The organism is Pedobacter sp. WC2501 (assembly GCF_052682415.1).
Window position 1 is genome coordinate 3,227,037 of record NZ_JBQZFI010000001.1, and the last position, 115,343, is coordinate 3,342,379.

96 protein-coding genes and 3 tRNA genes (2 of these 99 cut by a window edge) are annotated in these 115,343 nt (G+C 38.1%); 46 read left to right on the forward strand and 53 right to left on the reverse strand.

What is annotated here, in order from left to right:
• A protein-coding gene (locus tag ACUN24_RS13790) for a GNAT family N-acetyltransferase (RefSeq protein ID WP_445563005.1) crosses the window boundary here: on the reverse strand, window positions 1-339 show its 5' portion. Its footprint begins 207 nt before the window's first position; the window shows 339 of its 546 coding nt (coding positions 1-339); it begins with the start codon at window positions 337-339; the stop codon falls past the left edge of the window.
• 72 nt (window positions 340-411) lie between these two features.
• On the opposite strand from ACUN24_RS13790, the gene ACUN24_RS13795 reads away from it, so the two are divergent.
• From ACUN24_RS13795 to ACUN24_RS13830, 8 genes are all read left to right on the forward strand, one after another.
• A complete protein-coding gene (locus tag ACUN24_RS13795) occupies window positions 412-1,278 on the forward strand; it encodes a LysR family transcriptional regulator (RefSeq protein WP_445563006.1) in 867 nt (288 codons plus the stop codon).
• Window positions 1,279-1,420: 142 nt separating this feature from the next.
• Window positions 1,421-1,801 (forward strand): transmembrane 220 family protein, encoded by a 381-nt coding sequence (locus ACUN24_RS13800; RefSeq protein ID WP_445563007.1) that lies wholly within the window; start codon window positions 1,421-1,423, stop codon window positions 1,799-1,801.
• A 25-nt stretch (window positions 1,802-1,826) separates the two neighbouring features.
• Window positions 1,827-2,684, forward strand: coding sequence for an EboA domain-containing protein (locus ACUN24_RS13805; RefSeq protein ID WP_445563008.1), 858 nt, complete (start codon window positions 1,827-1,829; stop codon window positions 2,682-2,684).
• A gap of 60 nt (window positions 2,685-2,744) precedes the next feature.
• On the forward strand, window positions 2,745-3,689 hold the full coding sequence (locus ACUN24_RS13810) for a TatD family hydrolase (protein ID WP_445563009.1): 945 nt from the start codon (window positions 2,745-2,747) through the stop codon (window positions 3,687-3,689).
• Window positions 3,690-3,693: 4 nt separating this feature from the next.
• The gene (gene eboC / locus ACUN24_RS13815) at window positions 3,694-4,578 is read left to right on the forward strand and encodes a UbiA-like protein EboC (protein WP_445563010.1); all 885 of its coding nucleotides are present in this window, start codon (window positions 3,694-3,696) and stop codon (window positions 4,576-4,578) included.
• A gap of 22 nt (window positions 4,579-4,600) precedes the next feature.
• A complete protein-coding gene (locus ACUN24_RS13820) occupies window positions 4,601-5,764 on the forward strand; it encodes a 3-dehydroquinate synthase (RefSeq protein ID WP_445563011.1) in 1,164 nt (387 codons plus the stop codon).
• A gap of 3 nt (window positions 5,765-5,767) precedes the next feature.
• Entirely contained in the window at window positions 5,768-6,934 is a 1,167-nt protein-coding gene (gene eboE / locus ACUN24_RS13825; RefSeq protein ID WP_445563012.1) for a metabolite traffic protein EboE, read from the forward strand.
• 8 nt (window positions 6,935-6,942) lie between these two features.
• Window positions 6,943-8,292, forward strand: a complete 1,350-nt coding sequence (locus tag ACUN24_RS13830) for an alkaline phosphatase family protein (protein ID WP_445563013.1) — start codon at window positions 6,943-6,945, stop codon at window positions 8,290-8,292.
• Between the two features lie 127 nt (window positions 8,293-8,419).
• Here the strand turns inward: ACUN24_RS13830 and ACUN24_RS13835 are convergent, their stop codons facing one another.
• The 4 genes from ACUN24_RS13835 to fucP all read right to left on the reverse strand — a co-directional run bounded on the left by ACUN24_RS13835 (window position 8,420) and on the right by fucP (window position 14,053).
• The gene (locus ACUN24_RS13835) at window positions 8,420-8,818 is read right to left on the reverse strand and encodes a hypothetical protein (RefSeq protein WP_445563014.1); all 399 of its coding nucleotides are present in this window, start codon (window positions 8,816-8,818) and stop codon (window positions 8,420-8,422) included.
• 334 nt (window positions 8,819-9,152) lie between these two features.
• Window positions 9,153-9,890 carry a hypothetical protein gene (locus ACUN24_RS13840; RefSeq protein ID WP_445563015.1) on the reverse strand — a complete coding sequence of 246 codons (738 nt, stop codon included), beginning with the start codon at window positions 9,888-9,890 and terminating at the stop codon, window positions 9,153-9,155.
• 1,039 nt (window positions 9,891-10,929) lie between these two features.
• Window positions 10,930-12,567, reverse strand: a complete 1,638-nt coding sequence (locus tag ACUN24_RS13845; protein WP_445563016.1) for a UxaA family hydrolase — start codon at window positions 12,565-12,567, stop codon at window positions 10,930-10,932.
• 175 nt (window positions 12,568-12,742) lie between these two features.
• Entirely contained in the window at window positions 12,743-14,053 is a 1,311-nt protein-coding gene (fucP, locus tag ACUN24_RS13850) for an L-fucose:H+ symporter permease (protein ID WP_445563017.1), read from the reverse strand.
• A gap of 345 nt (window positions 14,054-14,398) precedes the next feature.
• Between fucP and ACUN24_RS13855 the strand changes: the two genes are divergently transcribed.
• The gene (locus ACUN24_RS13855; RefSeq protein WP_445563018.1) at window positions 14,399-15,268 is read left to right on the forward strand and encodes an AraC family transcriptional regulator; all 870 of its coding nucleotides are present in this window, start codon (window positions 14,399-14,401) and stop codon (window positions 15,266-15,268) included.
• Between the two features lie 663 nt (window positions 15,269-15,931).
• Here ACUN24_RS13855 and ACUN24_RS13860 read toward each other — a convergent pair.
• Window positions 15,932-16,891 (reverse strand): GlxA family transcriptional regulator, encoded by a 960-nt coding sequence (locus ACUN24_RS13860; RefSeq protein ID WP_445563019.1) that lies wholly within the window; start codon window positions 16,889-16,891, stop codon window positions 15,932-15,934.
• A 134-nt stretch (window positions 16,892-17,025) separates the two neighbouring features.
• Here ACUN24_RS13860 and ACUN24_RS13865 point away from each other — a divergent pair, with 134 nt between their 5' ends.
• The 13 genes from ACUN24_RS13865 (at window position 17,026) to ACUN24_RS13925 (ending at window position 26,806) form a co-directional block, all read left to right on the forward strand.
• A complete protein-coding gene (locus ACUN24_RS13865; protein WP_445563020.1) occupies window positions 17,026-17,520 on the forward strand; it encodes a DinB family protein in 495 nt (164 codons plus the stop codon).
• A 3-nt stretch (window positions 17,521-17,523) separates the two neighbouring features.
• Window positions 17,524-18,030, forward strand: a complete 507-nt coding sequence (locus tag ACUN24_RS13870) for a DinB family protein (protein WP_445563021.1) — start codon at window positions 17,524-17,526, stop codon at window positions 18,028-18,030.
• A gap of 14 nt (window positions 18,031-18,044) precedes the next feature.
• Complete coding sequence (locus ACUN24_RS13875; RefSeq protein WP_445563022.1) at window positions 18,045-18,452, forward strand: hypothetical protein; 408 nt, start codon at window positions 18,045-18,047, stop codon at window positions 18,450-18,452.
• A 567-nt stretch (window positions 18,453-19,019) separates the two neighbouring features.
• Window positions 19,020-19,397: a DoxX family membrane protein gene (locus ACUN24_RS13880; RefSeq protein ID WP_445563023.1), complete on the forward strand. Its 378-nt coding sequence runs from the start codon at window positions 19,020-19,022 to the stop codon at window positions 19,395-19,397.
• Between the two features lie 102 nt (window positions 19,398-19,499).
• On the forward strand, window positions 19,500-19,931 hold the full coding sequence (locus ACUN24_RS13885; RefSeq protein ID WP_445563024.1) for a DUF2147 domain-containing protein: 432 nt from the start codon (window positions 19,500-19,502) through the stop codon (window positions 19,929-19,931).
• Window positions 19,932-19,937: 6 nt separating this feature from the next.
• Window positions 19,938-20,957, forward strand: a complete 1,020-nt coding sequence (locus tag ACUN24_RS13890) for a WD40/YVTN/BNR-like repeat-containing protein (protein ID WP_445563025.1) — start codon at window positions 19,938-19,940, stop codon at window positions 20,955-20,957.
• Between the two features lie 152 nt (window positions 20,958-21,109).
• Window positions 21,110-21,925 (forward strand): TerC family protein, encoded by an 816-nt coding sequence (locus tag ACUN24_RS13895; RefSeq protein ID WP_445563026.1) that lies wholly within the window; start codon window positions 21,110-21,112, stop codon window positions 21,923-21,925.
• A gap of 84 nt (window positions 21,926-22,009) precedes the next feature.
• A complete protein-coding gene (locus ACUN24_RS13900; RefSeq protein ID WP_445563027.1) occupies window positions 22,010-22,714 on the forward strand; it encodes an HAD family hydrolase in 705 nt (234 codons plus the stop codon).
• Window positions 22,701-23,537, forward strand: coding sequence for a phosphoribosyltransferase family protein (locus ACUN24_RS13905; RefSeq protein ID WP_445563028.1), 837 nt, complete (start codon window positions 22,701-22,703; stop codon window positions 23,535-23,537). Before ACUN24_RS13900 ends, ACUN24_RS13905 begins: the two co-directional genes overlap by 14 nt.
• A 1-nt stretch (window position 23,538) precedes the next feature.
• Window positions 23,539-24,093, forward strand: a complete 555-nt coding sequence (locus ACUN24_RS13910; RefSeq protein WP_445563029.1) for a TerD family protein — start codon at window positions 23,539-23,541, stop codon at window positions 24,091-24,093.
• A gap of 4 nt (window positions 24,094-24,097) precedes the next feature.
• The gene (locus ACUN24_RS13915) at window positions 24,098-24,712 is read left to right on the forward strand and encodes a TerD family protein (protein ID WP_445563030.1); all 615 of its coding nucleotides are present in this window, start codon (window positions 24,098-24,100) and stop codon (window positions 24,710-24,712) included.
• A gap of 26 nt (window positions 24,713-24,738) precedes the next feature.
• A complete protein-coding gene (locus ACUN24_RS13920; RefSeq protein WP_445563031.1) occupies window positions 24,739-25,836 on the forward strand; it encodes a toxic anion resistance protein in 1,098 nt (365 codons plus the stop codon).
• Between the two features lie 7 nt (window positions 25,837-25,843).
• Window positions 25,844-26,806 carry a hypothetical protein gene (locus ACUN24_RS13925; protein ID WP_445563032.1) on the forward strand — a complete coding sequence of 321 codons (963 nt, stop codon included), beginning with the start codon at window positions 25,844-25,846 and terminating at the stop codon, window positions 26,804-26,806.
• 530 nt (window positions 26,807-27,336) lie between these two features.
• On the opposite strand, the gene ACUN24_RS13930 is transcribed toward ACUN24_RS13925, so the two are convergent.
• Complete coding sequence (locus tag ACUN24_RS13930) at window positions 27,337-28,200, reverse strand: dienelactone hydrolase family protein (protein WP_445563033.1); 864 nt, start codon at window positions 28,198-28,200, stop codon at window positions 27,337-27,339.
• A gap of 62 nt (window positions 28,201-28,262) precedes the next feature.
• The gene (locus ACUN24_RS13935) at window positions 28,263-29,267 is read right to left on the reverse strand and encodes a phosphotransferase enzyme family protein (RefSeq protein WP_445563034.1); all 1,005 of its coding nucleotides are present in this window, start codon (window positions 29,265-29,267) and stop codon (window positions 28,263-28,265) included.
• Window positions 29,268-29,377: 110 nt separating this feature from the next.
• On the opposite strand from ACUN24_RS13935, the gene ACUN24_RS13940 reads away from it, so the two are divergent.
• The gene (locus ACUN24_RS13940) at window positions 29,378-29,971 is read left to right on the forward strand and encodes a 2OG-Fe(II) oxygenase (protein ID WP_445563035.1); all 594 of its coding nucleotides are present in this window, start codon (window positions 29,378-29,380) and stop codon (window positions 29,969-29,971) included.
• 9 nt (window positions 29,972-29,980) lie between these two features.
• Here ACUN24_RS13940 and ACUN24_RS13945 read toward each other — a convergent pair whose 3' ends face one another.
• Together ACUN24_RS13945 and ACUN24_RS13950 are read right to left on the reverse strand one after the other, a co-directional pair.
• Window positions 29,981-30,700 carry a LytR/AlgR family response regulator transcription factor gene (locus ACUN24_RS13945; protein ID WP_445563036.1) on the reverse strand — a complete coding sequence of 240 codons (720 nt, stop codon included), beginning with the start codon at window positions 30,698-30,700 and terminating at the stop codon, window positions 29,981-29,983.
• Window positions 30,697-32,193, reverse strand: a complete 1,497-nt coding sequence (locus ACUN24_RS13950; RefSeq protein ID WP_445563037.1) for a sensor histidine kinase — start codon at window positions 32,191-32,193, stop codon at window positions 30,697-30,699. Before ACUN24_RS13950 ends, ACUN24_RS13945 begins: the two co-directional genes overlap by 4 nt.
• Before the next feature lie 327 nt (window positions 32,194-32,520).
• Here ACUN24_RS13950 and ACUN24_RS13955 point away from each other — a divergent pair, with 327 nt between their 5' ends.
• Together ACUN24_RS13955 and ACUN24_RS13960 are read left to right on the forward strand one after the other, a co-directional pair.
• Complete coding sequence (locus tag ACUN24_RS13955; RefSeq protein ID WP_445563038.1) at window positions 32,521-33,420, forward strand: ABC transporter ATP-binding protein; 900 nt, start codon at window positions 32,521-32,523, stop codon at window positions 33,418-33,420.
• Window positions 33,417-36,935: a M1 family aminopeptidase gene (locus tag ACUN24_RS13960; protein WP_445563039.1), complete on the forward strand. Its 3,519-nt coding sequence runs from the start codon at window positions 33,417-33,419 to the stop codon at window positions 36,933-36,935. Before ACUN24_RS13955 ends, ACUN24_RS13960 begins: the two co-directional genes overlap by 4 nt.
• 274 nt (window positions 36,936-37,209) lie before the next feature.
• Here ACUN24_RS13960 and ACUN24_RS13965 read toward each other — a convergent pair whose 3' ends face one another.
• The 8 genes from ACUN24_RS13965 to ACUN24_RS14000 form a co-directional block, all read right to left on the reverse strand.
• Entirely contained in the window at window positions 37,210-38,151 is a 942-nt protein-coding gene (locus ACUN24_RS13965; RefSeq protein ID WP_445563040.1) for a helix-turn-helix domain-containing protein, read from the reverse strand.
• Between the two features lie 26 nt (window positions 38,152-38,177).
• Window positions 38,178-39,278 carry an efflux RND transporter periplasmic adaptor subunit gene (locus ACUN24_RS13970; protein WP_445563041.1) on the reverse strand — a complete coding sequence of 367 codons (1,101 nt, stop codon included), beginning with the start codon at window positions 39,276-39,278 and terminating at the stop codon, window positions 38,178-38,180.
• 14 nt (window positions 39,279-39,292) lie between these two features.
• Window positions 39,293-42,577, reverse strand: coding sequence for an efflux RND transporter permease subunit (locus ACUN24_RS13975; RefSeq protein ID WP_445563042.1), 3,285 nt, complete (start codon window positions 42,575-42,577; stop codon window positions 39,293-39,295).
• A 13-nt stretch (window positions 42,578-42,590) separates the two neighbouring features.
• Window positions 42,591-43,982, reverse strand: coding sequence for a TolC family protein (locus tag ACUN24_RS13980; RefSeq protein WP_445563043.1), 1,392 nt, complete (start codon window positions 43,980-43,982; stop codon window positions 42,591-42,593).
• 1,050 nt (window positions 43,983-45,032) lie between these two features.
• Complete coding sequence (locus ACUN24_RS13985; protein WP_445563044.1) at window positions 45,033-45,452, reverse strand: SRPBCC family protein; 420 nt, start codon at window positions 45,450-45,452, stop codon at window positions 45,033-45,035.
• 223 nt (window positions 45,453-45,675) lie between these two features.
• Window positions 45,676-46,194: a protease gene (locus ACUN24_RS13990; protein ID WP_445563045.1), complete on the reverse strand. Its 519-nt coding sequence runs from the start codon at window positions 46,192-46,194 to the stop codon at window positions 45,676-45,678.
• A 150-nt stretch (window positions 46,195-46,344) separates the two neighbouring features.
• Entirely contained in the window at window positions 46,345-46,977 is a 633-nt protein-coding gene (locus ACUN24_RS13995; protein ID WP_445563046.1) for a hypothetical protein, read from the reverse strand.
• Window positions 46,953-47,531, reverse strand: coding sequence for an SGNH/GDSL hydrolase family protein (locus tag ACUN24_RS14000; protein WP_445563047.1), 579 nt, complete (start codon window positions 47,529-47,531; stop codon window positions 46,953-46,955). The genes ACUN24_RS13995 and ACUN24_RS14000 overlap by 25 nt, the downstream gene beginning before the upstream one ends.
• 127 nt (window positions 47,532-47,658) lie before the next feature.
• On the opposite strand from ACUN24_RS14000, the gene ACUN24_RS14005 reads away from it, so the two are divergent.
• Entirely contained in the window at window positions 47,659-48,204 is a 546-nt protein-coding gene (locus ACUN24_RS14005) for a peroxiredoxin (protein ID WP_445563048.1), read from the forward strand.
• A gap of 453 nt (window positions 48,205-48,657) precedes the next feature.
• Here ACUN24_RS14005 and ACUN24_RS14010 read toward each other — a convergent pair whose 3' ends face one another.
• Window positions 48,658-49,749 (reverse strand): AI-2E family transporter, encoded by a 1,092-nt coding sequence (locus tag ACUN24_RS14010; RefSeq protein WP_445563049.1) that lies wholly within the window; start codon window positions 49,747-49,749, stop codon window positions 48,658-48,660.
• A gap of 182 nt (window positions 49,750-49,931) precedes the next feature.
• On the opposite strand from ACUN24_RS14010, the gene ACUN24_RS14015 reads away from it, so the two are divergent.
• Entirely contained in the window at window positions 49,932-50,750 is an 819-nt protein-coding gene (locus tag ACUN24_RS14015; RefSeq protein ID WP_445563050.1) for an alpha/beta hydrolase, read from the forward strand.
• Window positions 50,751-50,757: 7 nt separating this feature from the next.
• On the opposite strand, the gene ACUN24_RS14020 is transcribed toward ACUN24_RS14015, so the two are convergent.
• The gene (locus ACUN24_RS14020) at window positions 50,758-51,120 is read right to left on the reverse strand and encodes a response regulator transcription factor (RefSeq protein ID WP_445563051.1); all 363 of its coding nucleotides are present in this window, start codon (window positions 51,118-51,120) and stop codon (window positions 50,758-50,760) included.
• Window positions 51,121-51,476: 356 nt separating this feature from the next.
• Here ACUN24_RS14020 and ACUN24_RS14025 point away from each other — a divergent pair, with 356 nt between their 5' ends.
• Together ACUN24_RS14025 and ACUN24_RS14030 are read left to right on the forward strand one after the other, a co-directional pair.
• Complete coding sequence (locus ACUN24_RS14025) at window positions 51,477-51,731, forward strand: hypothetical protein (protein ID WP_445563052.1); 255 nt, start codon at window positions 51,477-51,479, stop codon at window positions 51,729-51,731.
• A 461-nt stretch (window positions 51,732-52,192) separates the two neighbouring features.
• Window positions 52,193-53,164 (forward strand): ROK family protein, encoded by a 972-nt coding sequence (locus tag ACUN24_RS14030; RefSeq protein ID WP_445563053.1) that lies wholly within the window; start codon window positions 52,193-52,195, stop codon window positions 53,162-53,164.
• 67 nt (window positions 53,165-53,231) lie between these two features.
• On the opposite strand, the gene ACUN24_RS14035 is transcribed toward ACUN24_RS14030, so the two are convergent.
• The 3 genes from ACUN24_RS14035 to ACUN24_RS14045 all read right to left on the reverse strand — a co-directional run bounded on the left by ACUN24_RS14035 (window position 53,232) and on the right by ACUN24_RS14045 (window position 54,447).
• Complete coding sequence (locus ACUN24_RS14035; protein WP_445563054.1) at window positions 53,232-53,777, reverse strand: lipocalin family protein; 546 nt, start codon at window positions 53,775-53,777, stop codon at window positions 53,232-53,234.
• A gap of 443 nt (window positions 53,778-54,220) precedes the next feature.
• Window positions 54,221-54,304: transfer RNA gene (locus ACUN24_RS14040), tRNA-Leu, on the reverse strand.
• 70 nt (window positions 54,305-54,374) lie between these two features.
• Window positions 54,375-54,447 (reverse strand) — tRNA-Gly (locus ACUN24_RS14045).
• Window positions 54,448-54,884: 437 nt separating this feature from the next.
• On the opposite strand from ACUN24_RS14045, the gene ACUN24_RS14050 reads away from it, so the two are divergent.
• On the forward strand, window positions 54,885-55,349 hold the full coding sequence (locus tag ACUN24_RS14050; RefSeq protein WP_445563055.1) for a hypothetical protein: 465 nt from the start codon (window positions 54,885-54,887) through the stop codon (window positions 55,347-55,349).
• A 196-nt stretch (window positions 55,350-55,545) separates the two neighbouring features.
• Here ACUN24_RS14050 and ACUN24_RS14055 read toward each other — a convergent pair whose 3' ends face one another.
• Window positions 55,546-55,803, reverse strand: coding sequence for a helix-turn-helix domain-containing protein (locus ACUN24_RS14055; RefSeq protein WP_138823197.1), 258 nt, complete (start codon window positions 55,801-55,803; stop codon window positions 55,546-55,548).
• 432 nt (window positions 55,804-56,235) lie between these two features.
• On the opposite strand from ACUN24_RS14055, the gene ACUN24_RS14060 reads away from it, so the two are divergent.
• Window positions 56,236-56,466, forward strand: coding sequence for a hypothetical protein (locus ACUN24_RS14060; RefSeq protein ID WP_445563056.1), 231 nt, complete (start codon window positions 56,236-56,238; stop codon window positions 56,464-56,466).
• On the opposite strand, the gene ACUN24_RS14065 is transcribed toward ACUN24_RS14060, so the two are convergent.
• From ACUN24_RS14065 to ACUN24_RS14080, 4 genes are all read right to left on the reverse strand, one after another.
• Window positions 56,463-57,614 carry a hypothetical protein gene (locus ACUN24_RS14065; RefSeq protein ID WP_445563057.1) on the reverse strand — a complete coding sequence of 384 codons (1,152 nt, stop codon included), beginning with the start codon at window positions 57,612-57,614 and terminating at the stop codon, window positions 56,463-56,465. The two genes, ACUN24_RS14060 and ACUN24_RS14065, sit on opposite strands and share 4 nt — an antisense overlap.
• A 480-nt stretch (window positions 57,615-58,094) precedes the next feature.
• Entirely contained in the window at window positions 58,095-58,364 is a 270-nt protein-coding gene (locus ACUN24_RS14070; protein WP_445563058.1) for a hypothetical protein, read from the reverse strand.
• A gap of 225 nt (window positions 58,365-58,589) precedes the next feature.
• Window positions 58,590-59,789 carry a pyridoxal phosphate-dependent aminotransferase gene (locus ACUN24_RS14075; RefSeq protein ID WP_132401326.1) on the reverse strand — a complete coding sequence of 400 codons (1,200 nt, stop codon included), beginning with the start codon at window positions 59,787-59,789 and terminating at the stop codon, window positions 58,590-58,592.
• 62 nt (window positions 59,790-59,851) lie between these two features.
• Complete coding sequence (locus ACUN24_RS14080) at window positions 59,852-60,244, reverse strand: DUF1573 domain-containing protein (RefSeq protein WP_132401323.1); 393 nt, start codon at window positions 60,242-60,244, stop codon at window positions 59,852-59,854.
• A 171-nt stretch (window positions 60,245-60,415) separates the two neighbouring features.
• On the opposite strand from ACUN24_RS14080, the gene ACUN24_RS14085 reads away from it, so the two are divergent.
• Entirely contained in the window at window positions 60,416-62,836 is a 2,421-nt protein-coding gene (locus ACUN24_RS14085) for an alpha-ketoacid dehydrogenase subunit alpha/beta (protein ID WP_445563059.1), read from the forward strand.
• Window positions 62,837-62,868: 32 nt separating this feature from the next.
• Here ACUN24_RS14085 and ACUN24_RS14090 read toward each other — a convergent pair whose 3' ends face one another.
• From ACUN24_RS14090 to ACUN24_RS14135, 10 genes are all read right to left on the reverse strand, one after another.
• Window positions 62,869-63,477 carry a DUF1684 domain-containing protein gene (locus ACUN24_RS14090; RefSeq protein WP_445563060.1) on the reverse strand — a complete coding sequence of 203 codons (609 nt, stop codon included), beginning with the start codon at window positions 63,475-63,477 and terminating at the stop codon, window positions 62,869-62,871.
• 9 nt (window positions 63,478-63,486) lie between these two features.
• On the reverse strand, window positions 63,487-64,584 hold the full coding sequence (gene aroC / locus ACUN24_RS14095; protein ID WP_445563061.1) for a chorismate synthase: 1,098 nt from the start codon (window positions 64,582-64,584) through the stop codon (window positions 63,487-63,489).
• Window positions 64,585-64,812: 228 nt separating this feature from the next.
• Window positions 64,813-66,102: a 3-phosphoshikimate 1-carboxyvinyltransferase gene (gene aroA / locus ACUN24_RS14100; RefSeq protein ID WP_445563062.1), complete on the reverse strand. Its 1,290-nt coding sequence runs from the start codon at window positions 66,100-66,102 to the stop codon at window positions 64,813-64,815.
• A gap of 178 nt (window positions 66,103-66,280) precedes the next feature.
• Complete coding sequence (locus ACUN24_RS14105; protein ID WP_055907066.1) at window positions 66,281-67,420, reverse strand: chorismate mutase; 1,140 nt, start codon at window positions 67,418-67,420, stop codon at window positions 66,281-66,283.
• 112 nt (window positions 67,421-67,532) lie between these two features.
• Entirely contained in the window at window positions 67,533-68,366 is an 834-nt protein-coding gene (locus ACUN24_RS14110) for a prephenate dehydratase (RefSeq protein ID WP_445563063.1), read from the reverse strand.
• Window positions 68,367-68,680: 314 nt separating this feature from the next.
• A complete protein-coding gene (locus ACUN24_RS14115; RefSeq protein WP_445563064.1) occupies window positions 68,681-69,007 on the reverse strand; it encodes a type II toxin-antitoxin system RelE/ParE family toxin in 327 nt (108 codons plus the stop codon).
• Window positions 69,004-69,195 carry a hypothetical protein gene (locus ACUN24_RS14120; RefSeq protein WP_445563065.1) on the reverse strand — a complete coding sequence of 64 codons (192 nt, stop codon included), beginning with the start codon at window positions 69,193-69,195 and terminating at the stop codon, window positions 69,004-69,006. Before ACUN24_RS14120 ends, ACUN24_RS14115 begins: the two co-directional genes overlap by 4 nt.
• Before the next feature lie 161 nt (window positions 69,196-69,356).
• Window positions 69,357-70,319, reverse strand: a complete 963-nt coding sequence (locus ACUN24_RS14125; protein ID WP_445563066.1) for a sterol desaturase family protein — start codon at window positions 70,317-70,319, stop codon at window positions 69,357-69,359.
• Between the two features lies 1 nt (window position 70,320).
• On the reverse strand, window positions 70,321-71,379 hold the full coding sequence (gene aroB / locus ACUN24_RS14130; RefSeq protein WP_445563067.1) for a 3-dehydroquinate synthase: 1,059 nt from the start codon (window positions 71,377-71,379) through the stop codon (window positions 70,321-70,323).
• Window positions 71,379-71,585, reverse strand: coding sequence for an RNA-binding S4 domain-containing protein (locus ACUN24_RS14135; RefSeq protein ID WP_445563068.1), 207 nt, complete (start codon window positions 71,583-71,585; stop codon window positions 71,379-71,381). Before ACUN24_RS14135 ends, aroB begins: the two co-directional genes overlap by 1 nt.
• 93 nt (window positions 71,586-71,678) lie before the next feature.
• Here ACUN24_RS14135 and ACUN24_RS14140 point away from each other — a divergent pair, with 93 nt between their 5' ends.
• The gene (locus tag ACUN24_RS14140) at window positions 71,679-72,863 is read left to right on the forward strand and encodes a proline dehydrogenase family protein (protein ID WP_445563069.1); all 1,185 of its coding nucleotides are present in this window, start codon (window positions 71,679-71,681) and stop codon (window positions 72,861-72,863) included.
• Window positions 72,864-73,054: 191 nt separating this feature from the next.
• Here ACUN24_RS14140 and ACUN24_RS14145 read toward each other — a convergent pair whose 3' ends face one another.
• The 3 genes from ACUN24_RS14145 to ACUN24_RS14155 form a co-directional block, all read right to left on the reverse strand.
• Complete coding sequence (locus ACUN24_RS14145; protein WP_445563070.1) at window positions 73,055-73,375, reverse strand: Mpo1-like protein; 321 nt, start codon at window positions 73,373-73,375, stop codon at window positions 73,055-73,057.
• Between the two features lie 8 nt (window positions 73,376-73,383).
• On the reverse strand, window positions 73,384-74,019 hold the full coding sequence (locus tag ACUN24_RS14150; protein WP_445563071.1) for an HAD family hydrolase: 636 nt from the start codon (window positions 74,017-74,019) through the stop codon (window positions 73,384-73,386).
• A gap of 174 nt (window positions 74,020-74,193) precedes the next feature.
• Window positions 74,194-76,905 (reverse strand): PQQ-dependent sugar dehydrogenase, encoded by a 2,712-nt coding sequence (locus ACUN24_RS14155; RefSeq protein WP_445563072.1) that lies wholly within the window; start codon window positions 76,903-76,905, stop codon window positions 74,194-74,196.
• 678 nt (window positions 76,906-77,583) lie between these two features.
• Between ACUN24_RS14155 and ACUN24_RS14160 the strand changes: the two genes are divergently transcribed.
• From ACUN24_RS14160 to ACUN24_RS14170, 3 genes are all read left to right on the forward strand, one after another.
• The gene (locus ACUN24_RS14160) at window positions 77,584-77,772 is read left to right on the forward strand and encodes a cold-shock protein (protein WP_445563073.1); all 189 of its coding nucleotides are present in this window, start codon (window positions 77,584-77,586) and stop codon (window positions 77,770-77,772) included.
• Window positions 77,773-77,777: 5 nt separating this feature from the next.
• The gene (locus ACUN24_RS14165) at window positions 77,778-77,975 is read left to right on the forward strand and encodes a cold-shock protein (protein ID WP_445563074.1); all 198 of its coding nucleotides are present in this window, start codon (window positions 77,778-77,780) and stop codon (window positions 77,973-77,975) included.
• Window positions 77,976-78,406: 431 nt separating this feature from the next.
• Entirely contained in the window at window positions 78,407-79,111 is a 705-nt protein-coding gene (locus ACUN24_RS14170; protein ID WP_445563075.1) for a helix-turn-helix domain-containing protein, read from the forward strand.
• Window positions 79,112-80,027: 916 nt separating this feature from the next.
• Here the strand turns inward: ACUN24_RS14170 and ACUN24_RS14175 are convergent.
• Entirely contained in the window at window positions 80,028-81,296 is a 1,269-nt protein-coding gene (locus tag ACUN24_RS14175) for an Hsp70 family protein (protein ID WP_445563076.1), read from the reverse strand.
• A gap of 152 nt (window positions 81,297-81,448) precedes the next feature.
• Between ACUN24_RS14175 and ACUN24_RS14180 the strand changes: the two genes are divergently transcribed.
• Window positions 81,449-82,417: a hypothetical protein gene (locus ACUN24_RS14180; protein ID WP_445563077.1), complete on the forward strand. Its 969-nt coding sequence runs from the start codon at window positions 81,449-81,451 to the stop codon at window positions 82,415-82,417.
• 5 nt (window positions 82,418-82,422) lie between these two features.
• Here the strand turns inward: ACUN24_RS14180 and ACUN24_RS14185 are convergent, their stop codons facing one another.
• Window positions 82,423-84,516 carry an HRDC domain-containing protein gene (locus tag ACUN24_RS14185; RefSeq protein WP_445563078.1) on the reverse strand — a complete coding sequence of 698 codons (2,094 nt, stop codon included), beginning with the start codon at window positions 84,514-84,516 and terminating at the stop codon, window positions 82,423-82,425.
• Between the two features lie 226 nt (window positions 84,517-84,742).
• Between ACUN24_RS14185 and ACUN24_RS14190 the strand changes: the two genes are divergently transcribed.
• The 7 genes from ACUN24_RS14190 (at window position 84,743) to ACUN24_RS14220 (ending at window position 92,902) form a co-directional block, all read left to right on the forward strand.
• Window positions 84,743-84,816, forward strand: a tRNA-Ile gene (locus ACUN24_RS14190).
• Between the two features lie 358 nt (window positions 84,817-85,174).
• Complete coding sequence (gene blaOXA, locus ACUN24_RS14195) at window positions 85,175-85,984, forward strand: class D beta-lactamase (RefSeq protein ID WP_445563079.1); 810 nt, start codon at window positions 85,175-85,177, stop codon at window positions 85,982-85,984.
• A 437-nt stretch (window positions 85,985-86,421) separates the two neighbouring features.
• Complete coding sequence (locus ACUN24_RS14200) at window positions 86,422-87,870, forward strand: S41 family peptidase (protein WP_445563080.1); 1,449 nt, start codon at window positions 86,422-86,424, stop codon at window positions 87,868-87,870.
• A 371-nt stretch (window positions 87,871-88,241) separates the two neighbouring features.
• A complete protein-coding gene (locus ACUN24_RS14205; protein ID WP_445563081.1) occupies window positions 88,242-89,339 on the forward strand; it encodes a hypothetical protein in 1,098 nt (365 codons plus the stop codon).
• Window positions 89,340-89,448: 109 nt separating this feature from the next.
• Window positions 89,449-90,807, forward strand: a complete 1,359-nt coding sequence (locus tag ACUN24_RS14210; RefSeq protein ID WP_445563082.1) for an amidohydrolase family protein — start codon at window positions 89,449-89,451, stop codon at window positions 90,805-90,807.
• A gap of 196 nt (window positions 90,808-91,003) precedes the next feature.
• Entirely contained in the window at window positions 91,004-92,230 is a 1,227-nt protein-coding gene (locus ACUN24_RS14215; protein ID WP_445563083.1) for an alpha/beta hydrolase-fold protein, read from the forward strand.
• 342 nt (window positions 92,231-92,572) lie between these two features.
• Window positions 92,573-92,902: a VOC family protein gene (locus ACUN24_RS14220; RefSeq protein WP_445563084.1), complete on the forward strand. Its 330-nt coding sequence runs from the start codon at window positions 92,573-92,575 to the stop codon at window positions 92,900-92,902.
• 254 nt (window positions 92,903-93,156) lie between these two features.
• On the opposite strand, the gene nhaA is transcribed toward ACUN24_RS14220, so the two are convergent.
• From nhaA to ACUN24_RS14240, 4 genes are all read right to left on the reverse strand, one after another.
• Complete coding sequence (gene nhaA / locus ACUN24_RS14225; protein ID WP_445563085.1) at window positions 93,157-94,314, reverse strand: Na+/H+ antiporter NhaA; 1,158 nt, start codon at window positions 94,312-94,314, stop codon at window positions 93,157-93,159.
• An 867-nt stretch (window positions 94,315-95,181) separates the two neighbouring features.
• Entirely contained in the window at window positions 95,182-96,072 is an 891-nt protein-coding gene (locus ACUN24_RS14230; protein WP_445563086.1) for a PorP/SprF family type IX secretion system membrane protein, read from the reverse strand.
• A 38-nt stretch (window positions 96,073-96,110) separates the two neighbouring features.
• Window positions 96,111-101,882 (reverse strand): lamin tail domain-containing protein, encoded by a 5,772-nt coding sequence (locus ACUN24_RS14235; protein WP_445563087.1) that lies wholly within the window; start codon window positions 101,880-101,882, stop codon window positions 96,111-96,113.
• 570 nt (window positions 101,883-102,452) lie between these two features.
• Window positions 102,453-103,073, reverse strand: a complete 621-nt coding sequence (locus ACUN24_RS14240) for an L-threonylcarbamoyladenylate synthase (protein ID WP_445563088.1) — start codon at window positions 103,071-103,073, stop codon at window positions 102,453-102,455.
• An 86-nt stretch (window positions 103,074-103,159) separates the two neighbouring features.
• On the opposite strand from ACUN24_RS14240, the gene ACUN24_RS14245 reads away from it, so the two are divergent.
• Window positions 103,160-104,821, forward strand: coding sequence for an FMN-binding glutamate synthase family protein (locus tag ACUN24_RS14245; RefSeq protein ID WP_445563089.1), 1,662 nt, complete (start codon window positions 103,160-103,162; stop codon window positions 104,819-104,821).
• Between the two features lie 752 nt (window positions 104,822-105,573).
• On the opposite strand, the gene asnS is transcribed toward ACUN24_RS14245, so the two are convergent.
• Complete coding sequence (gene asnS, locus ACUN24_RS14250; RefSeq protein ID WP_445563090.1) at window positions 105,574-107,022, reverse strand: asparagine--tRNA ligase; 1,449 nt, start codon at window positions 107,020-107,022, stop codon at window positions 105,574-105,576.
• Window positions 107,023-107,496: 474 nt separating this feature from the next.
• Here asnS and ACUN24_RS14255 point away from each other — a divergent pair, with 474 nt between their 5' ends.
• Window positions 107,497-108,567, forward strand: coding sequence for a MutS-related protein (locus tag ACUN24_RS14255; protein ID WP_445563091.1), 1,071 nt, complete (start codon window positions 107,497-107,499; stop codon window positions 108,565-108,567).
• 55 nt (window positions 108,568-108,622) lie between these two features.
• Here ACUN24_RS14255 and ACUN24_RS14260 read toward each other — a convergent pair whose 3' ends face one another.
• The 5 genes from ACUN24_RS14260 to ACUN24_RS14280 all read right to left on the reverse strand — a co-directional run.
• Window positions 108,623-109,615, reverse strand: coding sequence for a transglutaminase family protein (locus ACUN24_RS14260; RefSeq protein ID WP_445563092.1), 993 nt, complete (start codon window positions 109,613-109,615; stop codon window positions 108,623-108,625).
• 90 nt (window positions 109,616-109,705) lie between these two features.
• The gene (locus ACUN24_RS14265) at window positions 109,706-110,641 is read right to left on the reverse strand and encodes an alpha-E domain-containing protein (protein ID WP_132396505.1); all 936 of its coding nucleotides are present in this window, start codon (window positions 110,639-110,641) and stop codon (window positions 109,706-109,708) included.
• Window positions 110,642-110,651: 10 nt separating this feature from the next.
• Window positions 110,652-112,100: a circularly permuted type 2 ATP-grasp protein gene (locus ACUN24_RS14270; RefSeq protein ID WP_132396503.1), complete on the reverse strand. Its 1,449-nt coding sequence runs from the start codon at window positions 112,098-112,100 to the stop codon at window positions 110,652-110,654.
• A gap of 2,007 nt (window positions 112,101-114,107) precedes the next feature.
• On the reverse strand, window positions 114,108-114,635 hold the full coding sequence (locus ACUN24_RS14275; RefSeq protein WP_132396501.1) for a ferritin: 528 nt from the start codon (window positions 114,633-114,635) through the stop codon (window positions 114,108-114,110).
• Window positions 114,636-115,117: 482 nt separating this feature from the next.
• Window positions 115,118-115,343: the 3' portion of a hypothetical protein gene (locus tag ACUN24_RS14280; protein WP_132396499.1), read on the reverse strand. The gene runs 134 nt beyond the window's last position; 226 of the gene's 360 nt are visible here — the last part of the coding sequence; its start codon lies off the right edge, out of view; its stop codon occupies window positions 115,118-115,120.

Consider the following 115,343-nt stretch of genomic DNA (forward strand, 5'->3'; position numbering starts at 1 on the left):
GTAAAGCAACTGACCAACTTTTTGACCGTAATATGCTTTCAAAAGGTAAATCCGCTCAATTTCAAGTGCATCAAGGTTTAATTTTTCGGTTTGCGCTTGCCCAATGTTGATCTTTAAATAGCCAATCGCTTTTCCATCAAGCAATGCGAAATAAAACTGAGAATTCTGGTTACTCATTTCCCCTTTTAGCTTTTCTTCCGAAAAGCCTTTTTCCAGGTAATCTCTCATATTTTCCTCGGTGTTTACCTCTGAGAAAGCTTCAGAAAATGTTGTCCTGCCAATCTCCTGTAATTTTTTGATATCAGCTGGTTTTGCCCTTTCAATGATGATCTGCTCCATGGTACGAATGTAACAACTCTTTAAATGTAATAAAATGCTATTTTTTCATTTATTAATGCGTATTTTGCATTAATGGATCTTCAGCGAATCAAGTATTTCCTGGCCCTGGCAGAACAGCTTCATTATTGGAAAACGGCAGAAAAGGTAAATATTACGCAGTCTGCCCTCACCAGGCAAATTCAGTCGCTCGAAAATGAATTGGGTTTGCAGCTTTTTGAACGCAATAAACGTAATGTAAAGCTCACCCCAGCAGGTAAATTCTTAAGAGAAAAGTGGGAAGTCGAATTAAATGAACTCGAATATATCCATCAGTTTGCAAAACAAATCCATTTAGGTGAGCGCGGAACCATTACCATTGCACACCCTGATTCCATATCTGCTTCTATCATGCCCGATATTTTGGCGAAGATTACGCATGCATTTCCACAGCTTCAAATTAAATTGGTACAGGTTTTATATGAAAATCAACTCGATTTTTTAAAAAATTATAAGATTGATCTGGCTATCACGAGGGATATCACAACTGAGCAGGGCATTAAATCAAAAAAAATATACTCCGATCACCTGGCTTTAGTGGTGCCATTGGAACATGCTTTCAAAAATTTCGAGGATTTATCTAAAGAAAGCCTTAAAGCCCAGAAATTTATACTACCCACCAAGGATGAAGGCAGTAGTTACAGCGAAATTATTCAGGCACTTTTCAAATCTTACGATTTTGTTCCCGATGTATATCTGCATTCCGAATTTGGATCTACAATCATTGCGCTCGTAAGGAAAGGATTGGGAATAGCCATTTTACCCGATTCTTATATGCACCATCAAAGTCCCGGCTTACGGTTTATTCCACTGCCTTTTAAAACCGATATATTGATTAACTGGCGGGCCGACGATCACAATCCTGTTCTTGCCAATATTCTAAAACTCGTTTTTGGAGATTAAAAAGTTAATCAAAAAAAAATTTTATAGCAGTATATAATTTACATATTTTAAGCAAAAAAAGCATTCTGTTTAAATAACTTTGTTTTTCAACTAAAAAAATCGAGAAATCGATTTAGTCTATCTAATAACCAAATAATTTAAAATGCTTTTAATTATTCTCAACATTATTTTTTGCATCTCGTTTTTAGGCTTTGCCTATGTAAATTTAAATGATAACGATGCCTTTCTTTGGGTGTCTATCTATTTGAGTGCTGCTATTTGCTGCGGATTGGCAGCTGCAGGTAAATTTTATCCTTTCGCTTATCTGTTTTTAACTGCTTTCTATTTAATTTATGCCATTATCCTGTTTTTTGCAAAAGATGGTGTAAGAGATTGGATTACCAAATACAGACGCGAGAGTCTCGTGCAGAGCATGCAGGCCACAAAACCTTACATCGAACAAACGCGGGAATTCTTTGGCCTGTTAATTATTGCAGGCGCACTATTGATCAACTATTTTGTTTCTGCGGGGATTTCCGCATAAATGCCATTATACAATTTATCTTATTATGAGAGAAGATCATATGAAGGCGGTAAAGGAAATAATAGCGTCTGTTGTTAAAAACAACATCAATTTAGTGGCTGAAAATTGGCTGGACGAATTTATACTAGCTACAGATCAATCGGCACAGTTAGTTAAAGTATTTGTGATGCTGCCACGTAAAACAGGCAAATTACCAGTTGCAATTACCGATGATCAGCAAGAGGCACTCCATGCAGCAGGCTTTGGCTACATTCGTAACTGGACGATTGACAGGCTTGCTCGTGTGTGGTTATTGGCAGGTTTTGATTTGGGAGATAAAGAACTGTTCTTTTCAACCATCAACCGTTTATTTCTGTCAGCAGAGGTGAACGAGGCAGTAGCTTTATATTCAGCACTCCCATTTTTGGCCCATCCTGAAATTTGGGTAAAACGTTGTGCTGAAGGGATCAGAAGCAATATTGGTTCGGTTTTGCAGGCAATTATGGAAAACAATCCTTATCCTTCCGGAAATCTGGATGAAGCTGCCTGGAACCAATTGGTGCTGAAAGCGTTCTTTACCGAAAAAAATATCAGCCTTATTGTGGGTTTAGATCAACGGGCCAATCTGGATCTTGCATTAACGCTGATTGATTACGCAAAAGAACGCTGGGCTGCCGGGCGAAAGGTAAACCCACAACTTTGGCGCCTGGTTGGTAAATTTATAAATGCCGAAATTTTTGAAACCCTTAAAACCGGTTTGCAGCATTACGACCAGATTGAGCAACGTGCCATTGCCCTTGCCATTTCAGCGTCAGGTTACCAGCCGGCAAAAGATTATATCAATACTTTTCCTGAACTGAAGTTGGCCCTGGCCGATGGAAGCTTAAACTGGAATTCATTTTAACCCATAAAAATTTAAGATAAAGATATGTGTTGTAGCAGTTCAATACAAAGAGACAAAGCAATGATGGGAGCGCCCGAAGCTTTCGATATTAGTGCGGTAAAGGGAATGAAGTTCTTCGATCCACATGTTCACATGACTTCGAGAACAACAGACGATTACCAGGCGATGGCCGATGCGGGAGTTGTTGCTTTGATAGAGCCTGCATTTTGGTTGGGGCAGCCACGTACCGGACTGGATAGTTTTAGAGATTATTACAGTAGCCTGATTGGGTGGGAGCGCTTCCGCTCTTCTCAGTTTGGCATTAAACATTATTGCACCATCGGTCTTAATTCAAGAGAGGCCAATAACGAAAGCCTGGCCGAACAGGTAATGGAAATCCTGCCGCTGTTTGTTTATAAAGAAGGTGTTGTGGGTATTGGCGAAATCGGTTTCGACGATCAGACGGCTGCCGAAGAAAAATATTACCGGTTACAGCTGGAACTTGCTAAAGAAGCAGGTTTGCCCGTACAGGTACATACGCCGCATCGCGATAAGAAAAAAGGTACACAGCGTAGCATGGACATTGCTTTGGAGCACGGCCTTGATCCTTATAGTGTAATTATCGACCATAATAATGAAGAAACGGTAAAAGAGGTGTTAGATAGAGGCTTTTGGGCTGCTTTTACCATTTATCCTTTTACCAAAATGGGTAACGAGCGGATGGTAGAAATTGTAAAACAATATGGTGCGGAACGCATTATGGTAAATTCTGCTGCAGATTGGGGCATCAGCGATCCATTAGCGGTACCAAAAACTGCGTCGCTAATGAAAATGCATGGTTTAAGCGATCAGGATATTGAGTTGGTTACTTACCGCAATGCAATTACAGCTTTTGCACAGAGCGGACAGCTGGATGAAGCCGATTTTAACGCACAGATAGACCTTACCGAGAAATTTGAAGGAAATACCATCTTGCGTGGCGGACAGCAGCCCAGAACAGATAAATCGTCTATTATTATTAGTTAGCATATTGAAAAAAATAATTACCTATCTGCGCATGATGCGCCCTGCCAATGTTGTTACTTCAGTAGCCGATATTTTAGCAGGAATTGCTATTTCTGAAGTTTTAAGTAATGGATTTTCCATTCCGTGGTTGTCTATCGCATTTTTGGCCGGCTCAACAGCCTGCTTATATGGTGGAGGAATCATTTTTAACGATGTTTTTGATGCCGACCTGGATAAAATAGAACGTCCGGAACGGGCCATCCCGAGTGGGATAATCAGTTTACAGCATGCGACCATATTAGGAACCATATTGCTTATTGCCGGAATTGCTTTAGCTGCTTTAAATAGTTCAACTTCTGGATTATTGGCACTCCTGGTGGCTGTTTTTGCTCTGCTTTATAATAAATTTGGCAAACACCATTCTTTTTTCGGGCCGTTGAATATGGGTCTATGCCGCGGGTTTAACCTGTTGTTGGGTTTGAGTATTGTACCGGAAATGCTTTATAACCATCATTATCTGGCTATTATTCCAGTTATTTATATTTTCTCCATCACCATGACCAGCCGTGGTGAAGTTCACGGTGGCCACGCTAAAAACTTATATTTAGCCGCTTTTCTATATGCAATAGTCATCTGCGCAATTGCTTGTTTTGCTTTTGCAAACGATAGGTTCTTGTGGTCACTGCTGTTCCTGGTTCCTTTTACCTTTATGATTTTCAGACCACTTTTAAAAGCCATAAAAGAGCCTATTGGTAAAAATATCGGCGGGGCAGTAAAAGCCGGCGTAATTTCACTTATTTTGATGGATGCCGCATGGGCAGTAACTTTCGATGCCCTGATTTTGGCTTTTATAATTGCAGCTTTACTGCCTTTATCCATTTGGCTCTCTAAATTATTCGCGGTTACTTAACCATCCAACACACACAATTGATATGGAACATTTACATCAATCCTTTACTGTACAATATAATTATAATGTTTTCTTTACTTCATCGCTTTTTCTACCTGAAAACGAACTGTTAAACCGTTTTTTAGTTAACCTGAATCCGGCTGTAGCGGTAAAGAAAATTTTATTTGTAATAGATGAAGGTGTAGCCAATGCACATCAGCATCTTAATACTCAGATTAAGGCATATTTTACCAAATACCCTCAAACGCAGTTAATTCAGGATATCCTGGTTATCCCGGGAGGAGAACAGGTAAAAAATGATACTCAATATTTTGATCAGGTATTGGAAGCCATTAATCTTCATGGTATCGACAGGCATTCGTTTGTTGCTGCCATTGGTGGTGGTGCTGTGCTCGATATGGTAGGTTATGCCGCTACAGTTGCACACCGTGGTATTAAACATATCAGGATTCCAAGTACCGTGCTTTCGCAGAACGATTCGGGCGTTGGGGTTAAAAACGGAATTAATTATTTCAATAAAAAGAACTTTTTAGGCACCTTCTCGCCACCGGTTGCAGTTTTTAATGATGAGGTATTTTTAAGTACTTTATCCGATCGCGATTGGCGTTCGGGCATAGCCGAAGCCATTAAAGTGGCACTGATTAAAGACCGCGAATTTTTTGAATGGCTGGAAGTAAACGCCATTGCCCTTGCAAACCGGGATACTACAGCCATGAACTACCAGATTTGGAAATGTGCAAAACTCCACATGGAGCATATCCGGAGTGCCGATCCTTTTGAAAATGGTTCTGCACGCCCATTGGATTTTGGTCATTGGAGTGCGCATAAGCTGGAATACCTGACCAATTTTGAAGTGAGGCATGGTGAGGCGGTTGCCATGGGCATTGCCTTAGATACCGTATATTCCAATTTATCGGGTAGGATCAGTGACGAAGATGCACAAAGGGTAATTTTCCTGATCCAGCAACTTGGTTTCGAATTAACACATCCTTTGTTACAGGTTATCGAAGGGAATAGCCCGATTTTACAGGGATTGGAAGAATTTAGAGAGCATCTTGGCGGCGAACTGACCATCACCTTGCTTACTGGCCTGGGCAGTGGCGAGGAAGTCCACGAAATTGATGCTGACATTTTAAAACAAGCTGCAGAAATATTAAATAACCAAACCGCGATTATTCAACATTAAGCTATGAAATTAACTTCCGGACATTTAACTTTCTGTACTAATATTTATGCAGGCGAAAACTGGATGGCACATTTTGCCGTGTTAAAAGATAGTTTTCCAGTATTAAAAGCACAATTATCGCCAGAGGCACCAATGGGGATCGGTTTGCGCCTTTCCAACCTCGCAAGTATCGAATTGTTGGAAGAAAATCACCTGGAAGCATTTAAACAATGGCTTGCAAAGGAAGGTGGCTATGTTTTTACCATGAACGGATTTCCATACGGAGGCTTTCACCATACCAGGGTTAAAGATCAGGTACATGCACCAGATTGGACAACGGGAGATCGGGTTGAATATACACTCCGTTTGGCCGAAATCCTTTCACAATTGCTTCCTGCTGATATGGATGGTGGCATTTCAACATCGCCATTGAGTTATAAACCATGGTTTACAGCTACTGACGCCAGAAAAAGTGCCACAGCTGATGCAACTGCTAATATCATCAAGGTGGCCGGGGCTTTACATCATATACACAGCCAAAGCGGCAAAGTGATCCATTTGGATATTGAACCTGAACCTGATGGTTTTCTTGAATCAGGCCCGGAATTTATAGATTGGTACGAAAATGTGCTTTTACCTGCCGGGAATGAGGAAAGCATGATCAAAAACCACATCCGTTTGTGCTATGATGTTTGCCATTTTGCAATCGGTTATGAACCGCATACAGCCATCATAAACGAGTTGCAGCAGAAAGGCATTAAAATTGGTAAAATCCAGATCAGTGCTGCACTAAAAGCTAAATTGCCGGCATCTGTTTCAGAAAGAACTGTGGTGTTAGATGAACTGAGCCGTTTTGATGAGCCCACTTATCTTCATCAGGTAATAGCCAGAAAAGATGACGGTAATTTAATCCGTTACCCTGATCTTAAAGAGGGCCTTGCAGATGGCGAAAATCCAGCGGTAGTGGAGTGGAGAGCGCATTTTCATGTCCCTATTTTTGTTGAAGATATGGGCTTGGTCCAATCTACACAATCAGATATTACCGAGGTACTAAACCTGCAAAAAAATAATCCTTTTACTGCTCATTTAGAAGTAGAAACCTATACCTGGGAAGTTTTGCCAACGGCTTTAAAAGCGCCCCTTAACGATTCCATCATCAGAGAGCTGGCCTGGGTTAAAAATTTATTATAAATCAGAATATGCATAAAACCGTTGTTATCGATATTGTAGCCTTATCTGCTTCTGTAATTGGAGCACATACGCCTTTTCTTCAGAAATATATTGCCGAGAACCATTTAACAACTATAGAACCCTTATTGCCTGCAGTTACTACAGCAGTGCAATCGAGTTATCTGACGGGTAAATATCCTGCAGAAAATGGTATTGTAGGTAATGGCTGGTACGATCATGCGGATGCTGAAATTAAATTCTGGAAACAGTCTAACAAACTGGTAAATGCTGAAAAAATATGGGATCGGGCTAAAAAGGAAGATCCTGATTTTACCTGTGCCAATATGTTTTGGTGGTACAATATGTATTCAACAGCCGATTTTTCGGTCACGCCACGTCCAAATTACCTTGCCGATGGACGTAAATTACCTGATTGTTATTCACAACCTGCCGAACTGCGCGACCATTTGCAGGCTAAACTGGGGCAGTTCCCCCTGTTTCAGTTCTGGGGTCCTGGTGCAAATATTAAATCAACAAGATGGATTGCAGATGCCTCGATGGAAACTGAAAAGCTACATAATCCTACGCTTACCTTAATTTACCTGCCGCATTTGGATTATTGCCTGCAAAAATTTGGCCCTGAGCTGGATAAAATCAGTACAGAACTCAAAGAAATCGATCAGGTTGTAGAAGAATTGGTGCGTTTTTACGAAAGTAAAGGTGCACGCATTATCCTGCTTTCTGAGTATGGCATTGCACCTGTAAATAACCCGATCCATCTTAATCGTTTGTTCAGGGAGAACGGCCTGATCCAGATTCGTGAAGAAAGAGGATTAGAGTTGCTTGATCCGGGGGCATCTAAAGCCTTTGTAGTGGCCGACCATCAGGTAGCACATGTTTATATCAACGATAAAAGTGTAACCGAACAGGTGAAGGCTTTGTTGAAAAACGCAGCTGGTATTGAATTGGCTTTGGATAAAGAAGAACAGAAAAAACACCACATTAACCACGAACGTTCTGGCGATCTGGTATTGGTGGCTAAAGAAAACAGCTGGTTTACCTATTATTTCTGGCTGGATGATGCCAAAGCACCCGATTATGCAAGGGTTGTTGATATCCATAAAAAACCGGGCTACGATCCTGTAGAAATGTTCATGACCTCTAAATTGAGGGCAGGGTACAAACTTTTAAGAAAAAAAGCTGGCTTCCGTTATGTGATGGATGTAATTCCACTCGATGCTACGCTGGTTAAAGGATCGCATGGGGGCATTAATGGCGCTGAAAAGTTTAAACCTGTTCTGGTTACTTCAAAAGCGATTGATAAAACCTTAAAAGCACCGGATGTTTATCAGGTGATTTGGGATAGTTTAACTGTTTAAAAAGAACGACTGTTCTGCTGATCTGATAGTTATCGAATTAGCAGAACGATCGCATTTAAGAAGGATCTTGTTTAGTTAAAGTTCAAATAAATTAATCTTTTTAAGAGCCTTACCTATAAGATAATTATTATTCCCTTACAAACCTGTACCCGCAACCTTCTATACAAGGCGGATTAAGTTGAAGATACTTTGCCGAAACTTTATAACGATAAGTAAAAGGCATTTTATAGTTATTGCTGAAAACCTCCATGTTTAAGCTATCCAAAATTCTGAATGCATATAAATCAGGAACGGCACTTCCACTAAATTTCCCAGCTTTGTCTACTGATTTTTCTAAAGTAAGGTACTTGGCATCTCCGCTTACTTTTTTATATTCTCCACTTCCAAAACCAGGATTGAACATTGTTTCAGTGAGTTTCCATTTGCCGTAAACTTCGCCCGGCCCATCATTATTGTTGTCTGATTTTTTGCAGGATACATGAATAACACCTGCAACCGCTAAAAGGAGTAATACTATCTTTTTCATAAAGCTTTAATTTACAGCTTATACGTTACAAAAATCAAAAACGCTACTAAACAGTTGTTTTTTCGTTAATTAAACATTTTCCTAAAGGCCAGGGGCGATACCTTGGTTTTTGCTTTGAATAATTTATTAAGTGATTGCGGATGTTCAAAGCCAAGCGGAACCTGTAATAAACCAAACTTTATAAGCTAGAGCGGTAGTATTATCCTGATTTTCTTGTTGTTCCATAATTTTTTGACTGAAATAAATTGATAATCCAAAGGTGAGCATGGTTCAATGTTATTTTTAGTCGAATTGAGGGCTTTTGTAGCCAAAATGAGGAAAAAATGGGAGTAGCTTAGCTTGATTTTAAAACAACCAAAATGAGTATAACACTCAGCATCAGAATAAAAAAAGAAAATTTAAAATAAACGGTAAGAAAAGGGAATTTTTTTTCCTGTGCACCGCAATGGATTAAATTTTCCTGAAGTTGTTGTACGTATTTTTCGTTTTCCTGTTGATCCCTGCTAAGTTGTTTAAAATCTTTAAACTTTTTAAAATCCTGTGATGTTCCTGGCACCAGTATCCAAAGTTTTTGATCAGTTTGCAAGTAGATCACATTTAATAGCAAGGCATCTTTCTTGATCTGGTAGTGCTTAACATTGATGAGGCTATCCGCAACAACAGGACCATTTTCCCATGTAATGTTAATGCGGTGATACGCATTGTAGATAAAAAGTGTACCAATGGCTATTGCTATGGGCAAGATAACTTCTTTGGTAAGGATGGCATCTACAATTTTAGGATAGGGGAGTGAATTATAAGGGTCAAGTTCTCCAATCAGCATAACCAGCATTAAAATATTGACCAGGTTGAAAACAAGACTAACTATAAAATAAGCTTGTTTTAAATCAGCACATTTTAAGTGTACTGGAAACATTTTCTGACCAAGGCCATAAGCTTCAGGGAGTACATCAGGAAAATTATCAACTTCCTGCTGAAATTTTTTATTCCGATAACGGATAATAATGCCCAATACCACGATACAGAGAAACGCTATTCCGATAAACAGGTACATGGTATATTGTGAATTCAAATGGCTAAAAGAGATTAGAGCTTACTGTTTCAAACTTTTGTAAAAGACAAATACACAGGCATAAATGTTTTTCTGTCCCTTGTTTTTCGGTTGTTTAGTTATTAAGTTGTTTTTAAATCCGTGTCCTGTATCCTTACAGACCATTAAAGCGTATTTTATTTCGGTATGTGAGACACAGACCAAGGAGTTGGTTAATAAGATTGGTGGGACACGAACCATGGCAATGGAAAAATTCACACTTTCGGTGGTAGTTTAATGATCTGTTATTTGGAGCGCAATCCCTGTGTAAAACAAGAAGTTTCTTCCCGTTTTCCGTTTTTACGCTTCGCTTCCTCGTGCCTCGTCGCTGCAGGGTAACACTTCAACCGGGGCTAGGTGGGCAAAGCAGCATTTCATTTTTGGGGCTGCAGGGTGAAGAACCCTTGTTGATTAAACCTGATTGAGCGGAATAGCCCGCAGCGCAGCGAGGACTATAAGCGAAAGCGGGGCTGTAAACTGCCAAGAACCACAAGCCAATCATTTCCTAATTTTAATAAAACTCTTTCTTAATCGTCATTCTGAATTTATTCTATTTTGGTCTGTGGGAACACAGACCGAGGAGTTGGTAGTTTTTCGCAGATCAATTTGTTTTTATTTGTGCTCAAGAATGCTGGCGCATTTTGGAGTGCCAAAGTACCCAAAGCGCTTTGCGTTAAGTTAAAAGTATATGTCGTTCGAGAAAGCCACTGTTTGAAAAAACAAAGGAGTTAGAATAGTAGTTCTTGTTCGTATGCGCGTCATTTCAACTTAGTGTAGTACCCGAAGACTATGCGAAGCAAAATCTTTGAACTTTCAATAATCATAGTTCAAAGATTTCTCCATTTCGCTGCGCTTCAGTCGAAATGACGTTCGACTTTGGGAATCTGCCATTATTATTTGGCCGGGAACCCAATGTTTAATAAATGGGTATTTTAAGTTTCTCACTTTCGCGATAATGACGACTTTCCTATTGGGATCTGCCTCAGGCATCTTCCATTTCACCTTGTCCATCTTCCATCTTTTAAAGGCTTACACCTCTTTTCCATGGGATAAAATCATCCTGGTTAAGCTGTACGGCTTTTGGAATTTCTTCGCCACTGGCCACTTTAATACAGTATTCTAATATATCTTCGCCCATTTCGTTAATGGTTTTTTCGCCATTGATAACTGGTCCGGTATCGATATCGATAATATCACTCATGCGTTTAGCCAGGATTGAGTTGGTAGCTACTTTAATGGTTGGGCAAATCGGATTTCCTGTTGGCGTGCCTAAACCTGTAGTGAATAAAATTAACGTTGCCCCGGCAGCAGCTTTACCTGTAGTCGCTTCAACATCATTTCCTGGTGTACATACTAAACTTAGACCAGGTTTAGTCGCAGGTTCGGTATAATCTAAAACATCTACCACAGGAGCGGATCCGGCTTTACGCGCAGCACCAGCCGACTTAATCGCATCAGTAATTAAGCCATCTTTAATGTTGCCTGGAGAGGGATTCATGTAAAAACCCGAACCCACTTTATGCGCCAGATCATCATACTCCGTCATTAAACGGATAAATTTTTCGGCAGTTGGCTGATCAACTGATCTATCGATCATTTCCTGCTCCACTCCACAAAGTTCGGGGAACTCTGCCAATAAAACCTTTGCACCTAAGGCTACCAATAAATCGGCACAGTAACCAACCGCAGGATTTGCTGAAATGCCACTAAAGCCATCACTACCACCACATTTCACGCCCACACACATTTTGCTTAGCGGCGCCGTCGCACGCTCTTGTTTATTAATGAACATCAATCCTTCAAAGGTATCGCGGATAGCATTTTGGATCAATTGCTCTTCGCTTTGTGCCTTTTGCTGCTCGAAAATTAAAAGTGGTTTATCAAAATCAGGATCAAGGGCAAACAAGTCGCGTTTAAAATCTTCTACCTGTAAATGCTGGCAGCCTAAACTTAAAACGGTTATACCAGCCACGTTGGGATGATGGGCATAAGCCGCCAATAATTTGCTTAAAGTATCCGAATCCTGACGTGTTCCGCCGCAACCCCCATTGTGTGTGAGAAATTTAATTCCATCTACATTTTTAAAGGTGCGGTTGGCTTTATCTACTTTAGGTTCAAAACTAATATGGTTAATGTCTTCTCCGTTTTCATAGGCCTGAACCAGTTTGTGGGTGTAAGATTTATATTTATCATCTACAGCATAACCCAATTCACTATAAAGCGATTCCTTAATAATATCCAGGTTTCTGTTTTCACAAAATACAGTCGGGATAAACAACCAATAGTTTGCGGTGCCCACCGCGCCATTTTTACGGTGATAACCATTAAAACTGCGGTTGGCATATTTACTCACATCGGGTGCTTCCCATTTGTAATTAACATTACGATAGGCAAATGGCTCTGCAGCATGTTTGGTATTCTCCACATTCATCCGCATTCCAGCCTTTACCTCAAATTGTACCTTTCCAACCAAAACGCCGTACATCATTACCTCATCGCCTGCTTTCATATCCTGCATAAAAAATTTATGTTTGGCAGGGATTTCATCAACAGTAACATAGGTATTTCCTTCATGCACTATTTTGGTGTCTTGAGGCAAATCCTGTAACGCAACCAACACATTATCAGCATTGTTAATCTTGATGACTAATTTTTTCATCTATTTATAATCTGTTTTACTGTATGAACACATCAGTTTTAAATCGTTTCCTTATTATTATCCACAACTTATCCTGAGTTTTAGGGGAATAAAAAGCATGCACACAGATATAAGAATCCGTGTTTATCTGTGATAAAAAATAAAAAACCAATTGATGGTTTACTCATTCTTAATATTATACTTCTAAACTAATTTCTTTTTCAATGTGATTGGGTTTCCATCCTTTCCAGCCGAAGTAGAAAACCACTAAAAAGCATACAAAGGGCACTAAATAGCCATATTGTATATTGTGTGTGGCATCCGATATCAAACCTAATACCGGTGGTAAAAAAGCACCACCAACAATAGACATTACAATTAACGACGAGCCCAGTTTTGTGTCTTTACCCAAACCTGCTATACCCAACGAGAATATGGTTGGGAACATGATCGACATAAAAAAGGCGACACCGATTAAAGCATAAATGGTAATCATTCCACTTGCAAAAATAGATACGAGTGTAAGTACAGCGCTGATTAATGCATACAGCATCAATAGTTTATGGGCAGCTACGTATCTCATAAAGAAAGTTCCGGCGAACCGGCCAACCATAAAAGCTAAACCTGCTGCACCAGCGTACCATTTCGCGGCATCCTGACTGATTCCTGCCGAAGAGGTGACGAAACTGATAAATAGGCTCAATACGCAAACCTGGGCACCTACATAAAAAAACTGACCGATAATTGCCCAACGCAAATGGCTATGGCCTAATACATGTGAAAAACTGCTTTTCTCCTGGGTATTTTCTTCTTCTTTAATATCAGGCAGTTTGGTGAAAATAAATAGAACAGCAACTACAATAATCAGGAGGCCCAAAATTAAATAAGGTGCTTTTACGGTCGATGCCTCTTCGAGTATATAAGCCTGTTTTTCTAAGGGCAACATTTTCGCCAATTGCGCGTCGGTATATTTTACTTCGGTAAAAATAAATTTACCGCCAAGTACAGGTGCTAAAAACGCAGCTAAACCATTAAAAGACTGAGAGAAATTTAAACGCTGTGTAGCTGTTTCTGGTGGGCCTAACACGGTAACATAAGGATTTGCCGCTGTTTCCAGAAAGGTTAAACCACAGGCGATGATAAAAAGTGCACCTAGGAAAAATATATATTGTGCAGTGTTAGCTGCAGGTATAAATAATAAACAGCCGATGGCGAATAAAACAAGGCCTAATATAATACCGCTTTTATATCCATACTTGCGCATAATGTAACCAGCAGGTAGCGCCAATAAAAAATAGGCAATAAAAACCGAAGAATCAACCAGGGTAGATTCGAAAACGTTTAATTGAAAAGCTTTGCGTAAATGAGGAATTAATACAGGATCGAGATTGTGGACAAAGCCCCAGAAGAAAAAGAGGCTGGTGACCAAAATTAATGGAAATAAATATCCCTTACCATTTTTTGGTGTATCGGATACCTGAAAGTTCGTTGATGGTGTGTGGCTCATGTTTATTTGGTTATAAATGGTTTAAGCAGCTTCTGCTAAATAAAAATAGTTAAACTTCTGACATCTTAAGCACCAGTAACCAATGATTTCGATATCGGCTGTTTTAGATGATTAGATAATAGCCCTGTATCCATAACTGGGTATTTTAATGCCAGTGTTATTATCTAACATGGATGGCAAATCATCCAACTTTTATAAAATGTTTTTGATTGGTTGTCGCTTTACAAATTAAACCCTAAAGTGCTAATAAAAATTTAACTTTATGATCTAATTATTAAATGATATTGGCTCGATTTTTTACATTGCAAAATAATTTTGCATATTAGATTGATTTTTTAAGATTTTATGAAACCGCATTTACTTAATGTATCTACCAATTCAGTAGATTCTTTTAGCGCTCGAAGAGATGTTTTGCCCGATATTAACAACCGTTGGCATTACCATTCTGCATTAGAATTAATCTACGTTAAAAAAGGCAGGGGTACGCAGTTTATTGGCGATAGTATTAAAAATTTTAAAGATGGTGATGTGGTTTTGTTAGGGAGCAATTTACCACATTATTGGCGCTTTGACCCGGAATTTTTTGATGAAAAGGCTTGTGAGCCGGTTGATGTTTATGCGATTCATTTTAAGGAAGATTTTTTGGGTAGGGATTTTCTCGATCTTCCCGAAAATCAGGAACTTAAAAAAGTTTTACTTCAATCCACACAGGGAATTCAGTTACAAGGAATTTCGAAAGAAAGAATTGCTGGTTTAATGCCTCAGATTATTGAGGCAACGGGTACTATGCGGATCATAAAAATACTCGAGGTATTAACAGAAATAGCCAATTGCGAAGAAAAAAGCACATTGGTTTCGCTAGGCTTTAAACCAAATTTTTTGGAGAACGAGAAAGATAGGATCCAATCTATTTATAACTATACCATTAGCAATTACAAGAATAAAATTGAACTAAAGGAAATTGCAGCGGTAGCAAAAATTAGCCCCAATTCATTCTGTAAATTCTTTAAAACTAAAAGTAGGAAAACGTATACACAGTTTCTGAATGAGATTAGAGTAGGGCAGGCCTGTAAATTATTGATCGAAAATGATCTAACTGTGAAAGAAATCTGCTACGACTGTGGATTTTACAATTTTACCAGTTTCCACAAATACTTCAGGGAAATAACGGGCAAAACTCCATTGAAATATCAGCAGGCTTTTTCTAAACAATAACTATCATTAATAAGGTCGATTATAGGATTAGAGTTTAAGCGCTAACTGAATATTTTATCAGCAATATCTCTGATCCTAAACCTGAAAAAAGGGTGAAAGAATTGACAATGGCCATAATTATCTTATATGCCTGGTTCCAAACATAAGTTTTAAGGATGGCCTGTTTTACGGCTCCTCATCGCTATGTTTTTATAGCTCTGCGATTTTAAGGTACACAGCAACTGCTCCCTACTTAATTAAGTGGATTTCCAATAAATAAAAAAATGTCTTTAATACAATTTTGGGCGCAGGCCAGGTTATAACAACATGGTTTTGCTATCAAAATTTAATGTCTTGACTTGAAAAGAGAGGTTAATTTTGATGACGGGAAAAGAACTGGTTAAAATTTTTCGTCATCGCTGGGAATCTGCTCAGCGGAGAAATAACAGTACAACATAGATCCAAAAGAGATAATATAAAATACTGCTGTGATTAAAAGAAATGTGCTCATATATATAGATATTTGGTTAGTGTAATTATAAAGTTAAGTTATCTTAAATACAAGAGGATATTGCAATTTATTTTATATTAATTATTAACATAGTTGGTTTTTGATGTTGAAAACTGTTTATTTAGTTTTTTTGTTGTGTCGGTTTATCTTATTTTTATCTCAATTATAGATGTTTACCTGGACTGAAATTTATCGCGATATTGGGTCGGCGTCATCCCGACTGATTTTCTAAACACTTTTCTAAATGCTTTTGGATCATTGTAGCCAGAGTTATAAATTACCTCTGTCATTTGTTGAGCAGTTTGCTCCAATAATTTTTTAGCGGCTTCGATACGGGTTTGTTGAAGATACTCAATAGGGGTTATTCCAATCACCTGTTTAAAACGGCGCACAATATTTCTTCTACTGGAAGGGATATCTTTAATCATCTCTTCGATAGTGGCCACATCCTGATAGTTATTTTCAATTTTTTCTTGTGCCGATGCAACAATATCATCATTGTGATGGCGGATGGGCTGGAAGGTGCTAAAGTACAATTGGTTTACGCGGTCCATATCAATTGCAAAAATTTTAGCCACCTTAACGGCCATATCTTTACCGCAATGAAGCTGTAGCAGGTGTAACAATAAATGAAAGGTAGAGGTGGCGCCACCGCTTGTGAATAATCTGCCGTCTTGTGTTACTGTTTTTTCAGCCTTTAAATGCACTAAAGGAAATGCCGCAGAAAAAGCAGAACAAGCATCAACATGTGTGGTTGCCGCTTTGCCATCCAACAATCCCGACGCAGCCAGTAAAAATGCACCAGTACAAAAAGTTGCGATTTCTGCCCCCGCGTAATGCTGTTTGTTTAACCATGGGACATAACTTTTATTGGCCGAAATACATTCCTTAATATCATTGGTGGCAAAAGATGGGATCAAAATAAGATCAACATCGGTAGCTTTTTGCAAAGGGATACAGGGGTGTTCGCTAAAGTTATAATTTTTATCATCCGAGGTGATTAAATTGATATTAAAAGGCGTTTCGAGCTCATCTTTGCGATAAAATCCATTTACGGTATCAAAAACATCTAAAATAGCTGCTACGCTTAATAATCTGAAGTTCTGGGGCATTAAAACACCTATTTGTATCATTTGGTTAAAAATTTAGGTATCATAAATATATGAAAATTGTCTGAAATGCCCCTTAATATTGACTTTTACGGCAAGGGTAGTCATCAATATTAAGCCATAACTTTATTCATATACTAACCACCTGATAAAATTATATGAAAAGCAAACCAACCAGTGGCAGAATGTACGGTATAATTGTATTGTACGAAATGCAAACAGATTTTTTATTGAGGGCTTTAGATGGGATAGACCAAAAAGATGCGCAAAAAAGATTGGATACCAAAGCCAATCACATCGCCTGGATTACGGGCAGTATAGTGCAAGGGCGGTATTTTCTGGCTAAATCGTTTGGCATCGATCTTCCATCCATCACCGACGAACTTTTTGCCAATAACAAGGGGATTATCGATGATGCGGTTTATCCGACGCTTGCAGATTTTATAAAAGATTGGGAAAATATTTCTCCAAAGCTGCAGGAAGCTTTAACCCAGGCTACGGATGAAAAACTGGAAGAGAAGCTCAACATACCCGGAATGGAAATTACCCTTTTCGAAATGATCAGTTTCAGCACCTATCGGGATGCGAACTGCATCGGACAAATTGCCTTGTGGCGTAGGTTATTGGGCTATCCAGGAATGAATTATATGTAAGTTATGGAAAAAGTAATTAATGAAGCCAACGAAACCTTATTGGCATTGGAAAACGCTTTCTTAAAATTTGATATCTCATTGGTGAATAAAGTGCCTTTTGAAGGCAGCTGGACCGCAGGTCAATTGGCTGAGCACCTTGTTTTGTCGAATTCGGGCTTTTTACAGGTTATTAATGGCCCTGTAAGGGAAACAGATAAACCAGCCGATTTTATGGTAGCGCAAATTAAAAAGGATTTTTTGAATTTCGATGTGAAGTACGATTCGCCTAAAGAAATTTCTCCTGAAAATAGAGCCTACAACCCGTCTGAATTATTGGAAAATTTAGGGCAGGTCAGGATGGGAATATCGGCAGCGGCGGGAAACCTGGATTTAACTAAAACCTGTAGCGCTTATGAACTGCCAGGTTATGGTTTTCTAACCCGCTTAGAGGCTGTTTATTTTGTGATCTATCATACACAACGACATATCCACCAATTAAAAAATATTTACAGTAGCTTAAATCCCAATTGATTTTAACTAAATTTATGAGAAACAACAAGCTTGATTTACTCAATCCCTACACCGGTAAATGGAAAACAGAAGGTTTAACCAAATCGGGAGAAGTAATTACAGGAACCGACACTTACGAATGGATTGAAGGCGGTTTCTTTTTGACGCATAAAGTAGATATAACGTTTAACAAGAAAAAGGTACAATCTTTAGAAATTATTCATTATGATGATATGGAGGATGTTTTCAGATCGCAATCGTTTGATAGCCAAGGAAGCATTTCAATATCTACCCTTAAAATTTACGACGATATCATTTTAATATTTGCTGATACTGAAAGATTTAAAGGGAATTTTAAAGCCAATACGATTGAAGGAATCTGGGAACAATTTGATGGTAAAAACTGGGTGCATTGGATGGATATCAAATTAACAAAAATTTGATCATAACATCATACTGAACCTGTGTAAGTATTTAAAAGGCTGGTTAGATCTTAAAACAAGTTAAGGATGAGGCCAGTTTATGGGATTTGTCATTCTGAATGCAATGAAGAATCCTTATTAAACAAGCTTTAAGGTCAGTTTTTCATAGGTGAACGATTCTTCGCTGCGCTATCATTGACGTTGTTTTGCAAATAATTATTAATCAGAACTTTAACTGCTTCGGCATTTCCGCCCAGCTAGGCCATAGCACGATATCCCCGTTCTGCCTAAATCCGGCCTAACAAATTTTTCGGGTTGCACTGCTTAAGCCAACCTACTAGCTTCGAAAGAAAAATTTTCAGCCGGTGTTTTTTGTTTCTTTTTGACACCAAAAAGAAAGAGCCCTTCGGCGGCGGCGAGCCGAGGCAAGACCGCGCCGTAGGATAAGAGAAGACAATTGTACTTCACTCATATTGATTTTAAACAATTAATTAACCCTCAGAATGACAATTAAGATAATGGTCAGTATACCAATGAAAATCTAAAAAAAAATATTATTTTTAAATATAAACCGAAAATTAAACCACTATGAAAATCGCAGTTATTATTGTACGCGTGCTTTTAGCCGCTATGTATCTTTTTGCTTCTGTAAGCTATTTTCTTAATTTAATGCCAAAGGCTCCGGAGATGACAGCGGCACAAACTAGTTTTATGACTGGTTTAATGGCGTCTGTGTACCTTTTTCCATTGATCAAAATAACCGAATTGGTTGGTGGGGTACTATTGCTTATCGGCCGTACAGCACCTTTGGCCGCATTGGTGGTTTTTCCGGTTACGCTCAATATTTTCCTATATCATGCATTTTTAGGCCCGAAAGATTTACCTATGGTTGCGGTAATGCTCCTGTTCAACTTATTTCTGTTTTATGCTTATCGTACAAAGTACCTGCCCATCGTTTCAAAGTAAATTTTACCATTTATAAAACTTTCTCATACTTTTTCCCTTTATTTAGTGTTTCGATATAAGGTGTAATTCATTATCTTTAAAAACTAACTAGAAATAAAAAATATGAGAAAATTCCCATTTTTAATGCTACTCCTTGTAGCCGTATCATTTTCTGCTTTTGCACAGAACAAAGATGCGGTTGTTGGCAAATGGCTTAATCCATCAGGAGAAGGACAGATTGAAATTTATAAAAAAGGCGACAAGTTTTATGGAAAATTGGCCTGGATAAAAGAGCCGAACATCAACGGAAAACCTAAATTAGATGTTAAAAACCCTGATGAAAAGCTACAGAAACGTGCTTTATTGAATCTGGAAATATTGAAAAATTTTGTTTATGATGATGGCAAATGGACAGATGGAACGATTTATGATCCCAAAAGTGGCAAAACATACAGCTGTAACATGTCTTTAAAGAGTAACGATGTGTTAAATATCCGCGGATATGTGGGTATCTCACTTTTAGGACGTTCTGAAACTTTTAGACGGGTTAAATAACAACAGATGAAAAAAATAATATGGTGCCTTTTAGTGGCACCTTTTTTTTGCGCCGCGCAGTCGTACTCCATAAAACCCTTGAATGAGCATACTAAGACCAGTTTACGCGGATTAAGTGTCGTATCAGATCAGGTTGCCTGGGTAAGTGGTAGCAATGGATCAGTAGGTAAAACCACTGATGGCGGCAAAAGCTGGACCTGGGTAAAACCCAAAGGGTATGAAAAAATCGATTTTAGGGATATCGAAGCTTTCAACGATAAACAGGCCATTATTGTGGGAATTGCCTCACCTGCCTATATTCTGAAAACCATTGATGGTGGAGAAACCTGGACAGAAAATTATAAAAATGTAGATTCAGCAATATTTTTAGATGGTTTGAGTTTCTGGGATAAAAATAAAGGTATCATTTTCGGCGACCCCATTAATGACAAAATGCAATTGCTTAAAACCGTAGATGCAGGTAAAGCCTGGGAGGATATCTCTTCAAATTTAAAAGTCAGTTTGGCCAAAGGTGAAGCCGGTTTTGCCGCCAGTGGCACAACCATAAAAACATTACCTGGTGGCAAAACCTGGATTGCAACAGGTGGAACAGTATCCAACATTTATTTCTCATCTGATTATGGTCAAACCTGGCAGGTATTTAAATGTCCTATTTTACAGGGTGAGGGGAGTACTGGTCCTTTCTCGATCGATTTTTATAACGAAAAAACAGGTGTAACCGTTGGCGGTAACTACTTAAAAGACAAAGAAAATCCGAATAATGTGCTGTTAACGAATGATGGAGGCAAAACCTGGAAAAAGCCAATTTTGCCTGTTTCAGGCTTCCGATCGGCCGTAACTTATATTAATGCTAAAACCGTAATTGCAACGGGTACTTCAGGCACAGATATTTCTACAGATGGCGGTCAGAACTGGAAACACATTTCAGATCAAAGTTTTAATGCTGTTCAAAAAGCCAAAAAAGGTACACAAATTCTTCTTGCAGGAGAGAAAGGTAATATCTATCAATTGGAGGTTAGCAAATAAAATTTCAGCCCTATTACGTAACAGTTTTATTGATTAAGTATCTAATCAGTAAAAGGATTCAATAAATAAAAAGATTGAGGCATTGAGATTGATAAAATTTTGTTTCTTTGCTCAACTAAAACTTTAATTTAAAACATACACACACTCGCTCAATGGATTTTTTGCATACAATTTTAGGTGATGATATACAGGCCGGATTATTAATTATTTTAAATTTAATTGTGATCGAAAGTTTGCTTTCGGTTGATAATGCTGCTGTTTTGGCAACCATGGTAATGGATTTGCCAAAGAACCAACGCGATAAAGCATTAAAATACGGTATTATCGGTGCCTACGTTTTCAGGGGTATTTGTTTATTCCTGGCAGCATGGTTGGTTAAAATCTGGTGGTTAAAACCACTTGGCGGTTTATACTTATTATACCTGGCTTTCGATTATTTTAGAAAAAAGAACAGTAAAAAGAATGAGGAAGAAGAGGAAGTAGATAAAAGCAAAAGCTGGATTTATAAATCGACTGTTGGTTTAGTGGGTACTTTTTGGGCTACGGTTGCTTTGGTGGAAGTAATGGATCTTGCTTTTTCTATTGATAACGTTTTTGCTGCGGTGGCATTTACAGATCATATCTGGTTAATCTATATCGGTGTTTTTATCGGAATTTTGGCCATGCGTTTTGTGGCGCAGGCTTTTGTAAAACTGATGGAAAAATTTACCTTTTTAGAAACAGTGGCCTTTATCGTAATTGGTGTTTTGGGTATTAAACTTACCTCTTCATTATTTACGCATTTTTATCCCGAGTCGCCAATTTCTCATGCCATTGAAGGAGAAAAAACAGATCTTTTCGTGTCTATTTTTACTGTAGCCATTTTCATTATACCTGTATTAACCTCCCTTTTGTTTAACTATCCCAAAAAACACAAAAGCGATATTGTTATTTCGGATGAAGCCGAAGAAGTATTGGATAAGTCTTAAGGCTTATCTTTCATAAATCTTACAATCAACCGCTTCTGATTATACAACAAATTTGTAATATTAGAATTTATTAAACAGGATACAATGGCTTTTTACAAACATTACTCATTCGATCTTTGGTTAACGTTGATTAAATCTAATCCAACTTACAAGCAGGAACGGGTACAGTATTTTTTCAGGAATTTTAATGGCAAGCATAAAAGCATTGATGAAATTGCCATCACTTTCCGTCAGGTAGATTTAATGGTAAACGCCATTAATGAAAAAGCCGGTAAAAATGTTGATGCTGATGAAATGTATTTGATGATCATCAGCATGATCAATGATTACGATTTCAACTTTGGTGATGTAGACCTTAATGTGCTCGATCATGATATGGAACAGATCGTATTTGACCATATGCCAAAGCTTTACTGTGGTGATTGTTTAAATGTGCTGGCTAAAATCAAAGAGTCGGATAAAAGCTCCACCAATATCTTAAGTAACACAGGTTTTATTAAAGGTAAGACCTTAAAAAAAGTAATTGAACATTTAGGGATTGGTCAGTTTATCGATTTTCAGCTTTATTCTGATGAAGTGCGCATGTCGAAACCCAGCACAGGTTTTTTTCAGTTGATGTTAGATCGCATTGATAGAACAAAACACCCCGAATTATTGTTAACAGATGTCATCCATGTTGGAGATAACCCCCATGCTGATGTTCGCGGAGCAGAAGCAATGGGAATTAATAGTATGCTGATCAATTCAAACAATTTATCTATCTCAAACCTACTCTATGATACCGTATAATTTCTCACTCCATAAAATAGACAATACAGTCGATTTTGGCTTTAGTGCCGACGATTATAGTCGCTTTAAGTTTGGCGATGACCTTGTTGCCCGATCTTTCGGGAAAGACCTGGCTGATGGTTTTATCAGGTATTACCTGGCCGATAATCTAATTACCGATCAGATTGTGGTCATTTCCAGTCCTTATAGTTTTATCCCTACGGCAACTTTTGCCATGAAAAACTATTTCGTTTGCCAACTTAACCGTTGGCTGGTCGAAAATGGCGGTTTAGCTGTACAGGAAACCAAAGTGCACAGAACCATTACCTATAAAGAAGATTATGGCGAACTAAGTGCAGAAGAAAGGCTTTCGCTAATTGGTAACGATTCGTTTCACATCGATAAGGATTTTTTGACCGGTAAAACACTTTTATTTCTGGATGATATCAGGATTACGGGGAGCCATGAACGCATGATCTTAAAAATGGCAAAAGAATATGGTTTAAAGAACGAAATGCACATGCTTTATTTCGCCGAACTTGTCAATAAGAATATCCATCCCAACGTAGAAAACTTCCTGAATTACCATCAGATCAAATCTATTTTCGACCTGGAAGAAATTATAGATGGTGGAAATTTTTGTTTCAATACCCGTATTGTGAAATACATTTTAAATACTACTTCGAGCAGTTTTGCCATCTTTTTAGAACGCCGGAGTACCGATTTTATCAATCAACTTTACGATCTATCTTTAGGGAATAACTACCATGCAATAGAAGCGTATTCGAAAAATTTACATCTTATAAAAGACTATATCAAAAACAACAATTATAAATTAATTTAATATGGCTATTAATTTGCAAAAGGGGCAAAGAGAAAATATCGATGCTCCTAAATTTACAATAGGTTTAGGTTGGGACACCAACAGCTCTTCAACAGGTTCTGCATTCGATTTAGATGCTTCAATTTTTTTACTAAACGATCAGAAAAAGCTAATTTCAGACGAAAACTTTGTATTCTACAATAATTTGGTTTCTCCGGATGGCGCTGTAGAACATACGGGTGATAACTTAACTGGCGATGGCGATGGCGATGATGAGCAGATCAAAATTGATTTAACCAAAGCTGATGCTAAAGTAAGTGAGATCTGTATTGTGGTAACCATTCACGATGCTGAGAACAGAAGACAGAATTTTGGACAGGTGAGAAACTCTTTCATCCGTATTTTTGACGCGGTAACCAATGAAGTAATCTTAAAATATGAATTAGAAGAAGATTTCTCTATCGAAACAGCAGTAGAATTTGGCCGGATTTACAAACGCGAAGGCAAATGGAAATTTGAGGCCGTTGGCGTAGGTATGAAAGGTGGTTTACAGGATTATTTAAACAAATATCAATAATATTATGGCAATCAATCTTCAAAAAGGACAGCGTATTAGTCTGGAAAAAAGCAATGGCAGCAAACTTCAGAATGTTTGTGTAGGTATTAACTGGGGTGCTATTGAAAAGAAAGGCCTTTTCGGTTTCGGATCTTCGAAAGAAGCGGTAGATTTAGATGGAAGCTGCGCATTATACAACGAAAACAAACAACTTTTAGAGGTAGTTTATTTCGGTAACCTAAAATCTAAAAACGGTTCTGTAAAGCACAGTGGCGACGATTTAACTGGCGATATGGGAGGCGATGATGGTTTAGATAATGAAGTGATCACACTTGATTTTTCACAGCTGGATGCTAATGTAAGCTACGTTGCCTTTGTTTTGAACAGCTTTAGAGGTCATGATTTTGGTGCGATTCCTTTTGCTTCCATCCGCATTTATGAAGGCACAACGAAACGTGTTAATGAGGTTTTTGCTAAATTCGATATTGCTAACGGAGCAAATTTTGCAGGTCACGTATCAATGGTGATGGGCGTTTTCTACAAGAAAAACGGTGAATGGAAATTTAATGCCATTGGCGAACCTACCAAAGATAAAAAACTGGAAGATACTGTTAAAACTGTAACTCAAAACTATTTATAAGCCGTAAAGCTGGTAATTATCAAACTATGGAAACCAACCCGAACGTTACCCAAGCCCTTACTCCGGTTAAACTGGATAAAGATGGCAATGTGGATCTCGAGAAAATAACCTCGGAGGAAACGCTTAAATACAATGAAATTGCAAAATCGCTCGAACCATCAGACGTAAATTCTATCCTGAATTACGGAAGCGATGCCCAAAACTCAATGGAGAAATACAGTAACGAGTTTTTATCGTCTGTACGTACCTATAATAGTGGCGAAGTTGGCGGTTTAATTAACGAACTGCTAACCGAACTGAATTATATCGATGTTTCTGAATTGGAACAGAGCGGCTTTAAGAGTTTCATCTCTAAAATCCCGTTCTTAAAAAGTTTAGTGGTTGATGTGAAGAAACTTTTTCAGAAATATGATGTGGTGGTAAATAATATCGACAAAATTACCAACAAAATTAAAGCTGGAAGGTTAAATTCAATTAAAGACAACAGTTCGCTGCAAACCATGTTCGATAGCAATGTTAGCTACATCCATCAGATGGAAGAACTGATTATCGCCGGACAATTAAAATACAACGATCTGAGCATTAAATTAGCCGAAATGGAAGGTCGGCCGGCAGATTACCAGGATTATGAAATTGCCGATTTAAGGGATTTTATTAGCCGTTTGGATAAAAGACTGGCCGATATGAAGATTGTGCGTTTCATTATGTTGCAGTCTTTGGCGCAGATCCGTGTGGTGCAAAATAACAATACTTCAATTGCAGAAAAAGCACAATCGATTGTTTCTACAACTATTCCGGTTTGGAAAAATCAATTAACCATTGCTGTTGCATTACAAAGGCAAAAGGCCAATGTAGAGATGCAGAAGAAAATTTCGGATACCACTAATACCATTTTACAGAAAAATGCGGAGATGCTGAAACAAAACAGTATTGATGTAGCCAGAGAGAATGAAAAAACTGTGGTATCTTTGGAAACCTTGAAACTAACTACTACATCTTTGATAGAAACGCTTAATGAGGTGAAACAGATTCACGAAGCAGGTGCGCAGAGCAGAAGAGTGTTAGATGGCGAACTTAAAACTTTGGAAACAGAGTTGAAAAAGAACGTTACGAGGGTGAGTTAATAAAAATATGGATGAATACCGTTTAAATATTCTCAAAAAATCAAGCGCAGAGATCAACCGTTTACAGTTGCTCTCTGTGTTTTTTGATAATGAGGTGATTTATAAAATTTACTTACGTAGTCAGGTTATTCATCAGCTTTTTGCTAATAATGAAGAGCTGGAGATCGAAAAATTAGATCTTTTCCATCTTCAATTTACCGATAGTGTAGTCGAACTGCTCAAAAAGATTAAAAAGAGCAATGAGAAAAATGTATCGCTCATCTACGATGAAATTGACCTGAACGAAGAACTCATCGATCGGATGGCGGGTACGCTCGTTGATCAGAAAAGTTTTCAGCAGGATAAACAAAAACAGTCACTTAAAATTAACTTATCGTTGCGGAAGCTGTTCAGTGTATTGTCTGAGCTCAGTTCCGATTTTCCGTTTTCTAAAAATATCAACGTTTTTAGTTCTAAGTACGCCAACGATTTTTATTTCGATCTCACTACTGATCAATTTGCTAAACTGATTGATTTTCAGGACAAACAAGTATATACCAATGTTTATGCAACTATCGAGAAAAAATTGATGGGCAAGCTGTGTAAATACGATTTTCGGTCTGAATTTTACATTGGTTTAAAATCTGGTGAGCAGGTTATTGAGGTTTATAAATTTTTGGATATAGACAAATATTACCTGTTTTTCCCAAGCAGAAACCTGTTTTTATTCTGCGATTTAACCATTTTGAAGGATTTGGATATGTCCAATAACCTTTCAGAACGGGAACGGATTGTACAGGAGCTACAATATAAAAACGATAAATTAAAAAGTAACGCTGCGGTTTTAAAAACTGCCATTCCACACGAGGTTGTTAACTTATTAGAAGATAGTTACCATAAAATATCTGATATTAATTTCCTGAACCACCTTAATAATTTCGATGTACAATCGAATATTTTGAAGACCATGTTGAAGACGGATTTGTTTTAGTCTGGTTTTTTACCACCTAAGACATTTGAGCGCAGCTTAGAATTGTCTTGCCGATTAATCATCACTATCGCAAGAAATCGTCATTGCGAGGAGGAACGACGAAGCAATCTTACAACTAAGGGTTTATGCAAGGTTAGTTAAGTTTTTTGGAAATCAATTATAGCACTTTTCGGCATTGGCAGTCCCGCTTTTTATTCCAAGTCCTCGCGCGTGCCTCGCTGTGGGCTTTACATTGCAATCGGGTTTAAGTGGGCAGATTAGTGATACTATTAAGATATTCTACCTACCAACCTTTGTTAAATAAACCTGACAAAGCGGAATAGCCCGCAGCACAGCGAGGACTATAAGCGATGGCAGGGCTACAGCACCTATGAAACACCGAACGAACGTTTCCAAAATAGAGAAGTCGTTATTGTGGAGAGGAACGACAAAGCAATCTTAAAACGTTTGTTAATCATCCTTTTGCATAAGATTGCTTCGTCGGCTGAAAAAGCCTTCTCGCAATGACGATCTTATGAAAGAAATTATTACTACCGCGTCAACACTGCCAATTTCTGTTTAAACAGATCAATTGTTCTGCTCCAGGCTAGTTTTGCGGCAGCTTCATTGTAGCGGGTAGGTGAGGTGTTGTTATTAAAGGCATGGTTTACACCATCGTAAATGTAAATTTTGTAATCAATTTTATTGTCTTTTAAAGCCTGCTCGTAAGCTGGAATTCCGGCATTAATGCGTTCATCCAGGCCGCCATAATGCAGCATTAAACTCGCTTTAATTTTCGGAACATCTGCTGCATTGGCCTGTGCGCCATAATATGCTATAGCCGCCTGCAATTTAGGATCGTTAACCGCTAATTTATTGGCCATTCCACCGCCCCAGCAAAAGCCCACACAGCCTACTTTACCATTGCCGTCTTTTCTATTGCGTAAATACTCCAGGCCTTTTAAATAATTCTGTAAGTTTTTTTCAGGATCTAATTTGCCGATCAACTCGCGCCCCTTATCTTCGTCTACTGGTGTTCCGCCAAGTGGAGAAAGCGCATCAACACCAAGCGCCAGGAAACCTTCGGCGGCAACACGTTTCGTTACATCAATAATATGCGGATTTAAACCTCTGTTTTCGTGAATTACCAGTACACAGCCTAAGTTCTTTTTGCCTTTTGGTTTCGCCAGCACAGCTTTCATTTCACCATCAGCACCAGCATAGGTTACATCTTCAACATCGATATCATCACTCTTAAAATCTGCTGCAGCAGCATAATTATTCTCCAGCATCGGCAGAATAGTCATTGCTAATGCTGTGCTGCCCGCCAAGATGGCCAGCTTTCTCATAAAATCTTTTCTGCTTACCTGACTATGGGTATACTCATCGTACAGGTTGATTATTTTCTGATCCATCTTATTGATTTTGAATTAATATACAATATAAAAAAGGATGGCGAGATTTAATACAGCATTGCCTAAAAGTTACAATACATTTCTTCCCATTTTTTTATCAGCGTTATACGGTGTTTCGTGTAACGAGGGTTTAAAAAAGCATTCGACCAATCATCGTAATTGTCATAAAAGAACTTCAAAAAGAAAATATGAAAGGTAATCCCCAGATAAGGAATGGCTTTTAATTCATCAACAGTTAAGGGACGTACTTTTTGATAGGCATTTAGAAAGGTTTCGAAATCCTTTTCGGCCTGTTCTTTAGAGATTAGATTATTCAGCTGATGGAAGAAATAGTGGTTAAGGAAAGTCATCAAATCATTAATCAGGTAACCTTCTCCTGCAAAATCGAAATCAAAGAAGGTAATTTTTCCCTGCTCATCAAAGTGGAAATTCTTTGGAAAAAAATCATAATGGCAATAACCATAACTGAACTTTGAAGTATCAAATCCTTCGAACTTTTTAACGACTTTATCTGCGATGTTCGTCAGATATTCAAATTCCTCTTGCATTTCTGTAAAATGAGGTTTTAAGTCGCGCAAAGGCTCAAATAAAGTCGTTTCAAAGTTGAATACCGGTCTTGCATTATTCAGTTTAATGGAAGATGTGCTTTGGTGTAAGGTTGCAATGTCTTGCCCCAATTGAACAAGGTGTGCATTTTCCAGATCCAAAATCACTTTTCCTTCAGCAAAGGAAAACAGTACACCATTTCTTAAACCTTCTATGGCATTAAACTGTTGGATTTGTTTCCCAAACACATCCGTTATCGGGTAGGAAACTGAGTTTCCATTTGTCTTTAAAATATTAAGCAATTCTACTTCAGCTTCAATTTCGTTGTGTTTACGGTGTGCATCACGGTAAATTTTGAAGATATATTTCTGATTCTGATTTTCCAGGATGTAAGTGTCACTTACATTTCTAATTAATAAACGACATGTTGTAGATGGATCTAACTGATAAGTTTCAATTAAATAATCTTTTAAAGCAACGGCTGATAAAGTGGAGTATTGGGCAGGGAAAATGGTTTGCATAAGTAGCGCATTTGGGGTTTCAAATATAAATTTTAGAAATGACATCTTAGCCATTAATTAAGACTACCTTACGAACCTTAGGCATATCGTTTTAAGATTAATACAATCTGTTGAAAAAAATATTTGATTGCCTTGTCGATAGTTTTATCGAGGATAAAGTGGGGATTGCCGAGAATTTTTTAAGTGTTTCTTTAGCAGCACACCTTAAAGATAACCTGATCGGGTTATTTGAAAACAAAAAACTTTTAAATGCTGGTGTGGGTAATAATTTGGTTGTGAATCAGGATAAACTGATCAGAAGCGATATCATTTACTGGTTAGACAAAAAGCATAACAACCAATACGAAAATGATTTTTTCGATCTGATGGACGAATTTGTTGCCTACTTAAACCGTAGCTGTTATACGGGCATCACTGGCTACGAGTTTCATTATACGCTTTACGAATCGGGTACGTTCTATAAAAAACATATCGATCAGTTTCAGAACAACGGAAGCCGGCAATATTCGATGATTATGTATTTAAATGCTGATTGGAAAATGGAAGATGGGGGAGAGCTGCGTATTTATCATGTAGATCAGGAACAGAATATCTCGCCCAATAACGGTAAAAGTGTTTTCTTTAAAAGTTCAGACCTGGCACACGAGGTGTTGCTTACGCATAAACAAAGAATGAGTATTACAGGCTGGCTTAAAATTGGTTAATCGCTAATTTTAAATATCAAGCAATTGCTTAATCATGCTTTTGAAATTTTTGCCGATGGGTATCTGCTGGCCGTTTTTAAGTACAATAGTATTGCCCTCTAAATAATCGACGTATTTTTTGTTGAGAATAAAGGATTTATGAATCCGGATGAAATCGATTGACAACTGATCTTCAAAACTACCCAATGTTCGTGGGGTGAGTAAAAAAATGCCGTCTTTCCAAACCTTTACATAGTTACCCATGCTCTCTAAATATTGGATTTCATCGATTTTAATCAGGATATATTTCTTATCTACTTTAATCGAAATCTGCCCATTGTTTTTAGGTTCTGTTTTTTCAACTTGAATAGGGGGGGCTGTTTGTTTTTTGAGGTTATAAAATTCCTGTGCCCGATTAACGGCTTTTAAAAAACGATCGAATCGGAAGGGTTTTAAAAGGTAATCACAAACGGCCAGATCAAAACTTTCTAAAGCATATTCTTCGTATGCTGAAGTAATAATAACAAGTGGTTTATGTTGCAACGTTCTTAAAAAATCCAGACCGTTTAGTTTTGGCATCCTGATATCTAAGAAAATTAAATCTATCTGTTGTTTACTCAAAAAATCCAGGGCTTCTGTAGCACGGTAGCAGTGGCCGGTAATTGAAATAAAAGGAATATCTTTTGCATACTCAGTAATTACACCGTGTGCAAGAGGTTCATCATCTATTATTAAGCAACGTAAGCTCATGTTAGCTTGAGTTTTAATTCTGCTTTAAAGATATCAGCAATGGTGGTAATTTCCAATGTATATCGGCCGGGGTAAATCAGTTCGAGCCGCTTTCTCAAATTATCAATCCCAATTCCTTTAATCTCGTTTACCTCTTCAGGATCGAAAGAGTTCTCGCAACTGAAAATAAGCGTGGTATCATTACTGATTAACGACAGTTTTAAAGTAGCCGCATCTTCTGCTGGTTCTATACCATGTTTAAATGCATTTTCGATAAGTACAATAAGCAGCAGTGGGGCAATATCTATCTGATTGTTCGTAACCTGCTTTTCAAATTCGAAATGTAAGGTTTTGTGCAAACGAATTTGCTGCAGTTGAATGTAATCATTAATATAATCCAGCTCCTGCGAAAGTTTAACTGTTTTTTCCTGTCCTTTGTAAATCGTATAACGCATCAGTTCCGATAATTGCAAAATACTTTCTGGTGTTTTATCCGATTTTTGCAGGCTTAATGCATAAAGGTTGTTAAGCGTATTAAAGAAAAAATGTGGATTAAGTTGTTGTTTTAATAAATCAAGTTCAGTTTGCGATTTTTCTTTTTCTAAAGCGAGGATCCTATTGTTCTGTTTTCCCCATTGCAGCGCCAAAACTACTGGTAAACTGATGAGCATAATGGCAAAGGCCCCAAATGCGTTTTCAAGCTCGAAAGGATTATTTACGAATATACTCCGGCCAAAAACCGTGTTTATGGGCAACAAAATTAACAATTGGGCCAATAGTGGATAAAGAACAGCAACGGTTGCTGAAAGTGATAAAAGGTAAACGAACAAACCTTTCTCTTTAAGGATTTTAGATACAAGTAAACGGCTATTGATCAGGAAAAGCAGGTACCCACATAAATACATGATCAGGAATTGTGAAAAGAAGCCCAAAAACGTCCCAAAATTGTGCAAGAGTAGTTTAATGTCAAATTCGAAACCAACCAAACGGAACCCCTTTCTTTGGTAAACGGGATTGTCTAAGCTAGAAACGGCCATTACTGATATCGTTGCTGCGAGTAAAATGATGGTAATGAGAACGGCATTTTCCAGACCGATTTTTTTGATCCACTTAATGTGCTGTACTTTCTTCTGGTAGTATTGATTAGCAATCAGCATTAATTCGAGGCTTACTGCTGCTAAAGCGGTTAAAGTAAAAAAACTATCATCAAGCTTAACGATTTGTAGGTAAAATGCAATAAGTGTAAACAGAGGAAGTGCGATTAAGAAACAAATACCCCAATAAATAGCGTAATGTTTTTTGCTTAGCCTGTTTTTTAATCTGGCTTTAGCAAAAGAAAAAATAAATATGGGGAGCAAGCAGAAACCCAGAGCCAAAATGCAGCTGACATAGCTTAACCAAATATTGTTGGTTAAGCTGTAAGTGTTAAATATGGCTATCCATAACAAAAGGCCAATAAATATGAAAAAGTCCTGGTATTTATAACTGAATTTTAAATTCTTTGTATTGAGCATTTCGTATTTAACGTATCCGTGAGTTCACATACCACACTCGTATTATTATTTCGGTTCGTGGAGACACGAACCGATGCGATAATATTTTTTGTTTTTAATCTTTCCATCGCCATGGCCTGTGTCCCCACAGACCAATTTTTCTCCATTCTTTAAAATTAAGAAACTTTGCAGGTTGTTTAAAATATAGATGACGAAAGGTTCATTTTTCATGACGAAAGGAATATCAGGTTATTTTTTCCTTTCATCATCATTTCAGCTTCCTTCGTCACTTAAATTTAACAGATCGCTTTAATCGGTATAATTTGCTTCCATCTTATTTGAAATAAAATGGTACGGCTTAAAATACAGCAACTTACAAAATCTTATCAAAATGGGGTTAAGGCCCTTGATGATGTTACCCTTAACATTGCAAATGGCATGTTCGGCTTATTGGGGCCGAATGGAGCAGGTAAATCGTCGCTTATGCGGACGCTTGCAACCTTACAGCTACCAGACGCCGGTCAGGTTCATTTTGATGGAAATGATGTGCTGCAAAACCCCCAGGAAATGCGGAATAAACTGGGTTATTTGCCACAGGATTTTGGAGTTTATCCTAAAATTTCAGCGCTTGATCTGTTGAACCACCTGGCTGTTTTAAAAGGCCTGCAGCATAAAAACGAAAGAAAAGAACAGGTGACTTCACTCTTGCAACAGACCAATTTATTTGAAGTAAGAAAAAGGTCTGTCAGCACTTTTTCTGGTGGTATGCGACAGCGTTTCGGCATTGCGCAGGCTTTATTGGGCAACCCGCAGTTAATTATTGTCGACGAGCCCACCGCAGGCCTTGACCCACAGGAACGGAACCGTTTTCATGATCTACTGAGCGAGATCGGCGCTGCTCGTGTGGTTATTTTATCTACCCACATTGTGGAGGACGTAAATGACCTTTGTTCTGAAATGGCGGTACTGGCCAATGGAAAGTTGATTTTACAAGGCAAACCTTCAGAACTGACCGGGAAATTAGATGGAAGAATCTGGCGAAGGATAATCGAAAAGTCAGATCTGGCTCAATATTCGTCGGTTTTTAATGTAATTTCTACCAAAATTATATCGGGCAGGTTAAATGTATTCATACTCGCCGATGAAATTCCTGCACCAGGTTTCGAACCTGTTTACCCTGGTTTGGAAGAGGTATATTTTTCTTCATTATTTGGCTCTGCCAATCAAAATACGGAGGCGAGGTTATGATTATAGATTTACTAAAATTTGAATTGAAATACCATTTTGGGCAGATCTCGTTCAAAGTGGCTGCGCTTTTGTTTTTTATGCTGGGATATTTCTGTGTGGTACAGGGTGGATTTGGTTCTGATGAGGTGCATAAAAATTCGCCTTATGTCATCACCAACATCATCGCTCTGCTTTCGCTTTTCTCTATCTTTTCGGGTACATTATTTAGTGCCAATGTGGTGCTGAGGGATAGTATGCACAAAATGGAAGCAGTTGTTTTTACCACTTCGATAAAAAAGCTTCCTTATTTTGTGATCAGGTTTTTAGGCCTGATCATTTCGGTTTTTAGTTTATTGGTGTTGGTGGCCTTGGGGATTTATGTCGGTACTTTCTTCATAGATGCCGATCGGTTAGGTAGTTTTCATCTCAGCTATTTTATCCAACCACTTTTAGTTTTTGCCTTACCCAATGTACTATTCTCGGCAGCAATCTTATTTTGTACAGCGATATTAACCAAAAGTGTACGCGCAATCTATGTAGTGGGTGTGTTGATTTACATTTTGTATATGCTGGCTTCCATATTTGGCAATTCCCCTTTGTTAGCTACATCGACAATGAAAGCTGTCAGTCCAGATATTTTACCCCTACTTTTAGATCCTTTTGCGCTAGCCTCCTTTTTTGGCGAAACCAGAACCTGGACTGATCTACAGCGCAATCAACAATTGTTCCCTGTTGAAGGTGCATTTTTACTGAACAGGTTACTTTGGCTTGGTTTTACAGCCTTGCTAATGCTGGTTACCTATCGTTTATTCAATTTCCGATTGCAGCAGCGACGACAATTAAAAATCAAAACCGTTAAAGCAGAACAGATTGAGCCGATTCCTTACCGTGTTTTACCGATATTATCAAATGGTTTTCGTTACCACATGAACACGTTCTTTGCGCAGTTTAAACTCGAAATGATATTCCTGTTTAAAAACATCCCGATTATGGTAATGCTCCTGTTGTGGGTGTTTATATTCGGGGTGGATTTGAAAGACCAGCTGTTTAATGGTGTTTATGGTATTCATAGCTATCCGGCAACAGGCATCATTATCGAAGAAATACGTTCAATGAAATTCGGACTTGTCCTGATTATTTTTTATGCTGCAGAAACCATTAGCAGAGAAAAATCAGTAAGTATTCATTCGTTGATTTATAGTACACCTGTTCAGAATTCAGCTTTGTGGATGGCAAAAGCCCTGAGTCTTTTTATGCTCGTTTTCATCCTCGTTACTTTAAATATTGGGATTGGCATTGTGCTGCAGCTTACTCATGGTTATTTTCAGATCGAATTGCCCTTGTATTTATCGTTGTACTATTACAGCGCATTCCCTTTGTTGCTTTTTGTGGTGCTCATTATTTTTATCCAGAATTTAAGTGTAAACAAGTATCTAGGGATGTTATTGAGCATGATCGTTGTTTTCCTGATTTCGTATGCTGACAGGTTTGGCTTAACACATTACCTTTTTCGCTTTGCAACAGTACCTGATTTATTACATTCTTATTTTAACGGTTTTGGTTATTATGCCAGTGCATTTAACTGGTATATGCTGTATTGGTCGGCTTTTGTAATGGTTCTTGTGGTTTTAACCATTGGGTCGTGGCAGCGTTCTGTTGAAAATAAGGCTAAAGCGAGATTTGCATCCATAGGTTTGGCATTGAAGCAGCATAAATGGATTACCGTTTTAGCCTTGCTAGTCTGGCTTTCCTGTGGCGCATTTATTTATCATCAAACCAATATCATCAGGAAGTATAAAAATAAACAGGAGCAGTTAGATTGGAGTCTGGCTTACGAGCAGAAATATAAAGCGCTGTCAAGCCAGCCCCAACCCGTAATTAAAGCCGTTGAAACGAATGTCGACCTATATCCAAATGAAGGAAAATATACCGTTAAGGGTACTTACCGTTTAAAAAATGAATCAAAATTACCTATTGCCAAAATATGGGCCTACGCCAGCCCAGCTGTAAATTCATTTTCTATAACCATTATTGGAAGTAAAAAAAGTGAAAGAGACCAAACATTTAATCAGCAGTTTATCACTTTAAAAACACCATTGCAGCCTAATCAGGAAGTAATAATGAATTTTGCTGTTGAAGTAATCAGAAATGGATTTACATCTTTTGACAGTGAAAATTCAATTGTGAAAAACGGGACTTACATCGAGATGGAGAAATTTGTACCTCAGTTGGGTTATTGTTATAATTTTGAGAGCGAAGATAAACGCGAACGTAAAAAAGCAGGTTTAGCCGAAATAGCCAGCAAGCCCACTTTTAACAATACTTATGAACTGATTGATTTAGAAACCACAATTTCTACAGCTGTTGATCAGCAGGTGATTACTGTTGGTGAATTGCAAAAACAATGGATGGTCAATAACCGAAGGTATTTTAAGTACAAAACTTCGATCCCCATAAATTTTATGTTTGCCTTAAGCAGTGCGAGGTACGCAGTAAAAAAGGAAAAACACAAGGGAGTAGAGCTCAGGGTGTATTATCAGTCTGGACAAGAGTATAACCTGAAAAGTATGTTTAAGGGGCTTAGAGATGCCCTGGATTATGGTAATCTAAATTTTGCTAAATATCCGTTAAAACAGTTAAGTATTGCCGAAATTCCACAATATAAGGGTGCTGCAACAGCTTATCCCGGATTAGTTTTCAGTGCAGAGAATATTAATTTCCTGGGGAATTATAGTCAGAAAAGTGCCATTGACCAAAGTTATGCCATTGCCGCGCATGAAACTGCACACCAGTGGTGGGCAAATATTTTGGCTCCTGCAGATGCTGCAGGTTATGCCATGCTGACCGAATCTTTGGCTAAATACACCGAAAATGTGCTGATTGAAAAGGCTTTTGGCAAAATGTATTTGAGGAAATATTTGGCTTATGACAATAGCCTCTATTTTTTAAACAGGAATAATAATGAGAAAGAGTTACCTCTGACCAAAACTTTAGATCAGACTTATGTGCATTACCAAAAAGGAGGATTAACGATGTATGCGGTAAAGGAACTATTAGGAGAGGGAAAGTTTAATGCAGTACTAAGGCAACTCATTACCGACCATGAATATCCGAAACCCAGGGCTACAGCAGCGGATTTGGTTAATGCGATTTTAAAGGAAGCTTCGCCTGAACAGAAGAAATTTATAGATGATTGTTTTAATCAGGTGGTTACTTATGATTTGGGTATTAAAGTGATCAATTGTAAAAAGCTGAGTAATGGAAAATTTAAAATTGATCTTAAAATTGATGCTGAAAGATTAAGTGATGGCAAGAAACAATTACCAGATCTTGAAGTCGATCTCTCTTGTTTTGATCAATTAGAAATAGATTGGCAAGCTGATACCAAACCTACATACGTCCAAAAGCTCTATATAAATCAACAAAAAACCAAACTGTCAATCATTGTTGGGCATAAGCCAAAAACGGTGGCTATTGATCCTTATGGATATGTATTGGATACTGATAGGGGTGATCACGTAGCTGTGGTGGAATAAAAAAATCTTGGAGAAAGATCGTCATTCCCAACTTGATTGGGAATCGTAATACAATAAGCTTTAAGATTCCCGCCTGCGCGGGAATGACGGTTTATTTTTGAAATCCGTCATTTCGAGCGGAGCGCAGCGCAGTCGAGAAATCTGTTGCGATAGATTTCTCCATTCCGCAACTGGTGAAAAACCATTCTAGTTGTAGCGTCTCGCTACGACATGCGATCATTTTATAGGGTCTTAGCGAGACGCTAAGACCAGATTGCGTCTAGATGAAGATTAATCAATTTGCCCTAAACACCTTTGGAGTACATTGCATCTGACGTTTAAAAAATATGTTGAAATTTGCCGGGTATTCAAAACCCAAACAATAGGCAATCTGTGCAATATTCCATTCGGTATGTTTCAGCAAGGCTACGGCTTCGGTAGCGATCCTTCTCGAAATGTGTTCAGAAGTAGTTTTGCCCGTTACTTCTTTTACCGCATGGTTTAAGTGATTTACGTGTACCAACAAGCGGAAGGCAAAATCGTGGGCTGTTTTTAACTCCAGAATATGCTCCGTAGAACCAATTGGGAATTGCCTTTCCAATAATTCAATAAATAATGAAGTTAGACGCACAGATGCATTATTCTGTTTAAAAACAATGTCTTGTGGTTTAACTTTTAGTGCTTCGTGAACAATAAGCTGCACATAGTTTCTCAACAGATCGTATTTATGGATATAATCGCCATCCATTTCTTTCATCATTTTAGTGAAGACATCTATTAAAATAACTTCCTGTTCTTCGCTAATGTGAATTACCGGACTATCATTAATTCGCCACAATAAAGAATCGCGGAGGGTTTCATTACGGTTATGGATAAAGTTCTCTGTAAATAAACAGAAGAATCCGGCAGGTTTTGGAGAAGTACTTTCCCAAGAATATGGAATATTCGGATTGGTAAATAATAATGCCCGTCCTTTAATTTCGATCTGCGCATCAGGGTAATGCAAAATTCCATTGCCAATGATCAGCGAAATTTTATAAAAATCTCTCCTGCTGAATGCAGATGGTACATTGGTACAAACATTACTCCGGTTAAAAACATTAAAGTGCCCGATGTCGTTAATCATGCCTAAACTTGGCGTAGGAATTTCGGGCCTGGTGATTTTTAATTTATTGTAAAAATCCTCTAATGTTTCCTTTTTTTGAAGGGTAGAAAGCTCTTGATTTTTTGATAACATATTTTAAGTGCTTAATACAAGTAAAGTTATGGTTTAATCGTCATTCCTTCATGCATTTCCTCGGTCGGTTCTGCAACTAATTTGTCACCTTCTGCTAAATCTCCAAAAACTTCAACTTTATCGTCGGTTTCCCTTCCTTTTTTAACAGCCACTTTAACCGCTTTATTATCGGCTACTTTTAATACAAATAATCCTTCGCTGGTATCCAGTAAAGCTTTTTTAGAGATGATAAAGGTACTGGCATTGGCCGGTAAAGGGATGTTCACCTCTGCCACCATACCCGGTAATAAAACCTTTGAAGCATTTGGTACATCCATTTCAATACGTTCAGAACGTAAACGTAAATCCAAAGCACCTGATAAACGTTTCACTTTAGCTTTAAAGGTTTGGCTCGGTAAAGATTTAACCGTAAAACTAATCTCGTCGCCAGCTTTTAAATAACCGGTATAAACCTCAGGAATGGAAACAGCCAGGCGCAGGTTTTTCTGATCCTGTAAAGTAAACAAAGGTAAATCAGAACCTTTACCTGTCGGACCAACGTAAGCACCTAAATTCACATTTCTGGCTGAAATAATACCACTAAAAGGTGCCCTGATGGTTAAATAATCCTGAACTGAACTCACCTCTTTATAGGCCGCTTTTGCTGCTTCGAGCTGCGCAAGGTCTGCATTTTTTTTGGCCATTGCCTGGTCCAGGTCGTTGGAAGAGATCGTTCCAGGCGTTTTACTGGTTTCGTACAAACGGTTGTAATTTGCTTTGCTGGCGGTATAAACAGCTTCCTGTGCTTTTATGCGCGATTGTGTTGCTGCCAGTTGTGAATTCATTTCAGGTGCTTCCAGGGTCATTAATAACTGACCTTTGCTTACTTCTGTGCCGATATCAACTTTTAAGGTTTTTACAAAACTGCTTACTTTGGCGTATAAATCAACTTGCTGCAAAGCAATTAGTTCGCCAGGTAAGCTCAGTTTAGTGGATAGTTTCTCTTTTTTAAGGTCGAAGGTAGCTATCGCTGCTTCTTTTTCTTTCTTGGGTGCTACTTTCGATTCGGAGTGTCCACAACCATACATAGCCGTTAGCACTAAAAACCCTGTACTTAATAATCCTGTTGAAAATATCTTCGTATTCATTTGTGATGATGATTTTATTCGTTTTCTGGTAAACCTTTAATGTAATGGATGCTTTCTTCGTCTTCCGGATCAAGCGACATCGAGTTGGTGGTCTGTTTTCCCTGAACCCATGCAAATACCAATGGCAATATAATGAGTACGGCGAATGTTGAGGCCAGTAAACCACCGATAACGGCTCTGCCCAGTGGTGAAACGGCTCCTCCGCCTTCACCATGACCAATCGCCATTGGCAACATGCCCGCAATCATCGCAATACTCGTCATGATAATCGGGCGTAAACGTAATGCCGCGGCTTCGCGTGCTGATTCGAGTGCATTGCCATTATGCTTTCGTAGTTGTTCTGCATTGGTGATAAGCAATACCGCATTGGCAATAGATACCCCCACCGACATGATAATCCCCATATATGATTGCAGGTTTAAGGTTGATCCGGTTATGGTTAATAACAATAATGAGCCTAAAATAACGGCTGGTACAGTGGCTAAAATAACCAATGGAACTTTAAAAGACTGGAAATTAGCGGCCAGCATCAGGAAAATTACCACAATGGCTACAAATAAACCCGATTGTAAGCTGCCTAATGTGTCTGTTAATACTTTACTTAAACCAATTGCGGTCACATTTAATCCCCTTGGCAGTTCGCCAACGTCCTTAATGGCCTTTTCTACATCTTTTGATGCCGTACCCAGGTCGGTATGGTAAAGGTTTGCCGTTACCGATAAGAAAGGCATAGCACCAATGTTGTCGTTTTCACCAGCAGTGGTATCAGGCGTAATCTTGGCAACATCGCTCAATACAGGTCGTGCTGAATTTTTCAATAAAGGAATTTCGCCGATATCATCTTTACTGGTCATTTGATTCAGCGGTACCTGAACCTGCACACTATAAGGTAAAGATGCCTTTTCATCCAGCCAGATATTTTTATCCGTATAGCGCGATGATGAAGTTGAAGCAATTAATGACCTCGAAATGTCGGCCATATCTACCCCAATCTGTGCTGCACGGGTTCTGTCGATATCGATATTTAAGGATGGATATTTAATCGGTTGTGCTAACTGAACATCGCGCATGTATGGGATTTCCTTCAATTCTGCCAGGATTTTATTCGCATATTTTTCGTTCAATTTTTTGTTTTTGCCTGCAATACGCACTTCAACAGGGGTAGGAGAGCCTTGACTCAATACTTTATCCGTTAACTCTATCGGTTCGAAAGAAAGTTTAACATCAGGCAGCACTTTTTTGATTTTCTCTCTGAACTGATCTTTAAAATCGTCCATATCTTCTTCAAAGTCTTTTAAACTCACCTGGAAAACAGCTTCGTGCGGACCTGCCATAAACTGGTAGATCGGATTTACTGAAAACTGGGCAGGGTGTTGGCCGACGTAAACGGAAGAAATGCCCATATGTTCTTCGCCAACCATTTTTTTCAACTCAGCCAAAACCACATTCGCTTTTTCTTCAGTACGTTCTAAACGTGTTCCATCGGGTGCGCGTAAACGCAACTGGAACTGACTTGAGTTCACTCTTGGCAGAACATCGCGGCCAATATTAGTCAGTAACAATGCGGCTAGACCAATAATCACCACCAAATAAACCAAAACAACAGATTTCCGGTAAGGTAGGATCCGGTCAAGGAAGCCCATAAAACGGTTCCGGAATTTATCGAAGAAACCAATTTTACCATTGCCATTAAAATCTTCGCGTTCAACGAGCACTCTTTTCTGGTTCAGGGTGTCTTTTTCCGATTCGAGTGTAATGCCCGTTGCTGCAAAATCAGCTTCATCCTGCGTAATGTCAGGGTGGTGTTCACTGGCTTTTTTAGGATGTGCAACCATCAGCCAGTTGGCCATAATCGGTACGAAAGTTTGCGATAGCAGGAATGAAACCACCATCGAAAAACCAATTGCCAATGCCAACGGTAAGAATAGTGCCCCTGGGATCCCAGTCATGGTAAAAGCAGGTGCAAATACGGCAAGGATACAAAACAGGATTAACAGTTTAGGGAAAGCGATTTCTTTACAGGCATCCCAAATGGCTAGCGCCTTAGGTTTGCCCATGTCAAAATGCTGGTGGATGTTTTCTATGGTTACCGTCGATTCATCTACCAGGATACCAATGGCCAAAGCCAATCCGCTCAGCGTCATAATGTTGATCGTTTGTCCGAATAATTTCAGGAACAAAACACCAGCAATAATGGATGTTGGGATGGTGAGGATTACAATCAATGCCGCACGTTTATCACCCAGGAAAAGTAAAACCATCAGTCCTGTTAATATTGCACCGATTGCACCTTCGCTGATCAGACTTTTTACCGCATTGATTACATAAACAGACTGGTCGAACTCGTAAGAAAGTTTGACATCCTCTGGTAAGGTATTTTGGATGTTGGGTAGGTTTTTCTTTAAGTTTTTAACCACATCCCAGGTGGAAGCATCGCCGGATTTGGCAATACTTAAATATACAGATCGTTTGCCGTTGATTAAGGCATAACCCGCCACTAAATCGGCTCCGTCTTTAACGGTGGCTACATCGCGAAGCTGCAAATTTTGTACGCTACCTTTAAATAAGGGAATGTTCTCAAAATCTTTAACCTTTTTAATGGTATAATTGGTAGGTGTGATGTAGTTTTTATCGCCAATCCTCACATTTCCTGAAGGCGCAGTCTGGTTATTTAGCCTAATGGCTTCAACCACCTGGTCTACCGTTAGGTTATGGGAACGCAAAAGGGAGGGATTTACATTGATTTCTATCGTTCTCGGACTACCACCAAAAGGGGCAGGAGAAAGCAAGCCGGGTATAGCGGAAAAACTGGGGCGCACATAAGTATTGGCCAGATCCTGCAATTCGTTGTTGGTTCGGGTAGGGCTACTCAATACCAACTGACCAACCGGAAGGGACGAAGCATCAAAACGAATCACAAACGGTGGTTGCGAACCTGGCGGGAAAATGGCTTGGGCTCTCGTAGATAGGGCACTTAACTCTGCTGCTGCCTGGGCCATGTTGGTACCTTCGTAATAGGTTAATTTCATTAACATTAAACCCTGGGTGTTTTTGGTTTCGATACTTTTGATGCCATTTGCAAAAAGCAGGATGTTAACATATTGCTTGCCGAAATAAGCCTCCATCTGGTCGGGTGTGTAACCGCCAAAAGGGTGGGCAATATAAATTACCGGAAGGTTCATTTGCGGAAGGATATCAACCTTGATCTGGTTGATGGCCCCAATACCGAAAAAGAACAGTCCAGCTACTAAAACTAAGATGGATATGGGTTTGCGAAGGGCGAAACGTATTAAATTCATTTATATAGCCAGATTAAAATTCGTTGATAAATATGTCGTAATTGCCCAAAGCAGCCGATTTTAACAGCAGGGCCTGCCAGACGTTGGTAAAGGCAATATCCCGATCGGTTTCGGCGCGGTTTAAGGTAAAAAGGGTCTGTGTAAGGTCGACCAGTGTAGTGAGCCCGTTTTTATACAAAATGCTCCTTTGCAGATAAGCATCAGATGCTGCTTTTACCTGAACGGGTGCTTCCCTGTAATTGGCCAAAGCATTGGTTAATTTAGTTTCGGCAAGGGCAAGCTGTGCCTTCAACTGTTGATCAACGAGGTTATATTCTTCCTTTAAGCCCTGACTAATGTATTCCTGTGCGCGTACCTGCGGACGGTTTTTAAGTAAGGTTGACAGGTTCCAGGTCATTCCTATGCCAATCAAATAGTTTCCGCGGGTAGGATTGATACCATCGGCATAACTGGTAGAATAGGCAGTCTGATCTAAAGCATAACCTGGACTGAAACCGGAACCACGGCCTTGCATCACACCGAATAAGGTAAACGTGGGGTAATATAATTTTCTGAAATAATTAACCTGTCGCTGGCTAACATCAACACGGTTTTGGTAAAACTTTAACAATGGATGTGAGCTTTTGATCACTGTATCTTCGAGCAAATTGCCAGGGATACGTGTAATTGAAGCAGTATCTAATTCGTATGAGGTTGCGGTTAATCCCATTAAAACGCCTAAACGGTTGGCTTGTTCCTGTTCCAGATCTTTAGCTTTAGTTAGCGCGATTCTGGCATTAGAAACTTCAGCTTTTGCGAAAGAAGAATCAACTCCCGCAATTAATCCATTTTTAGCCCTGATTACGGCCGTATTTTTAAAGGTAACGGCGCGATCAAGATTTTTCTGTTGCGATTTTGTTAACCTTTGCGCAGCCAGCAAATTTAAATAAGCGGCAGAAACACGGATTTCCTGTTGGAATTTTTCCTGTTCCAGGTCATTTTTGTCTCTTTGGTAAGCAGCGTCTGCAATTTTAATACGTTCTCTGATTTTTCCAAAAGTGAAAAAATCCCAGTTTACGTTGGCCAGGTAGAGCCCGCCAAAAGCGGCATTCCAGTTTTGTTTGTCTAAAGCAGGACCAGAGGAAGCAGTTCCCAAACCACCGAGGCCATATTGCGGTCCGTTTTGGCCGTTAATGGTACCATAATCTTGTTGGGCACTTAAACTGAAGTTGGGTAGATACTCTCTTTTGGCCTGTTGAATCGATGATTTTGATGCATTGGCATAATTATCTTTGGCCTTAATGGTTCCATAATTGGTAATTGCAGTGTTTACTGCTTGCTTTAAACTTAGTGTTTGAGCGCTTGCACCAATAGAGAAACTAATAAATAATAATAGTGATGAATAAAATAAAGATATGCGTGGCATAGTGTATAATTTACACGGCAAATGTAAATTATGGCGGCAATTTCAAAGTATTCCGTTCAAATCAAAAATTATGCGAATCAAATAATAATAGAAATGTTACTTAAGACTGTTATGTGGACAATTTCTGTAAAATAAGAAGAGGCTGTATCATAAAAATGAAATTGTCACCCTGAGCCTGTCGAATGATTTGTTTAAATATCTCGTATGATTTGTTTAAATATCTCGTAAGACGTTTCGACTGTTTGTCCCGATTCTTTGTATTGTGTGGACACATCTTTTGTTAATTCTATATTTGTTTTTTAGTACACATTCATTAAGTCAGGTCGTCATGCTGAATTTATTTCAGCATCTTTCCAGCTAAAAAAGCATTTATTTTGAAAAAAACATTCATTAAATTATATAACATTGTCTTTTTCGCTCTATGCCGCGGGGCATGGTAGTTTTTCGCAGTTGCTGTTGGTTTTAGCTGTGCTCAAGAATGCTACGCATTTTGGAGCGCCAAAGTACCCAAAGCGCTTTGTCAATCCAGCAATGGGCCTTTTGCACAATCCTACACACATCAAAAAAACAGCGGCACTTCGTTTAATCAGGTGTTGTGTGTGTTTTCTTTGGTCTGATTGAGCCCTGCGGGGTTTGTGTTCAATATTTCTTAAAACTTTAAATTAGCGTTTATGAACACAAAACCACTACGTTTAGATTTGGCAGTACTATTAGTTCTTTCCTACAACTGTTTTTTTGATTTCTCTAGCCCCTGGGATTGACGGCTTTCTTCGCTTAAAACATGTATATTATTAAGCAGGTCAGCATAATGCATAAAAACCCATACATCAAGATGTGTCCACACGATAGGTTAAAACGGGAATCTTAAAGCTCAAATCTTGCTCATTAACCTTTCTTGTTGCATTAAGATTGCCAGTCAAGCTGACAATGACGGTCGATGCTAACAATATTGCATAAGATGCGTCCACACGGTAGGATTCTTGAGGAGGTTCAACGTAACAAAATTCGAACGGAATTACAAATATGATACAGCCTGTTATTAACAAGACGTTATGGTTCCTCTGTATAACTTTTAAAATTATCCAGAATGGCCTGCCATCCGCTACGTTGCATTTCGATGGGGTTGGTAGATTCGGCATCGAAAGTTTCGGTTATCCGGGTTTGTTCGCCCAATGCATCAAAAGTAATACTTACCGTTCTGCCATCTTCCATAGTATATTCTATTTTTTTATGCTGATTGACCGTGGTATAGGTTCCTCCGAAATCAAAACTCATGCTACCATCTTTTGCTGCCATGGTACTTTTAAATTTACCGCCAACTTTTAAATCGTTTTCTGAATAAGGGGTATGCCAATCTGGTGAGGCAAAGGCCCATTTAGTAATGTGGTCTGGATTATTCCAAAATTCCCAAACTTTTTCTACTGGTGCATTTACTGTCGTTTTTACGGTAATTGATGTTTTATTTTCCATGTTTGAAGGTGTTTAATTTTTTAACAAAATTATGGGAACTTTAACAACTCAGAAAGTGTAAATGCGACAAAATAGGGGGTAATATCCCACTGTTCTTCAGTTGAGTTATGCTTAGGGAAATAATAATAAGCGCATATAAAATTGCACACAGATAAGTACTGTGTGCAATCTCTATATGAATAACTCAGCAGAAATGACTGAAAATAGGGAGCCTAACTTAATATTAGTGCAAATCCGTATAAATAAAAGTAACCGTGTCTCTTGAAACCAGGCCGCTCATATTTCCGCCTGTGTAAACTGCTTTATAGCTTGATCCCTTTTTTAGATCGTAAGCTTTAAGTAAATCGGCATTTGCAACCAAGCTATCACCTGGATTTACCTTTGTATAACTAGAGGCCGGAGGTGGCATTACTCTTTTGGCCATTGCACCTTTGTACTGCGCTTCTTCTCCTTTTTCGTTGGTAATGCTTAAATAGCTGCTCATTAAAGGCTCGAAGGGGGTATGCCAGATACAGAAGCTTTTAGTGCTATCGGTATTGTTATATACTACAAACCTCAGCAGCAGTGGGTCGCCAGTAGCTACATTGCCATTTATTTTTAATTTAACCTCAAGCGAATCGGTTTTATCGGAGGTGGTTTGCGGCATACTGTCGCTTTTAACATTTGTGGTATTTCTGGTGGCCTCGCTGCAGGCAGAAAATAATACTAAAATTACAGGGATAATTAGTTTAATGTTTTTCATCGAAGTTTTTTTTAATAAGCAAATGAACGTTGATATTGTTTGAAATAATTGAACTAAAACGATTAAGTGATGCAAGTATATTGATTTATGCACGGATTGCAGTTAAATAAATTTGGATTGCAAATCCAGGGCAGCAGAATATATTAAATGTTAATTTGAATTAACTAAAAAGTTAGCAATGCGGCAGGCATATCCGGTTGACTTTGAATTGTGCTGATCACTGATCCGTAAACTTAATTTATGCGTTCCGTTAGTGAGTTGATCGCCAAGTAGCAGGTACCATGGCAAGTGTAAGCTCGAACTCCATTGTGTGTACAGATCGATCATTTTTTCTGCTCCATTATCTATACGGTAGTGGAGCGCACCGGCATCCGGACCGGATAAAATAGCAATCCCTATGGCATTACCCTTAAAAATCAGATCGAAAGTGCTATTCCTGGTATTGCTTTCAAGTATCGGGATATTAACAAAACCTGGCCTTCCTTCCAATCCATCCGTTGGTTTCCAGTTTTTATTGATGTTAAACGTATTTAAGTTTTCGGCCGTATTAATATTTATATACTGTCCTTTGGTATAAGCAAACTTATCAATGATTTTAGGAAGGCTTGTTAAAGCTTTTTTGTTAGCGCTTTTCTGATTTTCTTCCAGATAAGTTTTAATGGTATTGAAATAAAGTTGTTGGCCAAACGCTGAAGGATGGAGGTCTTTAAAATCATCCTTCCAGGTAAATTCGCCATTGGTAATCCGTTTATTAACCTCTAAAGCAAGATTAATAAAAGGCAAAGGTAGTATTCGGCTAAATCGCTATGCACTTTTACTTCCGTAGGGATTTTACCTTTATTAAAATCATCATTTTTATCCTCATCGGCAAAAGCCATCATTACGATATCCGTTTTCGGATTTTTATTTAAGGTGTGTCTGATAATGCCTTCCAAAGCACGGCGCTGCGTTTGTTCAGCGGTTTTGTTAACATGGTCGTTAACGGCCGATTCTATAAATAGCAGGTCTATTTTTCCGCTATCCAATACATCGCGCTGTAAACGGAAAGCGTGGGGTAAACTTCCCAAAGATGGAATGCCCGCGTTTATAAACCTGAATTTGGTTTGCGGGAAGGTTTTGCTGAGATAACCAGATACCAATCCGCGCCAGCCTTCCATGTTGGTAATCGATCCACCTAAAAATGCAACGGTTACAGGCTCGTTTTTCTTAAATTTTTCAGTTATAGTGTTGCTATAACCATTAAAAGTGATGAATGATGAAGATGGTAACTTGTTTTGGGCAAAGTTTTTAGAAATTAGTATTGTTAATAGCAGGCAAAGAAAAGAGATCCGTTTCATGTTGATTAGAATAAACCAAAAGTAGTAAAAATTACAATTGATTTAATAGTGTAGCTTTGATGGATAAAGATATTTTTGATCCGTTTGGGAAGATTAACCGTAAGTAGGAATAAATCTTTAAATAAAAATGATGAAAACAAATATTGCAGCAATTATGATAGTTCTTTTAAGCCTGACCGGGATAAGAAGTCATGCGCAGGAATCGAAACCTAAAGGTAAAAACCCACCGCTGGAAGTTGGGAGCAAAATCCCCGATTTTACCCTTAAAGATGATAACGGAAAAGATTTTAAAGTGAGCAACTACATCGGAAAGAAAAAACTAGTGATCTATTTTTATCCAAAAGATGAAAGTAGTGTTTGTACCAAAGAGGCTTGTGCATTCAGGGATAGTTACGACGAATTTAAATCGACAGATGCGATGATTATTGGTGTAAATTCTGGTACTGTGCAAAGCCATGCCGATTTTAAGAAACACCATAATCTGCCTTTTACACTGTTGAGCGATCCGGATAATAAAGTTTTAAAAATGTTTGGCGTTAAAGACGTGATGTTTTTAACCGGAAGAGAAACTTTTTTGGTTGATCTGGACGGAAAAGTGGTGTTTAAATTTAAAGGAGTGTTAAAAGGGGATGAGCATGCCAACAGCGTTTTGGCTTTTCTGAAAAAGAAGTAATTTTCACAATTAATTTGAAGCCCGTCACTTTTGGCGGGCTTTTCTTTTTCCTGAATTTTTTAATGATAGATGGGGGAGCAATTTGGCGAGACTGTAAGAAGCTTTAGGCTGGGAGTTTAAGCATTAATGAAAGTTAGGGTTTGTAAAGCTACCTCTGTTTAATAAACCCGGTAGTAGCGGCAGCCCCCGATTCTTCATTGGGGCTATAGCGAATAACGGGGCTGCTGGTTCCGAAGAGCTGCTGAACGATCGTTTTCAAAAAAAAATAATTATTAATCTGTGGCAAGTTTTTCTTGATATGGAGAGCAATTTGGTACTGCTATTCTTGTTTCTCCCCGCTTTCCGTTTTGCTTCGCGTCCACTCTAATCGGGTCTAGGTGGCGCAGCCTGTAATAAGATTATAGGCTGGACGTCGTGGAAAATTGAACGATCGTTTTAAGAAAAAAAGAATTATTAATCTGCAGCCAACTTTTTCTTTCTCCTAAACCTTTTCACCTGCCCCATATGCTCTGTAGGGATATTATCTCCCAGTAATTTACCCCAGGGTTTAAGTCCATCAATACGGTCAAAGATGATTTTCATTACCGCTATAAATGGAATGGAAAGGAACATACCAGGGATACCCCAAAGGGCTGCGCCCATTAATACAATTACGATAGAAATAAGCGCGTTGATCTGTACCTTGCTCGAAACAATGCGTGGTACAAGAATATTATTATCAATAAACTGGATCAGTGCATAAGCGCCTATAATTAAGAGTTGGGTAGTAAAACCATCTTTGGTTAAAGTAGCCATTAACACCGGTAAGGCGATTGCGATAATGCCGCCAATGTAGGGCAAAAGGTTTAGTATTGCGCCGATAACGCCAATTAAAATGGCATTTGGTACGCCAAGGATAAGCAGGGCGGCAGAGTTCATTACGGCAACAATAGAAGTTTCGATCAATAAGCCTACAATATAACTTTGGATGGCAGCTTTTGTTTCGCCCAAAATTTCAGCAACTTTTTGTTTATTTTCTTCTGAAAATACTTCATAAATGAAGTTTAAGATCAGCGTTTTATATAATAAAATTAGAAAAGTATAAACAGGGATCAGGAAAACTACACTTAAAATCCCCAACAAGCCATTAACTGTTTGGCCAATTAAGGCCTTACTGCCATTTGCTGCTTCATTAAGCATTTGCGTCTGCTTTTGTGTTGAAATACCAAAGGTACCTTGTAACCAGCTTCTGATCTGCTCAAGCAACTGCGATAATTTTTGTTTAATGCTATCGAGGTCATCAAAAAAGTGGGCTACCTGCGATGACAAAAAATAAAGTACGGCTGCCACTACCAGTAAACCAATCAGCATAGAAAGAATAATACTGACTATTTTGGGCATTTTTCTTTCGAAACGATTGGTTAATGGGTTGAGTAATATGGCAATGAGGGCGGCAAAAGCAAGCGGCACAAGAATATCTCTCAGTACACTCATTATAAATACCGTAATTACTAATCCTAAAAGAATTACAGGTGCTTTGATGTAAAATGGGTAGGTTTTAAGCATTTTTTAGATAGGTTAACCGTTCAACAACTTAAAAGGTAATCAAATTGTTTTAAAGTTTTTAGCCGTAAAACGAGTAAGTAAGAAGGTATCATTTTTTTTGGTCTCAACTGGCAGAAATGGCAAACAATAACCAGTTATTTTATAAATTTAGCACCAGATTATAATCAGATTAAAAATTACCCATGAAAAATAGCTTTTTGATAACCGCCTGTTTGTTTTTATTTAGCCATGTTTTAATTGCTGCGGAAGTAGATACTGCTTTAACCTACAGCAAATCGATGAACAAAAATATCAAAGCTGTGGTAATTAAGCCCGATAGTTATAAAACCGGAAAAAGATATCCCGTGGTGTATCTGCTCCATGGCGCAGGAGGGAACTATGCAGAATGGGTTAAAAAAGTGCCTGGAATTAAAAACCTGGCCGATCAATACCAGTTTATTGTGGTGTGCCCTGATGGTAATGTAACCAGTTGGTATTTCGATAGTCCGGTAGACCCCGAATGGAAATACGAAACCTATGTGGCTAAAGAATTGGTGAGCTATATTGACGAGCATTATAAAACCATCGCGGAAAAAAAGGGCAGGGCGATAACGGGTTTAAGTATGGGCGGACACGGTGCGTTATACCTTGCCATTAAGCATCAGGATGTTTATGGTGCAGTGGGTAGCATGAGTGGTGGTGTAGATATTAAACCTTTTCCAAATGGATGGAATATTTCAAAAAGGTTAGGGCCGGAGGATGAATTTCCGGAGCGGTGGAAACAAAACAGCGTAATTGACATGATTTACCGTATTAAACCCGGATCGCTTGCTATTGCCATTGAATGTGGTACTGAAGATTTTTTCTATAAAATGAATGTACGTTTGCACGATGAGCTCTCGTACAACAATATTCCCCACGATTTTACCACGAGGCCTGGTGTACATAACTGGGATTATTGGGCCAACGCGATTAAGTTTCAGAGTGTATTCTTAAGTAACTATTTTAACGCAAAGCCTTAAACATTGTTTAGGCAGCAAGTTGTGCACTTACTTTATTAATGAGGTTGTCGATATCGAATGGTTTAGCGATGAAATCGTTAGGATGACAAATAATGCTTTGCGTATCGCTTAAATTATGGCTGGCCGAAATCATAATTACCGGAATGTGCAGCATTAACCGGTCTGATTTGAGCAGATTGCAAAGATCCCGGCCATCCAGGGCTCCTAACATCACATCCAGCAAAATTAAATCGGGCTTAAATTCGCTAATCCGCTGCTTAAAATAACTTGCATCCATTAATCCATTTACCTGATAGCCTTCCAGTCTTAAAATTAATTCTATAACCTCCAGTATTTCCTGATTATCATCAACCACTAATATTTTTTTCATCTTCTCGTTCTCCATCAGGTTATTGTGATTGTATTAACATCTTGTAAATAAATAACTTCTGATTGATTAACAAGGGCAAAGCTAAAAGGTTTCGATCTATTTTGACGAAAACACAACAGGGAGTTTTAAGCGGGATTATAATTTAGTCAAAAAAAAATAATTATCAGATTTGTAATTATTCCAACCGCAGTAAGATCAAATGACGTAGTTATAATAATGTAACCTGCATTAAAATTAATACATCAGTTTAAGTAAAAATTAACTTTTAGATTACATACAAAATAAAGACTTACCATATTTTTGACCGTTCTCGAAATCTTATTTATAAAACAGGAAACGAAGATTTAAAACCAAAAATGAAATACTTAGTCAAAGAAATCAGTGACGGAAACTGCGATATTACTTTGTTGCCAGAAAACCTGAATGATAGAAATCTTTTAGCCCAAACTACGAAAGGCCTTCAGCAAGATTATCAAGAAGCTATCCAATCGCATTATGAACATGCTTTAAAGAATGAAGTTCATGGTAATGCTGCATTTGTTTCTCTAAATAATGAAGAAAGCAATTATCCGAAAAGAGTAAATGTGAATTATCAGATTATTTTAAGCTAAATTAGTTTAATTCATTGCGGCAAGGCTTTCTTTAATGGTAAAGAAGGCCTTTTTTGTTTATTTCTAATCTGTAATGTGAATTTCTTATTCAGCCCGGTTACATAAAAAGCTTTTTATTGCATTAAGGTTTGAATATTTGATATTTGTTGATCATTATGAAATTAATGGCATTAAAAGAGAAACACTTTTGTTAAATGACCATATTTGAATCTAATTAGAACATCATTCTTATTGCTTAGTATATTTGAAATAAATTGTGTTTTCTGGATGATGCTTAGGCGAACACTAATTGATGCTAAAATAGTTAAGCGGAAACTTAAAACCATGTACATACATTTTGTTTTTAGCCTGACTAAGAAGCAAGAATATGCGGCTAATTAATAACAGAAAGGCAGAAATGCTGATCAAAAGAGCAGCCAATACATTACGAGTATAAAACAACTTAATAAAAAACAAATACAATGATAACTTTAAACCACACCAATCTTGAACCCCAATACGCCATTGGGATTGATGTTGGCGGCTCTGCGCTTAAATGCGGTGTAGTAAACGAGCAAGGAGAAATTTTGTATTCCACGCTGATTTCGCTAAAAAAAGCAAAAACCCAGGGTTCAATTATCGCACTTATTGTGGAAGCGATACAAACCTGCGCAGCAAAAGTGAAACATCCTGTTTTAGGTGTGGGAATAGGATTTCCTGGAACGATATACAATAATAGAATTATTGCCGGTGCCGATAATCTACCGGGTTTTAAACAACTGGCTTTGGGCGAAATCCTGCAGGATGTAACCCGTTATAACGTTATTATGGATAACGATACCAATTTGATGGGGCTGGGTGAGATGTGCTATGGTGCTGCTAAAGATTGTGGTGATGTGGTTTTTCTTACCGTTGGTACAGGGATTGGCGGAGCTGTTATGATTGACAATAAACTGTATGGCGGATTTAGAAATAGGGGAACAGAATTGGGGCATATTATTGTAGAACATAATGGTTTAGCTTGTGTGTGTGGCATAAAGGGATGTTTGGAAGCCTATGCTTCAGTAACTGCATTATTAAAACATTATCGATTTATTCACCCAGGCATACCCGAAACAGCAGAAGTTGATGGTCGTTATATTATAGAAAAATACCTGGCTGGTGAAGAGTATGCCCTGAAAGCTATGGGGCAGCATTTCGATTACCTGGCAACAGGTATTACCAGTTTTATTAATATTTTTAGTCCTGAAAAAATTGTAATTGGGGGTGGCATAAGCGAATCTGGTGCCTTTTACGCGAGAGAAATAGAACGTAGGATCAAGACCTTAGCTGTTCCTGTATCATCAGGTAATGCCTTGGTTGTTCCGGCAAAATTGGGCAATAAAGCAGGTTTACTGGGCTGTGCAGCAAATGTTTTCCGAAAATTTAAAGCATTCGATTACGCAACGACTTAAATTACAATAGGAGATTGGGAACATAAATATGGAATTTGCATACTGACAGATAAAGGCTTATTGGCCGTTATTCCTTGTCCTGCACTGTCCAAACCAATTCTTTCGTTTGATACCCCAGATCATTTGCTTTTCTTAAGTAATCTGCCTTTATTGCATCTGGGATATACTTTGTCCGGGAAAGTATCCAAAGATAATCCAGGTTATTCCCGGCTACCAGTGCGTACTGGTAATCTTTGTCGATGTCAATTACATTGTAACCGGCGTAAAACGGACCGAAAAAGGAGACTTTTAACCTCGCTTCGTCATCACTTTTCACAAATTTGGCTTTTCCAATGCTTTGTTTCCATGTGTTTTTTACCATGTCATACCCCTTATTGTCGACCCTGATAGACCCGTCATCATTTTTAGAATAGGTAGCAGTCACATTCTTCAGGTTCTTTTCGAACTTGAAATCCATTCTGGCAATTTCGTACCAGGTGCCCAGGTATTTATCCTTATTAAATGGCTTAACTGCTGATGCACCTTTAGGGATTGACACCTTACAGCTTGCATAGGCCGCCGCTATGATCGCTAATGTTGCTAATAAAAGCGTATTCCTGTATTTTGTTGTCATTATGGTAATTTAAATAACTGCAACAATGGGGAGGCACAAATGTTTGATCGCTTCAGACAAGATTGAAAATTATTCCGGTTCCACCAAGCTTTTTAAGAGGCATTTTTGACAGCAACAGATAACATGTTCTCAGTTCCTCACTCATTTTGCACACCATACAAACGGGCGGTACAGATTGGACATGTTTTATGGGTAGGTGCTACTTTTTTACATTCTTCGTAAAAGGATTTTAGCTAACAATTTTTTAATCATTCCATTAAAAATAAAATAATGAAATGGCAACACGGCCTACCAATAAAATCGGCTGGCTATTCCAAGGGGTCTGAAAGTGGCTGTCTGGTAAACATGATCATTTAACTGTTTTTTTAAAAGAGTGTAATTTAAATAAAAAGGGCTGCCCTTTTTGGAGCAACCCTTTTTATAATATGGGAGAATCCCATCCGTACTCGGGGCGGGAATCGAACCCGCACGCCTTTGAAAGCACAGGATTTTAAGTCCTGCGTGTCTACCAGTTCCACCACCCGAGCATTAGCCTGTTCCGAAATCCTTCGGTAGGTTAACTTTAAAATAAATGCCTTCTGGTAGGAAGGCATTTAGAGCGAAAGACGAGATTCGAACTCGCGACCCCGACCTTGGCAAGGTCGTGCTCTACCAACTGAGCTACTTTCGCAAATTAATACATGTTGTATTCCTTTGGGGTTGCAAATATAGGAATATAAATATCACTATCAAAAATAATTTTTAATTTTTTGCTTTGAAAGTTAGGTTAAGGAGCCTTTTACAATGAAATAATGAGGAATAACTATTTTGTTTTTTATGGTTTTTGTCTTAAAATTTAAAGATTATCAGACAGTTAAAAAGCAGGTTGGTCATCAGGATTAAGGAGGTTAATCATACTTGAAAAATGAAATTATTTTTTTCTGCGACGGGAAAAATAAAAAAAATGTCTGTCTAATCGGTGCATTTTAAGCAATTCACTGTTTTTTGATTAACATTGGTACCTTTGAATGTAAAGTATTTAAGGAAGCAGTATAGACAAAGATAGCCTTATGCAGGCTGTCGGCCTGCTTATAATTGACTAATCCGGTAAACCAGTTAACAGTAACAATGAACAAAATTATTTTAAAATACTGGCTAATGGATTTACTGATAGGTTTCGTTTTATATGTTGCCTACAGGGTTACAATTATGAATATAACTGCAACTGGCGAAGGCCTATTAGCAAGGATCTTTTATATTTTAGACATCATTTTAAATTTAGGACTTTCATTACTTTACCTTGCCGTAGTAGTGATTTGCTCTTTCACAATTTTTTTGAACTTCATCGGGAAGATAAGGAATAGTTCTCTTCTTTCGTGGCTTAGCTTTTCCGGACTGCCGATTTTATTGACCACCGTGCTTATTATCAGTTTATGGGTAGACGCTTATGACTTTAGCGGAAACATCATGACAAAAATTTTGATCTTTTCTATGCTTTATCCCTGTATTACTACGATCTTATATCGACAGTTCAGAAAGAAATATATAACACTTAATAGCACCATTAAAATGGGTGCAGTCGCTGAGTATTGAAAAATAGGGCTATGTTAAATGTATTTGAAAATTTGTTCGTAAACTGTATTTCTTCGTAGTAAGCATGTTTTTATAGCAGAAAAGACGCTGTACACAGTATCTGTAAGATTAATGAACTAATAATTTCTACTGTAAATAAATCTAATAGCTATCGGATCAGTATAACGATCGCCTTTCAATTGCCCATAATGTTGTGCTATTCCAGCCCGGCGTTAAAGTCTATTCCAAAATTAAAATCAAGAAGTGCTGTTGGATGGATTTTTAAACCTATAGCCAATCTCATTATTGTAATAAAACTTGGACTTGTTTCTCCATTTTCGTATTTAATAATATCTCCTGTATTAACTCCACTTCTCTTGTAAAATTCACGATAAGAAAGTTCCTGTTTCTCTTTTAAAGATTTTAAATGCTGACCGAATCTTTTCAGAATTATTTTTTCTTTCTCACTAATCATTTTATTGCTAATAAAAATATGATTAGCAATGTCTTTTATATTTTATTTAAAAACGTCATGTAATTACTTGACATTTGTATTTTTTTTATTTACATTTACGTAACAAAAAAATAAGAACCAATAAAAGGTAAAATTAAGAGTCTTGCAACCTCAAATCTCACGCCGTTGGAGCAGGACAGCAGATTTTATCCCATTTCTTATAGCGGAATTGCTATCTTTAGCTTTCCAAAATAAGAGTGGGCTTCTGCTGTAATTCCATTTCAACGTAAGGCGTGAGCAATAGCTATTTTACTGTTTTAGAAAACCGCAAAACTTCAAAAGACACAGGAAAAAATAGATGGTTGCCTACGCTACGCGTGGGTGCCTGTTTATCTTGTGTCTGGGCATTTTGCGGTGCCTCTAAAGCGGATATCGGGTTAACCCACGCTTTTTATGGATAGTCTTTCCCAGCCAAATTACTTTCTCCTTAATCTGCCAATTGCAGAACTTCCGCTATCCGAGAATTTTAAGCTTAGAAGCAAACTAATGGGTTTTTTTACACTTCAGGATATCATCGGAACCCACCAAAAGGAATTACATGAGCTGGATGATTATTCAGAGCACTGGTATTTTGAATTTGTTGATTTTTTACGCAGAAAGGATTTGCTAAATCTTCTTGGTTAGTATTTGTCTTTGGCAATGCCCAACATGGTGACTATTTTTTCGATTACTTTTTGAACATCGTTTCCAACATTTCCATAGTATGCATTTTTAAAGCTTTTTTCTGATATGATATCTTTTTCTGCAGTACTATAATGTTTCGTAACATATTGATGCAATGCCTTCGGACTGTGGGTTGTGATGATTCCGGCCTCAACTTGTAGGTGGATGAATATGGCAAGCTGTTTTACCGTAAAGGTTACTTTAAAATTGCTATCTAAAATGCCTCCGCGACTCAGGTCTTCAGCTATGGTGTCTATTGATTTGAGGTAGCTGATTTCACTTTCAATATACCTCAGTAATGATTCGTCAATATTGGACAAATTTCTATTATATGGTATGCTTATGGTTTTAAAAACCTGCCCAATTAGCTTTTTAAAGAAATGAATTAATCTATATTGCTCGCTAATGCTTTCGCATTTTTGAAGTTCATGATTAAAATGGCTGCAGCAGGAATGATAAAAATATGGATGATTAAAATTTAAGGAGACGAGCAGTAGAATAATCCCTGGCATAGCTAAAGAAGGTACGAATTTATTCAATGCTATTTCAAGCGACTCAAAAAATTCATGTAAATATATAGCCTGTTCGAAAGTGAAACGGCTTGGGCTGCTATTGAGGTGTTCAAAGATATACTTAAAAAAGATGATGATTTCATTATCTGTATTCAGTTCTTCAAGGTTTTTCAGGATCTTGCTGGAATTTTCTTCAATATTTACTAACAGTTTTTTCTGGGTAGTTATAGAAACGGCACAATCATAGTCAAAATAATAGGGCAAATACTGCTGAAGATCCAAAACCATTTTGTTGAGTAGGTTTACTATGCTACTAATTCCCTCATTTTTGTTTTTTTGACAGGCGTTAAGATTATCCTCATCTACCATGGCTGCTAACTCATCCATTAATTGCACCAACCCGCTTTGATGTTGTCTGATATAGGCCTTTGATTTATCAGGAGCTATTTGTGTTACATTATGCTGAATGGAACTGATTATTCTTTTACTTTCCTTTAAAATTTCATTTTGAAGTTCCTTACCTGGGCATTGATATGCTGCTCCCACTTTAATGGCATCTAAAATTATTTCCCTGAAGCTGATAAGTTCGTACATCATTTGCCTAGTAAAAAGTTCCGATAATGAGATTGTTGATAGTAATATAAAGATTGTTTTGCAACTAAAGCACTGTGTAACCAGTCCATTAATTCTAGGTTTTTAATTTTTCTTTTTTGCATCAACGTGGTAAAACGAATCTTTAACGTGGTAAAACCTGATTTTAGCCAAGTTTTTGGCTGATATTAGCACATAATTTAATTTTAGTCGGCTGAGTTATTTAATGATATTCATATTGGCGTGCAGTGGGGTGCATAATGGATGATAAATCATCAATCTGGATATCGACGATCAGCCACATAAAGACAAATATTATTTATAAAGGAAAATGTTACCCATGCCATAAGGTTGATGAAAGTAGAAAGGCAATGTGAATTGTGCTAAAATGCCAACAGGGTATTTGGGAAATAAGGAAAGGAATAGGTAGAAAATAGATGTCAATAACTCATTTTTTTGAGTGCATCTAACTTTATGTTTTTCTAACTATTTTAAGTGGTTTTCAATTGCGCCTGAGATCTGGTTGATCTCGGCCACACCTAGAGAAAGATGATGACCTTTTTCTGTCAATTTAAATGGCATTAGTTCCTCAGGCTCGATCTCTTCTGCTTTTAGTAAGATCCAGTCAGATTCCTGTTTTTTTATTGCTCCTAAAAGATCTCCTAAATAAACAATCTTAAAATAATCAGCTTTTGGGGTAATGGTTAGGATGATCGCTTGATCATTATGTTCTATTTCAATATTAAATGCTGTCATGATCTCAAAACCATTGCAGCCAGCTTATTGTTTTGCTAAAATAAAACGGTTATCAGATTAACTCCCATGCATCAGAAGCAATGGATAGCTGAAATGAAATTCTTCTAATTCTGCTTTTTTGCTATTAACATATAGAATATACAACATTAACGTTACTTTCTATTTAAACCGATTAATTGTTTAAATTGGAGGCTCAACAATTAATCGGTTTAATAATTTATGTAATTAACCCACTCTTCCCGGATATTGCTTCAATGCTACTTCCAAACAGTCCATAGCTGTATTTAAATCATCTGTATTTAATACGTATGCCATACGAACTTCGTTTTTGCCAGAACCAGGGGTAGAGTAGAAACCAGTTGCTGGGGCCATCATTACCGTTTGGTCATTATGACTGAAATCTTCTAAAATCCACTGACAAAATTTATCAGCATCATCAATAGGAAATTTTGCTACTACGTAAAATGCACCGCCAGGATTAGGACAGAAAACACCTTCTATATTATTTAACCGGCCAACCAAAGTATCACGACGCAAAGTATATTCGGTATTTACTTTTTCAAAATAACTATCTGGCGTATCTACAGCTGCTGCACCAGCAATTTGTTCAACCATGCCTGGACTTAATCTTGCCTGAGCAAATTTTAATCCTGATGCGATAACTTCTTTATTTTTAGTAATTAGACAGCCTAAACGTGCACCACAAGCACTGTAACGTTTAGAAACCGTATCCATAATGACCACGTTTTCATCTAAACCATCTAAATGCATGGGTGAGATAAATTCCCTTCCATCATAACAAAATTCGCGATAAGCTTCATCAGAGAATAAAAATAGATCATATTTAACACAAAGGGTTTTTAAAGCCTCTAATTCTGCTCTTGAATATAAATAACCAGTAGGATTATTAGGGTTACAAATGATGATCGCCTTCGTTTTTTCCGTAATCAATTTTTCGAATTCAGCAATCGGCGGTAATGCAAAGCCATTTTCAATGTAAGAAAGGATTGGTTTTACCACCACATTGCTCATACAGGCAAAGCCATTGTAATTGGCGTAAAAAGGTTCTGGAATGATAATTTCATCCCCCTCGTTTACGCATGTTTGCATGGCAATGGTAATGGCTTCAGAGCCACCAACTGTTACCAATATATTTTCGGGTGTAATATTGTAACCCAGTTTATTATAATATTCGGTAAGTTTTAAACGATATGCAAGTGTACCTTCTGATGGAGTATAGGCCCAAACATTAAAATCAATGTTTTTAATGGCGTTTAACATTCCTTCAGGTGTTTCTATATCTGGCTGACCAATATTTAAATGGAAAACTTTTTTACCATCTTTTTTAGCTTGATCTGCAAATGGGGTTAACTTTCTGATTGGTGATGCAGGCATCTGCACACCCTTTTGTGAAATTTTTGGCATGGCACAAAAATAAAAAAGTCCCGATGAAAATCGAGACTTTTTAAATATTATCGTTTAAAAAATTATTTTGAAGTTGCGGCAACTGTTTCACCTTTAATGTAAAGCACTTTAATTGGTGTTTTAGCATTTGAAGTAATGGTTACGGCCTTCGAAAAAGTAGAAGGACCGGCAGCAGCGTTAAACGTTACCGAAATTACACCTGTTTCACCTTTTTTTAATGGGGTAGAAGTGTATTTAGGTACTGTACATCCACAGCTGGCTTCAGCTTTGGTAATAATTAAAGGCGCTTCGCCAACGTTGGTGTATTTAAAATCGTAAGTTACTGGTTTGTTCAAAACAATTTTACCGAAATCGTGAGTTTCCGATTCAAATTTAAACTCTGCAGGCTTAGTTTGTGCATTTACTGCAACACCAAAACCTAAAACAAAAGCGAATAATACTAAGATCTTTTTCATGTTATGTGGCTATAATTTATTTTTTAAAATTCTAAAACAAATTTAATGTTTTCCTATTAAAACAAAAACTATTCCAAATATATTTTGCAAATCGATATATAATTTTACAATAGAGGTTAAAGGCAAACTTTTAATTTTGTCTATATTTGCCGCAACCAATCTTTGATTACTATGCCGAATGAAAAATTGATGACCAACACTATTGATGCTTCAGAACTCAGTTTTAACGATTTCAAATCTATCGTTATAAATGACTATAAAATAGCCTTTGAAAGTAGGCAGGCCAGTGTTTTAGGCCGTAGGGAAGTATTAACAGGGAAGGCTAAATTTGGCATTTTTGGCGATGGTAAAGAGGTGCCCCAGGTGGCTATGGCTAAAGCTTTTAAAAATGGTGATTGGCGCTCTGGTTATTACCGCGATCAAACTTTCGCCTTTGCAACTGGTATTTCTACCATTAAAGAATTTTTCGCACAGCTTTATGCCAATCCAACCGAGGGGGCTGATCCGTTTTCGGGAGGTAGGCAAATGAATTGTCATTTTGCAACAAAATCTATTAATGAAGATGGTAGCTGGAACGATTTAACGCAGATTAAAAACTGCTCTTCAGATATTTCTCCAACTGGAGGACAGATGGCCCGTTTGGTAGGTTTAGCTTATGCTTCTAAATTATTTAGGCAAAATAAAGAACTCGATTACTTAAAACACTTTTCTGTAAATGGAAATGAAGTTGCTTTCGGTACCATTGGTAATGCATCAACTTCTGAGGGGGTATTTTTTGAAGCCATTAATGCGGCAGGTGTTTTACAGATACCAATGGCTGTTTCTATTTGGGATGATGCTTATGGTATTTCAGTTCCGGCGAAATATCAAACTACCAAGGAAGATATTTCTGAGGTTTTAAAAGGCTTTCAGCGTAATGCTGATCAACCAGGCTATGAAATTTATAAGGTAAAAGGCTGGGATTACCCGGCTTTATGTGAGGTATATGAAAAAGCAATAAATGTTTGCAGAGACGAACATGTACCTGTTTTAATTCACGTTACCGAACTTACTCAGCCTCAGGGGCATTCTACCTCTGGTTCGCACGAAAGATACAAATCAAAAGACCGGTTATCTTGGGAAACAGAACACGATTGTATTCAGAAAATGCGTGCCTGGATGCTCGAATCGGCGGTAGCAACTGAAGATGAAATTGCAGCGGTTGAAAAGAATGCCAAGGCTTTTGTACGTAATGCGCAAAAGGAAGCCTGGAATGAGTTTTTGGATAATATTAAACCAGAACAAAAACAAGTTATTGATTTAATTAGCGGTATAGCTAAACATCAACCTGAACTGGCTAAAATTGCCGCAAATCTGGCCTCAACTGCCGATGCACAACGTCGGGAAGTTTTTACTGCTGTACGAAAAGCCATACGTTTATCGGCCAGTTTTAGCTCTCCGGAACGTAATGAACTTTTAGCCTGGTACAAGCAGCAAGCTAAGTTTAATCACGACCGATACAATTCTAAACTGCATACTGACGGCAAAGAAAGTCCGGATATGATTGCAGTGGTTGATGCTGTATATGATGAGCAATCGAAAATGGTTGACGGTAGGGAGGTGCTTAATGCCTGCTTTAACGAAAACTTTGCCCGCGACCCACGTTTAGTTGCTTTTGGAGAAGATCTGGGAAATATTGGTGATGTAAATCAAGGTTTTGCAGGTTTACAGGCTAAATATGGCGAATTGAGAATTACCGATACGGGAATTAGAGAAATGACCATTATGGGGCAGGGGATTGGCCTAGCCATGAGGGGTTTAAAACCGATTGCCGAAATACAATACCTTGATTATTTAATTTTCGCATTAAATGTACTTAGCGACGATTTAGCATCGCTCTCTTACCGTACCAAAGGGATTCAAAAAGCGCCGGTTATTGTGCGTACGCGCGGTCATCGGTTGGAAGGGATCTGGCATTCGGGCTCACCAATCAGTATGATTTTGGGCGCTCTAAGAGGGATGCATTTATGCGTACCAAGAAATATGACCCAAGCTGCCGGCATGTACAATACCCTTTTCAGGGCTGATGAACCTGCAGTAGTAATTGAGTGTTTAAACGGTTACAGGCTTAAAGAAAAGCTACCAGGTAATGTTGGCGATTTTACTGTTCCATTAGGCAAAGCAGAGGTTTTAGAAGAAGGGACTGATATTACCGTAATCTCTTACGGTTCTTCATTAAGAATTGTTCAGGAGGCAGCTGAAGAATTGAGCTTATTGGGTATTTCTGTAGAAATTATAGATCCGCAAACGCTCTTGCCTTTCGATACCACACAGGTTTGTGTAAACTCGCTAGCCAAAACCAATAAATTACTGGTAGTAGATGAGGATGTTCCGGGAGGTGCATCTGCATATATCCTGCAAAAGGTTCTGGAAGAACAAAAAGGTTATTTCCATTTAGATGGCCAGCCAAAAACATTATCGGCTAAAGCGCATCGCCCACCATTTGGATCAGACGGTGATTATTTCAGTAAACCATCCGTTGATGATGTTATTGAAACCATCTATCAGATGATGCACGATGCAAATCCAACTAAATACCCTTCACTCTTTTAATTGAGTAATAGCTAACCTAGTAACATTAACTTTTATTTTTGGTGTTTCTTTTCTCCAGTGTATAATTTCTCGCCAGCTTTTACGGCGAACTGTAGGTCGTTTTCTTCTGGAGGTACAGGGCAGCGGTATCCGTCGCTATAGGCACAGTAAGGATTGTAGGCTTTATTAAAATCAATTTCGATGTGATTATCGACAATTTCTTTTGCATCCAGATCAATGTATCTGCCACCGCCATAAGTTTCCTGATTATTAGTTTCATCAGTAAATGGCAGGAAAAGGTGATCTTTATAAATTGGGTTGGTCGATAAAGAAACACTTTTATATAAATTCATTTGGATTTTTTTGCCATTAAGAACAAAGTTAACATGTGCATATTTATAATAATCGCTGCTGGAGCCATCGAAAGTAGACATTTTGAAAACTTTTTCATTCTTTAGTGTTTCTACATCGGCTAAGATTTTGTAAGCACTGTCTGCCTCATAAAAATGAAGGTTTTGCAGGTCGTTTTTCCTGAGCGGCGACCGTTCGTCTTTAATGAAATCCTGTTTATAGGTTTCACGATGTTTGGCAATCTGTTCAGCATAACTTTGCGCAAAGCTATTCATGCTGAACAATAGTAATAAGAAAGTGATGGTTCTCATTTGCGAAAATTAAATAATACTGGCTTTGTTTCTTAAAAACTGATCGGCTAAAACGAGTGCAGCCATAGCTTCAACAATTACTACTGCCCTGGGTACCACGCAAGGGTCATGTCGACCTTTTCCTTTAATCTCCGAAGCTTCACCAGCTGTATTTATAGTTTGTTGGTTATGCATAATGGTTGCTACAGGTTTGAATGCTACTTTGAAGGTAATATCCATCCCGTTAGAGATGCCGCCCAAAATGCCACCGGCATAATTGGTAGTAGTTTTAAAAACTTTCGAATCAGCAACTTTTGGCTGTGGAATATCATTGTGCTGAGACCCTCTTAATTCACTTCCGGCAAAGCCAGAGCCATATTCGAAACCATGAACGGCATTAATGCTGAGCATAGCTTTCCCTAAATCGGCATGTAATTTATCAAAAACAGGTTCGCCTAAACCTGCAGGGCAGCCTTTTATTATACAGTCTATTTTTCCGCCTACGGTATCGCCATCTTTTCTAACCGAATCGATAAATTCAATCATTTCGTGTGCGGTTGCCGGATCAGCGCAACGAACAATATTTTCTTCTCTAATTTGCAATAAAGCTGATAAATCATGGCTTTCCAAATTAGGAGCATCTATTGTTCCTACTGAAGTTACATGTGCGAAAATTTCAATGCCCTGTTGCTTTAAAAACAGTTTTGCAATTGCTCCAGCTGCTACACGGGCAGCAGTTTCGCGTGCAGAAGAACGGCCTCCGCCACGGTGATCGCGGATACCATATTTCGCATCATAAACATAGTCAGCGTGGCTGGGACGGTAAACATCAACATTGTGGCCATAGTCTTTTGAGCGTTGATCTTCGTTTGGAATCAGCAAGGCAATTGGTGTACCGGTACTTTTTCCTTCAAATACACCCGACAAAACCTGAACCGTATCACTTTCTTTTCTTTGCGTGGTGATTTTGGATTGACCCGGTTTACGTTTGTCAAGTTCTGACTGGATAAAATCCATATCGATATCCAATTGCGCCGGACAGCCATCAATAATTACCCCAATTGCTACGCCATGAGATTCGCCAAAAGTAGTGATGCGAAATAGTTGTCCGAATGAGTTACCTGCCATATTTGTTTAGATGTGAGAAGCTAGATATGAGATTTGAGAAATACTCAGTTTACCCTACCTGAACTTCGGTATTTTAGTTTAAATTATTTAGGATGTTAGATTTGAGATATTAAAATTGAGATCCCCCCTCAAGCTGTTCTCAGATCTGGTTTAGATTTTAGATTATTGTTGTTTTATTTTTTTATTCTCAGCTCTATGTCTAATATCTCACTTCTCAAGTCTCATGTCTCAGATCTCTTTCACTTCAAATCCCGCTTTTTTCAAATCTTCCCAATAATAAGGATAAGATTTTTCTACTACCTGCATTTCTTCAATTTCAACTTCGTTAATCAATAATGCAAGAGGAGCAAAAGCCATTGCCATACGGTGGTCCTCGTAGGTTGCAAAAGTAACCTGATCAGGGAAATGAAGGTTGTCTGTATTTAAAGTATAAACCAGATTATCTTCTGTAAAAGTAACGCCTATTTTAGCCAATTCGTTCTGAAGGGCTGCAATACGGTCTGTTTCTTTTATTTTTAAGGTTTCTAAGCCCGTAAAAGACATGTTTTTACCCAGAGCAGCCGCAATAACTACAATAGTTTGTGCTAAATCCGGACAGGTTTTTAAATCTAAAATTTCTTTAGTATCTAAAGAAAGACCTAAGTTGCTAATGGCAATTCCATAATCGGTTTTGCTGGTAGCGATGCCAAATATCTTCATGATATTTTTGATCTGGCTATCACCCTGCAAACTTTTCTCTTTTAAAGCGGGTAAACTAATTTCTGCTTCATCTGCTAAAGCTGCAATGCTATACCAATACGATGCCGCGCTCCAGTCTGGCTCAACAACCAAAGTACCAGCTTTAAAAACCTGTGGTTTAATGGTAATTGAATTTTCGTTCCAGCTATGTTCAATGCCAACTTCAGCCAACATATCTAAAGTCATATCTACATATGGTTTAGAAGTAAGTTCGCCTTCGATTTCTAACATTAAACCCTGAGGCAGGATAGGGGCAATCATCAGCAAAGCCGAAATATACTGACTGCTGATATCGCCTTTTATTTTAACTTCAGCGGTTTTTTGATTTAAAGGGCCTGTAATATTTAATGGAGGAAAACCATCTGCTTCTGCATACGAAATATCAGCTCCGATTGTTCTCAATGCCTCAGCCAAAATCCCGATCGGACGTTGCTTCATTCTTTCGGTTCCTGTTAAAAGGAAATTCCCGTTTTTAGCAGAAAGATAAGCTGATAAAAAGCGCATGGCAGTTCCCGCAGGACCAACGTCAACCAGTTCGGAGTTTGCAGTTTTCAGCTTGGAGTCTGCTCCCAACTCACTAGTCTCAACTCCCAACTTGTTTAGGATTCCATTTAACGTTACGGTATCGGCAGCATTGGAAAGGTTTTCAACTTTAACCAGTTTCTTGCTTAAAGCACTAATAATCAAAGCTCTGTTGCATTCGCTTTTAGAGCCTGTTAATTGGATTTCCGTATTGATATTCTTGGTTCCTTTAAAAGAAACTAAGGCATTTTTCGACATTTTATTCTGTTTTTATTCTTAAATGTAAGTGTCAGATGGAAACACCTGACACCACATTATATTTGTTTTTATATCACATTTGAGTTAGTCGAAAATTTTCGTAAGTCCTTCGACAGGCTCAGGATGACACCACTGTTAAACTTAGCTTTAAGCTTTAGTCTTTCAGCTTTTACCTCAACTACGCTTTAACCTCAGTATGTTGTTCAGCCGCAATGCCTTTTTCAGCTTTGCCAGCATTCATAATTTCAGTTTGTTTACGGATCGATTCACCGTGCATCAATTCTAAGAATTTCTCAGTAAAGTTCAGGTCTAGTTTTAAGGCTTTTGCAAAAGCATGACCTTTTTTAATGATCGCATCCCAACGGTTAACCTGTAAAATAGTTACCTGGTTATCACGTTTAAACTCACCGATTTTCTCAACGATGGCCATCCGCTCGCCTAATTTCTGTAATAAAATATCATCAATTTTATCGATTGATTTACGTAAGTCGGCTAATTTATCAGCGAAAGCTTCGTTTGGTGCTTCTGGCTCACGTACCGTTAAACGGTCTACCAATTCAGCTAAAGCAGCCGGTGTAACTTGTTGTTTAGCATCTGTCCAGGCAACTGAAGGATCTACGTGAGATTCGATCATTAAACCTTGCATGTCTAAATCCAATGCTTTTTGAGAGATGTAAGGGATTAACTCACGGTTACCGCAAATGTGACTTGGATCGTTGATGATCGGTAATTCAGGACAAAGTGTTTTTAACTGAATAGCAAGCTCCCACATTGGTTCGTTACGGAAAGAACTTTTCTCGAATGATGAGAAACCGCGGTGAATAGCACCAATTTTTGTAATTCCTGCACCATTAATACGCTCAATTGCACCAATCCATAATTGTAAATCAGGGTTTACCGGGTTTTTAATCAATACCGGAACATCATGGCCTTTTAAAGCATCAGCAATTTCCTGAACTGTGAATGGGTTTACCGTAGAACGTGCACCAATCCAAAGGATATCTACACCTGCTGCTAAAGCTTCTTCAACATGTTTTGCATTGGCAACCTCAACAGCCGTTGGCAAACCGGTTTCTGCTTTAGCACGTTTTAACCACTCTAAGCCAATACTTCCGATACCTTCGAATTCTCCCGGACGGGTACGTGGTTTCCAGATACCAGCTCTCAATACCGATACTTTGCCGGTAGCAGCCAATAAATGTGCTGTGGTTAACAGTTGTTCTTCAGTTTCTGCACTACAAGGACCAGAAATGATTAATGGTTCGTTGTTTACGTTTAACCAGGTGTTTAAAGGCTGAATGTTTAAATTAAGTTTCATGATGATGGGGTGTTTAAAATCCGTAGTCTGGAATTATATTTTAATTATTTTATATTGTTAATTGAATGTTCTGCTATTTGTCTTCGGACTCCTGACTTTGGACTCCCGACTATTATACTTTATCGTTCTTCTGGTACTCTCCTAAGATATTAAAGTTCGAAGTATATTTTAGCGCTTTTCTAATCGCTTTATCGTATTTTTCGGTGCTCGGCCACTCTAAATCCACGTAAAAGTAATACTCGTTTCTTTTACCTAAAACAGGCATAGATTGTATTTTTGTTAAGCTTACATCCTGTTCTGCGAAAATATTTAACACAGTTGCCAATGAGCCTGCTTTGTGCCCAACCTGAAAACAGATTGATGCTTTGTTTATTTTCTTTCCTTCGTCTGTTTTGTCTTTTTTAAGGATCAGAAAACGGGTGTAATTTTTCTTGTTCGATTCTACACGGCGTTCTAAAATGTTTAAGCCGTAAAGTTCAGCAGCTAAACTGTTTGCAATGGCCATGGTGTCTGTTAATTGCTCTTCCTGGATCCGTTTCGCACAGGCAGCAGTATCGTTGCTTTCTACAATTTTAATGTGAGGATAATCGTAAAAGAAATCGATACACTGGCGGATGGCGATAGGGTGTGAGGTAACCACTTTAATATCCTCAAACTTTACGCCCGGTAACGCCATTAAGTGCAACTGGATAGCTAAGTAAACTTCGCCCACAACTGAAAAGCCGTAATCGCGAATCAAGGTATAGTTAGGTAATAAGCTACCAGCAATAGAGTTTTCTATAGCCATAACTACGAAATCGGCGTCGTTTTTCTCTAGCTTGTCGCAGGTTTCTTTAAAAGAATTACACTCAAAAGTTTCAATGTCTTTACCAAAGAATTTGTATGCCGCTTCTTCGTGGAAAGATGCTTTAATACCTTGAATTGCTACTCGTTTTGTCGTTTCCATTTTGCGTTAAAACAAAAAAGTCCCGGCTGTTTGCCGGGACTTTTTTATACATTTTAATATTGTTATATATCTTTTTGCATATTAGCCCCGGCTCTTACTAAAATAGTAAAAGTAACCAAAGTAATATGTGTTTGTAATTTGCATTTCTTTTTTTGTTGAGCCAAATGTAATAACAAAATTTAATTTGTCAATAGTAAAACGAAAATATTTTCAATAAAATTTAATTTTGTTAAATTTAAACTGTTTTTGATATAAGTATGAGAATGTTTGAACTAACTACCTCAGGCTATTTGGAAAGAGTGCAGAGGACACATTTATAAGCTATCAATTATTTTCTGGATATCTTTTTTCGTAATTGTTGCTTCTTCAGACTTGTCATAAATGTAAATCATATTGATTTCATTTTCAATTTGTAAATAGGTAATCACTCTATAACCACCGCTTTTTCCCTTTCCTTTGCTCTTAACAGCAAGTCTTATTTTAAAAATACCATTTCCTAAGTCTGTCCCAGTTTTTGGATTTTCCAACAATATTGATTCTAATTGAGATAAATCATTAATTAATGATAAATGTTTCTTTTTTAAATGCTTAGCTTTTTTTATAAAAATAGGTGAATATATAATTTTAATTTCTTCCATCATATATCACTGAGGGATAGTGGGGCAGTTTTCCCCGCTTTAATGTCTTTTGCCTCTTTTATTCCTTGTTTTATTCCATCTAGCAAAAGCTGCTTTTTAGAAGTTTGAATTATCTTGGCATTAATTCTTTTTAATACCTCTAAAAGAAATTCAGTGTCGTTATCTTTAACTTGTATTGTTAATGTTGTCATTGCAATAAGCTTTATCAAAAATACAAATTATATCTTAATTAAGATATAATTGCATCAAGCATAACATATTGAGTAATTAATCATAGATAATAAGCATTTAAAGCCTGAATAAAATTGTTAACAAAAAAAGGTCTGTGGAGATACAGACCTTTAAATTATTTCTATCCTGTAGAACTTAATTCTCCTCGGTCGTTAAGCCCTTTTACTTTATCCTGTTGCAATGCTTCGCATCTTTTCTGTTCCTCCTCACGTAATTCCTGCTGCATAATTTTAGCAACTTTAGTGCTTCCATCATGGCTCCATCCCGGTGGATTGAAAATGTATTTCAATTTATCCATAAAGTTTGGTGCCTTTTTAACGTCTGCAGTTAAAGCGATAAACTCATGGAAAATAATATTTACAGGTCCGGTATCCTTTGGTTGTGTGGTTAAGCCATATTTCACTACATCTTCAGGCAATTCTTCCTGGAAAGTGCCAAACCACCTGTCCCATAGAATTAAAACCATGCCCATGTTCTTATCTAAATAGCGTACATTGCTGGCATGGTGTACCCGGTGATGGGATGGTGTTACGAAAATATACTCGTACCATTTCGGGAATTTGATATTATATTGTGTGTGAACAAGATTACCATAAATTTGGGTAATCAGGTAGGCAAAAAGAATATCAACAGCTGTAAAACCCATAAATGCCAGGGGCAAATAAAAGAAGACTCGATACAAAGGCTCAAAAACAGTAGAACGGAAGCCTGTGGTTAAGTTAAAGTGTTCAGATGAGTGGTGCGTAACATGCATTGCCCAGAAAAAGCGTACATAATGCCCAACGGTATGCAAAAACCAATACAGAAAATCCTGAGCTAAAATCAAAACAAGCCAATACAGCCAAATATTTGAGATCTGGAACAAACGGAACTGGTAGCAATATTGCAATAAGAAAAATGTACCCGTTTTGGTTGCTAAATTGATCACAATCGCTGCCGTCATCAGGTAAATGTTCGTCCAGGTATCGCGTTTGGTATATAATTTTCTGTCGTGCTGGTAGCTGAAATACATTTCAACGAAAGTTAAAACGATTACAAAGCCAAAAAGCCCGATTACAGAAATATCACTTCCGGTAAAATTCATTTTATAAACTGTTATAATAATCCAAACTGCTTAAAATATCGGCAGTACTTACACGGCAGTTAAACGTGCATTTGCCTGTTGTTTCTAAAAGTGAAAATAAAATGTTTCCGTCTTCGTTCTTTTTATCGCTCTGCATCAGTTCTAAAAGGGTATCGAAGCTTTTCTTTTTGATGTGGTATTTCGGATATAAAGACAAAATATAGCTACTGATATCATTCAGTTCTTCTTTTGTTAAGCCGCTGTTTTTGATCGATAAGGCAGCTTCGCAAACAAAACCGATGGCAATTGCCTCGCCGTGCGTTAATGGATTTTCGTCATTTGCCAGCGAATAACCTTCTACTGCATGACCAATGGTATGCCCAAAGTTTAAAATCTTTCTTAGGTTTTTCTCGTGCGGATCGATGGTTACCACTTCATTTTTAATTTCTACCGAACGGTAAATATCTTCAGCAGAAGGCGTAAGGTAACTACTAGCTTTTAATTTTTCGTAATAAGGTTTGTCGTAAATTAAACCGTGTTTAATCATTTCAGCAAAGCCTGATAAAAGCTCACGCTCAGGCAATGTTTTTAAGAATGCAGTTTCGATAAAAACCATTTGTGGTAAGGTAAAAGTACCCACCATATTTTTAACGTTATCGATATCGATTCCGGTTTTACCACCCACCGAGGCATCAACCTGTGATAGAAGGGTAGTAGGTACATTGATGAAATCGATCCCTCTTTTATAGGTAGAGGCAATAAAGCCACCCATATCGGTAATTACACCACCGCCAAGGTTGATCATTAAACTTTTGCGGTCGGCTTCAAAATCCAGTAAGGTTTTCCAGATGCCGATACAGAAATCGATATTTTTATTTTCTTCGCCTGCCGAAGTTTCAATCAGGTCAAATTCAGAGAAATCATTTAAAAGCGACTGAAACAGGGGTAAACAGATTTCGCTGGTATGCTCATCCGCAAATACAAAAACTTTGCTGTACTTGTTGCTTTCTAAAAGTGTTTTTAAGGCGTCTAAATTGCTTTCGAAATAAAGCGAATGGCCTGCGCTCGTTAAGGTTTCCATTAAATTACTTCGATTTTATCTTGTTCAAAAGTGATGATGTCGCCAACCCTGACTTTATACCGTTTACGGAATTCTACTTCGCCGTTACATTTTACCAAACCGTCCACCACAGCAGCCTGTGCATCACCACCGGTTCCAACCAAGCCTGTTGCTTTTAGCAGTTGGATTAATGGAATAAATTCGCCTTCTAATTTGAATTGTATCATTTTATGCAAAAATACGATTATTTAGAGGTTTTTAGTTTTAACAACCAATGCTTTTTATAATTTTGCACCAATCTGACTTATTATATAGTAAAAATGGATTTATCCACCAAAAAACAGCCGAATTTCGACAATACGGAAATCGCTTTCCGTCAAAAATCTAACCATGAGCTTAAAAAAGCATACTGGCTTTTTAAAATGATTGGGAGTAATTTCCTAACCAAAGTTGGTCCGGCCATTACAAACTTCTTTTTAAATATCGGTTTGCCGATTCAGGGGGCTATTAAAACGACCATTTTTCAGCAGTTTTGTGGTGGCGAAACCATTGCAGAATGTAATAAAGCTATTGAGCAATTGGATAAAGGAGGGGTAGGTACCATTTTAGATTATTCGGTAGAAGGAGAAGAAGAAGAACACGTTTTTGACGAAACCTGTGCCGAAATTATCCGTACTATCGTACGTGCCGATGGCGATACCAAAATTCCGATTACAGTTTTCAAAATAACAGGTATCGGCCGTTTTGCACTCTTGCAAAAACTGGATGCCAAAGAAACTTTAACTGCGGCTGAACAGGCAGAATACGAAAAAGTAAAATTACGGTGTGAAATGATCTGCAAAACGGCTTTCGATAAAGCTGTGCCCATCATGATTGATGCTGAAGAAACCTGGATTCAGAATACTATTGATGAGTTGGCGCTTGATATGATGCGTAAATTTAACCGTGAACGGATTATTGTGTACAATACTTACCAAATGTATCGTCATGATAAATTAGCCGATATGAAAGCTGACCACTTAATAGCCAAAGCAGATGGTTTTATTTTGGGTGTAAAAATGGTACGCGGTGCCTATATGGAAAAAGAACGTAAACGCGCTGTGGAAATGGGATATCCTTCGCCAATTCAGCCGGATAAAGCCGCATCAGACCGTGATTATAACGAATCTTTACGTTATTGTGTTGATCATATTGAAGAAATTGCCATTGTTGCCGGAACGCATAATGAAGATAGCAGCCGCTTATTGACTTATCTTTTAGAGGAAAAAAATATAACGCACAATCATCCTCATGTATATTTTGCCCAGTTATTGGGAATGAGTGATAACTTAAGTTTTAATCTTGCCGATTCTAACTATAACGTAGCAAAATATGTTCCTTACGGACCAATAAAAGCGGTAATGCCTTATTTATTCAGAAGAGCACAGGAAAATACTTCAGTAGCCGGACAAACTGGCCGTGAACTTGGGTTGATTGAAAGAGAATTAAAAAGAAGGAAACTTTAGTTTATTTTTAGTTAATCTTAGAATCGTCATTTCGAGCGAAATGCAATGCAGTTGAAAAATATAAGGAGATAGATCTCTCCATTTCGCTGCACTTCAGTCGAGATGACGATTTTCTTTTTCGTAATGGTCATGCTGATCCAATAGTTATCGGATCGAGTTTAGATTGAAAGGTTATTTTTAACTACTGAAAACTATTTCTTTATTATAAAAGATTGTTTGCCGGATAACAGATCGTAGAACAGGATAAAATCGCTCACTAAACTATAACCCGGATACTGAAAAGTAGCAGGCCTGTTTTTCTCGAAAAAGAAGTGCCCAACCCATGCAAAGCCATAACCCAATACCGGTATCGCCAAAAAGAAATGCCAGTTGTGAAAAAGAAAACCTGTAAAAAAAGCCAGGCAAACCAAACCAGTACCAATAAAATGTAGGATACGCGATGTGGTATTCTTGTGCTCTGACAAGTAAAAAGGATAGAACTCTTTTAGCGACTTAAATTTTTTTTCTGGCATATATCAATTTACAAAATTCCGTTTGCTTTTAAAAAGGCACCTAGTTGAGCTGGTTTTTCGGTCATTAATAAGGCATTTAATCCCACTTTTTTAGCGCCTTCTATATGTTGTGGACTATCGTCGATAAATAACGTTTCGGCCGGATCTAAGTTGTTTTCTTTTAACACCTGCTCAAAAATATTGGTGTTGGGTTTACGCAGTTTCATGTGTTGAGAGAAATAAGCTTTCTCAAAATAAGCATCGTAATTATTAATCTGGAAGGTTGCTTTCAGGTAATTGATAATCCAGTCGTAGTGGATTTCGTTGTTATTGCTTAACAAAAAAGTACGGTATTTTTCTTTTACTTCAAGCAGTAAATCGTGATTTTCTTGTATCGTGCCAATTAACAGGCTATTCCATGCCTCATCAATCTGCAGGTCGGTTAATTCAGGTTTGCCTGCGGCATTTCTGATTCCTGTCCTAAATTCGGCCGGAGAAATGGCACCAGTTTCAAAGTCATCGAATAGCTGGTTATGCGCTTTATGCGCAAAGAAATTTTCGATATCTGTAATGCCCAGTTTTTGAAAAGAAGCCTGAGCAATTCTGAAATCGATATCAAATATTACGTTTCCGTAATCGAAAATAATGTTTTTAATGTTTTGCATGGCAATCTTCAGGATTTTCTGCAAAGATATTATTGCTGGATTAACGAAGGGTATGAAATCAGCAATTTTTACAATAAAAATCCAGAAGTCTTAATTGCCGCGTGATATTTAATGTTGCGTCATTCCCGCCTGTGAGGGAATGACGTCTACATCAAACTGATTTTATTTATAGACCTATTTAGGTTCTACCGTAATCGATTGGATAATGGCCCGGCTCTTTTTATCCCCTATTTTTATCACCTTAAATACGAAATAAATATCATGGATTTTTCCATCCGAAATCATATTGATGGGCAGACTTTTTCTAAAAGTAGATTTCCCGATCACAATGCCTTTACTATCATCCAATCTGATTTCGATTTCACCATCTGATCCGGGATCGAGGTTTAAGAATGAATAACTAAAACCTGAAATACCCTTTAAATCAACATCTTTTATAGCTATCCAGCCGTTATCCTTAGTGAGAATGAGTTTTTCACCGCCGTAAATATCTTTTCGCTCAAAACCCCTAAAATCTTTGATATCATCTGCATCAATTACATTACTTCTCAGGTTGATCACTTTTGTTGTGGTTAACGGTTTTTTTAATGCTGTACTTCCTGCATCGGTGTAAGTTGCCTTTAAAGTTAAAACTGATTTCTTCTTATCAGTAGCAGCTGGCGGAATGATTTTGCCCGCAGTTGGAAGTGATGCTTTAACAGCCTCTTTATTACCTAAAGTCATAATCCATTCTGTAATTTTTTTCACTTCAGCTTCTTTCATTGCGGTGTGTGCTGGCATTGGTACTTCTCCCCACACGCCATGGCTACCGCCAATCACTTTTGAAGCCAGGTAATCAACCGCTTTAGGGTCGTTTTTGTATTTTGCTGCAATTTTATCAAAAGCTGGGCCAATAGAAACAGCTGATTCTTTATGGCAGGTGCTACAATCAGATTTCAGCATCAGTGCTTTACCAATCATGGTTTGTGCTGCCTGCTGGTGCCCTAATTGTGCGCCAGCTAAATCGGTTCCTTCTGTATACGTATTTGATATATATATGCGGCTGTTATTCACTTTAGCACCTTTATCGCTTACTAAAACTTTATAATCAACTGGTTTATTAGGGAAGTAAAAACTTTTGTTACCTGTTAAATCTATATTTACAACAGGATGTTCGTTACCTGCAAAAACCGGTATCACCTGACTTTTTGCTGAAGTTTTATTATTATCTATTACGGTAACACTTACCGGATATTCGCCTGCTTTAGCGAAGGTATACTGTAGGGTTGGTGCAGTGGTGGTTTTGGTAATGCCTTTTCCCAGGTTCCATACATAGGTTAAAGGATCGCCATCAGGATCTTTAGCGGTAACCGTTGCTGTCATTTTATAAGGCAATAAACCACTTGTTTTTGCAATATTCAGGCTTTCAACTAGTGGTGGACGGTTGCCTTTCAGGTAATCAATCCTGGTAATCGCAGCATCAGGGTTTTTGGTAAACCAGCCTTTACCATACTCGAGTATGTATAATTTTCCATCTGGCCCTAATTCCATATCAATAGGTGCTGCTAAAGAAACGTTAGCCATAAAGGGCTCCATACTCAGGTAATCACCTTGTGCATTCATGGTTACCGCTTTAACCCATCCACGTACCCATTCATAAATAATTAGCTTGCCGTTATAATAGACTGGGTAAGGTGAATTTGGCGTAGCATAATAAACCGGGCCAGCCATTGCTGTACGGCCACCTGCACCAACCTGTGGGAATTCTTTCGATTCTCCATAAGGATACCAGATATAAGCAGGTTGTGCCGGCGGCAGTTGCTCCAAACCGGTGTTGTTTGGCGAATTATTGATCGGTTTTGCCGGATCAAATGCATTTCCGTTAGTACCATTGGTATAATCGTAGGCCTTGTATGGGTAGTTATTGCCTATAAACAATGGCCAGCCAAAATTACCCGCTTTTCGTGCCTGGTTTACTTCATCATAACCTCTTGGGCCTCTTAAATCATCATCGTCCGGTGCATCAGGTCCAACCTCGCCCCAGTATAAAAAGTTGGTTTTCTGATCTACAGAAATGCGGTAAGGGTTTCTATTTCCCATTACATAAATTTCAGGTTTGGTTTTCGGACTGTCTTTAGGGAAAAGGTTACCGTCTGGAATACTGTAGGTACCATCTTCATTTACCTTGATTCTAAGTATTTTTCCCCTTAAATCGTTCGTATTACCAGCTGATCTCCTGGAGTCGTATTGTTCAAACCCCTTTCTGTTATCAAGTGGGGCATAACCTTTGTTTACATATTGTTGTTTTGGAGCATCAAATGGGGTGGAGTTATCGCCTGTTGATACATATAGCAGGTTATCTGATCCAAAAGCAATAGATCCCCCTGTATGACAGCATATTTCGCGCTGAGAATAGAATTCAAGTACAATTTTCTCCGATTCTTTTACGATCTGATCGTTAACCAATTTAAATCTTGATAATCGGTTTACAGATTTATCAAATGGACTGTAAAAAAGATAAATGTATTTATTTACCGCAAATTTTGGATCTGCTGCCATACCCAATAAGCCTTCTTCTGCATTTACATAAGGGGTATTGCTTTTAAAATAAACATCGAGTTTGCCTGCCTCTTTAATTTTTTTAGTCTGATTTTTATAAATCAATATTTCACCTCTACGTTGGGCAACCAAAATATCAAGGTTTGGAAGTACAGTCATTTCGGTAGGTTCCGTAAATTCTCCCTGCGCAAGGGTAACCTTCACAAAACGATCCTGGTCTGGTGTGTCTATTTTGTGTTTTGGAAAAAAATCGAAAGTTTTGCTTTCGTATATGTGTTTGTTCAGTGTTGTTGCCGATATAAGTACAAATGCAATGGCAGATAACAATAGGGTAAAAGTTGTTTTCATTTATTTTGTTGACTGATTTTTAATAAATATAGGAGATAGTTTTATAGCCTGAGGCATTGTATCAAAATTTATGCGAAAAATAGCAGAATAGATGCGTTACGGACTGATAGAATTAAAACAATGCGTTCCATTGGTTGCAAATTCGTTATCTGATTAAACATCAGCTCATATCATTATGACTTTTACTCATCAGAAGCCGCATGGTTAGGTTTAAATCGCACAACCATAGGTTGTTTTTAAGCTTATTTTTTGTCAGCTTATTGTCATTGCTAATTTAATCTGTAAATTACGGTATGAACGACAAAATAAATTTGATTCTTGGAATAGTTTCCCTAATAGGTGGTTTTAGTGTTTTCTTTGTGATTTTTAGCGAAAAAAAGGGTTAGTTCAATTTTGGGATACTTTTTCAATGGGAAACTTCTCTCTATGGAGGTTTATTTGAACGAGCGGGAACTTCGGTTTTTTAATTCGAGTCTTGGTTAATAGTTTTAGTTGCAGGCTGTCAAAATAAGAGACTTGCGAATGAAGAATTTGGCTTTTTTATCTGTATGTGCCTTTTTTAGATTAACATTAATCATCAATAATTATGCTTGATCTATTTGATCAGGTCTGGAAATTTATTTAATAGCTAAACCTTTTTGTTTTTTTGTATGTTTATAGAGTAAAATCTAAATAAAAATGCAAGGAACAGTAAAATTTTATAATGAATCTAAAGGTTTTGGTTTCATTATAACAGAAAACGGAGACGAAGTTTTTGTTCATGTTACAGGTTTAACTGATAAAATAAGTCAGAATAACCGGGTTGAGTTCGAAATAGCACAAGGGAAAAAAGGTCCTAATGCCGTTAATGTAAAACTGATTCAATAAGTTCCATGAGGTTAGGTACTGTAAAGTTTTACAATCAAAAAGAAGGTATTGGAAGTATTACACCCTCAAATGGCGGAAGGGAAGTAAGTGTTTTTGCTCATGGTGTAGTCGATCCCATAAAACCTAATAGTATAGTCCAGTTTGATATTGAATTTACACCAAATGGCATTGAAGCCACTAAGGTAATTGTGCTCTCTGCATAGATATGTATTATCGAATATCTTTTGTATCCTGTTATCAGTTATTTTTTTGTTGCCATTTTCGGATGGATTATATGGTATGAGGCAATGCCATTCTCATCGTAACGCAAAGATAAGAGGTTAGATTTCATAAATAGGTTTTAGGAAATCCAGGAACGATAATGGGGAAGAAATTTTATTTATCCAAATCGCTCAATAAATGGATTAAATTTAATTATGGAAACGAAAGATTGATGCTTATTTAACGATTTAATTCTTTCGTCTGTATTACAGAAAGCATTTATCATTATAATAATTTATTTTAGCAGCTTGTAACCAAATCAGATGAATTTGATTTTACAGTTGTTTATCCTTAAATTTTTATGATACAACTAGAGCCAATTAGCGGCTTTTTTAAAAAAGAACGTGCGTTGCAGGCAATATACCCTATGCGTATGTTAATTGTGCGTGAAGGAAATGGCTTGTTATGCATGAATTCCGGAGATTATCCGCTGTTAAAAGGCAGGATTTTCTTTATTCCGGAAGAAGGCCTTGTTAGGCTTGATGGAGAGATTACTTCAGGTTATTGGTTAAGTTTTAGTAGTTTACTATATGCAGAATTTTTACTTCAGCATTTAGATCCCCAGGCTAAGAACCTCTTTTTAAATTTATCCTTCAGGGATCTCGATTCGCACAAATCGACTAAAACTTATAGTTTACTTGATCAGCTAAAGAGAGAAATCAATGCTAAAAAAGATATGCCTTTTTTAGCACAGTACTTGTCTCTATTTCTAGGTTATACAGCTGGTTTAAGTGGCTATCTTGCTGCTTTGACTTTAGATGATTTACAGCAGGTATTGAGATTCAGGGCAATTTTAGAACATTTTTTTAGGCAAGAAAGATCCATCCAATTTTATGCAGAAGGTATGGGAATGAGTGTTGGCAAGCTAAATAAATTTTTAGATAGAGTGCTTGGAAAAAGCTTAACAGCGCTTATTAAAGATCGCATTATGCGCGAAGCGGAAGAGTTATTGCTTCATAGTGATTATACAATTGATGAAATAGCTGAACTATTAGGGTTTGAACAAACCACTAATTTTAATAAGAGTTTCAGACGTCATAAAGGTATGTCGGTATTGCAATTCAGTCGCCAAGCCTAAATTGAATGAAAAATTGGTGCGTCTGCCAAAGAAATTTCATCAACTTGAACTCATCTCTTCTAGAAAACAGGTATTCCAGACCTCACCACATTAATTGTTTTCGCGCCTAACGCGTAAAGCTTTGCTTACTGCATCTATTTTATCAGCCGCGCCAATTTTACATTGCTAAGTTATAAAATCTTAATCTAAAGAAAAAAAGATATTCCTAAAAATGCTACGTAATTGTATTTTGGCGTTTACAGTGATAATTCGCCTTGGTTTGATGGCTACAATAAAATATAATCTGGTAATTTGTAGTTTATTCCCGGTTGGAGCGCGACCCAAATATCATTTTGTTAAGGTTTTTAACCACAGATTCACACAGATAACCACAGATTGACGACCCTTCGGGGGAGATATTTGGAATTGCAATAGTCGAAAACAAGTAATAGATAATATCGCAGGTATCAGGAAATACAGGTGCTGTGGTTTCTGGCGGTTTGCAGCCCCGCTTTTTATTTCAAGTCCTCGCTGCGCTGCGGGCTTTACATTACAATCGGGTTTATGAACAAAGGGTTCTGCACCTTGCATACCCTAAAAATGAAATGCTGCATTGTCCAATAGCCCCGGTTGGAGTGTTACCCTGCAGCAACGAGGTACGAGGCAGCGAAGCGTAAAAGCGAAAGACGGGAAGTAACTGAATGTTTTGTACAGGCATTGCGCTCCGGATGCAATCAGCATTTCTCTTCCGTCCTTATAGGCAGAAATATAAAATGGTCTGTGGGGACACAGACCATGGCAGAAGATTGATAAATCTTAAATAAATGCCCTTCGACTACGCTTAGGGTGACATCTTTTTGAGATTTATCCTTTTTTGGCCTTTGACGGGTCCTATGTTACAGACTCTTTGCTACGGCCTGGAATGACGATCTGCTTATTAATTTTCAAACAAATAACCACTATAAGCCAATCCTTTGGCTACACTTTTAAAATTATCGCCAGAGTTTAACGGAATATGCGGGAATTTAGTTTTAAACAGGTTTTGCACGGCCGAAACCATTGATGTTCCTCCTGTTAAAAACAAACAGTCTATGTCTGCAGGGTTGATTTTGTATGTTTCCATAAACTGATCCAGGTAAGCATCGATTTTGTTGATGTCTTTTTCGATAATCGAATTATACTGTTCAAGGGAAATGCTTTCGTCAATCTTGATCTCCATATTGTTGTAGGCGAAGGTTGAAACAGGCTGGTCCGAAAGTTCAATCTTAGTTTTCTCTATCGATCTGAACAAAGAATAACCCAGGTTATTTTCGATCAGGGTGATCAGGTTTTTAAATTTTGGATCGTTTCCAGAGTAATAATAATATTCCTCAATCTCTTTCTGGATTTTTAAACCGTTAAAAAAGTTCATTTTATCCCATGTGCAGATATTTGCAAAAAGCGATTTGGGAACATTTAAAACCTTGCCTGGCGTGGCTTCGTACATGGTATTTTTCCCGAAATAAGGTGTTCCTTTATCCCACATAAATGCAGAATCAAGACTATCGCCACCAATATAAATACCACCAGAGGCAATCATATCATTTTTACGGTCTTTGCTGCCAACTTTATCCGGATCAAGGATCAGGTAGGTGAAGTCAGTTGTACCTCCACCTAAATCGGCTACTAAAACACGTTCTTTCTTTGTAATTGTTTTTTCGTAGGCAAAGGCTGCCCCAATTGGTTCGAACTGAAAACGAACCTCAGTAAAACCAGCGTTTTCAGCAGCTTTTTTTAACCTGGTTTGCGCCAGTGTATCTTTCATCGTATTATCATCATCAAAGAAAACTGGACGACCTATAATGGCCTTTTGGCAATCTTTACCAATAATCTGATCGGCCTTTGCTTTTAAATCCTTAAGAATTAAAGTGACCAGATCAGAAGCTGTATATCTTTTATTATGGATACGGGTTTCGGTAAAAGTAGTTCTTGAGAGGATCTGTTTGATGGATTTGATGAAGCGACCTTTCATACCGTCGCTTAAATAAGCATCTATAGCTTTTTCGCCAACGATATGACTTTCGCCATCCACAAGACTTTTTACTTCTGTAAAATAAATCAATGAAGGGATAGAAATCGTATCTACAATTTCTTTCTTTTCTTCATCATAAATAGAAAGTGCCGAATTGGTTGTTCCAAAATCGATCCCGTATAAAAACTTACTCATGATTTGCTATGCTGTGGTTGGCGACTAAAATGGGGTTGCGAAAGTATTAAAAAAAAGTGAGGCCTGAAAGCTTTTTAGGCTTAAAATATCCCTTGTATATAAAACCTTATTCACTATATTTAAAAAACATTCACGCTTTAAATTAATCACAGTTGAAAACTACTATACTCTTTTTACTGGGCTTGATTTTCCAGCTTTTTTGCATCAATACTGTTTCATTAGCTCAAAAAAATATACCCGATACGGTAAGGACAGGAATTTATGTAACGAGCATCCACGATATAGATTTTAAAGACAAAGAATATACCATTAATTTCTGGTTATGGCTAAAGTATAAAAACAAAGAATTTAATTTTGCCGATAACCTAGAGATACCGCAGGCCAAAACGGTAAGCAAATCATTTTCAACTATAGATAGCAGTGGGAACGAAGTATATATGCTAATGAAGTTGCAGTGTGTAATGAAAGATTCGTGGTCGATTAATAATTTTCCATTCGACCATCAATTGCTGAGGCTTTCTGTAGAAAATTCACAATTTGATTCTGCAGCCCTGGTATTTGTTCCTGATACATTAGGTAAGCAGTTTGATCCCCGGTTTACCCTACGCGGGTGGAATATCGACAGTTTAAAAACTTCTGCAGCCAATAAAATTTATGAAACGGCTTTTGGCGATCCAGGTATAAAAGTGCCAAGAACAGAATATAGTAGTTATAAGGTAAGGATAGGGATTAGCAGAGATGCTTTTGGCCTGTTCTGGAAAATGTTTTTAGGTATGTATGTTGCTTTTTTAATTGCTTATATGTGCTTTTATATCCACGCCGATAGTATCGATTCGCGCTTTGGGCTAAGTGTAGGCTCTCTTTTTGCTGTAATCGGTAACAAATATATTATTGATGGTTCGCTACCCGAATCGACTACTTTTACCCTGGTAGATACTTTGCATGGAATTACTTTGGTATTTATTTTGGTCGTTATCATATTAACGGCCTTTTCTTTAAAATTGATCAAAAGAGGAGAGGAGAAAAAAGCAGAAAGGTTTGATAAGTTTTTCTCCATCTCGCTTTTAACCCTTTACCTTCTTCTAAATATTTTCTTTATTGTAAAGGCAATAAATGCTTAGGTTATTTAAAATAACTCACTTGTACCCAAATGGGCGTTTACAATGCGGGTAATTTGCTGGCCAAGTTCTTTTGCATTGCCAATTCCTACGCTTTTGAGTGCTGCCAGTTGGTCGGTAGTCCTGGGCATTTTTTCGGCAATGGAAAGTAGTGCTAAGTCTGAAAGTACAGCATAATCTTGGGTGCCCCGTTGCAGCGCGATTGTTTTGCGCCATTCAACCAGGTTTTTATAAACCTGAGGATTGGAAATCTCTTTTGGTTTAATGCTCGATTTAACTGGTTTTTTTTCTGGTTGTTTATTGCCGGCGGCGTGCAAGGTATTGATATAATCTTTGATCGAAAAGGGGTTCCACGAAATTTTAAATAAAGCCATCTTGATCTGGAGTGCATCTTTACAGTCGTTTAAAACTGTAAGTAGTTTGTCAGAGTGGGGATCATTATAAAAGTTGATAGCCACAATTCTTACCATTAAGGTAATGAGCTGTTCAAGTTTTGGAATAAAATAATCTGAGGCTTTCTGCAAACGTTCCATAAAAGCACTTTCATTTGCCGGATTTTCATTGGTGCTTATTTTCGAGAATTCCTTTGTAATAAAATTTTTGGCTACTTTAAAGATCTCGTGTTGAAAGATCTGGTTTCCCTGTTCGTAAATAGATAAAAAAGCATTCTTCTCGTCTTTATCGATCAGTTTGGAGCGCCCGAGTTTTTCCCAATCTTTGGCAATCAGCGAAAAATCCAGAAGCTCATGAATCAATCCCCAGGCATATTGCTGCGTATAACGTGATAACAGCTCAGCCGTAGGTTTATCCTGGTGAGCAGCCTTTGTGAAACTGATTACTTTTGCATCAGTAATGATATTTTCGGGTACCACAGGCGATTTCAGGATCAGTCCTTCCAAACTTCTGCAACGGCTTAGTGCTACGTAAGCCTGTCCGTGGGTGAATGCGGTGCTTACGTCAACTATTGCCTGATCGAAGGTTAACCCCTGGCTTTTATGCACGGTAATGGCCCAGGCCAATTTAAATGGATATTGCGAGAAGGATCCGGTACTGGTTTCATCGATTTTATTTTCTTCGTCACTCAGGCTATATTTAACATTTTGCCAGATTTCTTTTTCTACTTCGATTTCCCCGCCACCGCTGGTGAAAGTTACTTTTATCGAATCTTGACTGATTGCGGTAATTTTTGCGGCTTTTCCGTTGTAGAACTGCTTTTTACCCGAAGAATCATTTTTAATAAAGATGACTTGTGCACCCAGTTTTAGCTGAAGCTTTTCGTCGGTAGGATAGGCATCTTTAGGGAAATCGCCACTTACATCTGCTTTGAATTCGAAAATTTCTCCGGCCAATTTTTCTAAACAGCCCTGGTTAATTTCATTAACCAGTTGGTTGTGTGTGGTGAGCGTGATGTAATCATCTTTCCATTCCTGGTCTAAGGATGGATCGTAACGTTCATTCAGTTTGGCAAGAAGGCCGGCATCGAGACTGTTTTCCCGCATCCCGTTCAAAATATCAAGAAATACGGGGTCTGATTGACGGTAAACTTTATCTAAGGTGAACGTAAGCATTGGCGTAGACCTGAAAATCAGGCTATCGAAAAAGTAGGGGCTGGAATAATAACTGCCCAGGATATGCCAGGCATCATGAAAAATAGGAGAGAGCTGGTACAGATCGCCGATCATTAACACCTGAACGCCACCAAATGGACGGTTAGAGCCTTTAACACGTTTTAAAGTACGGTCGACAAAATCAATCAGATCAACCCTAACCATACTAATCTCATCAATGATCAATAAATCAAGGCAACGTAAGAGCCTTGTTTTTTCGTCTGAATATTTAAAATTAGTTTCAGCGTTTTCATAAACAACAGGAACCAAGGGGCCGAAAGGAATTTGAAAAAAGGAGTGGAGCGTTACGCCACCCGCATTTATTGCCGCAACAGCGGTAGGTGCAACAATGGCGAAATTCTTTTTTGTGGTATCCCTAATCTTGCGTAGCAGGGTTGTTTTACCGGTTCCAGCTTTACCTGTTAAAAAAACAGGCTGATTGGTGGTGGCTAAAAAATCGAGAAGAAGTTGGTTGTCCGGGTCGGGCGTATTCATATCAATTACAAAATTAACCTATTCGAAATTGATTTGAGGACAGGTGAGCAGGAGTTTTATCAACATTTTTTAATGATAAACGAGGCGCTGTAAAATGAAAATTAAAATTAAGCGCTTGAAAATGAGTTTGTATTCTTTCTTTTTATGAAAAAAGGGTGAAAACATTTTCCTAATTTCAATTCAAATTTGTAACATTGCACTCGCAAAAAAGGAATACCTTTTTTCCGGGCCTATAGCTCAGCTGGTTAGAGTAGAAGACTCATAATCTTTTGGTCCCTGGTTCGAGCCCAGGTGGGCCCACAATCCCTCTTTACAAGTCCGTAGAGAGGGATTTGTATTTTTAGAAAGATTTTCATGTGCCTTAGTTAGTGTTCTAAGGCTATTTTTTGATTCGAGCCCATTTGGTTTTTTTTTAATAGATGCGTTCAATTGCTTAGTAAATATTAGAACTACGTTTATTTACGGACGCCTAGAAGAGAACAATCGGATATAAGCGATTCTATTTAGAAGTTTAGTATTTATAATTAATACAAATCTGCATTTTAGAAAAATATCGTTAAATGATTTAGATATTATATCGGGCGATAACATCAATGGTCAATTAATAATTGTTTTACCTTAGATTTTATTATTCATCTATCCCCTCACTATACTACGTATGAAAAACAAGCAGCTTCCAATCTTTGTACTTTTATTAATTCTGATATCTACTAGTTCCTTTAATAATTTGCCAAAGGAAGTGGTTAGGAACGATTTTAAGAAGTTCTATGATAAATTTAATGTACAGGGTTCTTTTGTAGTTTATGATCAGAATAAAGATGCGTACACTTACTATAACAAGAGACAAACTTCTCAACCGTTTACTCCTGCATCGACTTTCAAGATTTGTAATACATTAATTTCACTTGATAGCAAAGTTATTGATGATGAAAATGTAGTTATAAAATGGGATGGTAAAGAACGCCAAAATTCCGCATGGAACCATGACACCAATATGCGAGATGCTTTTAAAAATTCAACTGTTTGGTTCTATCAGGAATTGGCGAGAAGAGTCGGAGAAAAACGAATGAAAGAATTGATTGAAAAGGCTCATTATGGAAACTATGACATAAGTGGCGGTATTGATGCCTTCTGGTTAACAGGTGGTCTTAGAGTATCACCAAATCAACAAATCGAGTTTTTAAGAAAGTTGCAAAGTGGCAAACTCCCATTTTCTAAATCATCAATAGATATTTTAAAAGATATAATGATCGTTGATAATCAATCAAAGTACGTTATACGTGCAAAAACTGGCTCTGGCAAGCAAGATGGTAAGTATATTGGGTGGTATGTCGGTTATGTGACGACTAAAGACAATGTATTTTATTTTTCAAATTGCATCCAAACAACAGAAAAAAAATCAGACTTCAATAATGCTCGTACTGAAATTTCTAATTTCATCTTTGATGAAATAGGTATTTTGAAATAGGTGCATTCGTGACAATATTTATGAATCATTATTCCTCATTTTTTAAAAAGAGCATTACTTCAGAGATAATTGAATTTAATTGGCCTTATAAGTCCTGCTGAATTGTTGGTTTGATTATGGAATACCATAAACTAATTCCATTAATCAAAATCTAATTTTTCGTTTATTATATAAACGTTACAGTCTGAAGTTGTAATCATCTAAGAAATACAAAAGTATGCATCAGGAAGCGACCATTTTTTGGTAATTATAAATAGCTGAGCTTGACCAGGCTCCTACAGAATAGTACAGAAAGCGGTTTTTAAATGCATTTTGAACTTGCTCTGGCATGCACAATTGCCATATGTCTCCCTGCAGGAATGATGATTATAGAAAGTTGAGGCATTGATTATCATAATTCTTTAATTTATATTGGCCCCTTAAGGAAACATCTATTAATGGCCGGAAATAAAATTTATCAAACGTTAATCTGTATAATAATATCTTGCTCTGCGTTTCTTTCGTATGGACAAACATCAAACTTGAATTCTCATATCAATCATGCTGACCGATTAAGACAAGACTTTATTTTTTTTAGAAGTAGTATTCAAAATACGTATCCATCACTTAACCGATATTCTGATGAAAAGACGATGAATGCTGTATTTGACAGTTGTTATGCTTCGATCAGTGAAAAAACCACCGATTTAGAGTTTTACAAAATGCTAAAAAATTTAATGAGTAAAATAAAAGATGGACACCTATATTGTAGTTTGCCACCTGCTTTAGAAAATTATCGGAGTGAGAGGGCATCGTTTTTTCCAGTAAAACTCAGGTTTATTGATGGTAAAGCATGGGTGGATTCTGTCGCTGCTCCCCAAATCCCTGCTGGGTCTGAAATTATCTCCATTAATAAACAACCTATCAACGCTGTAATACCTGAGTTATTTAAGTATATAGTGTCTGATGGAAATATTCAGACTAAAAAATATCACATTTTAAATAACTTCTTTTATTTCTATTATTTCATCGCCTTTGGTGAGACACCTTACTTTGATGTTGATTACAAGTTGAAAGATGGACAAATAAAAAGTATAAAAATAAAGGCTGATCTTGAAAAAAACATAGGTAAAAATGAAAATTCGGATTTCCATCAACCACTTCTTGATTTTTCTATAAAGTCTAACCAGATCGCTCTAATTACTATAAAGAGTTTTGAACCGTCAGAACTAAAAATAGATTATAGTGATTTTCTGAAGAACACTTTCAAGAAAATAAGAGATCTTAATATAAAAAAATTGATAATCGATCTTCGTGGAAATGGTGGTGGACGAGATACTTACGGTAGCCAGCTTTATTCTTATTTGGCGAATAAACCATTTAAGTATTACAGGAGCTTGCAGACAGTCACAATGAAAATGAATTTTGATAAATTCAAAAGCAACGTATCTTCCTATAATAACCTGACACCTAAAATGTTTAAAAAGGTACATGATAATCAATATCAATTAACGAAAGAAGCTCACCCAAATCTTGAAATTATACATCCACATCAATCTTATAACGGTGAAGTATGGTTCCTAATTGATGGATTGTCATTCTCTACAACAGCGGAATTCTGTGCGATAGCGTACAGCAATAAGCGTGGAAAGTTTATTGGAGAAGAAACAGGTGGAACATATGATGGAAACACATCTGGTGTACAGTCTGAACTGGTTTTGCCGAATACAAAAATGGAGATTTCATTTGGTACAGTTAAATACGAAATGGCAGTTAAGACTGCAAAGGAAATTGGAAGGGGGATTATTCCAGAATATAAGATTCAGTCTACATCGCAGGATATCATCAACAAGAATGATGTACAACTAAATTTTGCACTTCAACTAGCAGGTCAAGAGAACAATTGATTGGAGTTATCATTATTCCTTGGTATTTGGATCGTCTCGGAATTTTATCGATTTATGATATTTATGGGCACTATTCTACGTCAGTAAATCCTAACTTAAATAAATATATTTTGTATTTTGGGATTTCATTTAGAGCGTACAATAAATTTAACAAGTAATAATATTCTGCCTAAAATTAGTTTTAATGACGGGTTTTTTTTACAAATTCGATTATAATAAAACGAAAGCATTCATAAAGAATTATCATTATTTCACCCTTAATAATATACACGCTAAGTTTTAAAGGCAGCTTTATTACATCGTTTTGTCACTTCAACTAATATTTCTACTTTAGAACACCTGAATATATAAGTGCTTATCATTACCATACGATGAAAAAATTCTTCACTATCCTGCTGCTTTTCTTCTTTTTCCATCAGTTACAAGCACAAGTTCACATATCCGATAAGATTGATACGACCTCACAAAAAGCTAAGGATCTTTGTCGTTTTATTAATGTCTATATGAGTCAGGATACCACTACAAATAAGTTATGGCATCCTAAATATAAAAACAGGTCTTTCTACGATTATAATATGGACTGGCTGTGGAACAGGTATTCACCAAAAAAGTTTGCAACGAAATTTGATCTTCAACTGGTAGAATTGCAGTCCATTAATGATACTTTGTCTTACTTTAAACTGCTTGCCCGAAGTAAGCCGGATAAAGAGGGTAGTACCTATACTAATGTTTATAAATATTACATCGTAACAAAAGGTGGTAATCATTACCTCGATAATTGTAAGGCGTATGATTCGAAGCTCTTTATAAGTTATCAGACCAAAAATATCCATTTCTACCTTTCGCCTTTTTACAAGATCAGTAAAAAGTCTATGGACAGGGCAAGCAGAAGCCTGGATTCGATACGAAAAATATTAAAACGCCCGGTATTGAAAGCGCCTATCGAATACTATATGTGTTCCAATGAAGGGGAACTAAATAACCTAGCTAATATTGTTATATGGGGTAATGGTGGCCTCACTGGCTTTACAAACAATGTGGATGGGTATATTGTAGGCATTAACAATAACCCTTCTTACCAGCATGAGTTTATTCACGCAGTTTTAGGTCCAGGCGCCAATTGCTTCTTCTTGCAGGAGGGAATGGCTACTTTGTATGGTGGTACCGATAAGGGCAAAACTACCTATATAAAAGGTATTCAGGAACTGAAAATATGTTATAATAGTGGTAATTGTAGTTTCGAAAAATTGTACGCCAGGGAAGTTAATGGTAAATACAGCAGTGCGCTTACCTACACATTTGCAGCTGCCTGTTGCAATTATTTGATTAAACAATATGGAATAAATTTTCTCTACCAGTTATATTATGATAAGAGCATTACTTCTGATAATTTTTTAGAAAAAGTTATGCTAAAAACCGGGAAGAGCCGGGAAGAACTAAAAAAAGGTATAGAAAAGGAAATCTTATAGTATAACCCTCAACTGCTTTAATCTACTTTGGTTATTAGCGAAATCATAAACCATAATATTTGATAATCAGAAGCAAAGATATGCCTGCATTTAATCTTTTTATAACTACATGAGATATATAACCATATTCTGCCTGTTTTTCAGCTTAAGCTCTTTTAGCCAGGAAAAAAAATATGATCTTGCCATAAAAAATGCAAAAATTTTCGACGTTAAAACTGGATTAGTCAGCCCGAAACAGGTCATCCTCATCAAAAATGGTATCATTGACAATATTATTAAAAACACTGGCAAATTCGCTGCAAAAAAAACGATTGATGCAGAAGGAAAACTGGTAACCCCAGGTTTTATCGATGCGCACATCCATCCCACTGATGTATTTGGGGACTATGACAAAGCACCTGAGTATCTGGTGAGCGATTCTCTGCAGATTTACAGGCAGCGTTTAACTGATGCCTATCTTCCTTATGGGATCACTACCGTTATGATGATGGGACAACCGGAAAAGTGGCTTAAGCCAATCCTCGACTGGTCGGTTAACCCGCTCCCGAATCATATCAATATTTATACAGCTGGTGCAGCCATTATCTCAAAAGAAGACAGACCAACCTATATCGGTCACGTAGTTGTTGAAAGTCCCTTGGCGGCAAAGAAGAAAATTGAAGCGTATTACCAGCTTGGTATCAGGCATATTAAACTCTACTGGAGGTTAAGAGACCCCGAGTTTAAAATTGCTTTTAAAACTGCAGATCGCTTAGGCATGAGGGTTTATGGCCATATTGATCAAAATGTGATGACTATGGGCCAAACTTTAGATATCGGCTTAAAAAATTATGAACACCTGGTCACCATCGCTTATAGTGTAATCAAAGAAAAAAAAGATTGGGAGACATTTAATAAAGAATTCATCGGGCATTATGGAGAAGTAAAAACACAGTCTGATATACTGAAAATGTTTTTAGAGATGTTCAGATATATTGACGAACATAAACAGGCTGAAATTAATATTTTGATTGATAAGCTCGCAAATCAAAATGCTACGTTTTCAACCAGCATCAATATTCTGGCTGAATTATTTCAGGCAGGTTCCCTTGCCGATTCAGCCTCTTTGCTAAATCAAGAAGCCAGGACAAGGGAAAACTTTGAAATTTTCATGAAGTATGTTAAACGGATGCAAGAGAAAGGAATTAAATTAAGAATTGGAACAGATATGGCAAACGGTGGAAAGTCGCTTCAGGCGGAGCAATTATTGTTATTTAAAAGTGGGTTTTCAATATCTTCTATACTACAAATTTGTACGATTAACGGAGCGCAAGCTTTAGGGATTGATTCAAAAGTTGGCATAATCAAGAAAGGTACGCAGGCTGATCTGCTGATCTGGCATCAAAGCCCATTTGACAATGCAAACAATTTTCTATCCGACAGAATAATCATTAAAGATGGAATTGTATATGAACGAACAATAAAATAGAATGCTCAGGTAATATATTTACTTAGAAAGGTTTATCACTATTTCCCTGGATGCTATGTTTGACGGAAAACAAAATTTTTAATCAACATTTTTTGATGATGATACTAGTTCATATGCTCAACGTGTTTCAAATTTAGTATGTTGCGCAACATTTTAATTCTAAAACTGTCTTTTTGAAAGCCAATATATAACCGACATGAAAAATTTTCTTTTTTTATTGTTTTTTCTGACAACAATAATCAGTTATTCACAAGAAAAAAATGATATTTCAATAGGTAAAACCTATAAAACCTACTCAAAGATTCTCGGGGAAGAAAGGCGATATTTTGTATATCTTCCTGAAAGTGCATCTGAGAAAATATTTAGCAAACAAAAATATCCTGTCATTTACTTGTTAGACGGGGAGCAACATTTTCAGGGACTTGCAGCGATGATGGAAAACATGGGTTCACTAAGGGTTTTTCAGGAGTGTATTATTGTAGCAATACCAAATATCGACAGGATAAGAGATTTTACTCCGACGCACATAACTTCAGGAATATTTTTAGACAGCGTCTCAGCCAAATCATCAGGCGGAGGGGAAAAATTTACGGCTTTTCTGCAAAAAGAACTGATTCCTGAAATCGAATCTAAATATTCAACTGCACCATACCGTATGTTGATAGGACATTCTTTAGGTGGGCTATTTGTTATTAACACCCTACTGAAGCATACCGAATTATTTAATTCATACATTTCAATAGACCCTGCTTTATGGTACGACAACTCTAAGCTGTCAAAAGAAGCAGAGCATATACTTTCCGATAAAAAGTTTAATAACAGAAAAGTATTTATTTCTGTTGCTAATGGTTTTAAAAATAAGCTTGATACGGCGGAAGTTAGAAAAACAATAACTCCTTTTAATGATGCTGTTCTTGCCATGGACAGATTGAAAAGTGCACTACAACGAAATAGCAACAAGAAATTACTTTGGAAAATTAAATATTATGAGGACGAAGGCCATAATACGGCACCGTTTATCAGTGAGTATGACGGGCTTCATTATATTTTTCGAGATTATAACTTCCTGTCTGTTGACAACTATGATTTATTTAGCACTTCTATAGAAGACAAAACAATCTTGGATGCACTGAAGGCTGGATACAAACAAATATCTAAATCAATGGGCTATGAAATACTTCCCTCAGAAAGTATAGTCAATAATATGGGTTATGCTTTTTTAAGAGCTAATAAATTCGAATCTGCATATCATTTCTTTCAAATGAATGAAATAAACTACCCATATAGTTTCAACGTGTATGATGCTTTGGGTGATTATCATTCAGCTAAAGGTGAAAAAGAAGAGGCTAAAAAGTATTACATTAAAGCTTTATCGATTTTAGATTACCCTGAAACTGCTGCTAAGCTCAAAGCTTTAAAATAAGATGTTGACTGGATTAATTTCAGCTTAAAAGAAATTTGGCTGCTGATTGCTTTTTGCAGGTTAAGAAAAGATTTTAGCATGTTCAGCCTGAGCAGAATTTTAAAAATTAATAAACTTGACTTAAGTTTTCAATCACACAAACTGACGCTTACAGAATATTTAGACGAAAAGAAAAAAAAAGTTCGGCACTCCTGACAGACTGTTGTCTTAATCCTATTTCATATTTGTAGGCAAAGACCAGTACATTAATGAAACAAAAATTAGGATTATGAATTTCATTTCGATTGAATTATTACAGAAGATGTCAAAGAACTTGTTAATTTTTATGAGCAATTGACTAGAATGAAAGCTATACAATACACTGATGATTTTGCTGAACTGCAAACCAATTCAGCTACTCTGGCAATAGGAAGTACAAGAACTTTACATTTTTTTGGAGGTGACGAAATTGCACAAGCTGCTCAAAACCGAACCGCAATTATTGAATTTATGGTCCAGGATGTAGATGGTGAATGCCAAAGGTTAGCCGACTTTCTTCAGCCTTACGTGGTGCAAATGCCAACAATAATGCCCTGGGGTAATAAATCCCTATTGTTTCGTGATCCGGATGGTAACCTCATAAATTTTTTTACTCCTGTTTCCCCGGAAGCAATCAAAAAATACAAGAATTGATGGACAAATACGAACACTTTATACCTTGTTCTGCTTATTGTCTGGTGCGAGCGACTTCCTTATCTATCTCAAAAACCAGAACAGTTGTTCAATAAAGGCGTGGAATTATACGTGCCAGAAGGAAGCACCTTGTGCACATTCGGTCACGCTCAGTTGACATTGTATTATTAATCATATTGATTGAAATTAGTTAATAGGCATTCATAATCTATGCCTTCTTTATTTTACTTTATGGTTAAAATACAATTTGTAGGTTAAGCCTTAGCTTTAACCGATTTCAAAAACACAAACCCCACCAAACCTGATAGGATCGAAGCGGTTAAAATTGCAAACTTCGCTTCTGACACATGCAGCACCTCGCTAAAAGAGAGCAGGGCAATAAAAATCGACATGGTAAAACCAATTCCGGCGAGCATTCCTAAACCTAAAATGTGTTTCCAGCCTGCCCCGGTGGGTAAATCGGCCCATTTCAGTTTCACGGCAAGCCAGCTGAAAAAGGTTACACCAATGGTTTTCCCTACAAATAAACCGACGATAATGCCGAGACCCAAAGGAGAAACCAGTCCCGTAAGCATTTCTTTCTGGAAGGTGATGTTGGTATTGGCCAATGCGAAAACCGGCATAATAATGTAGTTAACGGGAGTGGTTAAAAAATGCTCCAGTTTTTCTAAAGGTGATTCAACATCGGTTTCATTCGTAGGGATAGTGAAAGCCAGTAATACGCCTGCAACGGTGGCGTGGATGCCTGAGTGGTGAATGAAATACCAAAGAAATATGCCTGGGATGAGGTAAAACACGAGTTTCTTTACGCCGAAATAGTTCATTAAGCCTAAAAGAACGAGGATACCTCCAGCCATAGCCAGGTATTCGAAATGAATCTGGTTGGTATAAAAGATTGCGATAACCAGGATGGCGCCAAGATCGTCGACAATGGCTAAAGCCGCCAGGAATATTTTTAAACTGGTGGGTACGCTTTTGCCGAGCATTGCGATAATGGCAAGGGCAAATGCAATGTCGGTGGCCATGGGGATACCCCAGCCTCCAGCGGTTTCTGCGCCTTTATTAAACACCGAATAAATTAAAGCAGGAAAAAGCATGCCACCCAGTGCTGCAATTACAGGCAGTGCTGCACTTTTAATGGAAGATAGTTCGCCTTCTATCAGCTCGCGTTTGATTTCCAATCCTACCAATAAAAAGAAGATGGCCATTAAGGCGTCGTTTATCCACGCTACAATACTGTAGTTGATGGCGCCAAAGCCGATTTTTGTGGCTAAAAAGGTTTCGAAACTTTCTTTTGAAGCGGTATTGGCGATGAGCAAGGAAATGGCTACACAGATCAGCAATAAAAAACCACCTACCTGCCCCGAGCGAAAGAAACGCTGAAATACTTCTAGATTGATTAATTTAGGCATAGAGGTAAAAATAGTGAAAATAGAGCGGGAATATGGGTGTTTTTTGTAAAAGTGTTATTAACGGGGGGAAAGAGATGCTCGCTGGTTGTCATCCTGAGGCACGAAGGATCTTTTAGTCTGAAGATTCTTCACTTCGTTCAGAATGACAATTGCAGGTTTTTACCCTTACTCGGTCTTGCCTCGGCTCACCGCTGCCGAGAGGCTCTTTCTTTTGGCTTGGCCCAAAAGAAACAAAAACCCAAGGCTTGCATCCTTTCTTGTAAAAAACTACGGAAATCTTAATTGCGGCAGCATCGAGGCTCTTACCCTAGCTTATCCCATCGCGCCGCTTGATCCTGCCTTGGGCTGTGGGGTAATGAGGGGAACTGCAAAGATTTCCGTGCTTTTTCCTACGAAAATCTGCTAGGCCGGATAGCAGGGAGCAAATAGCATGATGGAAATAGCAAAGAGTATATTACAAGGTGCGATAATTTGTTTTTAGTCCTTTCCCTTTCAGGGAAAAGGTGCCAATGGGCGGATAGGGGTTTATGACGCTCGCTATAATACGGTTGTCTTTGTTAACCACTAAGTCACAAAGGCACTAAGTCACTATGCAATAGCTTTGTGTTCTTGGTGTCTTTGTGGTTATAAGTGTAAGGCGCCAGAAAGTAGGAGCGATATTGTTCTTTTAACCCTTTCCTTTCAGGAAAGGTGCCGATAGGCGGATAGGGGTAAGGCACTGCGACCAATAAAAAAGCCACAGATCTTTTTAAATCTGCGGCTTTTCGTTTTGTTGCATTAAGTTCCCCGCATGCGCGAGGATGACGACCGTTATTAAAACTGAAATAAATCCGATAGCTATCGAATCAGCATAACGGACAAGGATTATTATGGTTTCTTGCCAATATTTACCCTGATATTCACTTCAAAATCACCATCGGTATAACCACTGATGGCTGATGTTGCGGTATTGTAATAAGCCATAAAATATAAGGTCGATTTGTAATTCATGCCAAAACCAACAGTAGCATTTTGCGTATTGTGGTACATTGCCATTACGTACAATTTATCGTTGGCGAAATTGGCATTTAAACCAGCATCCCATAGGTTATCATAATTTTTAATGCCCCTGAAAACACCTTTAGGCTCGAGGCTGATTCCGTTAATGCCCGACCCCAGCATGAACTTATAACTTACCGCCGAATAAAACGTGGGTTTATCGGCAAAGTTTAAATCGTCTTTTCTGAAAACGGAACGCATATTTGGAACAGCACCTTCAACGGTTAATCCTTTCGAAGTATAAGAGATCCCGAAATCGCCATCCAGGTAATAACCCCGATCGTTAAAACGGGCGATGGACGGGTCGTTAATATCGCTGTTTCTTATACTGTTTAAATCCAGTTTATCCTGACTCGCGCCAAAAGAAATCCCGAAGTTTAACTTCTGGTCGTCGCTATTCAAGGGAAGGTGATACGCAAAGGTTCCAACGGCCTTGGTGCGCTGGATCCCGCCCGATTTCTCGTTATAGATATTTACGCCCCAGCCTACTTTGTTCACCTGCTGATCTAAGGTGACACTTTGTGTAATGGGTGCGCCGGGAATATTAGACCACTGCTTGCGGAAACTTCCGTTGATGTTAAATCCTTCGGTAATACCCGCCATTGATGGGTTAACCAGGTAGCGGTTCTGGAAATATTGTGCATTGAGTGGAAGGATCTGTGCCTTCACGGTGCTTAAAAATAATGTACCGGCTGCAAATAGAAACGTTACGCGACGCATTTGCTTTATGTTTTTGGTAATTGCTCTCATGTCTGTAATTAGTCTCTAATGATGTTGATAAAACCTTTGAATGTACCGATGCCCTTACCGAGATCGAGGATGTAATAATAGGTGCCTTCGTTTAGCGGACTTCCATTTATGGTTCCATCCCAATCATTGGTATAAGTTTGCCTGGTATATAAAACCCGCCCGGCCTTATCAAATATTCTTAAGGTATTGTTTGGGTAATAATCGATGTTTTTTACGATAAATTTATCGTTATACCCATCACCATTAGGGGTGATTACTGTACTGGCTTCTAACTTATAATCTTCGGTTACGGTTATCGAAATCGTTTGATCGCTTACACAGCCACTGGCATTGGTAACGGTTACTTTATAGGTGCCGCTTTGTTTCGGCCTGATGGTTACAGATGCGGTATTTTGCCCGCTGGTAATTTCTGCACCTGTCCAGCCGTATTGTACTCCGCCTGCAGCGGTTAAAATCAGGGCATCGCCTTTAGAGATGCTTACGCCCTTATTGCTGCTGATGGAAACCACAGGTAAGGCGTAGACGGTTACAGTAGCGGTTCCGGTTTGCGCCTGACCGCAATTTGCATCTTTAACATTTACTAAATTATAGGCAAAGGTACCGGCTATATTAGTTGGTGCTGGAACTGTTACCGATGCACTTGCAGCTGTTGTCGTTACAGTTTTACTTGTTCCGCCGTTAATGTTATAGGTAAAAGTATAAGGTGCAGTTCCGTTTGCCCCGGTAAAGGTGATGGTTTGGGCGGCTCCGTTTAAGCAAACTGCTGATGTGCCGGCAATACTTGCTGTAGCAGTTGAAGTAACGGCTAATTTGAAAGTTTTAGTGGTTTTATCTACGCCACCAAAATCTGTTCCGCCATTATCCATTACGGTAACGGTAATATTGGCAACACCGCTTACATTGTTTTTTAAGTGATAAGTAATCGTTCCTTTATCGGCACCGTTTGCTGCTATGGTTAATACATCAAACAGGTTAGCGTTATCTGAAGTAACAGAAAGTGTAGTGTTTTGCGTGGTTTCAGGACCAGCAGAAATTCCAGTTAAGGAAATACTTTGGTTTTCTGGTGAATAACAAATAGCCTGGTTGGCCACTGCATCGATTGTGGGTGCACCATTGCCGAATAAATACCTCGTTTTAATCGGATAATGATCTGTTGTGGTCGAACTGTAATTGGTCACCAGATTTTTAACGGCATCTAAAACTTCGGCCGAGGCGGGTATGTAGTTTTGGTTTAGGTTTTTAGTGATGATGACGTTATCAATTACGGTATTAAATCCGGCGGTAGATTGTTTTCCTGCCAAACTTAGTGGTAAGGTTACAGGGAAATAATTAGCTGCATCCTGGGTGAAATCGGAATATGAAGTGCCGGTACCTGCAGGCATTGGTGCAATGGTTTTATCGGCATCCATTACATCGTTAAAATCGCCAAGAATAATCACTTTTTTGCCAGCGAGGTTAGCGTCAAGCCAATCTTTCAATTGTTTATTTCCGCCTTTTCTACGGTTATAGGCATCAATCTGATCCGCTGTTGGTCCTGTGTTTGCTTTAGCATGAATTTCGACAAAATAAACCGTATCCAATTTATTGTTGATCTTCACCTGCGCCTGCATCATGTAAGGGAAACGGCCTGATGACCAATTTTTGTACGGGGTACCATCAACACTGGTTGCGGGTACAGCAGGGTTATAGGTATCTCTTAAAATGCCTAAAGTAGAAATAGGCTTAATGAGATCGGTGCGGTACATAAAAGCCAGTTTTTGTGCCAATGGATAGTCGGCATCGGCTTTATTATCGGCATAGGATCCGAATTCGCTGAATAAAACATTGTATCCGGCCGGTAAAACGGTATTTCTGAACAAAGTGGTATCTACCACCTCTGCAAAACCATAAATATCTGCATTGAGGTTGTTCACTACGGTTTTCACATTAGCCGCCTGTAATACATCGTTCGATGGATCCTGAGCAGGGCTGCCAAACCATTCGATGTTCCAGTTCACTACTTCTAAAGTGTTGGCAATATCGAAGGTATTTCCGCTAAAGGCAACTGTTTTGTTTGCCGAACCAGGAGTAGTAATGCTTACATTGCCGGTATAGCTGGTGTTCACCACCGTTGGCGAAAATTTAGCATAAACTGTTGGCGAAGTATTGTTGATCTCGGCTTTTGGATAAGTTATGGTATTGCTATAGGTTCCGGTACTTGTTTTTGATAAGGTAAAATTAGCCGGAGCAGTTAAGGTGACATCGCCCGTTAAGTTGCCTGCAGAGAAACCAAAGCTATTTGCAGCAGAAGTGGTATTAACCGCTTGGAAACCGAAAGTCAGGCTTGATGGCGAAGTGGTAATATCAACCGCTGGTGGAGTACTTGAGTTGGTTACTGCAAAATCATCAACCGTCCAACGGCTGGCCGACGAAGTAGTAGAATTATACACAATGGCTACATAAACCGGTATGCCCTTGTATGCCGATAAGTCTATATTGTCTGATTTGGTCCATTTATCGCTACCCGTTTCAGGGAATTTACCATCTAAACTGGTCCATGTGGCCAGTGCAGGGTTACCCGAACCGGTATAGTTTGTAGAAATTTTGAGTTGTAATTTATCTCCCGCGAAAGCTGATCTCGTCCAGAAAGATAAAATGGCATAGTTAAACGAAGTGATATTTAAGGCTGGCGAAATCAACCAATCCTCATTTAAAATATTACCACCCGCATAACCATTAATCTGGAGGGCATTTCCTGCACTTGCTACACCAGTTGGGTCGCTGGCATCATGTCCGAAAGTAGTGGTACAGCCCCAGGTTTGTGCACCGGTTACGCTGTATTGATAAAAGCCATCGGATAGGGCTGCACTACCCACGGTAGTACAGTTCTCAAAGCTGAAAGCCGTTTGGTTAGGGTCAACCGCCACGCCGGTTAATGAAAGTGGAACCGAGGTTGCACCTGCACTGGTGTGTAAAACGGCACCGGTTGAATTGCCCACAGCTGTTGGACTAAATTTTACGTACACCGTTTGGTTGGTGGCTAAATCGGCTACGCTATAACTTAATGTAGTAGAAAAAGTAACGTTATCTTTAGAAATAGAATAAGGAGCTGTTGTTGTTAAAGTAGTGGTATTGGTTAAGTTTCCTGCAGAGAGTACATAACTTTTTGAAGCTGATGTGGTATTTAATGCCTGGTTGCTGAAAGCCAAGGTTTTTGGCGTAACAACTAAATAGGGGCCAGTTGTTGAAGCAGGCTCGGTTACCGAGCTGTTTTGTGGATTTGGTGCCCTCACAATAAAATCTGACGAATTTTCATCGCTATCGTATCCATTACCTGCAAATTCTTCTGTACCACCAATACCCATCGTGGTGGCATTTGATGTTGCACTTGCTTTTCTTTCAATTGAAGTGGTGTTGGTTGTGGCAGGTGCAGGGGCAGTACCTTCGTAGCCATTTGCCGTTCCAAAACCAACTTTATCAATAATATTTGCATTAACCGGGTTTGCACCTGTTTGTGGGGTAGCCGAATTGCTTAACAATATTTTTCCGGTTGTACCCGATAAGGTGAGCGTGCCAATTTTATCAGGTGTTGGTAAATCTAATGTACCACCTGTGCCCGCTGATTGTTGGATCAGGTAAAAACCTTTTGGGGCGATGGAGCCCGATAAGGTGGTTGCTGCCCAGTTGCCTGTACCGGTAGCGCTTGCATACTGAACGCTCCAGCCGGTTAAATCTACAGCTGAAAGTGTTGGGTTATACAGCTCGATAAAGTCGTTTTTATAGGTAGCACCGCTGTTACCGCCACCGCCATAAACTTCAGAAATAACCACATGGTTGGCGCCTGTTGGTTCTTTTATCGAAGTGTTTTGCGGGTTTGGGGCCGTAACTACAAAATCGGTACTGTTGTTGTCGGTATCGTATCCGTTTCCATTAAACTCTTCGGTACCCCCAACGGATAAAGTTGCCGCTGTTGAAGTTGCACTTGCTTTACGTTCAATTGAAGTTGTATTGGAGATTAAGGGGGTAGGTGCGGTTTCGAAACCGGTGGCTGTTGGGCCAAAGCCTACTTTATCAATTACTACAGTGGTTGATGGGTTGGAGCCGGTTAAAAGTACATTTGAATTGCTTAAAATTACTTTTCCGGTTGTACCGGATAAGGCTAAAGTTCCGGTAGCATCGGGTGCAGGCAAATTAACGGTTCCGCCAGTTCCAGCAATCTCCTGAACCAAATAGAAACTTTTTGCAGGGATACTGCCTGTTAAATCTGTTTTTGCCCAGTTGCCTGTTCCGGCAGCATTTAAATACTGCACACTCCAGCCTGTTAAATCTACTGCGGTGTTGCCTGGGTTGTATAATTCGATAAAATCATTTTTGAAAGTTGCACCAGTGTTTCCGCCACCACCGTAAATTTCAGAAATGACCACGTGGGTTAGGGTAGCAGGTGGTGTTGTGCCAACACCTGTGGTAGTAATGTTCTGTGTGCTTGCACCAGTGCTAGCAATACTGATATTGCCCGAAACTGATGTAGGTGTTGTTGGACTAAAACGTGCCGAAACTGTTTTGCCTGTAGCAAGCTCTGCCGCGGTATAAACCAAAGAAGTGCTGTAGGTCACATTATCTTTTGAAAGCGTAAAAGGTGCTGTTGTGGTAATATTCACCACATCGGTTAAGCCCGTTGCACTGAGGTTGAAGCTTTGCGCAGTAGAATTGGTACCTGTATTTTGGGAGCCAAAATCGAAAGCAGTTTGGTTTACCGTTAAAATGGTTGAAAGTCCATTTCCGCTTACCGCAACATTAACAGCGCTGGCACCGGTGCTTGTATTTGTAATATTGCTGCTGGCATTGCCGCCTGCAGTTGGACTGAAACGTACATAAACCAATGGTGATGCAGCAACCTCGCCTGCAGTATAACTAATGGAATTGCTGAAAGTAGTATTGTCTTTAGAAACAAAGAAAGGTGCTGTTGAATTTACAGAAACAGCCGCCGTTAAATTGGCGCCTCCTAATGTATAACTTTGTGCTGTAGCATTTGAATTGATGTTTTGATCGCCGAAAAGTAACGTTGTATTTGAGGCTGATAAAACCGGTGTAGTTGTAGCATTGCCTTTTGGCGTGATGCTAAAATCGTCGATAGTGTAAATGCCGTCGCTTCCTAAATCGTCGGTATCTGTCCAGCGGATATAAAGCGTAGCGCCATCTGCCCAGGTAATTGTGGTGATGCTTCCCGAAATAGCCGTTTGATTTGCAGGTAAGTTGCCATCAATACCCGTTGCTGCCGTAGTTGTTGTTAACTTTTCGTTAAGGTCCATATCGGTAAGCGGGAGCCAGGTCGCCGATGCATCAGCAATGCTGTTGGCATTGAAGCTGTATTCGAAATTTAGTTTTTCGTTAACTGTGGCCGTTGAGCCAGTTCTCCACTGTTCCATAACCCCCGATAAATCGATTGAAGTTACAATTGCACCAGTGTTGTTTTGGAAGCCAGCGCCAAACCTCGGAGTTAACGAACCAGAGGCGAGACTTCCTAACGAACGGTCGGCCGCTCCGGCTGTTCCCGCGTTATAGGCACCACCACTATTTGACGACGCGGTGTAAACCGTTAATGTTAAGGCTGAACCAACTGCTGCGGTGTTTGTGCCGCTTGCTTTAACGGCACTCCATCCGGCAACTGTCGAAGTTCCTGTTGCCGTCATGCCATCAAAATTTTCTGATTTTGCTGTATTTAATGCTGTTAATGAAACCTGGGCAGATAAATAGTTTGAGAAAACCAGAAAAAGTAAAATGAGAAGTAAAGGTCTTTTCATATTGTAAGTTTTGTTTATAACAAATGTATAGGCAAATGCCTTATAATCAGATTAAGTTAATGTTAATTTGAATGATTGTGGAAAAATAAATGTAATAAGGAGTAATTTTATGATTGTGTAAACGTTAGTGTGCTTTTTTTGGATATTCGAGGTTAAATATCCCTCAGGAGAAATCATTAAAAGAAAGGTCGTCATTGCTTCGTCGGCTGAAAGAGCCTTCTCGCGCAATGACGACAATTAGGAGGTTTATTGTTTAAATTCTCTTGTTATTTATATCGTTTTTATGAACAAACCATCATCATGGCTTTGGTTGACGGGACAGCATGCTATTGCTATTTCTCGCAGATTTAAGCAGATATTATTATAAAGGTTTGAGCCTGGTGGTTACAGACTTTGTTATTAAGCCTGATTGGAACGGAAAGCCCGCAATCCGATCCTTTATCGGATGAGGACTTGAAGAGTAAAGCAGGGCAGGAGGCTGCCACAGCGCACCAGGACCTTCACTTTCAAAAAAAATAACGCTAATATGTGCGTGATAGACAGGTTATCTAGCTTTATAATGCAGAAGATCTACAAATATTCTTCAATATTTCCTTTACCCTCACGAATGATTTCAAATTCGCCTGTGGTACAATCAATCACAGTAGAGGCTTCGTTATCTCCATAACCACCATCAATTACCAGGTCGACCAGGTCTTCATATTTTTCGTGAATCAATTCCGGGTCGGTAGAGTATTCAATTACATCATCATCGTCTTTTATGGAAGTTGATAGGATCGGATTGCCGAGCTCTTTCACAATACAACGGGCAATGTTATTATCGGGCACACGGATACCCACCGTTTTTTTATTCGAACTTAATAATTTAGGTACGTTGTTATTGGCATTAAAAATAAAGGTAAATGGTCCTGGTAAAGCTTTTTTTAACACCCTGAAAGTGGTGTTGTCAATTGGCTTGATATAATCAGAAATGTGTTTTAAATCATGACAGATAAAAGAGAAATTAGCTTTCTCTGGTTTAATGCCCCTAATGCGGCAAATTTTTTCGATCGCTTTCGGATTGGTAATATCGCAGCCCAAACCATAAATAGTATCGGTAGGGTAGATGATTAAACCGCCTTTTTTCAGCACCTCAATAACTTGTTCAATGGCCCTTTCGTTGGGATTCTCTGGATAAATCTTAATAAGCATAGCGTAAAAATAACAAATTAATGGTGTCAGTTGTTTAATAATCCTAATCTTTGTACCAATAAAACATACGCTAATCTATTATTATTATGAGAAAAGCTTTCGTTGCGATTGCCGCATTTTTAATTGCCCTAACCATTATGCTGGGCTTATATCATCCCTTTTTATGGTGGACATTCATTTTTACAGGTCCTTTTGTAATTCTTGGTATTTACGATTTATACCAGCCCAAGCATAGTATTGTAAGGAACTATCCGGTTTTCGGCCGTTTAAGGTATTTTATGGAAGAGTTGAGGCCGAAAGTATATCAATATTTCGTAGAAAGCGATACCAATGGTACACCTTATAACAGGTTAAACCGCTCTTTAATTTACCAACGCGCTAAAAAAGATAACGATACGATCCCTTTTGGAACGCAGTTAAATGTTTACGATAATGGCTACGAATGGTTAAGCCATAGTATTGCCGCTATCTCACACCATGAATTAAATTTAGATCCGCGTGTTATCGTTGGCGGACCAGATTGTAAAAAACCTTATTCAGCCAGTATTTATAACATTTCGGCCATGAGTTTTGGCTCCTTAAGTCAGAACGCCATTTTAGCTTTAAACGGTGGTGCTAAAATGGGCAACTTTGCACACAATACCGGCGAAGGTGGGATAAGCGACTATCACCGTCAGCCGGGAGGCGATTTAATCTGGCAGATTGGTACCGGGTATTTTGGCTGCCGTAATGCCGATGGTACCTTTAATTATGATGCTTATGCCGAGCGGGCGCAAACCGATCAGGTAAAAATGATCGAAATTAAACTTTCGCAAGGTGCCAAACCAGGACATGGTGGTATGTTACCAGCCAAAAAGGTAACACAGGAAGTCGCCAGGATTCGTTTGGTACCCGAAGGTAAAGATGTATTGTCGCCACCGGCGCACTCGGCTTTTAATACACCTATCGGTTTGCTGGAGTTTGTTAAAAAACTCCGCGATTTATCAGGAGGTAAACCAGTAGGATTTAAATTGTGTATTGGTCGTAAAAGCGAGTTTTATGCCATTTGTAAAGCTATGGTAGAAACCGGAATTTACCCTGATTTTATTACTGTTGATGGTGGTGAGGGTGGTACAGGTGCCGCACCACAGGAGTTTTCGAATTCGGTAGGTATGCCTTTGCGCGAAGGTGTAGCTTTTGTATATGATGTTTTAAATGGCTTTGACCTGAAAAAACACATTAAAATTATTGCCTCTGGTAAAGTGGCAACAGGTTTCGATCTGGTTAAAAATATCGCCTTGGGTGCTGATATGTGTAATGCTGCCCGCGGAATGATGTTCGCTTTGGGCTGTATTCAGGCTTTAGAGTGTAACAGCAATACCTGCCCAACAGGCGTAGCCACACAAGATCAGAGTTTAATGAAGGGCCTTGTGGTAGAAGATAAAACCGTTCGTGTTAAAAATTTCCATAACTTAACCGTAGCCAGTGCGGTAGAATTACTAGGCGCTGCGGGTTTAAGAGAAACGCATCAGTTAAGCAGGGCGTACATCAATAGGCGTGTAAGCCCAAGTGTAATGCAGAGTTATCTGGAGACTTTTCCATATATCCCGGCAGGTAGTCTGTTACAAACACCTTATCCAACCCGTTACGAACTTGGCATGGCACTGAGCACTTCAGCCAGTTTTGCGCCAACAGATTATAAGGTATCAGCAGTAGATTATGCACATGCCAATCCGTACGGAGATACCATGCATGATGATGGCAGATAAGTGGAGGATGACTTCCCAAGTATAAAGGGGCTGAGTATAGGCAGAACTTCGTAAGTCTTTCCATGGCACTAAGAGAAGTCAAGCTTTTAAAAGCTTGACTTCTTTGGTTTTGGACTGTTTTTTGGAAAGCAAGGACAGTGGTGTTTGGGTTTGTTCAGTCCTGCTTTTTGCTACAAGTCCTCGCTATGCTGCGGGCTTTTCGCGTCAATCAGGTTTAGGTGGCGGGAAATGAAGAGGCATTAGCGGTTTAACCACCAAACGTTCCTACGGAACGAAAACGCCAATTGTAAAATCTGTTACCCATCAGGCGTCCCGCTGGGACAATTGTTGAAAACCCTTGATTGATGTAGGTTTATATTGATCCGGTCGTCACCCTGAGCTCAGAGTCTTTGTGCCGAAAAAAGTTACCATTCACATAATCCAATAGAAAAATCGTCATTGCTGAGGAACGAAGATAACCGAACGAAGCGAGATCATGAATGCCTTTATAACATATGCAAAAAATGAATAATCTTAATGCACACGCTAATAGCGATCGTTGTAAGATTGCTTCGTCGGCTGAAAAAGCCTTCTCGCAATGACGATCTCTTATATTGGAATCTTTCAATGGTAGTTTGTCTCGGGGCCTTACAATGCAAAAGAAGTCAAGTTTTTAAAACTTGACTTCTTTGATAATGGGTTATTTGTTTTTTCCTAAACCCTAAACCCTAAACCCTAAACCCTAAACCCTAAACCCTAAACCCTAAACCCTACTAAAACTCTGCGTTTTTCGGGAATCTCGGGAAAGCGATTACGTCACGGATGTTGGTCATTCCGGTTACGAACAATACTAAACGCTCGAAACCTAGACCAAAGCCTGCATGTGGTGCTGATCCGAAACGGCGGGTATCTAAATACCACCAAAGTTCGTCTTGAGGGATATTTAAATCTTCCATGCGTTTCGTTAAGCGGTCTAAACGTTCTTCACGTTGCGATCCGCCAATCATTTCGCCAATACCCGGGAATAAGATATCCATGGCTGCAACAGTTTGTCTGCCTTCCGCATCTGGTTCATTCTGGCGCATGTAGAACGATTTAATATCAGCAGGATAATCGGTTAAGATTACCGGTTTTTTAAAGTGTTTTTCTACCAGGTAACGTTCGTGTTCACTTTGTAAATCAGCACCCCATTCATCAATCAGGTATTTAAACTGTTTCTTCTGGTTTGGTTTAGAAGATTTTAAAATCCTGATTGCCTCTGTATAGGTTAAACGTTCAAAATCGTTTGCTAAACAGAAATCCAGTTTTTCTAACAAGCTAAATTCGCTACGCTCGTTCTGTGGTTTTTGTTTATCCTCTTCCGCTAAACGGGTATTTAAAAATTCTAGTTCATCTTTGCAGTTGTCTAAAGCATATTTAATAACATACTTCATCATGTCTTCTGCAAGCTGCATGTTGTCTTCTAAATCTGCAAAAGCAACTTCAGGTTCAATCATCCAGAATTCGGCCAGGTGACGTGTAGTATTCGAGTTTTCAGCCCTGAAAGTAGGACCGAAAGTATAAATCTGTCCGAAAGCCATTGCTGCCAATTCGCCTTCCAATTGTCCGGATACGGTTAAGTTGGTTGCACGGGCAAAAAAATCTTGAGAGAAATCTACTTTGCCATCTTCAGTGCGTGGTGTATTGTCGAAATCTAAAGTGGTTACTTTAAACATCTCACCAGCACCCTCTGCATCACTTGCCGTAATTACAGGGGTGTGCATGTACACAAAACCACGTTCGTTGTAGAATTGGTGAATGGCAAAAGCCAAGGCATGACGTACCTTAAAAACGGCATTAAAAGTATTCGTACGGAAACGCAGGTGTGCAATTTCGCGTAAAAACTCTAAACTGTGTTTCTTTGGTTGTAATGGAAACTTTTCAGGATCGCTATCACCCAAAATTTCTACCGTTGTTGCTTTAATTTCAACAGATTGACCTTTACCTAAAGACTCGATCAATTTACCTGTTGCAGAAATGGCCGCGCCGGTTGTTATTCTTTTTAACAGCTCATCAGGCAAATTATTAAAATCGATCACAACCTGGATATTGCCCATGCAAGATCCGTCATTTAAGGCAATAAACTGATTATTACGGAAAGTTCTAACCCATCCCATAACCGTTACTTCTGTGTCAAATGCTGTCGACTTTAATAAATCTTTAATTTGCTGTCTCTTAATCATATTGTTATTTGTAAAAGGCGCAAATTTAGAAAAAAAATGTATCAGTTAGCAGTTTTCAGTATACAGTTTTCAGTTTTTTAAGATGAATCATTTGCCAAATGAAGATTGCCGACAGTTAATTGGAAACTGAAAATTGTCAACTCTCATCGTAAATTCTTATCTTGAAAAGATTTATAGACAAAACAATTTTAGCATATCCATCTACAACGCCTCATGAATAAGTTTGACATAGATAAACAAACCCTAACTGATTTAAACATATTTGAGGTTCATGGCTTAAATAAAAGTATTTTTTCGCTGTTCAACTTTACTTTCACCATTAAAGGCAATGATAAATTATCTGAAATTTTCAGAATGCCTTCCACAGATATTCAGATCATTACCGAAAGACAAAGGTTAATCAGATATTTATCCAATTATAGCGACGATTTAAATTTTGACCATACTAATATAGATTTTATTGAAAGTTATCTGGTGCAAAATGGCAAAATCAAATTCTATTCAAAGATTTCTGCATTAACCAAGTTTATCAATTATTTCTTTTATCCAAATCAGGCATATTATGTAAAAGAAAAAGGCATAGGAGAGATTATTTCTTTGCTTAAACAACTTAATGGAGTTTTTGCGGCATTAGATCAAGACGTTAAGCCAGTGCTGGTTAAAGAATTTAATGAGATTGCTGAAATTTTATTTAAACAGAAACTAATTAAAGCTATAGTTGAGCGCGATGGGAAAAAGATTGACTTATTCGAATTAGAAGAGCTTGATTTTATGTTTAGGGGAACTGAGTTAAGGACAATCAAACGGTTTTTAGATTTAGTCTATCAGATTGATGCTTATTATGCTGTTGTTAAGGCAGCCAGGAAATACAATTTGACCTTGCCAAACGTAAAAGCAAAAGAGTGCCATCTCCGTATTAATGGTGTCTTTCATCCTTTTTTAAATCATCCGGTTGCTAATGACATTGAATTTGAAATTGGTAAGAATGTCTGTTTCCTAACGGGAAGTAATATGGCTGGGAAATCTACTTTTTTAAAATCTGTTGGCGTTTCTGTCTATTTGGCTCATTTAGGTCTTCCTGTTCCTGCAGCATATATGGAAACAGGAATTTGGCAAGGATTGGTGTCGACCATAAACTTGCCTGATAATTTAAACGAAGGGTTTAGTCATTTTTACAACGAAGTTTTAAGGGTAAAACATGTTGCAGAGAAGATCAAAGTTTCTAAAAATATTTTTGTAATTTTTGATGAGTTGTTTAGAGGCACAAATGTTAAAGATGCATTTGATGGGTCTTTATCAGTGATTAAATCATTTTCTGCAATAAAAGACTGCTATTTCATGATTTCAACTCATATTATTGAGGTTGCCGAAATATTAAAGGAGAATGAAAGTATTATGTTTAAATATCTATCGACCAAAATGGAGCACAACAAACCTACATTTACCTATAATCTTATGAATGGAATTACCGATGAACGGATAGGTATGTGGATTATTGAAAATGAGAAAATCGATGAAATTTTAAGCAGCAGAGCTATTGGGTAAGGCTCTGCCACTTTATTTTTAGTCGATTGAACGGTTAACCGCCACTGAAAACTGCCTACTGTTGTTGTTGCTGTTGTTGCTGCATGGCTTCCATGTATTGCTGATAGCTGTTTTTGGTTCTCACGGTGCTTATTGTTCCTGTGGGCTTGCTGTAATTTACTTCTTTCGGCTGGAAATACGTTTCCTGATCATTAAAATCTTCATCGTTATAACCTACTGATACATTTACTTCCATAATGTGCTCGAAACCGCCTTTATAAACACCTTTTACAGGAGAACAATCGGCGAAATTGCGGCCTACTGCCAGGCGCACGTGGTTTTCATTGGCGATACAGTTATTGGTAGGATCTAGGCCCAACCAGCCATACTCCGGTAAATAGGCCTCGGCCCAGGCGTGGGTTGCGCCTTCACCCCGCATGCCATCTCTATTGGGGCAGATGTAACCGCTCACATATCTGGCAGGAATCCCGGTTAAACGCAACATGGCTGTTAATACATGTGCAAAATCCTGACAAACCCCGGCTTTTAGTTTTAAAATTTCATCAATAGTGGTATCAACTGCCGTAACCCCTTTAATGTAGTCGAAATTGTTGAACACATGAGCACAATATTTTATAGCGGTTTGGTAAGGCGTATCTTCAGTGTGCTTAATGTTCAAGGCTGTCTCCTTTAATTGAGCGATACCCTCAAAACTTTCCTGCCTTACATAATCGATATAGGGCACTTCGAATTTCAGGACGCTTAAACTGTTCCATTGCTCGCTGCTAAACATATCATCCTGAGGTAACGGCTTAGGAAAGGTTTCTACGCTTACTTTGGAGAAAATTTTCAGTTGGGTATGCGGCTCGTTTTGGGTAAAAGTGCCCACTTCATTGCCGTAGTAATCGATAAAAATTTCAATCTCCGGGCTTCCTGAAATATTCAGATCGTGTTTAACTACCTTTTGGAAATCATCTTTAATGGGAAACAGAATAATCTGGTTTGCACTATCCCGAACTGGTAATTCGTATTTGTAATTGGTGATATGTTTGATTTTGAAAATTGGCATATTGGTTTTTATTATTATAGGTTACCAGAGATGTGAAATCAATAAAGGAAGTAATATCTGTGTTGATCTGTGTTCACCTGTGGTTAAAAATTATGAGTTTGCGAAATAATATTCATTTAACAGGTTTCCGATGCCGAAAAGCTCTGCCCTGATTTCTGTAAGGTAATGATGCAACTGCTCTTCGTTCATGGTGTTAACAGAACTGTAAGTAATCATACTTTTTAAACGTCCTATTTTAAAAGACAGGTTATTGTAGTGTTCGATGTTACTTTCGCTCTTTAGCCGGTTAAAATACCGTTCAATATTGTTCATGGCATATAATGCTGAACGTGGAAAATCGTTATTGAGCATCACCAATTCGATAATGTTTTTCGCATCAAACCCTTGCCGATAAGTTTTCAGGTATAATTCATAGCCACCCAATGATAATAACAAGTGTTTCCAGTAGGCGATATCGGTCAACAAATCAGGATTGCTGCTGACCGAACTGAATTTAATGTCGAGGATATCGATGGATTGGATACTTCTTTCCAAATGTTTGCCAATTTTCATGAAACTTCTGCTTTCCCCGCGTTCCATTACACTGTCTGCTGTGCCATGGTACAGCATTACCTGTTTGATTAAAACATCCAGAGCCGTTACCGGATCATCTTTTTGTACGTACCACAATAATTTTTCGTCTTTAACCGCATGGTAATATTCGTTTAAACATTGCCATAAGTCTTTTGGGATATGTTCCTGTACGCTCCTTGCATTCTCACGCGCAAGGGTAACGATGTTTAAGATCGAATTTGGGTTATCGCGGTTTAATAAGAGGTATTCGATCACCGCGCGACTATCGTGCTGGATATTCAATAGTTCATTTTCGTCATCAGACGAAAAAATCCTGATCACAGGTTTCCAGGTGAATTCCTGTATGGTATCCTGAGAGGAAGCGTAATTTATTTTTAACATACGCAGCATACCGTCGCTGCGCTCAACGTATCTGCTTAGCCAATATAGGCTTGATGCCACTCTACTTAACATATGCTGTATTCTAAGAAGTTAAAACCCATGTATCTTTACTGCCACCGCCCTGCGAACTGTTTACCACGAGTGAGCCTTCTTTTAAAGCTACCCGGGTTAAGCCGCCTGGAACAATCGAGATACCGTCTGGGCCATTTAAGGCGAATGGACGGAGATCTATTCTGCGCGGAGCCAGTTTTCCGTTAATAAAACACGGAGCAGAAGACAGGCTGATGGTAGGTTGGGCAATAAAGTTGCGGGGATCTTTCAATACCTCAATTTTGTATTCCTCTGTTTCCTGTTCAGTTGCCGCATGTCCCATTAACATGCCGTAACCACCACTTCCGTTAGTTTTTTTGATCACCATGGTATTAATATTTGCAAAAACATAATCAAGCTCATCTTGATTGCTCAACTGATAGGTGGGTACATTCTTTAATATTGGTTCTTCGTTCAGGTAATACCTAATCATATCCGGTACATAGGTGTAAACAGCTTTGTCGTCAGCTACGCCGTTGCCTACTGCGTTAATAATCGCTACATTACCTTTACGGTAAGCGCCCATCAGTCCTGCTACGCCCAGTACGCTGTTTGGATTAAAAACCAACGGATCAAGATAGTCGTCGTCTACACGGCGATAAATCACATCCACCTGCTGCAGGCCTGTAGTAGTTTTCATAAATACTTTTTGGTTTTTAACCACCAGGTCACGCCCTTCTACCAGTTCCACCCCCATTAAGCGGGCCAGGGTAGTATGTTCGTAATATGCAGAATTATACATGCCCGGACTTAACAGTACAATTGTTGGATTCGAAACCGCTCTGGGAGAGAGACTCATTAAATTTTTATATAAGATGGCAGGGTATTCGGTTACGCTCCTTACGCCGCATTGCGGAATCAGGTCGGGGAATAGCCTTTTAGTAATTTCCCTGTTTTCGAGCATGTAACTTACACCTGAAGGGGTACGAAGATTATCTTCGAGCACATAAAAAGTGCCGTCGTGATCTCTGATTAGGTCTATTCCGGCAATATGGATATAAATATCATGTAATACATTTACATTGTGCATCTCTCTTAAAAAATGCGGGCAAGAATAAATTACATTTATAGGTACAATCTGGTCTTTTAGAATAAATTGATTGCTATAAATGTCTTTTAAGAAAAGATTTAATGCTTTTAGTCTTTGTTTTATACCTTTTTCTATGAAAGACCACTCTGTTGAAGTAATAATTCTCGGGATGATATCAAAGGGAAAGATTTTTTCGATGCCTTCACCGCTATCATATACGGTAAAGGTTATTCCCTGACTCATAAATAACTTTTTAGCGAGTTCTTCCTTTTTGTTTAGGTTTTCGAGCGACTCTTTAGAGAAATTGCTGATGAAGTTTGCATAGTGATTTCTGTAGTTGTCACCATTTAGAAACATCTCATCATAAGTTTTGGGATGATTAAAGTAATTTTTTATAAAATCTTCTATCATTTTTCTTGAATATTCCCTTAAATTATAATTTTTTGAGTTAAAAAATAACTTTTATGTATTAATATTTGTTTTTGTAATTAATTATTGGTGTTTATTTAAGTTATTTGCATCTAAATATTAGTGTTTTAGATTTTTTTATAATAAATTTTAATTTTTTTAATCAAATTGTTTGCTGATATGAATAAAATATGTACTTTTGTAATGCTCGTTAATTATTATTATATATTTGGTTTAAAAAAAGCGCTGGCAACGGCGCTTTTTTTATAAAACTTTCAAGACTTATCCATAATCAACATAAACCAAACAACCTAAACCAAGAAGCTCCAGCAAAACTGGGGCTTTTCTTTTTTGTATAGCATCTCAATAACTATTCGATAAAGCGTGGTGGAAAGGGTAGTAGTTTGGTCATCCTTGCGCATGCGCGGATCTTAATGCTCTAGCGTCGATACTCTTATGGCTTAGTAAAATCCCTCTAGATCAGCGGTTCTTTTCTGCTCGATTAGCGGGAAACAAATGGATTTGCCGTGTAAGGTTTCCCTGCAGGTTTAAAAGGATAAGAAACACGGATTAAATAAATATTGAGTTAAGGATTAGAAATGTCGTCATCCTCGCGCATGCGGGGATCTTAATGCGATATGCTTTTCCTTTTATGACTTAGTAAATCCCTCTAGATCAGCTGTTCTTTTCTGCTCGATTAGCGGGAAACAAATGGATTTGCTGTTTAAGGTTTTCCCGTAGATTTAAAAGATAAGTAATGTAGATTGAGTATTTGGTGGCGAACTAAAATTACCATATAAGGAATTTGAGAAAATATAAGGGTATTGAGCCTATATGTCCTCATCATCTTACACGGTAAAAAATAGTTTGCCCTTTTGTGGTTAGAGATAATGCTAAGCATTGGTTTGGGCTTGTTATATCTGCGCATTCAGTGGCATCTGCGGGAACAACTGTTTATAGTTTGTGTTTCCCGCAGATTTAAAAAGATAAGAAACGCAGATTTAACGGATATTGAGTTAAAGATTAAGAAATGTCGTCATCCTGGCACAGCGGGATCTTAATGCGATGTTCTTTTCCTTTATGACTTATAAAATCCTTTTAGATCTGCGGTCTTTTTCTGCGTTATCAGCGGGAAACAAATGAATTTGCTGTTAAAGGTTTTTCCGTAGATTTAAAAGATAAGTAATGGTAGATTGAGTATTTGGTGGTGAACTAAAATTACCATATAAGGAATTTGAGAAAATATAAGGGTATTGAGCCTACATGTCCTCATCATATCTTACACGGTAAAAAATAGTTTGCCCTTTAGTGGTTAGAGATGATGCTAAGCATTGGTTTGGGCTTGTTATATCTGCGCATTCAGCGGCATCTGCGGGAACAACTGTTTATAGTTTGTGTTTTCCGCAGATTTAAGAAGACAAGAAACGCAGATTAACAGATATGAGCTAAGGATTAAGAAATGTTGTCATCCTCGCGCTTGCGTGGATCTTAATGCGATATTCTTTTCCTTTTATGACTTATAAAATCCTTTTAGATCAGCGGTCTTTTTCTGCGCAATCAGCGGGAAACAAATGGATTTGCTGTTTAAGGTTTTCCCGTAGATTTAAAAGATAAGTAATGTAGATTGAGTATTTGGTGGCGAACTAAAATTACCATATAAGGAATTTGAGAAAATATAAGGGTATTGAGCCTATATGTCCTCATCATCTTACACGGTAAAAAATAGTTTGCCCTTTAGTGGTTAGAGATAATGCTAAGCATTGGTTTGTGCTTGTTATACCTGCGCATTCAGCGGCATCTGCGGGAACAACTGTTTATAGTTTGTGTTTCCCGCAGATTTAAAAAGATAAGAAACGCAGATTTAACAGATATTGAGCTACGGATTAAGAAATGTCGTCATCCTTGCGCATGCGGGGATCTTAATGCTCTAGCGCTGATACTTCATCGAATTTTATATACAAAAAAAAGCTACCCGATTTGGATAGCTTTTCAATATATGTTTTGTTGTTGTTATGCTTCTGAATAAGTGATTTTATTCACATGTTTATCAATTTCCCATCTTCCTGTACCTTCTTCGCCAATTACTTCGAATAATTCTAGTGCCCTGCGTGCTTTGTATTCTTCTTCACGTTGTTCTTTCAAGAACCAGTTCAAGAATTCCATGGTTACAAAATCCTGCTCTTTATGGCATTTTGCCGCAAGATTTTTGAAACTCTGGGTAATTGCAATCTCTGCTTCCAAAGCATCTTCGAAAACTTCCCTAAATCCGGCGAAGTCGGTTTTGATGCCTGAAACTTCAGGAGATATCGCGTTTCCGCCCATATCCAAAACATATTTAAACAATTTTAACTGATGTACTCTTTCTTCTTCAGATTGTTTTAAAAAATAATCTGCTGAAAAATCGAATCCATTTTGGTCGCACCAAGATGACATTGATAAATATAGTGATGAAGAGTGAGCTTCTTTTTTGATCTGCTGATTTAATAACGTTTCAATATCCTGTGATATTAAACATTTAATGCGCATTAAGTCTTTCATAATTTTCTTTGCTTAACTAATGATACAAAGATAACAGCAAATTAGCCAGATTGTGTGATTTATTTGCTATATGAAATTAGTCTAAATTGCTGATAATTAGTTATTTGTAATTAGTTTAAATAAGGTGAAAGGGATGGAAAATGTAAGAGGGAAAATGGAATAACGCGAGACGGATAGTGTTTGAAAATCAGAGGGATAATGATCGGTTTTCAGTTGGCAATTTTCAGTTTGTAGTATTCAATGAATTAAATCCTTATGAATAACTGAGGATTAGAGAATGGGTCAGTATCGAAATTTACCTCGTGATCGTCATCCTGAGTTTATCTCAGGATCCTTCTGGTAACAGATACTGAATGGAATACAAATGAATAATATTCAAATTGATAGTTTAATATAAGCAGTTAATCTTTTTAAGTAATTAACCGATTAACCAATTTGAACTTACCAATAAACTAATGACTAATGAACCACTGAACTAACGACTAATAAACCAACCTATAAAGGCAGTCGCTGATGATGTGGTTGAGTTTGAACATGGTGAAAGTACCATGCAACAGATCTTTTAAGGCAATAATTTCCAATGCACTTAATAAATAGATGTGTTCGCAGCCATTAAAGGTAACCAGTTCGAAATCGGCTTTGTGGGTATTTAAAAGGAGGGCTTCTATATCAATTTGTTCTACAACAGCTTTTAGTTTTTGAAGAGAC

Coding starts and splice junctions, on each gene's coding strand:
- ACUN24_RS14015 (WP_445563050.1), top strand. CDS start 49,932: ATGAAAAATAGCTTTTTGATAACCGCCTGTTTGTTTTTATTTAGCCAT.
- ACUN24_RS14055 (WP_138823197.1), bottom strand. CDS start 55,803: ATGATTAGTGAGAAAGAAAAAATAATTCTGAAAAGATTCGGTCAGCAT.
- ACUN24_RS14105 (WP_055907066.1), bottom strand. CDS start 67,420: ATGAAACTTAATTTAAACATTCAGCCTTTAAACACCTGGTTAAACGTA.
- ACUN24_RS14005 (WP_445563048.1), top strand. CDS start 47,659: ATGATGAAAACAAATATTGCAGCAATTATGATAGTTCTTTTAAGCCTG.
- ACUN24_RS14060 (WP_445563056.1), top strand. CDS start 56,236: ATGGATAGTCTTTCCCAGCCAAATTACTTTCTCCTTAATCTGCCAATT.
- fucP (WP_445563017.1), bottom strand. CDS start 14,053: ATGAGCCACACACCATCAACGAACTTTCAGGTATCCGATACACCAAAA.
- ACUN24_RS13930 (WP_445563033.1), bottom strand. CDS start 28,200: ATGGATCAGAAAATAATCAACCTGTACGATGAGTATACCCATAGTCAG.
- ACUN24_RS13805 (WP_445563008.1), top strand. CDS start 1,827: ATGAGAGAAGATCATATGAAGGCGGTAAAGGAAATAATAGCGTCTGTT.
- ACUN24_RS14230 (WP_445563086.1), bottom strand. CDS start 96,072: ATGCGTCGCGTAACGTTTCTATTTGCAGCCGGTACATTATTTTTAAGC.
- ACUN24_RS13925 (WP_445563032.1), top strand. CDS start 25,844: ATGGATGAATACCGTTTAAATATTCTCAAAAAATCAAGCGCAGAGATC.
- ACUN24_RS13845 (WP_445563016.1), bottom strand. CDS start 12,567: ATGAAAAAATTAGTCATCAAGATTAACAATGCTGATAATGTGTTGGTT.
- ACUN24_RS13905 (WP_445563028.1), top strand. CDS start 22,701: ATGATACCGTATAATTTCTCACTCCATAAAATAGACAATACAGTCGAT.
- ACUN24_RS13910 (WP_445563029.1), top strand. CDS start 23,539: ATGGCTATTAATTTGCAAAAGGGGCAAAGAGAAAATATCGATGCTCCT.
- aroC (WP_445563061.1), bottom strand. CDS start 64,584: ATGGCAGGTAACTCATTCGGACAACTATTTCGCATCACTACTTTTGGC.
- ACUN24_RS13880 (WP_445563023.1), top strand. CDS start 19,020: ATGAAAATCGCAGTTATTATTGTACGCGTGCTTTTAGCCGCTATGTAT.
- ACUN24_RS13985 (WP_445563044.1), bottom strand. CDS start 45,452: ATGGAAAATAAAACATCAATTACCGTAAAAACGACAGTAAATGCACCA.
- ACUN24_RS14115 (WP_445563064.1), bottom strand. CDS start 69,007: ATGATGGAAGAAATTAAAATTATATATTCACCTATTTTTATAAAAAAA.
- ACUN24_RS14175 (WP_445563076.1), bottom strand. CDS start 81,296: ATGAGTAAGTTTTTATACGGGATCGATTTTGGAACAACCAATTCGGCA.
- ACUN24_RS13860 (WP_445563019.1), bottom strand. CDS start 16,891: ATGATACAAATAGGTGTTTTAATGCCCCAGAACTTCAGATTATTAAGC.
- ACUN24_RS14050 (WP_445563055.1), top strand. CDS start 54,885: ATGAACAAAATTATTTTAAAATACTGGCTAATGGATTTACTGATAGGT.
- ACUN24_RS14210 (WP_445563082.1), top strand. CDS start 89,449: ATGAGATATATAACCATATTCTGCCTGTTTTTCAGCTTAAGCTCTTTT.
- ACUN24_RS13950 (WP_445563037.1), bottom strand. CDS start 32,193: ATGCTCAATACAAAGAATTTAAAATTCAGTTATAAATACCAGGACTTT.
- ACUN24_RS14125 (WP_445563066.1), bottom strand. CDS start 70,319: ATGAATTTTACCGGAAGTGATATTTCTGTAATCGGGCTTTTTGGCTTT.
- ACUN24_RS13900 (WP_445563027.1), top strand. CDS start 22,010: ATGGCTTTTTACAAACATTACTCATTCGATCTTTGGTTAACGTTGATT.
- ACUN24_RS14240 (WP_445563088.1), bottom strand. CDS start 103,073: ATGCTTATTAAGATTTATCCAGAGAATCCCAACGAAAGGGCCATTGAA.
- aroB (WP_445563067.1), bottom strand. CDS start 71,379: ATGGAAACCTTAACGAGCGCAGGCCATTCGCTTTATTTCGAAAGCAAT.
- asnS (WP_445563090.1), bottom strand. CDS start 107,022: ATGATTAAGAGACAGCAAATTAAAGATTTATTAAAGTCGACAGCATTT.
- ACUN24_RS14080 (WP_132401323.1), bottom strand. CDS start 60,244: ATGAAAAAGATCTTAGTATTATTCGCTTTTGTTTTAGGTTTTGGTGTT.
- ACUN24_RS13875 (WP_445563022.1), top strand. CDS start 18,045: ATGAGAAACAACAAGCTTGATTTACTCAATCCCTACACCGGTAAATGG.
- ACUN24_RS14085 (WP_445563059.1), top strand. CDS start 60,416: ATGCCGAATGAAAAATTGATGACCAACACTATTGATGCTTCAGAACTC.
- ACUN24_RS14275 (WP_132396501.1), bottom strand. CDS start 114,635: ATGAAAGACTTAATGCGCATTAAATGTTTAATATCACAGGATATTGAA.
- ACUN24_RS13885 (WP_445563024.1), top strand. CDS start 19,500: ATGAGAAAATTCCCATTTTTAATGCTACTCCTTGTAGCCGTATCATTT.
- ACUN24_RS14135 (WP_445563068.1), bottom strand. CDS start 71,585: ATGATACAATTCAAATTAGAAGGCGAATTTATTCCATTAATCCAACTG.
- ACUN24_RS14205 (WP_445563081.1), top strand. CDS start 88,242: ATGAAAAAATTCTTCACTATCCTGCTGCTTTTCTTCTTTTTCCATCAG.
- ACUN24_RS13975 (WP_445563042.1), bottom strand. CDS start 42,577: ATGAATTTAATACGTTTCGCCCTTCGCAAACCCATATCCATCTTAGTT.
- ACUN24_RS13935 (WP_445563034.1), bottom strand. CDS start 29,267: ATGCAAACCATTTTCCCTGCCCAATACTCCACTTTATCAGCCGTTGCT.
- ACUN24_RS14025 (WP_445563052.1), top strand. CDS start 51,477: ATGAAATACTTAGTCAAAGAAATCAGTGACGGAAACTGCGATATTACT.
- ACUN24_RS13830 (WP_445563013.1), top strand. CDS start 6,943: ATGCATAAAACCGTTGTTATCGATATTGTAGCCTTATCTGCTTCTGTA.
- ACUN24_RS14090 (WP_445563060.1), bottom strand. CDS start 63,477: ATGAGAACCATCACTTTCTTATTACTATTGTTCAGCATGAATAGCTTT.
- ACUN24_RS14245 (WP_445563089.1), top strand. CDS start 103,160: ATGAGAAAAGCTTTCGTTGCGATTGCCGCATTTTTAATTGCCCTAACC.
- ACUN24_RS13855 (WP_445563018.1), top strand. CDS start 14,399: ATGAAACCGCATTTACTTAATGTATCTACCAATTCAGTAGATTCTTTT.
- ACUN24_RS13795 (WP_445563006.1), top strand. CDS start 412: ATGGATCTTCAGCGAATCAAGTATTTCCTGGCCCTGGCAGAACAGCTT.
- ACUN24_RS13965 (WP_445563040.1), bottom strand. CDS start 38,151: ATGTTATCAAAAAATCAAGAGCTTTCTACCCTTCAAAAAAAGGAAACA.
- eboE (WP_445563012.1), top strand. CDS start 5,768: ATGAAATTAACTTCCGGACATTTAACTTTCTGTACTAATATTTATGCA.
- ACUN24_RS13835 (WP_445563014.1), bottom strand. CDS start 8,818: ATGAAAAAGATAGTATTACTCCTTTTAGCGGTTGCAGGTGTTATTCAT.
- ACUN24_RS14235 (WP_445563087.1), bottom strand. CDS start 101,882: ATGAAAAGACCTTTACTTCTCATTTTACTTTTTCTGGTTTTCTCAAAC.
- blaOXA (WP_445563079.1), top strand. CDS start 85,175: ATGAAAAACAAGCAGCTTCCAATCTTTGTACTTTTATTAATTCTGATA.
- ACUN24_RS14220 (WP_445563084.1), top strand. CDS start 92,573: ATGAAAGCTATACAATACACTGATGATTTTGCTGAACTGCAAACCAAT.
- ACUN24_RS14035 (WP_445563054.1), bottom strand. CDS start 53,777: ATGACAACAAAATACAGGAATACGCTTTTATTAGCAACATTAGCGATC.
- ACUN24_RS14260 (WP_445563092.1), bottom strand. CDS start 109,615: ATGCCAATTTTCAAAATCAAACATATCACCAATTACAAATACGAATTA.
- ACUN24_RS13990 (WP_445563045.1), bottom strand. CDS start 46,194: ATGAAAAACATTAAACTAATTATCCCTGTAATTTTAGTATTATTTTCT.
- ACUN24_RS13810 (WP_445563009.1), top strand. CDS start 2,745: ATGATGGGAGCGCCCGAAGCTTTCGATATTAGTGCGGTAAAGGGAATG.
- ACUN24_RS14185 (WP_445563078.1), bottom strand. CDS start 84,516: ATGAATACGCCCGACCCGGACAACCAACTTCTTCTCGATTTTTTAGCC.
- ACUN24_RS13970 (WP_445563041.1), bottom strand. CDS start 39,278: ATGAATACGAAGATATTTTCAACAGGATTATTAAGTACAGGGTTTTTA.
- ACUN24_RS13800 (WP_445563007.1), top strand. CDS start 1,421: ATGCTTTTAATTATTCTCAACATTATTTTTTGCATCTCGTTTTTAGGC.
- ACUN24_RS14000 (WP_445563047.1), bottom strand. CDS start 47,531: ATGAAACGGATCTCTTTTCTTTGCCTGCTATTAACAATACTAATTTCT.
- ACUN24_RS13945 (WP_445563036.1), bottom strand. CDS start 30,700: ATGAGCTTACGTTGCTTAATAATAGATGATGAACCTCTTGCACACGGT.
- ACUN24_RS13955 (WP_445563038.1), top strand. CDS start 32,521: ATGGTACGGCTTAAAATACAGCAACTTACAAAATCTTATCAAAATGGG.
- ACUN24_RS14010 (WP_445563049.1), bottom strand. CDS start 49,749: ATGCTTAAAACCTACCCATTTTACATCAAAGCACCTGTAATTCTTTTA.
- ACUN24_RS14140 (WP_445563069.1), top strand. CDS start 71,679: ATGGATTTATCCACCAAAAAACAGCCGAATTTCGACAATACGGAAATC.
- ACUN24_RS14110 (WP_445563063.1), bottom strand. CDS start 68,366: ATGGAAACGACAAAACGAGTAGCAATTCAAGGTATTAAAGCATCTTTC.
- ACUN24_RS14120 (WP_445563065.1), bottom strand. CDS start 69,195: ATGACAACATTAACAATACAAGTTAAAGATAACGACACTGAATTTCTT.
- ACUN24_RS13915 (WP_445563030.1), top strand. CDS start 24,098: ATGGCAATCAATCTTCAAAAAGGACAGCGTATTAGTCTGGAAAAAAGC.
- ACUN24_RS13920 (WP_445563031.1), top strand. CDS start 24,739: ATGGAAACCAACCCGAACGTTACCCAAGCCCTTACTCCGGTTAAACTG.
- ACUN24_RS14145 (WP_445563070.1), bottom strand. CDS start 73,375: ATGCCAGAAAAAAAATTTAAGTCGCTAAAAGAGTTCTATCCTTTTTAC.
- ACUN24_RS14075 (WP_132401326.1), bottom strand. CDS start 59,789: ATGCCAAAAATTTCACAAAAGGGTGTGCAGATGCCTGCATCACCAATC.
- ACUN24_RS14150 (WP_445563071.1), bottom strand. CDS start 74,019: ATGCAAAACATTAAAAACATTATTTTCGATTACGGAAACGTAATATTT.
- ACUN24_RS14160 (WP_445563073.1), top strand. CDS start 77,584: ATGCAAGGAACAGTAAAATTTTATAATGAATCTAAAGGTTTTGGTTTC.
- ACUN24_RS13895 (WP_445563026.1), top strand. CDS start 21,110: ATGGATTTTTTGCATACAATTTTAGGTGATGATATACAGGCCGGATTA.
- ACUN24_RS14020 (WP_445563051.1), bottom strand. CDS start 51,120: ATGAAAAAAATATTAGTGGTTGATGATAATCAGGAAATACTGGAGGTT.
- ACUN24_RS14170 (WP_445563075.1), top strand. CDS start 78,407: ATGTTAATTGTGCGTGAAGGAAATGGCTTGTTATGCATGAATTCCGGA.
- ACUN24_RS13865 (WP_445563020.1), top strand. CDS start 17,026: ATGAAAAGCAAACCAACCAGTGGCAGAATGTACGGTATAATTGTATTG.
- ACUN24_RS13960 (WP_445563039.1), top strand. CDS start 33,417: ATGATTATAGATTTACTAAAATTTGAATTGAAATACCATTTTGGGCAG.
- ACUN24_RS13870 (WP_445563021.1), top strand. CDS start 17,524: ATGGAAAAAGTAATTAATGAAGCCAACGAAACCTTATTGGCATTGGAA.
- ACUN24_RS14165 (WP_445563074.1), top strand. CDS start 77,778: ATGAGGTTAGGTACTGTAAAGTTTTACAATCAAAAAGAAGGTATTGGA.
- ACUN24_RS14070 (WP_445563058.1), bottom strand. CDS start 58,364: ATGACAGCATTTAATATTGAAATAGAACATAATGATCAAGCGATCATC.
- ACUN24_RS14065 (WP_445563057.1), bottom strand. CDS start 57,614: ATGATGTACGAACTTATCAGCTTCAGGGAAATAATTTTAGATGCCATT.
- ACUN24_RS14200 (WP_445563080.1), top strand. CDS start 86,422: ATGGCCGGAAATAAAATTTATCAAACGTTAATCTGTATAATAATATCT.
- ACUN24_RS14030 (WP_445563053.1), top strand. CDS start 52,193: ATGATAACTTTAAACCACACCAATCTTGAACCCCAATACGCCATTGGG.
- nhaA (WP_445563085.1), bottom strand. CDS start 94,314: ATGCCTAAATTAATCAATCTAGAAGTATTTCAGCGTTTCTTTCGCTCG.
- ACUN24_RS14155 (WP_445563072.1), bottom strand. CDS start 76,905: ATGAAAACAACTTTTACCCTATTGTTATCTGCCATTGCATTTGTACTT.
- ACUN24_RS13820 (WP_445563011.1), top strand. CDS start 4,601: ATGGAACATTTACATCAATCCTTTACTGTACAATATAATTATAATGTT.
- aroA (WP_445563062.1), bottom strand. CDS start 66,102: ATGTCGAAAAATGCCTTAGTTTCTTTTAAAGGAACCAAGAATATCAAT.
- ACUN24_RS14265 (WP_132396505.1), bottom strand. CDS start 110,641: ATGTTAAGTAGAGTGGCATCAAGCCTATATTGGCTAAGCAGATACGTT.
- ACUN24_RS14215 (WP_445563083.1), top strand. CDS start 91,004: ATGAAAAATTTTCTTTTTTTATTGTTTTTTCTGACAACAATAATCAGT.
- ACUN24_RS13980 (WP_445563043.1), bottom strand. CDS start 43,982: ATGCCACGCATATCTTTATTTTATTCATCACTATTATTATTTATTAGT.
- ACUN24_RS14270 (WP_132396503.1), bottom strand. CDS start 112,100: ATGATAGAAGATTTTATAAAAAATTACTTTAATCATCCCAAAACTTAT.
- ACUN24_RS13890 (WP_445563025.1), top strand. CDS start 19,938: ATGAAAAAAATAATATGGTGCCTTTTAGTGGCACCTTTTTTTTGCGCC.